The sequence below is a fragment of the Sulfuricurvum sp. genome, assembly GCF_028713855.1.
In the GTDB taxonomy this organism is placed as follows: domain Bacteria; phylum Campylobacterota; class Campylobacteria; order Campylobacterales; family Sulfurimonadaceae; genus Sulfuricurvum.
Map to the genome: position 1 here is coordinate 1 of NZ_JAQTNN010000010.1, position 115,343 is coordinate 115,343.

Here is a 115,343-nt window from a genome sequence, read left to right on the forward strand (position 1 = left end):
CGGATAACGATGTTACCTGCTCTTACGAATTCACCACCGTATTTTTTGACACCGAGTCTACGTCCCGCTGAGTCGCGGTTATTCTGTGTACTACCCTGACCTTTCTTATGAGCCATGCTGTCCTCCTGCTTTTATTATGCGTTGATCGCAGTGATACGAACACGCGTGTGATCTCTACGGAAACCACGTTTCAATTTACTGTCTTTACGACGACGTTTTTTGTAGATCACGACTTTACGGTCACGACCTTCATTGATTACTTCAGCCATAACAACAGCACCCTCTACGAATGGAGTACCTGTGCGAAGTTCACCGTTATTAACGGCAAGAACTTCTTTGATTTCGATGGCAGTTTTAGGATCGAGTCCCATTTTATCGAACAAAAGGATATCACCCTCTTGAACTTTGTACTGTTTACCACCATTTTTAATGATTGCGTACATTAGCATTCCTTACCTATAAGTCTACAAAAAGTGGCGAATTATAGCCAACGTTTATTTAAGCTTAAATTAAAGCGATCGCATCAATCTCAACAAATGCATTTTTCGGTAACGTTTTAACGGCTACCGTAGAGCGTACTGGCTTATGATTTCCGAATGCTTCGCCATAAATAGCATTAACCGCAGCAAAATCATCCATATCCGCTAAAAAAATCGTTGTTTTGATCACTTTATCAAAAGAGCTTCCCGCTGCTTCCAAAACCGCCTTTAGATTTGAGATAACCTGAACGCATTGCGCACTCACATCACCATCTACCATTTCACCTGCAGGGGTAAGGGCAATCTGACCAGAAGTAAATACCATACCGTTTGCAATCATCGCTTGAGAATACGGTCCGATTGCTGCCGGAGCATTTGGGGTTTGTACAATTGTCATTCTTTTTTCCTTTATTTTTTATATTTTAACAGGGCATCATCGAGAATCGATTGATAATCTTCACTCGGCCAATATCCCGGCATCGAATAGATTACTTTACCGTTAGCATCTAAAAAATAGTTCATCGGTACCATTTTTGCACTCAAATTTTTCGGATAAATACTTTTGTCACGCGTCACGTGAACCGTCACAAATTTTGAATTCAATTTTGAAATAACATCTTCATCCTGAAGGGTTGTCGCTTCAAATTTGCGACACCACCGGCACTGCTCACTCGTGATCAGAACCATCAATGGCTTGGACTCTTTTTTTGCTTTGGCTTGCGCTTGCTCGTAAGTATCATTCCACGCAATTTCCGAACCAAAGAGATTTGCCAACAAAAATGCCAATAAAACTATTTTTTTCATTCTTAACCTTTTAGAAAACGAAATATTATCGAAAATTATCAATCAATTTTGTAAAAACAGCGTAAAGATTCTCTACTTCATCAATCGACGTTCGCTCATTCGGTGCATGGATCGTATCATTAATGACACCGAATTCGATTACATCAATTCCATATCCGGCAATAAAACGGGCATCCGATGTTCCCCCCGCTGTCGAGTTTTTCGGAGTAATACCACATATCGCTTCAATCGAATCGCTCAATGCTCTAACGATAGGAGTTGCCGTATCAGTTACAAATGGATAAGCCGATTGATCCAATGTCAACGTATAGTCCAACCCTTCCAGATGTGATGCAATAAATGCCGTGATTTTATCTTTATCCGTTTGGGTTGAATTACGGATATTGAACATCATTTTGAGTTTTCCGGGAGAGACGTTCGTCGTCTCGATTCCGGCGCGGATATCGGTAATTACAAGCTGACTGGGTGCAAAATACGCATCCCCTTCATCCAAAAAAGCACCTGCAATGTTTGATAATACAGGGGCAATTTGATGTACCGGATTGATCGCTTTCTCTGGGTAAGCGGCGTGTCCTTGTTTCCCTGTGATTTCAACAACTCCGTTAATCGAACCTCTACGACCCACTTTGATCGCATCTCCGAATATAGTCTCACATGTCGGTTCGGCAACGACAACAGCATCGGGAAGCAAACCGTGCTCTTTGAGATACGCCAAGACCTCAACTGTACCAAACTTGGCAGGTCCTTCTTCATCTGAGGTCAGGAGAATCGAAAGAGTACCGTCGAAATTTTCAGCTTTTTTCAATGCTTGGACAAATGCCGCAACACCACTTTTCATATCCTGAGCACCGCGGGCATAGATATACCCATCTACTTCAGTTGCTACAAAAGGGTCTGTATTCCATCCATCTCCGGCAGGAACGACATCGACATGTCCAGCGAAACAAAGATGTTGACCCTCGCCGAAACGGCGATAGGCAAAAAGGTTTTTAACCCCTTCCCGATCGATGCGTATCGTGGTAAATCCTTCCAAATAATGCTCTAAAAAATTAAAAATTCCGCCCTCTTCGGGAGTAACGCTTGGAGCCTCCAAAAGCTGTTTAAATAGTTCAATAACGTTCAATACAAATCCTCTTTTAATTGCGTCTCATATTCCAGACGTAAACCTTGTGGCGTCATTATAAAACCTTGCAGTTTGATTTTGCCTTGTGAAATCTCTCGAGAATGGGTTTCACATAAAGGTATAAGATGGTGATGTTCTTTCGAACCTGGGTTTTTTTGGAGGTTTCGTACCAGTGCACCGCAAATGACACATTCACATGCAACCACTTCGCGGTACCGTTTAATGTACTCTTTTTGATTTCCTAATTCCAACACATCGTACTCTTTTGCCAAATTTTCCCGTAACCGCTTCGCATTTTTCAAAAAACTCAGGTTCATATGAAGCGATTCGGCAAACTCCAGACCGTATACGCTGCTCCCACGTCCCGGTTTCAAAATCCTGTCATAGATCAAGCGGTCACTCAAATCATCATAACGTACACTTAAATGCAAATGGACGACTTCCCGTAAGCGGCTCAGTTCACTGATCATAGAGAGTTGATGCAAATGGGTCGTCATTAAAAAAAGTGCCCCTTTTTTGGAAAGTTCCATAATGGTACTCGCAACAATGGCAACAGCCGAAAGGGTCTCTGTCCCATGACTGATCTCATCACCTAAAATAAGGGATCGCTCTGTTGCATGACTAAAGATCGTGTTAAGTTCCAACATCTCTACTCCGAAGGTAGAAAGTGATTTGGCAACATTATCTCGTGATTGGATACGGGTATAAACCCCATCAAAAAGTGAAAACTTCATCGCTTTCGCCGGTACGAAAAACCCTGCTTGTGCTAATGTCACTGCAATCCCGATACTTTTCATCAATGATGACTTCCCGCTGGAGTTAATCCCATACAAAAGTACGCCTCGAATATTTGCTCCATCATGCACTTTCGAATCCAACATTACGGTATCAGGATAAGGCAAATCAACATGATCCCGATTTCCCATGACAATATCATTCGGGACATAGGCAATCCCTTGTGCCTCTACCAACAAATGACGCAATCCACTCATCTGTAAAAAGTTTTCTTTTTCCGATTCAACGATTACAGGACGTGTAAGAGCATATTTCTGAGCATTTACAGCAGATGCTACAGCGACATCCATTCGAGCGATCCAGTCGATTATACGATGGATAAAAGGAATTTGAGACTCTATCCATTGCCGCTCATTAGCATGATTTTTAAGTTCTATCTCCCATCCATCGCAAAGCACGTCCGTAGGCAGTAACCGGATTAGTTTATGTTTTATGCAATAGCGCTGAATCTCAATAACAATCTTTAGAGCACTAAAGAAATGCTCTATTTGCTCATCATGGCGATTTTGAAGCTGCCACCATAAGAGTTCAATATCTCCGACCAAATGTAAATGTTCTTCCAGCCACAGAGCGTGTGGATTTACCGCTTCAATCCAATCCAGCCGGAGGTTAAGTTCAACAGAATCTTTGATCGGTAGTAAAAGACGAAATCGACCCAACCGTTTTCCCATAGGGGTGGACATCGTTAAAAAGAGTTTGGTGATACTAGAAAGTCTCGCGTCAATCGTTGTCATTTCCATCTGTTCCAACGCATTGTTTCCCAATTCCATTAGCTCTTTAGTTTCTAAAACAGTAGGCAGCGCATAGAACATTGTATTGCAATGGCTCAAATCATCCGCGAATAAGGCAAGGGCTTGTGCGCATAAAGGCCTCGTCTCCAAATTCAAATGTTCTATCGGTGTCAGGAGAGAATAAACATTAAAGGCTTTTTTAAAAAGGGTGTTTTGCTCAATTTCATTGAAAATACGATCATCATAGCGATATTCATACATTGCGAAATTACTAGCAACTTCGTCAAATAATTGCCGGGAAGAGGCTCCAACAATAAGACGGCGGCTGTTGGTAACGAAAAGAAGATGAAGAACCCGATCAATAGCACCATATGGGTGAGATGATTCACCTTCAATTTCGCAAAGCCACCCTCTCACGCCCAAAGGTTCAAACATCGCGAGACCAATTGAATACCCATTACTATTATGATTAAAAAATAAGGCCGCTTCATATTTTTGCATTATTAGAATCACCCCAATTGTATAATTTATCAGGATAATTATACTCATTCGTTCAAAAAATAAATACTATTTAACTTTAATTTTAGTAACAATCAAGTTATAATCACATTCTTACATTCTAATCTAAGTTTAGGACATATTTATTATGAAACGCCCAACACCGGTCAACGAAGAAGTTTTATTTGATGGACGAAGTTTGATCTCCGAAACCGATACCAAAGGTATTATTACCTACGTTAACCGCAAATTTACGGAGATGACACTCTACACTGCAGCTGAAGCGGTGGGACAACCCCATAGTATCCTACGTCATCCTGATATGCCAAAAGCAGGATTTGAAGGGATGTGGAAGGTGATCCAGAGCGGCAAAATTTGGGAAGGGTATGTTAAAAATCTTCGTAAAGATGGTAAATTTTACTGGGTTGTTGTCCACATCGTTCCAAAACTCAATGAAGAGGGAGAAATCATCGGATATATTGCTTCACGTAAAATGCCTGACCGAAATCGTCTAAAACTTGTTGAACAACAATATGCAGAGTTGATAGAAGCAGAAAAAGGGGCTTAAACCTTATGGTTTAGCCACTCCTTTTTCCGGTACACTTTCCAGAACCACCATCCTTTAATCAGTGTTTCAAAGCTCATTGCACTGTAAATTCCTATAATCCCCCACCCAAGTTTCAGTGCGATATACGATGGAATCAATCGGAAAATCCATAATGATAAAATCGTTATTTGCATACTGAGCCGTGTCGCTCCTGCTCCTCTAAGTGCACCGCTCAAGACAAAAGTCAGCGCTAATGGGAGTTGAACGATCCCGACAAAACGGAGATACAACGACGCTTGTTCTATCGTTGTAGAATCGGTTGTAAACCATGAAACCAAAAATTCAGGGAATGCGAACAATACGACACCGACGCTTCCCATAAATATCATTGCAATTTTAGCACTCAGGATACCCGAGTCATATGCATATTCATAGTTTTTGGCACCAATATACTGCCCGGCTAAAGCCATTGCGGCAACTGAAAATCCAAATCCCGGCATAAAGGCTAACGCTTCTACTCGTAGTCCTATCTGATAGCCGGCCAACGTATGTGTACCGCATGATGCGATCATCCCTACAAACAGTAAAAATGAACCGCTTCCGGCAAAGCGTTCAAACGCTGCAGGCATCCCAATATGCAGCATCCTTTTAAGTTCACGAAGCGACCCAAGCGGCACAAACTTCATCACTCCGTTTGAACGGAGCAATACCCATCCATAAGCAAGCAGATTAAACGTATAGGAACATAATGTCGCATACGCGGCTCCTTCTACACCCATAGCCGGGAATCCGCCGTGTCCAAAAATAAACAAATAGTTCAAACCGATATGAATCACTGCCGAAACAATTTTAATAACCAATGAACTTCGAGTGTCTCCTGCGGATGAGAGGGCATTGTAAGCCAAAGCATCCAAAAAAATGAGCCCCATCCCTAAACAGAGAATTTTGAAGTAAGCTGACCCTAACTTTATGACGTCATCGCCTGATCCCATCCAACGAAAAAAATCGTCTGCAAAAAGCCATCCTATGCTTCCAACAATAAATGCTCCAGCCAACGCAAACAATATTGCCATATTCAATACAACAGCCGCTCGATTCCTGCGCCCGCTCCCGATGTATCGTGCGATCAATACTCCAGAACCGACAACATAGAGACTCATTAGTGCTTGTATCACCATAATAAACTGCATTGAAAGACCTACCGCTGCTAATGCGCTCACACCAAGCGCACCGACCATGATCATATCGATGAGAATTTGAATAATATCGAGAAGATGTTTTAACGCCGCAGGAATAGCTAGACGTAAAACAGTTTGCTTCATTGTCATTGAATTGGGTTTTGCAACCGATGAGAAATATCTTGCATAATCTGAAATAACTCATCTTTAGTAGAATAACGTAGTTCGATTCGGTTTACCGGAACCTCTCCAATCGGATCAAAATCGCAAATAAGCACATACGCTTCAATCGTTATAACATCCGCTTTTTGCTCTGCCCACTCCAATGAAACCGATGCCCGCTCACCTGCAGCATGAATCAGAACAGCAGGATAAAGGCGGGTCACTTTAGACAAATCAATCTGCTGACCGTCAGTTTCAAATATAATCTCTCGTTTCATCCCATCTCCTTAAGTGTGTATGTTTGTTGTATCCATCGATAATAAAATGCAGCTAAGGCAAAGACACTGCCTAAAATGAGGGTTATTCCTCCCAAAGAGAGTCCTCTTTCCGCCAAATATCCAATCATCAAGGAAACAGAAGCCCCAACACCTAAAAAAATCATATCGTTATACGCTATTACTCTGCCATAAAAATCGCTATGCGTATGATGCTGCAACAACGTATAGGTGTATGACCACAAAGTTGTCGTCACAAACCCAACCCCGATGGAAGCAATCACCGAAAAATAAAAGTGCTCGATTGACAACGCCCATAATGTAATGCTAACTGCTTCTGCGACCAACAACCATCCAAGCCGAGAATTATTAATCCAATGTCCAAGCACCATCGGACCGATTACAAGTCCCACTGCCCGCGCCGCATTAATCAACCCTATTCCCAGTGAAACCGCAATAATTTGAGCATAAAAATGTTTTGCAGCCAACGCTATAAGTGCATCAAATGCGGTAAATCCAACCACAGCATGTAAAATCATCAGATGCAAAACAATAGGATTACGACGAATGTATCCGAATGCTTCTCGCATCATCTTAACAAAATGCTCTTGATTCATCGATAATTCAATATTCATCCGAAGAGTAAATACTAATATCAGCACGAGGACAAACAATCCCGCATCAAGAGCAAAAGCAACTGTTGTTCCCACCCAATAAACTACCAAACCGCTTAATGCCATCCCAAATGTATACGACAAAGACCATATAATCGAGTGAATTTCATTAGCAGTCTGAAGTGATTTCCCCTCCAAAATTCGTGGTAACAGTGACATTTCAACAGTAAAATGGAAACTCGAGGCTCCCATACGAATAAAGACTAAAAGATACAAGAACCCCAACATCCCGATATTATCAATACTAATCAACGACAAAGTACAAACAATTTCAATAAGGGTGAGAATAATCATCAACCGCTTCGGATGAATCCGATCAAGTATTACTCCACTCAAAGGAGCTTGAAAAACACCCGGTAAAAAATGAAGTGCCGCTACCAAGGCAATAATAGAAGCACTTGTATTCATCTGAATCAAAAGTGTGTATATTGCTACATTGCTAAACCACGCGCCGAAATAGGCTATCAGCTGAATTACAGAGAGGCGACGGACTAACGGTTCATTACGTAAAAGGGTCAGATAGCGTTTCATAACCCGAAGGTTATCATAGTTAGTTAAAGTTTTTATTTTCATTGACGATTTAGCAGGTACAAAATGTCTCATATTTATCTACAAGGAGAAGTAAAATGGAAATCTTGCAAACTACAGCCAAGATGCAACACAGCCAAACGACTGCACCAAAAACAAGTGCAGAATTGCAACCGACGCAAAGCGTACAGCAAATTCAAAAAGCTCAAATCAATCAGGATAAAGTAGCACAGATTAGTAGTGATCAAAAAACGTCTAAAATCGATTCACAAGAACAGATGAATAAATTGATCGATCAGCTGAATCAGTCGCTGAACCCATTTAATACTTCTCTACGTTTTGGTTTTGATAACTCATCCGAAGATTTTTACGTTTCCGTTATCGAGACAAAAAGCAACCGCATGCTCAGACGTTTCCCTGTCGAACAAGCCCAACAGCTTTTACCTAAGATGCAAGAGGTAAATGGTTTGTTGTTTGATCAAAAAGGGTAATTTCTTAGATTACTCTATCAACTAACAAAAATAATACTCGGACAAAGATTAAGAAGGATTTTCTATGAACAATAATTTGGCATACAATACATATAATCAAAATAATATCGGTGTCGAATCACCTGAGAAGCTAATCCAAATGATGTATGAGGGAGTCTTACGTTTTAACATGCAAGCTAAACGCTCGATTGCCGACAGTAATATTGAAAGACGTACCTATTGGATCAACCGCTCTAATGCTGTTTTAATGGAATTAATCAATATTTTGGATTACAGACAAGGGGACATCGCCCATTACCTTACAGGACTTTATACGTATCAGCTCCGTCTCCTCGTTGAGGCCAATCTCTACAACGATGCAACTAAATTAGATGAAGTCAGCCAAGTATTCAAAGGGCTTTTAGAAGCATGGAAAGAGAGTACTGATGTGGCTTACCAGGCTTAAAACAGCCCTCGTATTAGAAGAGATTGACCGTATCTCATCACTTATTGATGAGATGCCAAAGTTTGATTCAATTGCAGAAATGGAAGAAGCCGCTTATCTTCTTTCACAAAGCAAAATACTTATAGAACAGCATCAACTTGAAGCAGCACAAGCGTTGCAACAGCTTAAAAACACTATTGATTTTCTGAAATCAACCGAAATAAAACCACCCTCTTCACTAAATCTAAAATTTTAACGCTACTCTCACCCATTTTTTGATAAAATCGCGGCATTCACTCCATTATTACTATGGAGTAAGGGTATCAACGATAAGGATGCAGTTATGAAAAAAGAGGTTAAAAAAGTTGTTCTCGCCTATTCCGGCGGTTTAGATACAAGTGTCATTTTAAAATGGCTTCAGGATGAATACAAATGTGAAGTCGTCACGTTTACCGCCGATATCGGACAAGGCGAAGAGGTGGAACCCGCACGGGCAAAAGCAGTCAGTCTTGGAATCAAACCTGAAAATATTTATATCGAAGACCTTCGTGAAGAATTCGTACGCGACTATGTTTTCCCGATGTTTCGAGCAAATGCAATTTATGAGGGAGAATATCTTCTAGGAACTTCTATTGCCCGACCGCTTATCGCAAAACGCCAAGCAGAAATTGCTCGTATTACAGGGGCTGATGCCGTTAGTCACGGTGCAACCGGTAAAGGAAATGACCAAGTCCGTTTTGAAATGGGTTATTTAGGACAGAACAGCGCACTCACCATCATTGCACCATGGCGTGAATGGGACCTGAATTCCCGTGAAAAACTTCTCGCATATGCTGCTGAACATGGTATTAAAATCGAAATGAGCGGTAAAAAATCTCCGTATTCTATGGATGCTAACCTTCTACACATCTCGTATGAGGGAGGAATCCTTGAAGATCCTGCTGCTGAACCTGAAGAGAGCATGTGGCGCTGGACGGTATCACCTCAAAATGCACCTGATGAGGCTGAATATATCGAAATCGGCTATGAAAAAGGGGATCCGGTAAGCCTGAACGGGAAAATCTTATCACCTGCTGTAATGCTAGAACAGCTTAATATTATCGCAGGACGCCATGGTATCGGGCGTGCCGATATCGTCGAAAACCGCTTTGTCGGGATGAAAAGCCGCGGATGTTATGAAACTCCAGGTGGTACCATTATGATTAAAGCACACCGCGCAATCGAATCCTTGACACTGGACCGTGAAGAAGCTCATCTTAAAGATGAATTGATGCCACGCTATGCGAAACTGATTTATAACGGGTTTTGGTTCGCACCTGAGCGTGAAATGCTTCAAGCGGCTATCGATAAAACCCAACAAAATGTCCGAGGCACCGTTCGATTAAAACTTTATAAAGGAAACGTGATGGTAGTCGGACGCAGTTCTGATCTTTCACTTTTCAATCCTGAGTACTGTACGTTTGAAGAAGACTCTGTATATGATCAAAAAGACGCAGGCGGGTTTATTAAACTCAATGCTCTTCGCTTCATCATTGCCGGTAAAGCACGAAAAAATAAATAATTTCAAGGAAGCATTATGAGCATTATTAAAATAGATATGAATTCAGATGAATTCCAAGCTGAATTAGAAAAAACCATCAAATTTACCGATAAAGTTGTAGCTCAATTCAATTGGGTTTATAATCCTGAACAAGAGATTAATGAAGGTGTTCAGCTCGGGCTTGCCCGCAACAAAATGATGTACAGTAAACGTTTTTGCCCTTGTTATATGGTCGAAGAAGTTGACGGAAAATATCAAAGTACTGATAATAGACTCTGTCCGTGTACCCCTGCTATCGAAAAAGAGATACCCGAAGAGGGAGTATGTCACTGTCAAATTTTTTGCACACCGGAATTTGCAGCAGCAAAACGAATGGAGATGGGGATCGAAGAAGCTACCCATCAGCACTCTCGTGGTCTAAGCAAAGAAGAGTGCCAAATGCTATTGACTAAAAGCGATATCGACAGTGATGAACTGACTGCCCTTTTCGAAGCACGCGAGCTCGGTATGGTTAACTTTAAAGTAGTAGACGTTCGTGAATGGATGGAGTGGAAAATGGGACGTATTGACGGTGCTGACATATTAGTACCAACCAGCAGTTTTTTCCAAACACTCAATGAATCAAAATTAAATAAAGACGAAAATATTATTGTCTATTGTCATGTCGGAAGCCGCAGTGCACATTGCCAACGAATTTTGTCAGATATGGGATACACTAAAGTTTCTAATCTCGCACACGGTATCGTCTCTTACAGCGGTAAGATTGTACGAGGCTAATAAAGGAATTAAATGAAAGTTTTATTGACCAAAGATGTCAAAGGTGTCGGTAAAACCGGCGAGATCAAAGACGTAGCAGACGGTTACGGTAAAAACTTTTTAATCGGTAAAGGCTTAGCCTTGGCCGCAACCCATGAGGTACTTAAAAAGTATGAATCTGACCAACGCAAAAAAGCTGCCAACGATGCTGCAGAAATTGAACGGCTTAATACTATCAAAGCTGGGCTTGCTGATATCAAAGTAGTTATTATAAAAAAACTTGGTAATACGGGCCATCTTTTTGGATCTGTTACTAAAGAAGAAATTGCCGATGCGTTACAAGTTCAACATGGGATTGAAATCGACAAAAAAGAGCTCGATGCCAAACACGGTATCAAAACAACCGGTTTACATGACTTGGATCTTAAACTCGGTCATGGTATTCATGCAACTCTTCATTTAGAGATCAAAGGTGAATAAAGCAGGATTTGTCGCTCTTGTCGGGCGGCCCAATGCCGGTAAAAGTACACTGATGAACTGGATTTTGGGTGAAAAAATTGCCCTTGTCAGCCAAAAGGCTAACGCTACACGCAGACGTTCCAATGCAATCGTGATGCACAACGATGACCAAATCATTTTTGTCGATACACCGGGCTTGCACCATGCCGAAAAACTCCTCAACCAATACATGTTAGAAGAGGCCTTAAAGGCGATCGGAGATTGCGATATCGTTGTCTATCTTGCGCCTGCTTCCGATAAAACCATCCATTACGAAAAATTTTTGGAACTCAATTCCGATAAACGTAAACATATCATTGTACTAAGTAAAATCGATCAAATTTCCCAAGCCGATCTCTTAAAAAAAATCGGGGAATATAACCGTTTTAGCGACCATTTCTTAGCGCTTATCCCAATGTCTGTTACCAAAAATGTCGGTAAAAGTGATTTATTGAATACCCTAACAAAATATTTGGATGAATCACCTTATCTGTATGATCCCGAAGATATGACGACCGAAAAAATGCGTGATATCTATAAAGAATTCATCCGCGAAGCAATTTTTGATAATATCAGCGATGAAATCCCATACGAATCAGATGTTATTATTGATAAAATCGATGAAGATGCCCCTGTGGAGCACATTCGTGCCACCATCATTGTCGAAAAAGATTCCCAAAAAGGGATCATCATTGGCAAAGGCGGATCGGCAATCAAACGCATTGGAAAAAATGCTCGCGAAAAAATCGAGCGCCTAGCTTCCAAACCTGTTTATCTGGAACTTTTCGTATCGGTTAAAAAAGGTTGGACCAGTGATAAAAAATTCTTAAGTGATTTAGGATACGAGTGGTAAAACCAACTGTTTTTTTCATCATTCTTATTGGTAGTTTATTATCTGCCGATATCCTCACTCTTTACAAAAGTGGCGGAAAAAAGTTGATGGAACAGCAGATGAATATTCCCTCATACTGGACAGGAGCACTTGTTAATAAAGATATCCGCTTCGGTTATTTCGAACGTGCGTTTTCACTGTTGACATGCAATAAAGAAAAAGGGGCTTTAGAACTTTATATCCCTGACAGACAACAACGATTTTCACTGAAAAAAAGGTACGGCGCCTTTACCGGAAAAAATCCAGGAGACAAGCTCAGTGAAGGGGATCTTCGAACTCCTGTTGGAATTTATACTCTGACCGAAAAGAAAAAAAATGTTGATCCATTTTATGGACCGATGGCATTTGTTACTTCATATCCCAATTTATATGATCGCATACGCGGCAAAAACGGTGACGGTATTTGGGTACATGGGGTACCGATTAGCGGGACACGAGATCCTTTCACTCATGGATGTATTGCCATCAACAACAATGATCTCGTACAGTTAGATCAAACCATTAATCCCTCCAATACACTTTTGATTATTGACTCTTCATTGAAGCAATGGACTAATCCTGCGGCATACTCAGCCATTTTAGCCGCTTTGTATCAATGGAAATATACCTGGTCTTATAATGATATTGAGGGATATCTCTCTTACTATGATCCTGCATTTAAACGGTTTGACGGAATGAATTACGAACAGTTCAAACGCTATAAAGAACGTGTATTTGCCAAAAATGAGGCAAAAAGCATTACCTTCCATGACCTCAATATCATCCCTTATCCAGGTGAAAAACGAAATCTTTTCTGGGTAACATTTAATCAGAATTATGTGAGTGAAAGCTATCAATATAAAGGTGAAAAATCACTTTTAATTCGATTAAACAACGATCAATCTATTTCTATCTTAACGGAAGAATAGTGCGTATCGCACCAATACTGATTGCCTCTCTTATCAATATCCTCTATGCTGATCCATTTACCCTTATTAAAAAAGAAACAAATACATCATCAACACCGACACTACTTGTTATCGGTGGAATTCACGGCAATGAACCCGGCAGTTACTTTGCAACCGCCATATTAGCCCAATACTATCAGATCACCAAAGGGAACCTTTGGATTATTCCTGATCTTAACCGACTCAGCATACAGAGAGATAATCGAGGAGTAAATGGTGATTTGAATCGTAAATTTGCTGATATCGACCCCAATGACCCCGATATTGATATTGTCCAAAAAATACAACAAGTTATTACAGAACCGCAAGTAGGAGTTGTGTTAAACCTTCACGACGGACATGGTTTTTATCGAAAAAAATATCAAAATACTATATTTAATCCTAACGCATGGGGACAAACATGTGTTATCGATCAAGACGCACTTGATAGGGAACGTCCCTTTGGGAATCTCAATCAAATCGCTTCAAATATAAGTAATGAGCTCAATGCTAATTTGATTGAAACACATCACTTATTTGACGTGCGTAACACAAATACAAAATTAGATGATGAAGTAATGAAACATTCACTAACCTATTTTGCTGTTACGCATAATAAGCCTGCATTTGCTATCGAGACCAGTAAAAACCTTTCGACACTACATGAAAAGGTGTTTTACCAGCTTCAGGCAATTGAAGGTTACATGAAATATATGGGGATTGAATTTGAACGTCCTTTTGAACTAACCCCCAAGACATTAGAAAAAATAGTTACATTGAAAGGCAATGTAACGATAAACAATAATTTATATCTAAGTCTGGATGATTTAAAAAACAGTTTAAGTTTGATTCCGCTACAATCGGAACGTAATGACTTTAAATTTTCCCATCCATTGGGAAGTGTACGACACAATAAGCAAAGTTATGATCTTTATATCGGTAACAAAAAAATAGGTTCTCTTATTCCAAGCTATTATCCTACAGATAATTGTAAGGGGTTGTTAGCCATTGAAATGGACGGGAAAGTGAAAAATTTTACGTTCGCTACAGATTTTTTTGTAACTGCCGATTTTAAGGTTATCAATGATAATTCAAAGATGCGAGTTAATATCATCGGTTTTACCAAAAGAGGGGTAAAAGATGAAAGTAATTTTCCAGTAGCATTAAAAGATTTCGATACAAACTATTCTATCGATACTTTAAATAAAAGTTATCGAATAGAGTTTTATGAACAAAGCCGCTTCTGCGGAATGGTTCTTGCATATTTTAAATAGGATAGAGGATGAGTAAAAGTAAACAGCAAACCTATTCAACCATCGTATCAGCCAACCCATATAAAGGGGATTATTATATTGGTACATTCGATGCGATATCTGAAATCACTTCTCCTTCATTTAGAAAAGAGCAGTATGCGGTATCTTTTTTAAATACTAAAGGATTTATCTCTACTCTCATTGGAATCAGTAAAAACATTCCCGATGATGATGTGTACGATGCATTAGAAAACAAAGTTTATGAAGAACTCGCATTGGATATGGCTGTCGAATACCATATCAAATATGTTGAAGCAATTCAGCGCAGTACCGAAGGTGACCGATTTTTTCACGTGTTCGTTGTTGACCCTTTAACATTAGATCAAGATTATGCTCAAGTTATTAACGCAATTAAGTATCTTGATCAAATTGTTCCTGTTCCTTTACTGATCAAGTCCCTTTATGTTAAAGAACTTATTGACTCTTCCGATGTTCACTGCTTTATTTATTTTCAAGAAAATGACGCATTCTTCTGTATCTATAATGAACAAGAATTTATTTATGCAAAATCATTGAAATTTTCACTTAAGCAGATGCATGAACGCTTCTGTGAGCTTCTTGGTGAACAAATTGATCTTCTGACGTTTGAAACAATGATCGCCAATGAGGGGTTAAACACATCAAACTCTAACTACCAAAAAAATCTTATTAAACTGTTTGGCGAAATTTTTCTCCATATTAGTGATGTTATGACCTATGCGAAAAGAGCATATGACATCAAAAAATTTGATGAAATATTTATTGGAACAGGGGCGGGAAGCGTTACAGGCTTAGATGAATATGCACAGACTTATTTGGGCATAAAAACAACTCCGTTCGATTTTAACTATGGATTTAATACCAATGGTATCAAAGTAGATCAAATACATCAGTTAATGCATCTCTACGGAAGATTAGAAGCCGAAGAACGTTACGATTGCAACTTTACAATATTCCATCGTCCCCCTCCATTTGCAAAACGTGACAGCGGAAAACTTATTTTAGTCACAGCTGCCGCATTAGCTACAGCTCTTCTTTATCCAGGAGTGTATTGGGGACTTTCCTATGTTGAAGAGTTTCATCATGCTGTTTTAACCAAAGAATATGAACAAGTTCATATTGAAAAGATGACTCGTGAAGCTACTGTTAATTTAAAATTAGCCAATAAAAATGCAGCTCAGGCCCTTTTGGATGAACAAAAAACAGCCTATAAACAAAAACAAGATACGTTGATACAGGTTCACGAGAAAAAAGTTAATTATCCGATGAAATCAAAAATAATGGCTGATTTCACCCGTAGCTTTAACCAATACCGTGTACAACTCAAAAGTATCTCTTATGGTGAAGATGTAAATGATACAAAAACATTTACATTTGGGCTAACATCATCAAATACACAAGATATTACAGCTCTGTTGAAACATTTAACAGACATTAAGCGCGATAAATATGATTTTAATCTAGAGCTCATCTCTTACAATGAAGAAGAGAAATCTTATTTAAGTGAATTAAAGGCGGTAATCAAATGAAATTACAAATTGAAGACTACCTTTACTCGTTAGATCAGTCCTTATCACAAAAGAGTGATCGTGATAAAATGATGCTTTATGTCATGATTTTCGCTTCATTATTTGCTTTTTCCTATTTGTTATTTTGGGAAAGCTCCGAAGCAGGTTTCAAAATCTCACATGAAAAAGCTCTAAAAGCTGAAAATGATCTAAACATAGACAAGCAATATTTAGCAGCCAATCCTCCTGAACGAATCACACAAATAGAGCAGGAAACGGTTGAGATTGAGAAACAGCACGTCCTTTATGTGCAATATAATACTTATATTAAAGAACAGTTGGAACAAATCTCCTCTTTGTATTACGATGAAAAGGTATGGGGATCTTATCTTGACTCTGTATCACGTTATGCCCGTGCGACTAATGTTAAATTGGTACAATTCGGCAATAGACTCCAAACTGATAACAGTTCATTTGGACATGTTTTAGATATTACAATATCTTCAGAAGGCCAATACAAAAATACCCTTAAATTTATCAACGCACTTGAACAAAGTCAGTTAGTCGTTGATCTTCATGATTTCAACATAACTGCTGAGGAAAAACTTAAAGGGGATCTTAATATCTCAGTATGGGGGATTGTAAGACAATGAAAACATATCTACTCTTAGGCTTTATCAGTGTCGCATCATTCTCTGTGGCTACGGCTTCTCCAGTAATTCCAGTTGGAACAGTAAGTATAGTTCAACCTCAAGGGGACAAAGAACTAACTTGGGTTGATGAACAAATTCAAGCTATTTTACCTGCACGTGTCGGTATCCCGGAAGGATTTATCAATTCATTACGTGACCCGATGAAAATGAAGAAACCCGTACCTGTAGCAACGATTGGTTCTAAATTACTTGCCCCTCCAAAGCTAGGTAGTTTGGGTATCATAGCCCCACCAAAAATTGTTGAAGAACCATTGCGTCTTTTAGCCATTATAAATAAATCGGTTTTGATCAGTGGGAAATGGTACAAAGTCGGTGATAGCGTCCGGAATTTTTCCCTTCTTGAAGTCAAACCGAATTCCGTTGTTTTAGCGGATAAAAAAGATCAAAAACTTATTTTGTTTTTAACCAAACAAAATAGTAATATTAAAATCATCACAAAATAGGAAAGTATCATGACATCTGTAATTAAACACCATGCACGAGCGTTTATGTTATCCGTTGCCACGGCTGCCCTTCTCACACCTACACTACAGGCAGATTGTACGTATGAGCTTTTCAACATCTCTTCAGTCAAAGGGACAAGTGTAGGAGAGTTTATCGATCAACTGAGCGATGAATGTGGAATGAGCCTAATTGTAACCGATGAACAAGCGGAAGGTGTCCTCAAAAAACCTATGAATAAAACCTTCTTGAAAAATTTAACGATCAATGAAGTGTTAGATTTAATTATAAAAGAAAACAATCTCCAATATACATTGCAAAACAATGTGCTTAAAATCTCTTACTTAACAACAAAAACGTACAATATTGATTATATTGCCAGTGGACGTAAAGGAACCGGAAGTACCAATATTAGATTAAGTTCTAATTCGGGTACAGCAGCAGGAGCCAGCAGTACAACCGGGACAAGTGGAACAACCGGAAACACTGCAAATTCAAATTCAAATGCCGCCTCATCAGAATCAGGAACAAATATTTCTACGGTTGATGAAGTAAAATTTTGGGATAACTTAGAACAAGAGGTAAAAAACATCTTAAGTCGTCCAGAAGATGATTACAGACAAAAGAAACCTGAAATTGCTTCAGATACAAAAGATACAGCTCCATTAAGTAAAGAAGATGAAATACACAATATTTTCATCAATAAAAGTGCCGGTTTAGTTACGGTTACCGGAACCGGGAAACAGATTCAGCGCCTTGATGCGTATATTGATGATTTACAAAAGAAAATGCAAACTCAAGTATTAATCGATGTTAAAATGTACAGTGTCATCTTTAATGACGGTTCAACAACAGGTATCGATTGGTCTCAAATTTATAGTCTGCAAAATTTCAATGTCGGATTTAATAAAATTAATTTTCAAAATGTAGATACATTCACTGATAATAAAATCACAAAGGCAACAACAGGTGACGGTGTACAAGTATTGGCTCAAAATGGGGGAACTACTGATGCTACGACTGGTCTAATGTTACCAACATATGGGATGATTGATGTTGCAGGTGCCAGAGCTGCAGTTACAACGACATCAAAACTATTCAATCTCAGTAATAGTATCAGTATCAATAATTTGATTATGTTTTTAAAATCTCAAGGCGATGTTTATGCTATCTCAAATCCTAAAATTTTAACACTTAACAATCAACCTGCGCTGATCACTGCGGGAACAGAACTGTTTTACAAAACAATTAATACTTCAACATTAGCAGGTGGGACAACAGGGACACAAGCACAAACAGAAATTATCAGTTCTGTTTTCTCTGGTGTTTTACTTGATATTACCCCTGAGATTTCAAAAGATGGGACAATTACTCTTCGGATTAATCCTTCCGTTTCGGAAACAGCCAGTACAATATCAGCAGACAATTCGACACGTACTATGCCACCAGACTTAAGCCGTCGTCAAATTTCTACCGTTGTTACCGTTAAAGACGGTAATCGTATTGTTTTGGGTGGTTTGATTAATCGTAAATCATCTAACACTTCCACTAAACTTCCGTTGCTTGGAGATATCCCTTTCTTAGGATATCTATTTAAACAAGATGGAATGAGTGAAAAAGTAGAAGAGCTTGTAATCATTATTGAGCCTCATATCGTTAAAAAAGAAAATGATACGCTTAGTCTTTCAGACCTTGGCTATTCACGAGTAGATAAAGCAATGGCTAACGGAACTTCAACAGTCTCTCAAGAGGACAAAAAGTAACGGATGGAGAATTCCCTTTTCTCTAAGCCGCGCGATCTCTTCTTAGACGTAGTTAACCCGCGTGACTACGTACAGATCGATAGCGTGTCCCATATGTACCAATCTCTGAAAAATTCGGTACAAAAACCCCTTAAAATGATTTTACTTTACGGCAGACCTGGAACTGGTAAAAGTATGCTGTTGCACAAGCTGCATCATGATCTTTCCAAACACCAAAAAGTATTAATGGTCTCGACTCCTATTGTGGATGAGGACGATTTTTTACGAGTATTGGCACAAAATATTTTTGGTCATGCACCGCGGGAAGTAATGACACTAAACCGCTTTTTAGAAATTGCTTCCGCTCTATCCTTATCGGATATTCCAATTGTCTTACTGGATGAAGCACAGCTTTACACCACCTCACTAATGGAAAAAATACGACTTATCTCAGATGCCAGAGCAATTAAATTTGTTATTACTCTGCACAAAACGGATAAAGAAGATATTATCGCGAAAGAGCATTTTCAAACCCGTATATGGGAAAGTATAGAGCTCCGGAATGCCTCTTGCGAAGAACTAAAAATATATGTACAGAAAAAACTTCTCAAAGCCAATTGTTTCGATGTTGCCAATATGTTTAATGATAAGAATATGAAGTTGGTTACTGGCCTAACGAGAGGTAACTATCGTGAAACCAATAAACTGCTCTATTCTCTATTTAGCCTATATTGTTGGTATGAAGAGAATAATCCATCGGCTATAAAGTATAATTCTATCAAACCAAAATGGATCGAAATGGCCGCCATTCATACCGGGTTAATTCATGCTTAATATTAAAAACTTAGAGCGCCGCTGGCTCAAATACAAGATACTTTCCTATTTACCTTATATTGCTACATTCTTTCTATCTTTATCAATCCTTGTTGGAATTTCAATGTGGATGCATTCGAATAAATCTGTTATTAAACAAGATAACAACACCACATATACCACTACTGTATTATCAAAACCTACAAGACCTACCGCTATTGAAGAAAATACAACTTTTATTGAACCTTCAATGGAGTTTGTTCAATCCTTTCAAAATACTCCGTCAACTCCTGAAGTAACACCACCACATACTACGACTATGAAAAAACTGATTCAACAGCCAATTAATACTGTACTAACCGCCCCAAAAACAATCACTATGCCAGAATACTCACCTCCACCTGCAACTGTTGCAACACCATCCAAAACAAGCAGTAACAATCAATCTCTTTCCATCAATCGTGATGAGTCAAAACTTGATATTGATAGTTTAATACAGCGATTTAAAGAGACGTCCAATGCTAATCTTGGTCTTTTTATTGCACGTTATTATTATGATCATGGAAATTACAATGAAGCTTATAACTATGCTTTAAAAACGAATAATTCTAATAATCGAATCGATGAAAGCTGGATTATTTTTGCAAAAACCCTTGTCAAACTTGGTAAACCCGATCAAGCAAAAAAAACGCTTCAGTTCTACATATCACAATCCAATTCAGAAAATGCAAAAGGGTTATTAGATGCAATCGAAAATGGTAGTTTCAAATGAAATTATTATTATCTTTCTTTCTTTTTTTAACTCACAGTTTATACGCAGATGTAAGTCAAAAGCTTTTTGAACTATATCAGAAAGGGATGTATAACGAAGCATGTCATTATGGATACAGTTTTTTTTCACAAAATGAGAATAATGAACCTTTTGTATCATTAGTTGGATTTTCATGTCTTAAATCAGATCAAATCGATCGCCTCTCTCCTGTCATCTCAACATTATCAGAAACTCCTGATGCAAGAGCAAACAGTGCCTATTTTAGTCTTATTCTTATGCAAAAGAAACTTTTAATGCGTGCTTTATATGATAATCAACCCATACAAAATCTAAAATTTCCAACCAGCAGCTATATTCTTTCTAAAGTATTTGATCTCTATGTTAAAAATCCAAAAAAAAGTGATATCATTAAAGAGTATATAGACCCTATCAATTCAAGACAAGGTTATAAACTTTATACAACTCAAGTTAATGGACAAAAGTCCATAGTTGTAGATGAATATTATGATAAAATATTAACCTTTCATCACATATATTAAAAAAGGGATAAGATATGGATCGCATTACCCATGATTTACTTGAAAAACGCCATATCACTCAACAGCAAATTGATCGTCTAACATCACGTGGTGTTCAAGATGATACCGTATTGGAAACGCTTACTAAAGTCGGTGCAGTATCAATCAATTTTATTAAACGTTTTATTGTTGAACAGATTCGTCTCGGACGTTATGAACTATCAATTATTAAAAACTACCATTTTCTAGATGAAACATCTATATTGACCCATTTAGCAGAAGTCATTGAAGTTCCTTTTATCGATCTTGATTCCATCGATATGGATTATCGTTTGGTGGAAAAGATTCCAACCACGCAACTTAAGCGGTACAATGCACTTCCTATTTCTCAAGATGACATGTATGTAGTAGTCGCCTTCGCTGATCCGCTTAATATTGAAGCTCAAGAATCAATTCAACGTCTTTTTCCACGAAAATCGCTTAAACTTGCAGTTGCCACAGAAAAACAAATTCAAGCCTATTTATTTAAAATGGAGCTCAAAGACAGTGTCAAAGAGCTTGTAACCAATATTCGTAACGAATTACGTAATATAGGAACCATAGAAGAACAACAAGAAGCCTCATCAATTTTGCAACTTATCGATGTTATTCTTAAAGCCTGTATCAAAGGTCGTGCGAGTGATATACATATCGAACCTACTGAAAGGAACTGTGTTGTTCGTGGGCGTATTGACGGTAAATTAGCAGAAATATTTATTTTTGATAGAGATATCTATCCACCGTTAGCTTCGCGTATCAAACTTTTAGCCAATCTAGATATTGCTGAACGTCGAAAACCACAAGATGGCCGTTTTTCCGCTATGGTAATGGATGCAGAATTTGATTTCCGTCTCTCTACTTTGCCAATCATTTACGGTGAATCAATTGTTATGCGTATCTTGGATAAAACTAAAGCATTAGTAAAACTCGAAGACTCAGGAATGGATTCAGAAAGTTATCAAAAACTTATTAAAGGGCTTCAGTCTCCTTTTGGAATCATTTTAGTTACCGGACCTACCGGAAGCGGTAAAACGACTACTCTCTACGGAGCATTGAATGAACTTCGTAACGTCGAAGATAAAGTCATTACCGTCGAAGATCCGGTTGAGTATCGAATGAATCTGATTCAACAAGTACAGGTTAACCCGAAAGTAGGTTTGTCTTTTGCCGATGCACTTCGTTCAATTCTTCGTCAAGACCCCGATAAAATCATGATCGGAGAAATTCGAGACCATGAAACTCTCGAAATCGCAATCAAAGCAGCGCTCACCGGTCACTTGGTTATTTCTACACTCCATACCAATGATGCTATCAGTGCTATCCCCCGTATGTCCGATATGGGAATTGAACCTTACCTCATCAGCGGTGCTCTCGTTGCCGTTCAAGCTCAACGATTAGTACGAAGAATTTGTACTCACTGTAAAAAAGAAACTGATATCCCTCAAAATCTTCTTCAAGAATACAGTTCATTTATTCCTCCTCATACCGTTTTTTATGAGGGAGCAGGATGTAAGGAGTGCAATGGATCGGGATATATGGGACGTGAAATGATCTGTGAAGTTCTACCTATCACGGAAGAAATTGCCAGTATGATCGCCAGAGGAGCATCCAAAGATGATTTAACAAAAGAGGCAAAGAGGGAAGGCTTTGTAGGAATGTTCGAAAATGGTATGGCCAAAGCAGTTCACGGGATCACAACATTAGATGAAATATTAAGGGTGGCAAAAGGATGAAATATTTTATAGTAACAATTCTGACTAAAGGGAAAAAAAGTGAGCAAAGTCTCTATGCCGAAAACAAAAAGGAAGCTCACTACTTAGCAAAAATAAAATATTCAGGAATGATTTTAAAAGTAGCTGAATCATCTCCTCCTCTCGAAGATCAGTTGCGTCGATTTAAAGAGAGTCTATTCTCTAATATCAAAAAACGCAAACTTAAGCAAGATGCTCTTATTGCTGCCATTCGACAACTTGCTGTTATGACGAATGCCGGAATATCAATTCATGATTCATTGAGAGAAATTGCTGATTCTACTTCAGATAAAGTACTCCAAACTGTACTTGGAACAATGTCTGAAGATATTAATGCAGGACACAGTCTCTCCCATTCAGCCAATAAATTTTCTTTTGAGCTAGGAAATCTTTCCTTAGCAATGATTGAATTGGGAGAGAAAACAGGTAATATGGCCGAAGCACTTCATAAGCTTGGCGATATGCTTGAAGAAATTCGACGAAATATTATCAAATTTAAAAAAGCAATGGCCTATCCGCGAAACGTCATGATTGCTATGGCTATTGCATTTACAATTCTCATTTCATACGTTGTGCCAAAATTTAAGACAATGTTTGAAAAGTTCCATGCTGAATTACCTATTCCTACTAAAATACTCCTATTTTTGGAGCATGTTTTTAATACATATGGTCTCTATGTAATTGTAGGAATCTTTATTTTTCTATTTATTTTTACCTATATGCTTAATCATAATCGCAATTTTCGTTACAAATGGCATCAAGTCTTACTTAAAACCTACCTGATTAAAAACATCATCATGTATGCTACACTCAACCGATTCACCTTGGTCTTTTCTGAACTTGTTCGTGCCGGTATCCCGATAGCAGAAGCATTAGAAACTTCAATTGCAATGGTTGACAATCTCCCTTTGCAAGAGCGCCTGCTAACTGTTCGATCAGCCGTTGAAAAAGGGGGAACCCTCCATATTGGTTTACAAGAAACCGGATTATTTGAAAATATGATTATTCAAATGATTTCTGCAGGTGAATCGAGCGGTCAGCTCGATGCTATGATGCAAAAAGTCATGGAGTATTATAAAATGCGGTTTGATGCAATTATCGATGGTCTTTCTGAAGCAGTTGAACCTATCATGTTGTTTGTCATAGCTGTTTTAGTCACATTGTTGGCACTTGGAATATTTTTACCAATGTGGGATTTAGGAAATGCTGTTCAAAATAAACATTAAGGGATAAAAGGAGCACAATATTGTTCCTTTCTTATTCACTCCGAAATGGTCCCTTTTACCACCAATGCCGCATATGTTTCATCTTTTGGGATAAGGCCTGCCTCAAATAAAAATTGCGACGGGATAAAATTGCTCTTCTTAATTTTATCATACTTCGCATAACTCAAAAAGAGTCTATCCTTTGCTCGAGTAACCGAAACATAAAAAAGCCGTCGTTCTTCTTCGATACTTCCGCTTCGACTCATCAGTTTTCGGTTTGGAAATCGTCCATCCATTAAATCAATGACATAAACTTCCTGATACTCCAATCCCTTAGAAGCATGAATGCTAAGTAGATGAACCCCTTCGCCTTGTGTAAGATCCTGAGAACCTAAAACCATCGCATTCAAAAACCGCTCATGCTCTTTATAGGGGCGAGAGAGCTCGAATAAAATAGTACATTTTCTACGAATTCGCTCTTGTGATTCCGTTTTTACACGTTCATCAATAGATCCATTCTCTGTCATAGCCCGTCTTGTTGAAAGCATCTCTATAACATGCCCATATAAGGCTGAAAGAGCTATTTTTTGTACCGCTGCTTTTGGTTCTTTTAGATCACGTAACTGACGAAAAAGGGTAAAAAGGTCGTGTAAAAAGGTAGCCGAATCTTTCGTAAGTTTGGCATGTTTTAAAATCGGATTTCCCATAAAATTCGGATCAAATCCGAGTTTTGCGAATCGACCCGCACTCCCGAGTTCAGCATAATCATCAAAAAGTCCCAATTGATGATTAAGCCGTCGTTTATCAAACGGATTCGATATTTCTGAATCAGGGGAATACAAGCCGCGCAAAAACGAACCTCGACCTAATTTTTGCAGGGCTACAAAAAGATCTTTGGCAATCGCGCTCCCTACCCCTTTTGCATAATCAAACAAATGAATAAATGCCATCATATCAGATTCATTGACGAGTAACGTGTACATATCCAAAAGAGCTTTGATCTCTTTGGAATCAAAAAAACTGGTGCCTCCACGTCGACGGCAAGCAATTCCCATCTCCCGAAGCGTCGCTTCTATCCCATCTGCCGAAGCGTTATTGCGAAAAATAACCGCGATCTCTTCTCGATTAGTAGACGAATCACCGATTTTTTGGGCAATCCCGTGATATTGATCAAACAGTTCATCATAGATAAGGAGTGCGGGACTTTGTGCTTCGTGATTACGAGTCACTTCAAGTGCTTTGGGATAAATCCGTTCATTATAGGCAATTACCGTATTTGCCAGGGAAAGGATGGGGATAGTTGAGCGATAATTTTTGTTGAGGGTATAAACCTCAGCGTCGGGAAAATTAGTCGTAAAGGAACCGATAATTGAGATATCAGCACCGTTAAAAGCATAAATACTTTGATCATAATCTCCAACACAGAAGAGTGACGGCGGACGCATAGCGTTAATTAATGTCCCTTGAAGAGCATTGGTATCTTGGTACTCGTCGATCAATACCTCTTTATACCCCAGATCACTTTCCCGCGCGAGATCGCGCATGTGAAGAAGAAGATCGTTAAAGTTGACAAAACCATACTCTTTTTTCAATGCTTCGAACTCATCAATAATATCAGCATAGATAGCAGCATAAACGGCATGCTCATCTTGCCGCGTTAGTATCCACTCTTCAAAATTAACACTAAGTTCCGTATTTTGGTAGAACGAATAGACATCATAAAGATAATTGGCACCGTATGCCGATGTTGCACAATCGATGTGGCTAAATGTTCGTTTTTCATAAACGCTTCGGAAAAGTGTTTTAAGCTCACGCGGCTGTTTGAGAACCACTTTTCCCTCTTTACGTTTGAGCCATCGATAGCTAACGGCGTGAAACGTCCCCGCATCGATTTTGGAGGCGATTTCCCGTCCGAAAAACGCTGCTACCCGCTCCACCATCTCCTGAGCTGCTTTGTTGGTAAAAGTTAGAAGCAATATTTCTTCGGGTTTTACGTTCTGAGAGATAAGATAAGCAATTCTTCCTACAATCGTAGAGGTTTTCCCTGTACCGGCAGATGCAATAATAAGATTATGGCCATAGGGAGCAGTTGCGGCAGTATATTGCTGCTCGTTGAGACGGGAGAGTGGCAAGAGGCTCCTTAAAGCCCCTTCACAATAGGAGCTAAATTATGATTTAAATTTTTTGATCGGTTCGGCTAAACCGAAACCGGGATGATTTTTCACATCCAATACCGCTTGAGCCATAGTCGCATTGTCTTGATTAAAAATAAGCGGAGCTAGGAAGTTGATGCACGATTCATCGAGCGGGTCTTGAATAATGGCGATATTATATACCACTACCTTTGAATCTTCATTAATATCCAACAATACACGAATCGCAGTAGGGAGGTCAAACGAATATTCACGTAAAAGATAGGGATTAACGACCGTGAAACTGATAGCACTCCCATCACAACTTTTTAAAGTGGCAAACATCTCATCAATTTGGCTCAATTCTACCTTGCTTACCTGATCAAATCCTAAGATCGTTGACTTTACATCATATTGCATGCTTTACCTTTGATAATTAATAATTACAATAAAGCAATTAGCGTTCCTCTGAAATTTGGTATAATTCGCGATATTATTTGTACCCAAGGCCTTATTATGTCAGCTACACATTACGATCCGAAAGATATTGAAGAGAGTTACTATCCCATCTGGGAAAATCGGGGTTATTTCGAAGTCGACGGAAACCAAACCATCGTAAAACCAAATAAACATTTCGCCATCATGATGCCTCCTCCGAACGTCACGGGTAGGCTTCATATCGGACACGCCCTCACCTTTACCCTCCAAGACATCATCGTCCGCTACAAACGGATGGACGGCTATATGACCCTCTGGCAACCGGGAACCGACCATGCTGGGATCGCAACCCAAAACGTCGTGGAAAAACAGCTCCTAGCCGAAGGGAAAACCAAAGAGGAACTCGGACGCGATGCGTTTTTAGAGCGCGTTTGGGAGTGGAAAGAGGAGAGCGGCGGAATCATGGTGGGACAACTCCGTAAACTCGGTGTCTCTCCCGCATGGAGCCGTGAGCGCTTTACGATGGATGAGGGGTTAAAATCCTCTGTCAAAGAGGCATTTGTCCACCTCTACAACCAAAACCTCATCGTGCGCGGTAACTATATGGTTAACTGGTGTACCCATGACGGCGCATTGAGCGATATCGAAGTAGAACACGAAGAGCACCAAGGGAACTTCTACCATATGCGCTATCCGTTCAGCGACGGCAGCGGTCATATCGTCGTTGCGACTACTCGCCCTGAGACCTATTTCGGAGATACCGCGATCATGGTACACCCTGATGATGAGCGTTACCTCCACCTCATCGGACAAAGTGTCACCCTCCCCCTCATCAACCGCGATATCAAAATCATCGCCGATAGCCATGTTGATCGCGAATTCGGAACGGGTGTCGTTAAAGTCACCCCAGCCCATGATACGAACGACTACGAAGTGGGTAAACGTCACGATCTCGAATTCATCACCGTATTCGATGAAAAAGGGATGTTGAACCACCACGCCGGAGAGTTTGAAGGGTTAGAGCGTCTCGAAGCACGTGCGGTGATCGTCAAACGTCTCGAAGAGGCGGGATTTATCGAGAAAATCGAAGAGCACACCCACCAAGTAGGTCATTGTTACCGCTGTAAAAATATCGTTGAGCCGTACATCTCGAAACAGTGGTTTGTCCGCAAAGAGGTAGCACGCGGTTCAATCGATAAAACCAACGAAGGGTTGACTCAATTCTTCCCGCCTCACTGGATCAACAGCTACAACGCGTGGATGGGTGAACTGCGCGACTGGTGTATCTCTCGCCAGCTTTGGTGGGGACACCGTATTCCGGTATTTTACTGCGATGATTGTAATCATGAATGGGCAAGTTTAGAAGAAGCCCCGTCTTCGTGTCCTCATTGTTCTAGTAAAGCCTTCACTCAAGACCCTGACGTTCTCGATACGTGGTTCAGTTCTGCCCTCTGGCCGTTCTCGACTCTGGGCTGGGGCAACGGTGATACCGCACAAGATCAACTCTTCCAAAGTGAAGATATGGCTCGTTTCTATCCGAACACCCTCCTTATCACAGGGTTTGACATCCTTTTCTTTTGGGTAGCCCGTATGATGATGATGGGGGAGAGTTTCACGGGAGAATTGCCATTTAACCACATCTACCTCCACGCCTTGGTGCGCGATGAAAACGGCCAAAAAATGTCCAAATCCAAAGGAAACGTTATCGATCCACTCGATATGGTTGAAAAGTATAGTGCCGATGCACTCCGCTTCACCTTGGCTGTCCTTGCGGCTCAAGGACGCGATATCCGCCTCAGTAACGACCGTCTTGAGCAAAGCCGCAACTTCACCAACAAACTCTTCAACGCTTCCAAATTCCTCCAAATGAATGTTCCGACATTTAAAGATTTGGCCGATCAAGAAATCACCACTCCATTAGGTCGCTATATGCTCAGCCGTTTTCACCGCGCGACAGCCGAGACAAGAGCATTCTTGGACGAATACCGCTTTAATGATGCGGCAACGGTACTTTATCGCTTCTTGTGGAATGAGTTCTGTGACTGGGGTATCGAGCTCGGTAAAGCGTCCAAAGAGAGCGTAGATGAGCTGGGAAGTATCTTCAAAGAGTCGATGAAACTTCTCCATCCGTTTATGCCGTTTATCACCGAGTATCTCTACCATGAGCTTTCAGGAACTACCCTCGAAGAGGGTAACTCCATCATGATTATGGAGTACCCTGAAAATATCGAGATAGATGAGACCATCGAAGCGGAATTCGCGATCATTATGGATGCTATCGTCACGATCCGCCGTGCCAAAACTCTCGTCGATCTCGGCAATCAAAAAATCGATCTCGCTTACCTCAAATGCGGCGGAAATCATTCTATGATGGAACCGTTTATCATCCGTTTGGGGCGAGTTGAAACACTCCACTTTACCGAGTCTAAAATCGATAATGCAATCAGCGACATCGGAGATAGTGTCGAAGTCTATCTCCCGACCGATGCGATTGATCTAAGCCCGATCATCGACCGACTCACCAAACAGCGCGAAAAACTCCAAAAAGAGGTAGATAAACTACGCGGAATGCTCTCTAACGAGCGTTTTGTCGCTAACGCTCCTGAAGCCGTTATCGCTGAAAACCGTAACGGTCTTGCCGATGCCGAAGATAAAATTTCTAAAATCACGGCTCAACTCAGCGCACTAGGTAACTAAGTGCAATTTCGTGAACTCTCTGCATCTGAACTGGTTGAGGGGTTTGCCCTCCTCACGACACTACGCACGGAACTCACCTCCGAAGCGTTCGATGCGTTCATCACCTCTCAATACCCCAAAGATTACCGCCCCATCGGTGCCTATCAGCGAGGGGAGTTACAGGTCTATGCAGGGGTTAGTATACGAGAGAACTTGGAGTTAGGACGACATTTGATCGTGGATGATTTTGTCACCTATAGCGGATGTGAGAATCTCAGCGGTGAAATGGTCGATTATCTGTGCGATTATGCCAAAATGCACAAATGTCAAAGTATTTTAGTGTGGGGGAAACAAAGAGGAGTCTCTCTTGATGATTTAAGCGGATTCCGCCCCAAACGGGACGGGTTTATCAAAACGTTCTAATTACTCCGCGATTCCTTCGACTTCTACAATAAGTTTCACTTCATCTCCGACAACCACACCGCCCGCTTCGATCGCTTTGTTCCAATTCAAGCCAAAGTCTTTACGGTTTACTGAACCGGTCAATACAAATCCTGAGCGCTCGTTGCCCCATGGATCGGTAACAACTCCACCCATATCGATATTCAAAATAACTTTTTTCGTAATACCTCTAATGCTCAAATTACCCGTCATTTTCGTTTTGGTTGTACCGGTCATCGTAAAGGTAATATCTCCGAAATTTGCTGCATCAAAGAAATCGGAACTGCGCAAATGATCATCACGTTTAGTAATCCCAGTATCAATAGAAGCTGTTTTGATATGGCCGGAGAGTGATTTAAATACCCCTTTTTCCAAATCATACGATCCGCTAAAATCACTAAACTTACCAGTTACGGTACTGATCATCATATGTTTAACTTTGAAGCCGACCGTCGAATGGGCAGGGTCAACTTTATACACTGCTGCTGATGCTAAACTTGACCCGATCAATAATCCTGCCAAAATAGTTGCTATAAAACTTTTTTCCATTCCTCAATCCTTTGTAGATTTATCTGGGAACATTGTAAGCTGTTTTTCTCAATGAATAATTAACATAATGATAATGGCGATTATTTTTAAGCTATACTTTTGTTATCATTTTCCAAAGGTTCATTATGCAATTATGCGTCGCGCTCGATCTTCCTAGCATGGAAGAAAACTTAGCTCTTATAGAAAAAATAAAAAATTACCCCATCTGGCTCAAAGTAGGACTTCGATCCTATATCCGTGACGGGAAACCATTTATCGACGCGATCAAAACCATTAATCCCGAATTCAAAATCTTTCTTGATCTCAAACTCTATGATATTCCTAACACCATGGCAGATGCCGCAGAATCAATCCTGGGTTTAGGTGTTGATATGTTCAATATACATGCCTCAGCAGGCCGCAAAGCAATGTCTGAAGTAATGAAGCGCCTTGAGCCTTATGAGAACCGTCCGCTTGTCCTTGCAGTCACCGCCCTCACCTCTTTCGAAGAAAATGAATTTAGCCACGTTTATGGAGAAACCATCGCTTCTAAAGCTGACCGTTTTGCCCAAGATGCCCACGAATCAGGATTGGATGGTGTCGTTTGCAGTGCCTATGAGAGTGCTTCAATCAAATCGCTCACTTCTACTCAGTTCATTACTCTCACTCCTGGAATCCGTCCCTTCGGTGAAGATGCAGGAGATCAAGAGCGTGTTGCTACCATCGAAATCGCACATCAAGAAAAAGTGGACTTTATCGTTGTTGGGCGCCCCATCTATAAAGCAGAGAATCCTGCGGAAGTAGTCGAAAAAATTATAGCTTCATTATAAATTTGGAATACTCCTTGCTTAAAAAATGAAAATCATTTCGAGGAGTATGCATGAAATTTTTGGATAAAATCGAACTTGTCGTCAAACTAAAAGAAAAAATTGCCGAAGCAAAAGCTACTAATGAAGTACTTGCAATGCAATTACAGGCCCTTTTGGACCAAATTATTGCTACACCAAAAAACTCTCCAGCAATTTAATCTATCAAAGCACCTATTTAAGGTGCTTGTTATCTACTGCTACGTATAATTACGCCTCTTCAATCATTATGGACGAGTAGGAAAGCGGCTGAATCCACCTCCCTGCTAAGGAGACGTACTGGCAACGGTACCGAGAGTTCGAATCTCTCCTCGTCCGCCACTCATAAAATCCCCTATTTTACGACGTTTAAAGCACTTTTTCAAAAACGCTTTTACTACTACAATTTGTTTTTTAGCACTGTTTTACTACCTCAGTATCTCGCATAATTTGTTTACCATTTAAATTCTTTAAGCATAACACCATAGTTTAAGCATTACATGAATCAATTGTTAACATACTTTGAATTAAACTGAAAATTTTATCGCCATCCATTTTAAGGGATTACAAAATTGATATAGTATATATTGATACTTTGATAAAGATGTTTTGGGTTTAACAGTACCAACATTTAATAAAAAGGATGTGTATGAACAAGATTTTTTTTTGGGTACTGTATGCTTTTCAAGTTATTACCGCTTATAGCAGTTTCAATTCTCCTGCACAAGGATTAATTGAATTTTCTCTTATATATATCATAGCTTGGTATTTATTCAAAATTCCTCTCATAACTGTAAAGGTTGTTAACAAAGCCACTATTGGTGGGACACTAATTTTTTATTTGCTTATGGTATTCACATTATTATTCACTAAAGATGCTGGAAGTGGATGGGGTGAAATTATTGGATTGATAATCATCTTGTTTTTGATACCTTTGATAGTGTTCTTTTTGGGGTATGTAAGACTAAAGGAATATAACATAAATATTTTAGAAGATAAAAAAAGTAGTTAGAATAATAGTTTTTTTCATGTGCCGAAACTACTGATATAATTAATCATATTTTTTTAAGGACTATGTTTATGTTTATTCAAAAGTTATTTTTTTTAGTATCTTTTCTTTTTATTTTTTCTTCTAGTTTATATGCTGATGAATGTACGTCACTAGATAATCAAGCTAGAGATGCTCATAATTCAAAAAATGTAACTCTAGAATTAAAGCTTCTCAACGACATGTGTGAAAAAAGTTGTTATTCAGGGTTTGGATGCTCTGGATTGATTAAGGCTTATAGAGAAGGAACGATAGTTAAGAAGAATATAAAAAAAGCAGATGAAATAACTTTTAAATCTTGTGATGAGTATCACAATTCTTTTGATTGTTTTCAAATTTCTTTGAATTATCAAAAACTCAATAATATTCCAAAATATATTGAATATGCAGATAAATCATGCCAAGCTGGTATATTACCTTCTTGTTTTGATTTAGGTATTCACTTTTTTAAAGGTGATATAATAAAAACTGATTATGTAAAGTCCAAATATTATTTTTTGAAAATTACTTCAGCCCCGAAAGTTGGTGTTGAAATGTTAAGTAATGCCCAAGCATCTATTGCTAACATGTATGAAAATGGGCTTGGGATACGTCAAGATTATTTTGAGTCTATGCAATATAATAAATTAGCTTGTGATAATGACAATTCTACTGCTTGCATGAAACTTGCTTCACAATATTATCAAGGTAAAGGTGCACATCAAGACATACCACTAGCGAAAGAATCATTTGGAAAGGCATGTGATTTAGGTATTCAGAGGGGATGTGATTTTTATAAAGAACTGGATAAATAATTACTGTAGTTTAAAAGATTTGTAGAACTATAGCGATTCTTTTTCTATGTTTAGAATACTCTACTTAACTAGACCATCCTTTATAAATACGTGAAAAATAGTTATAATTGTGAACAGAAAAAGCTCGTTTTTTACTAGAAATATAATTTATATACAAACTCTGGATGTTATTAATATGAAAATCGCCCCCCTTCCCCAAAACGAACAAGAACGTTTAGCTGAGCTCAGAAAATATAATATTTTAGATACGGAGCCTGAGGCGGTATTTGAAAGTATGGTTCAACTGGCAAGTTATATTTGTAAAACACCTATTGCCGCTATTAGTCTAGTGGATGAGAACCGCCAATGGTTCAAAGCCATTGTAGGGATCGATGCAAAAGAGACACCGCGTGATGTCGCATTTTGCGCCCATGCAATTTTGCAAGATGAGCCCATGGTTGTACCAAATGCATTATTGGATGAACGGTTTCATGATAATCCATTGGTGACAGACGGTCCAGGGATTCGTTTCTATGCAGGTGTACCGCTTGTCACACCAAGCGGATTGCACTTAGGAACACTATGCGTTATAGATACCGAAGCCAGGGAAATTGCTCAAGAACAATTAGCTGCTGTAAAAACACTAGCAGATGGGGTAATGGCACATCTTGATCTTCGGCTCTCACACAAAGAAATACGTAAATATGTAAATGAACTTCAATTGTCTGCAACAATTTTCGAAACAGCAAGTGAAAATATTGTACTTACCGATCATAACAATTGCTTTATCACTGTCAATCCAGCCTTTACTGCAACAACGGGCTATTCACTTGAAGAAATCAAGGGGATGACACCAAAAGTATTGAGTTCAGGTATGCAAAACCAAGAGTTCTATGCAAAAATGTGGGATGATCTCAATACCATTGGTCGGTGGGATGGAGAACTTTGGAACAAACGAAAAAATGGTGAATTGTATGCTGAATGGCTCTCAATCAAGGTTATATACAATCAAGATGGTTCAGTCCGTATGTACCTTGCTATTTTTTCTGATATCACCGAAAAAAAAGAGGCAGATGAACTTATTTGGAAACAAGCCAATTATGATTTGCTGACTAATTTACCAAATAGACGTTTGTTTAGTGATCGGCTTGAACATGAAATTAAAATTGCTCACCGCACCAATAGGTCATTAGCTCTTCTCTTCATCGATTTAGATCATTTTAAACAGGTTAACGACACACTTGGACATGAGATGGGAGATATGCTTCTCATCAATGTAAGTGAACGGATAAATGAATCGGTTCGTGAATCGGATACCGTTGCTCGAATGGGAGGAGATGAATTTACCGCTATCCTTCCACAAATTGATTCACTTGAAGATGCAGAGAGAGTTGTTAAAATAATAATTGAAAAACTTGCTCAACCGTTCGACCTCAACGGAACAGCCATAACCGTTTCAGCTAGTGTTGGAGTAGCTATTTATCCAAAAGATGCACTAAACAGCAAAGCGTTGTTACAAAATGCTGATAAAGCCATGTATGACGCGAAAAGACAGGGCCGAAGCAGATTTTTTTCATTCCAACAAACCTCTCCTCAGTCACTTTAATCCCTTCTTGTTTTGGGATTTTAGAATACTCTCATTTAATCATTAATTCCAGTATAATTTATCTAAATTTTTGAGGAATAACTATGGCAAATCTTATAACTTTCCTTGTTATCATCGCAGCAGTGTATTGGATTATAATGATCATCTCGCGTAAGAAACAAGAATTGGCGGATAAAGAGTTGCGACAAAAAGAACAATTTTTAAAAGAGTCGCAATCGATCCTCAAAAACGAAGCTCCCTCATTCAGTACATCGATGCAATCCCAAACGATCCAACCTGCTCAAGAGAATAATTATCTTACAGAAATTACAAATTATTTTACTGCTCAAGGCTATACCATCACCAATGGGATAAAAACGGACGGGATCGATCTGATCGGAGTAAAAGAAAAAGAGTTGTTACTGATACGATGCGAAAACACACTTAAAGAGATTAAAAAAGTAGATTTACAAATATTTATTGCCGAATGTACCGTATACATCGACAATAATCCAATGCTCGCAGGAAGGACAACGGCAAGAGTTTATGCAACAAACCGTCCTATTACTGATGAAGCACAAGAATATGCACGCAACAACGCATCGTCATTGCGTTTTTTGGATGCGATTGAATAGTCTTTAACGTTCATACCCCTTACCGTTGTTGCCATGTCCTTGATCACCATGGCCTCTATCGTCATTTCCATTCTTTGATCCTCTGTCTTTTCCGCCGTGTGCTCCTCGATCATCTTGGCGTTGATCTCTTCTATTTTCACGAACTTCGGAACGATCTCTATTTCCTCGATAATGTTCATCAATATTCATATACCGTTCTCCGCCTCGACGTCTATTAATGACTTCATCAGGGCTAATATGATGATAATCGGATAAGAATCGAACATTTACCAGTTCAATAATTTCAGCATCACGTAAATGGTGTTTTTTATGTTTTGAATATCCATACGCTTGACCATATGGTGGACCGAAATGATGACGGCTGTCAACTATGTAGATTGTACGCGGATCAAGACCGAGACGGAAAGTAATATCCCACCAGCTTAGTCCTCGTACACGTAAATTACTAATGTATCGAGCATCTCTGTGAGATTTACTGGCTAAATAATAAACGACACTCATCTCCTCGCGCGGGACAGAACGCTCTATAATCACAACTTCTTGTTGGGGTACGCGATAATAATCACCGATGGAGAGGGAAAAACCATTAATACCACTATCCGATCCCGACACACCAATATCAAAATTGGCTGCATTAAGCGATGCATAAATACACCCCGTAAGTAATGCAAAAATCATTTTATTTTTCATAACAACCTCCTGCTTATATGTATCATAATATCTCATATAGTGTAATCAAACGGTAAACAAAATATCTATAAAATAATGTGATAAAATAACGTTTACAATGAAGGAGTATCAATGATTAAAAAATGCCTTTTCCCAGCTGCCGGTTATGGTACCCGCTTTTTGCCGGCGACCAAAGCGATGCCTAAAGAGATGCTTCCCGTTTTAACCAAACCACTAATCCAATATGGTGTTGAAGAGGCTGTTGAAGCAGGAATGAATACAATGGCAATCGTAACAGGACGCGGAAAACGGGCATTGGAAGATCATTTTGACGTAAGTTATGAACTCGAACACCAAATCAAAGGGACTTCAAAAGAACATTATCTCGATGAGATTCGTACACTGATCAACCAATGCACGTTCTCCTACACCCGTCAAAATGAGATGAAGGGATTAGGTCACGCTATCCTCACCGGAGAGACATTGATTGGAAACGAACCTTTTGCTGTTATCTTAGCCGATGATTTATGTGATAATGACGGAGAAGGGGTACTTAGACAAATGGTTGCACTCTACAACAAGTATAAATGCTCAATTGTCGCGATTGAAGAAGTTGATCCTTCTCAGACCAACCGTTACGGTATCATTGAAGGGAAAGAGATCGAGGAGGGAGTCTATATGATTTCCAATATGGTTGAAAAACCGGATCCTGAAGTCGCTCCAAGCAATCTAGCTATCATTGGTCGTTACATCCTCACACCTGATATCTTCCGCTTTATTGAACGAACGAAGCCTGGTAAAGGTGGAGAAATCCAAATCACCGATGCATTAATGGCACAAGCTATGAGCGGTATGGTATTAGCATACAAGTTTAAAGGGAAACGATTTGACTGTGGAAGTGTTGAAGGGTTCGTCGAAGCGACAAATTACTTCTACGCAAAAAGTTATAAAGAGTAAAAGAGTTATCATCTTAACCGGGCAATATCCGGATTAAGATTCAGAACAGTTAGCTATTATTGGCAAAATAATGCCCTACACCGTCCATTAACCCATCGACCATCCAGCGCTGGTATTTCTCATCAGCTATGCGCGTCGCCTCTTCAGGATGACTGATATATCCGACCTCGACCAATACCGCAGGCATCTGAGCGCCAACCAGTACCCAAAACGGAGCTTCTCTCACACCGTTATCATGGACATTGGGGAATTGTTTACGTAAATTTACCAATACCCCTTTTTGCAAGTCTATCCCCAACTTATTGGAAGCAATAATCTTCTCTTTATTCAAAAAACTCAAAAAGCTGAGTTTTCCGTAAGCTCCCATTTCTCCCATATCTTCGGAGTTTTCCGATGCGGCTACACGCATAGCACGCTCACTCCGTGTAGGAGAAAGAAAATACGTCTCAAGCCCCTGTGCCCCTGCCGGATCAGACGTTTTAGGAATCGAGTTGGCATGAATGGAAATAAATAAATCCGCCTGTTTATCATTGGCAAATTTGGTACGATCTTTCAACTCAATAAATGTGTCATTATTGCGTGTCATATAAACGGTATATCCCATATTACGAAGCTTTTCGGAAAGTTGAGTCCCGATTTGCAGCACAATATCTTTTTCCATATATCCATTGCCGGTAGCTCCGCTGTCTTTCCCGCCATGCCCTGGATCAATCACAATAATTTTTTTACTTCGATCACGCGGTGTAACATTCACAAGAGGGGGAAGTGCAGCAATAAGAGGCGTTTCCTGAACTTCCGGTTTCGTTACGGGAAGGGTAGCAAGCGCAGCGGTGATTTTAGGAGGTTCCAGAGAAAGGTCAACATAGAAAGATGTGCCCTTTGGTATCAATTTAATCGAAATGGCTTGATTATGCTCAATGACAAGCCGAAGCGTTTTAGAATCGAATTGAGCCATTTTGATACGATTGATACTATGATGTTCCAATGTCTGGCTTCGAGAGAGAGTAGCAGAACTAATATCAATAATATAACGAAATCGCTGTTTATCCGCCTCAATAATTTTGGACATCTTAACTTCTGATGGCTGAATAGGTGTATCAAAGAGCAATTCGAGCCCTTTATCTTTCCATTTAGTATCAACCAAACGATGCCGCATCGTCATAGAAATCTCATCGTTCCTATTAATCGGCTCAATTTTGATCATTTTTTCAGGTTCAGGGGTGGTAAATCTATTGGCTACAAGTGCCGGCTTGAAGGTTTTATCATAAATAACCGAGGGGATCGTATCAGAAGGTTTTCCGGCAACTATAATCGGCTTAGGGTTTAAGTCCATTTTTTTGCCATTAATTTTGGCTAGATCGGCTTGATATTTACTGACATCAATCCCCAGTTTCTCGCCTCCTCGAACAATTCCTTCAAGTGCATCGTTGGCTAATGAACTATTTTTGTCCAGCATAGCCCGCAAGTAAAGGGTCTTGTATTCATTGTAACCTCTAAACTGCTCGATTTCATCACTGCTATCTAATGCTTGCTTCGCTGATTCCAGACGCAAAGTGTCATTCGCACCCATAACAGAGGTAAAAAATAAAAAAGCCAAAAGGACGATACGAATCAACACGTGATAAATCACTCCCCTTGAGTTAGTTTTTCCATCAATTCTTTGACGGAGATGATTTTATCGATACGATAGCCATTACTTCCCGAAAAGAACAATCCAAGCTCTTTATCTCCCAAATATGCATCGCTTAGACGGTCTGCGATACAAAACCCTACCTCTTTAGCCTCAACACCGCGATTACACGGAGCAACACAGTTAGAGATACATTTGATAGAAGGACCGGTTCGAGTATCGATTAGATCGCGTAAATGGGTACGAACACCGCGCGCCGGATACCCTACAGGGGATTTCATCAAAGTGATATCCTCTTTTTTAGCTGCGAGAAGAACCTCTTTGAAATTCTCATGGGCATCGCACTCAAAGGTTCCGATAAAGCGAGTCCCCATTTGAACACCCGCTGCACCCAGGGCCATCATTGCATCAATATCGGTCTTGTCCCAGATGCCACCGGCAGCAATAACCGGCATACCGCCCCACAAAGCCGCTTCTTCTACAACAGGAGCGACAAGGTTTTCGAGTTGATACTCTTCCATTGCGCATTGTTCATACGTAAAACCTTGATGTCCGCCGCTCAGAGGTCCTTCAAGAATAACCGCATCAGGAAGACGGTTATAACGTTTTTGCCAACGTTTACAGATAATCGAAAGTGCTTTTGGAGATGAGACGATCGGGACCAATGCAACATCGGGATAATCGGCCGTAAATTCAGGCATATTGGTCGGAAGACCGGCACCGGTAATAATGATATCGACTCCTGCTTCACACGCATCGGTTACAACACGACCGTAATCGTTAATCGCATACAAAATATTACACGCTAATGGGGCATTTCCACAGATTTTACGAGCATTTTGAACAATTGCATTTAGCCCTTTTTTGGAATAAAAATTTTCTGCATCCAACGGACGATTAGCAATTAATTTATCCACATGTACTTTATTTTCATAATATCCTGTTCCAACCGAACTGATTACTCCGAGCCCCCCTTCTGATGAGACTGCTCCGGCAAGTTTATCCCAGCTGATACCGACACCCATTCCACCTTGAACGATAGGAATTTTAATGGTGTGTTTGCCGATTTGAATTGGTTTGAAGCTCATTGGGTTACCTTTAATCGCGCAAATTTTCGTTTTCCCACTTGAAGGATGTACTCACCCAGTTCAAGTTGGTATTGCTCATCGCTTAGTTTATTTTGATCGATTTTAACAGAGCCTTGCTTAATCTCCCGACGGGCTTGAGAAGTAGATGGACTTAGAGCACAATCGACCAAAGCTTTTGCAATCCAAGTCGGTCCTTGAAGACTAAATTCATCCATTTCACTCGGAATTTCGCTCTGTGCATGAACCCGTTCAAACTCAGCTTGAGCACCCAACGCGGCTTCCCTAGAGTGGAAACGCTCCGTAATTTCCAAAGCCAACGCCTCTTTTACTTTTTTCGGATGAAGCGAGCCGTTTTCTACTCCACTTTTAAGAGCTTCGATCTCATCAAGACTCTGCGTACTCAAAAGTTCATAATAGCGCCACATCAAGGTATCACTTACACTGAGTATTTTTCCAAACATCTCATTCGGTTCATCCGCTACCGCAATGTAGTTCCCCAGCGATTTAGACATCTTTTGAACACCGTCAAGACCTTCTAAAATCGGCATCATTAATACCGCTTGTTCTTTACCAATCTCATACACCCGTTGTAAATGACGGCCCATGAGCAAGTTGAATTTCTGATCAGTTCCACCTATCTCGATGTCGCTTTTAAGATGAACACTGTCATACCCTTGGAGCAACGGATATAAAAATTCGCTAATGGAGATTGAGATTCCCGCCTTATGACGTTTATCGAAATCATCCCGTTCCAACATACGTGCCACATTATAGGTTGTAGTCAATTCCAGCATCCCAGCCGCACCGAGAGGATTGATCCAATCGGCATTGAAAACAACGGTCGTTTTTTCAGGATCGAGAATTTTAAACACTTGAGTTTTATAGCTTTGGGCATTCTCTTGGATTTGAGCCGGAAGCAGTTTTTTGCGTGTTTCGCTTTTTCCGGTCGGGTCACCGATCTGTGCGGTGAAATCACCGATCAAAAACTGAATATGCCCTCCGAACTTTTGAAACGCCGCGAGTTTTTGGAGAAGAACCGTATGTCCCAAATGCAAATCGGGTGCAGTCGGATCAAATCCTGCTTTAACCGTATAGGTTTCCCCTTTTTCAAAATAGTTTTTGAGGAGTGTTTCGAGTCGTGCTTCATCGATAATTTCGGCAGTGCCGCGTCTAATTTCTCGTAATGCTGTTTGAATCATGATTTATCCTTGGCTTCGGTACGCATCATCCGTCCGAAAAAATTGTATGATTTTCCCTTTTTTCTCCAATTTGGAGCGTAGGCGATTAATATCGGCCTCAAGGGTTTGGAATTCCATTTCACAGTACTGCGTATGTTCAGATTTTTCCTTACCCAGTTCGATACTGTTGATATCCGCCCCCATTTTTGCCATATAGGTGAGCAAATCGGCAAGTACCCCTTTAGCACTTTGCATGCTTATAATCAGGTGGTAACGGAAATAGTGCTGTGCCTTCCAGCGCACAAATACCATCGGTTCTCTGCGATCGATCATCCCCGCAGCATTTTTACACATTTTGTGATGAATATGAGCCTTCCCTTCTTGCAAAAAGGCAACAATTTCATCCCCAGTTTTTGGATGACAGCAATAATCAAATACTGCATCACCTACATTATTGTTAGAATAGATTTCCAATGACGCAAAAACATACGGTTTAACTCTAAAGCGATTACGCGATAAAAAAGCACTAAAGCGATTATTTTCACCTAATTCCTGGGTAAAACGGTTCACTGTTTCTTTGAGTAAATCAAGCTCACTCGGAATACGATGACGCTGCTCTTCAAGATGCGTTTCGCGGAACAACTCCTCAATACGAACAGGATCCATATTAAAAATAGTGCTTACTATATTGATGCCCGATTCAGTATCAATAGCACGGATGCGCTGATTACAATTGGCACGCATACTCGCTTTGGCACGGGAAGTTTTTACGGCGTCGATCCAACTGCAGCGATTGATTTTTTTCGATGCAGTCGTAATTTTAACAATATCGCCATTGTGAAGTTCACTGAGGAGTGACGCTTTTTCTTTGTTAATCAAACATCCCTCGGCACTATCGCCGATCTCCGTATGAACCGCGTATGCAAAGTCAAGGGCGACAGCACCGCGAGGAAGAGTAAACGGTTTTCCTTTCGGTGAAAAGACACTGATATCTTCACTGAAAAGATCGTTTTTTATGAGCTCATAAAAGGCTTCTACCGATTCATTTTGATATTGTAGATTATGGAGCCAATCAAGGCTGATAGGGTTGTTTCCGCCGCTTTTGTATTTCCAGTGTGCCGCAACACCGAGTTCCGCCGTTTTATGCATCTCATAGGTACGAATCTGAACTTCAAAAATCGCCGTAGAATCAAAAACTGACGTATGTAATGTCTGATATCCATTTTCTTTGGGAATCGCGATGTAATCTTTAAAACGTGAGCTAAGCGGCTGAAAGTTAAGATGAACCATTCCAAAAACACGATAACAATCCAACGGTTTTTTCACTAATATTCGCACCGCTAAAAGATCAAGTATCTCATCGATACTGATCCCTTTTCGTTGCATTTTAAGGTAAATGGAATAGTGATGTTTGACACGGCTAAGAATTTCAAAATCGTCCTGACAAAAACCGTTTTCTAACATCATTTTGGTCAATTTTTCGCAAAAATCGCTCAACCTTGCATTGATAGAGCGAAAATTCTCTTCCAAATACATATCGATAGCTCGTTTTTCTTCAACAAAGAGATACTGAAAACTTAGATCTTCTAAAAGGTTTTTGAGAAATGAAATACCTAAACGGCTTGCAACAGGAGCATAAACGACGAGAGTCTCCTCAGCAATACGGTGTTGTTTTGCCGGAGGAAGTGCTCCGAGCGTAAGCATATTATGGAGTCGGTCACAGAGTTTAACCACCAAGACCCGGACATCTTCAATCGATGCAATGAGCATTTTACGGAAGGACAACGCTGAAACAACAAGCTTTTCATCCGAATTCGACGGAATAAGTTCTGCATCGCGAATCGTATCGATTTTCGTCAGACCCTCAACCAAATGAGCGACATCGACACCGTAATCTCGGCTAATCTCTTCGATTGTGATATGAGTATCTTCGACTACATCGTGCAATAATGCGGCAATAACCATTGCCTCATCACCTGTAATATTAGCAACGATGGAGGCAACTAAAACAGGATGGACGATGTAGGGCTCACCACTTTTGCGGAATTGATTATGATGGGCTTGCTGGGAAAATGCAAGAGCATTTTGAATCGCAGAAGAAGGAAGAATATGTTTGTAGAGGTGTGCTATAGCACCCTCAACATCATTGATTCCAGTTAGTTTTTCAATATCTATCGTATTCAATGATGTGACTTTAGCGAAAAATTAGTCTCGGTCTACAAAGCCTTTGATAGTGATGTGCCCTTCAGCAATCTCCATCAAAGCAATGTCTGCCGTTTTAGCTTTTTTCATATCGACATTTAGTTTCGTAGTAGCACCGTTAAGAAGCTCTTCTGAGCGTTTTGCGACGGCGATAGCCAATTGGTAACGGTCGATATTAGCAGTTTCAAGTGCTTTTGCAGTGAGTTGTTCGAGTCTCATGATTTTTCCTTAGGTTGGGATTTATTGTACGATAGAGCAACTTGCTAAGTTACCCTGAATGATTTCGAGAAGATTACCCGGAGTGAACATGTCACATACGATGATCGGCAATTTGTTCTCTTTCGCCAATGCAATGGAGGTATCATCCATTACTTTAATATGGTCTTGCAACGCTTGCTCGTAACCGAGTTTCGGAATCTTAATCGCATCATCGAATTTTTTAGGGTCTTTGTCGTAAACGCCGTCTACTTTGGTCGCTTTGATGATCACCTCAGCTCCGATTTCAATCGCACGGAGTGTTGCGGCAGTGTCGGTCGTAAAGAACGGATTTCCTGTCCCTGCGGCAAAAATCACTACTCGACCACGTTCCAAATGACGTGTTGCACGACGAACGATAAACGCTTCAGCAATCTGTTCCATTTTGATAGCACTTTGAACACGGACCAGCATCCCTTCATGTTCACACGCTTCTTGCATCGCAATCGCATTGATCACGGTTGCCAACATCCCCATGTAGTCACCTGACGTTCGACGGATAATTCCGTCTTGTGCTGCGGTAACACCTCGAATGATATTACCGCCGCCGATGACGATGCCCACTTCAATCCCCGCATCAACGAGGGTTTTGATCTCTGTAGCAATAAATTTAAGGATTTTCGTATCGATGCCGTAACCGTTTTCACCAGCCAATGCCTCGCCGGAGAACTTTACTAAAACACGTTTATAGCCCATACAACCCCCTTTGTAAATGTCGGGTATTATACTTTATCGTCGCTTTAAGGTTGCTTTGATTACACTAAGCCAATAACAAGAGAAGGAAAATCAAGGGTGAAGCTGTTCGATACCATCAAGGCTTGGTTCATTCCGTTGCCGATGCATTCTGCTCCACGCTACGGAAGAGGGATTCATGCCCTCCCTAATCCGCAGGAAAAAGAGTTGTTTGAGAGTGCTTCAGAGGCATTAATCCATGGTGACATCCTCAGTGGCTATGAATATTTTTTATCTTCACTGATCCATCAAGATAGTTCATTTCCCCGTCCGCATCTGAGTATCGAACGTGAGGAAGGGGTACTCCGATTCAGCCTTTTCCAAGGATACGCGTTAATCAAAGGAATAATTACCCCGACATCACTCGAAGCGTACGCTGATATTGCCCTCAGTGAAAAACTCCACGTGGCAGTAAAACGCCGTTTTTTAGAACGTAATTTTCAACTTACCTACTGTCGTTTTAGCGATTCAGAAGGGGTCATTCGGCTCTCTATTCGACTGGATAACGCAACAATCACCCCTCAAAAAATCTTTTTTCCTCTACGTGAAATCGCCCTCAACGCTGATTTCGAAAAAGAGTTTATCGCTAGCGAATTTGACGAGACAGCCCTTCTAGATTATGACCATTTACGTCCTATTGATCCTATTAAGATTCAACGAAACTATGAGATGATGCAAAAATGGCTTATAGAGACCAAACAGAGTCTGATCGGTCTTTTATCCAATGACAATACCGGCATGGCTTCGTTTAGTTATCTCACTCTCTTACTCCAAATCGATTATCTCCTTCTTCCTCATAAAAAAATGGCAAAAAATATCAGTGAAAAAATAAACGGCTATTTCATGGACGATGAGAAGCTCACCGAAGATAAAAACGCTGACTTGGAAAAGTACCTAAATGAGCTCGAAGCGATGGATATCGATATTTTTGCAACCCAATTTTATGATTCTGCCTATACCTTTTCTCCGTTCGAACAGGCTATGCACGATGAAATAGCCTCTTTTATCGATGAATCGTTAAATAAAGTACGGTGGTACAAAAACAACCGTTCTAATTATGTCATCCCCGTGATTTACCGCTACATTTCCCTCTATATTCTCTACAATTACGGTCTGCACCCCTCACTTCGGGCCTTATTCCATCTACACATTGAAGTGTACGCGCATAATTTTTTCGAGGGAGAAGGAGAGATACCGCTATACAATCCCGCCACTCGAACCTTCAAGCAAAATCTCATAGCTCAGCGGTTGAGTGAAGCAATAGAACCGTATATGAACCGATACAAGGGGCTGCGCAATTTTGCCGATCTTATCGACTATACCGATTTGGATCATTTCAGCCAAAGTTTTTATCTGCAAGTCAAAAATCTCGATTATACGGAACTCTAGGGTGAATACAGCAACTCAAAAAATGGTCGAACAAACGATCGAAAGCATTGTCCAAATCACGAATCCATACGGGAGCGGAAGTGGGTTCCTGATTGATGGTCTCATCATTACGAATTCCCATGTCGTCAGCGGTCTCAAAGAGGTGCTTATCAGTACCAAAACTCTCCCGAAAACGATAGGAACCGTCGTTTATGATGACCCCGCCTTCGATCTGGCATTTATCCGATCTCCTATTCCCATCGAGCACAATCATCCGTTGATCCTCTCTTCTGTCTCGGTGCAGGACGGGGATGGAGTTATCGCAATCGGTCACCCTTACGGTCTGAACTATTCCACAACAGAGGGGATTGTCTCCAAAGCATCCCGCTTACAGGGAGAAGTTGAATACATCCAGTTTGATGCCGCCATCAATCCCGGAAACAGCGGAGGCCCTCTGCTCAACGAGTCTGCTGAAGTAATCGGTGTCAATACTTTTATCATCCAAAATTCAAACAATTTGGGGTTCGCACTCCCTTCCTACACGCTCAAAGAAGCACTGGATCAGTTTCATGCGCTGCACCAAGATGATATCATCCGCTGTGTATCGTGCAAAAATTTGATTCATGAACTCACCATCCACAATGACTATTGCCCCAAATGCGGTACGAAACTCGAAGTTGCTAAACGTCGGCGCGAGGGATATAAGCCCTCCGGTGTTGTAGCATTGGTTGAGAAGATTTTGGAAACATTGGAAATTAATGTTACCCTCTCCCGACGAAGCCAGCGAAGTTGGCGTTTCGAGAGAGAAAATTCGCGCATCGACATTAACTATTACGACAACGGAATTGTAATCGCCGATTCGGCACTCTGTCGTATCCCGCAAGAGAATATTGACTTATTGTATGATTATCTTCTCCGTGAGAATGCAAGGTTGGATCGGTTACAATTTTCGATCAACGAAAATACCGTTTTCTTCTCTTATATCGTTGTTGATTCCTCTATCAGCGAAGAGTATGGAACAATGTCTCTCAAAAAACTTTTTGACAATGCTCCGCTATACCAAAAACTTCTAATCGAACAGTTTAAAGCGTTGGAACCGAAGTTTGATGAGTTTGAATAAGCGCTGAGACTGCCTCTTTTTGCGAGAAATCCGCTCCCATACTGATGATAAACGATGAGGCTTCTTGGAGACTTAAAGATGTTTTTTTAATCAATGATTCATCCACCAAAACCGTATAACCGCTCGTAGGATTTGGGGAAGTTGGGATAAACACTACACAGATATTTTCATGACGGTTTAAAAGATACGCCGGAACCCACAACCCCTCTTTGGGGTATTCAACCAAAACAACTTCTTTTTTTGTCCCGTCCTCACCACCTGAGAGCATCGCAGCAAGTTTTTTCGAAACCGAATAGACCGAACGGATAGCGGGAATTTTCTCAAACGTTGTGTCAATCATTGAGATAAAAATAGAACGTCCGTATTTTTCAATCGAAAACCCTAAAAGGGCAAAAATACCGACAACTCCGGCCATCAATGCCAACGTCACTTCAAAAGAATCGGTGTAATCATGCAGCGACGAGTAAGCGCTGACACCTAAATTTTTTAAATAATTGACCACAACGATCACCAAAATCAAAGGGAAAAGAGACAATGCCCCAACAAAGATATAACGAAGTAGTAGTTTGATTTTTGCACTCATTTGAGTAAACCTTTTTAATATGACAAATTGTCGAATTATAGAATACTTTTTGATACACTTTACTACAATATCGCAACTATAGGAGAACCAATGCAACCTTTTGCCGATTTTAAACTCGATTTAGAGACTTTTATACCCGATTTGAATGCCCTGATCGAAATGAACCACAAAACCATTACCGAGTTATTGGCTATACCCAACAAAACCTACGCCAATTTTGTCCGCCCCTTTGATTTTATGGAAGAGGACATGGAACTTCTTTTCACTCCGTTATCGCACGTCAATGCCGTTAAAAATTCGGAAGAATCTCAAAAAGTATACGCAAACGCACTACCAATTTTGACCGATTATTCTACCTTTATCGGACAAAATCTTGCTATTTACGAAGCATTTAAACAAATAAAAACACATGAATATAATAGTCTCAATACGGAACAACGCCGCATCTTAGATCTCAATATTCTCCATTTTGAACTCGCCGGTGCTCATCTGGATGAAGATTCCAAACAACGCCTTTCTGAAATTAATCTTCGTAAAAGCACCCTCACCAACGATTTTTCTCAAAACGTCCTCGATGCCACTAATGCCTATGAAAAAATCATCACCGACGAAGCCGATGTAGCAGGAATACCGGAGAGCGATTTGGAAAATGCCCGTTTTGAAGAAGACAATGTCACAAAATACCGCTTTACACTCCAAATGCCCTCTTATATCGCCTATATGACATATGGTATGAACCGCGATATCCGCGAGGAACTTTACCGTGCCTATACCACCCGTGCACCGCAAAATGAAGCCATTATCGATGAGTTAATGGCCCTTCGCCAAGAGAGTGCAAAACTTTTGGGCTTTGAGAACTACGCCGAGTATTCTCTTGCTTCCAAAATGGCACCCAGTGCAACAAGTGTTTTAAAATTTCTGGAAGGACTGATCGAAGCGTCCCGGAAACAGGGGATGCGTGAACTCGAAGAACTTCGCGCTATCGCACCGGATATCGATCTGCAAAGCTATGACACCGCATTCTATGGCGAAATACTCAAAAAGGCCCAATACGATATTGATGAAGAGCAATACCGCCCCTACTTCGAACAGCATAGTGTTCTGGAAGGAATGTTCACTTTTTTAAATGAACTTTTCAGTATCCGTTTCGTCCGGCAAAACATCGAACTGTGGGATGAAAAAGCACGTGTCTATGACATATATGAAGGTGATGTACTCAGAGCACGGGTCTATTTTGATCTTGAAGCCCGCAAAAACAAACGCGGCGGTGCATGGATGCACAATTTCCAAACCCATTGTGAAGATACAACCGGATGCACACATCTCTCCAGCGCTTTTGTTGTTTGTAACTTCCCCCCCTCATCAGAGAGCTCTCCATCACTTCTAAGACACGATGATGTCGTGACCCTCTTTCATGAGATGGGGCATACCCTCCATCACCTGCTGAGTAAGGTCAAAGAACACGGCGTTAGCGGAGTCAACGGCGTTGAATGGGATGCAGTGGAATTTCCATCCCAATTTTTAGAAAATTTTGCCTATGAGCCAAAAGTTCTGAAACTTTTTGCAAAACATTATGAAAGCGGTGAAACTCTCAGCGATGAAATGATTGCGAAACTCATCCGTGCCAAGAACTTCCAAAGCGGGATGTTCATGCTTCGACAGATCGAGTTCTCCCTCTTTGATTTCGAACTGCATTCCAAACTCTATCAGGGAAAAGAGATTCAAACCCTTTTGGACAGTGTTCGTGCCAAAACATCGCTTATTAAACCTCCTGCGTACAATAAATTCCAAAACGGCTTTGGGCATATCTTCAGCGGCGGATACAGTGCAGGGTATTACAGCTATAAATGGGCAGAAGTGCTCAGTGCCGATGCCTATTACGCTATCGTCGATGAAGGAGTTTTCGGTTCTGACCTTGCCCAAAAATATAAAGATGTTGTATTAGCTAAAGGAGGTAGCCAAAGCATGCAGGAATTATTTGTTGAAATGATGGGTCGTGAATGTGACAGCAAAAATCTTCTCCGTCTTAACGGGATTGAATAAATGCGGCTGGTTTGGATTTTAGCATTGATGATATCATTTTTAGGAGGAGTCGAAGTGAAAATAGCAAGCTATAACGTCGAAAATCTATTCGACATGAACAATGACGGAACTGAATACGAAGAGTATATTCCAAACGGTGACTGGGGCTGGAATGAAGAGATGTACCGAACCAAACTCCGCAACACAGCAAACGTTATTAAAGGCATCGGAGCCGATATTATCGGATTGCAAGAGATTGAATCGGAAGCAGCGCTCAAAGATCTCAAAGCAGAGCTAAATCGCCAAGGATTATATTATCAATATTATGCTTTTGCCAAAACTAGAAATTCGGCAGTCAATACCGCACTCCTCAGCCGATATCCGATTCAAAGTGCCCTCAAACATCCTGTCAACTATAGCGGAAAATACCGAGATATCCTTGAAGCTAAAATATCTGTTGAGGGGAAAATACTACGAGTTTTTGTCAACCATTGGAAATCCAAAAGCGGACCTGAAAGTGAACGGATAACGTGTGCGAAACGGCTTCTTCTACGACTCAAAGAGCTTCCCGAAAATGAGCCATTTGTCCTCGTCGGTGATTTTAACTCCCATTACGAAGAATACAAAACTTTTCTCAAAAGTCGTAAACACAATGATACAGATGGTATAACCGGGATAAATCATATTCTACACACTATCGATGATGACGAAAATCCAATTACCTATAGCTCTTTAACAAAGGACAATGAGCATCTTTACAACCTTTGGTATGAACTGGATGAAGAGAAACGCTGGAGCCATCAATATAAAGGAAAAGGGGAAGGGCTGGACAATATCATCATCTCTCCTGCACTAGCGGATGGAAAAGGAATAGAGTATGTACGGAGAAGCTTCGGACGTTTCGACGCTCCCTATCTTTTCAATAAAGGCAAAATCTACCGTTGGCAACAAAGCCGTAAGTACCCTAAACATCATTTGGGAGAAGGATATTCAGATCATCTGCCGATTTTTGCTTTGTTTCGAATGTAATATATTGTGGCTATAATAGCCTTATGGAACCAAATAAACTAAGCCAATATTTACTCTATCAGCTCTATCATTCACGAGTTCTCCTACATTCTATCCAAGAAAGTGGGAAAGTGGAGCAAATTCATGAGTATCGGGTTGCTCTTCGTCGCATCCGTTCTCTCGTTAAACTTTTCCTAAAAGAGTCGATGCCCTTTCCAAAAATATTAAAAGCTGCTATGCAAGAGACCAATTCGATTCGTGAACTCGATGTGCTTATCAGTTCACTTTCACGATCCAAATACCCTAAACTTTTTAAACATCTTTCCAAACTCCGTAAACAAAACTTTAAAACCGTTTTTACATCCACCTATCTGAATAGAACACTCTCATTGATCGATGAATATTCAAATCTCCTTGCTCAAGACAATCCCGATTTTATCTCCGAAATATTGATTCAAAAGGTGCTTACCCATTATCAGCATTGTTTAGATACATTTCTAGCTTTGGACAGTAACGCCGACTCTAAGACGCTCCATCGCCTCCGAATAGAGTTTAAAGATGCACGCTACGGTTTCGAGTTTTTAGAGATTTCAGATTTGCATCAATGCAGGGAAGTGATTGCACATTGCAAACAACTCCAAAACATATTAGGAGCAATCCAAGATACCGTCAATCAAATCGATCTACTCAAAAAAATCTATCAGGAATTTCCCTCATCCGAGGTCAAAGAACTTTTACAAAAGCAGAAAAAAGAGCTTCAAAAGCTCAAAGACACCACTCGATCGGAACTATCTGCATCGATTTGAGATATTCGTTCGTTTGGCTAAACGGTTTTGAACCGAAAAATCCCCGATACGACGAAAGAGGAGATGGATGAGGGGCTGTAAGAATTCGATGTTTACTCGGATCAATAAGTGAAGCTTTTTTCCCTGCCGGAACGCCCCAGAGGATAAATACGATGTGCTCACGTTGTTCACTAATCGCTCTAATTACTTGATCGGTAAAACGTTCCCATCCTCGGTCTTTGTGTGAAAAAGGCTCACCCGAGCGAACCGTGAGAAGTGTATTGAGGAGTAATACCCCCTCGTGTGCCCAATGACTCAAATCACCGCTTTTTGGGAACGAACATCCGATATCAGCAACAAGCTCTTTAAAAATATTTTGTAGCGATGGAGGAAGCGGTACACCGTACTGTACTGAAAATGACAACCCATGCGCCTGCCCTGCACCATGATAAGGGTCTTGTCCTAAAATAACGACTTTTACATCCTCGAAGTGGGTAGAATTAAAAGCATTGAAGATATTGCTTCCATGAGGAAAAATCGTATAGTTTTTTTTCTCTTCGATCAAAAACTCTTTCAACTCCTCCATATAGGGATGAGCGAACTCAGTCTTTAGTGCCTCTTTCCAGCTCTCATGGATAATCGGAGAAATACTCATCCAATTACTTTAAAATATCATCATCAAAAATGACCATTTCATAAATACTTCGTTTCGTGACCAAAGATTTTTCAGGAGGTACACCGCTGGATGAACGTATTCGAGCGATTTCTGCACGCAGTTCCATCATCTCTTGCTCCATCGCTTCCATTTTATCTTTGAGACGGATCACAACATCGACACCTGCGAGATTTACACCCACCTCGCGAGTTAGACGTAAAATCATTTTAATCTTTTCAATGTCACGTTGAGAATAAAGACGAATACGTCCGTCCGAGCGCGAAGGGGCGATCAAATTTTCCCGTTCATACTGACGAAGGGTTTGAGGATGGATATCCAAAATCTTGGCAACAATACTGATCATATAAACCGGTTCGTCAAAATGGTGCATCTTCTACTCCTGCGGCAATGATTTTTTCATTTGTTCAACCAATGCCGAATCAATTTTATCAACAGGTGGTAAAACGATATTGGCTTTAAGATACAAATCTCCACGAACATTGCTCTGGCGGTTCATAACTCCCATCTCTTTAAGACGGAAACGCTGACCGTTTTTGGTATTTTCAGGAACCTTTAGTGTGACCTCTTTTTCAAGCGTCTGAATGCTTACTTTACCACCGAAAAGGGCGGCATATAGGGGAACGTTAAACGTTTTTACGAGATTATCCCCTTCACGTTCATACTCAGGATTTTGTCCGACATCAATACGAAGATACAAATCGCCCGCCTGATTTCCCGCACGTTTTCCTTTACCGCGAACACGGAGTTTCTCACCGCTTTTGATCCCTGCGGGAATTTTAATATCGAAACTATCACCCGATAAACTAATAGAGTGTTTTCCCCCCAATACAGCTACTGCAAACGGGATCGTGACATTCGCATCGATGTCGAGGTTCATCCCTCCACCGCCGAAACCGCCGCCAAATCCGGTATTTCCGCCAAATCCGCCAAATCCGCCGCCGCCACCGAAGCCGCCGCCACCGCCGAACATACTGCGTAAGATTTCATCCAAATCGACATTCCCACCCTGCCCGCGAGCAAAATCATGGAAATTTTGACCGCCGAACATCGAATCCCCGTACTGATCGTATTTGGCACGCTTCTCTTTATCACTGAGAACTTCGTACGCTGCGTTGATCTCTTTAAATTTCTCTTCAGCAGCAGGGTCTTTGTTCACATCGGGGTGATACTGACGAGCCAGTTTGCGGTACGCTTTTTTAATCTCCGCTTCACTTGCGCCGGGAGCTATTTCGAGTGTAGTGTATAAACTTTTTGACATTTTTATAATCCTGTTTTTAACATAGTAATTTATTTGTTAGATATTATAGCACCAAGTTTGAGTCAATGTCAATCAAGGTTTAAAAGAAGAGTTCGTAGATTAGGGAGATGGAGAGATTTTAGAGTTGCGCCTTATAGACGCAACTATTTTTAGTATCAATAGACTTCTTTTCGGTGTGCAACTCTGATAATATGGATTACAAGCTGATCATTAATTTTTTCATAGATAACTCGATAATCTCGTAATCGTAGACGATAAAAACCGTCCCATTGACCATGAAGTTTTTTGATCTTAGAAAGTTTCATCATTTCGATCTCGTACTGAGCATCATAGTTTTCGATGAACAGCGAGAGTGATTGGACGATAAAGATTTTAACCTGATGATCGAGCTTATCTAGCTCTTTTTTGGCGGCGGGGTGAAATTCTAAGCTATAGGTGGACATTACAGCCCAAGCTCTGCTTTGATCGAATCGAAACTGATTGTCTGAACCGTACCATCACGTACCTCTTTGGAACGCTTTAGGGCAAGTTTGAGATCTAGCGTATCGAAATACTGACTCAGTGCCTCGGCTACTAAATGGCTTTTTTTCTCACCAAACTCTTCGGAAAATTCACTCAGTTCGTTTAAAATGTAATCGGGAAGTGTAAACGTTGCTTTGATCGCGTGCATCACTCTCTCCTATATAGTATTCCAAATTATACATAGTATTTGGAATATAATCAAGACAATTTTTGAATATTATGTTTTATTGCCGTCTAAAATATCGTGATTTTATATTTGCCAGTTTACTACTTCTATCAAATTCAAAAGACACTTCCACTGTTTTATCATGATCTTTACAAAACAAAGGATCATTACCTTTTATACCAGATATAACGATTTTGTTATCACTTTTTTTATTTGCGTTAATTTTCATTTGAGTTAATTTTGATAGAACTTCTTCTTTGCTTTCACCAATTTTAAAATATTTCAGAACAATTGTATTTACATCAATTTTATTTTCTTGTATTTTCAAAACATAGTCAGGTGTAATATTAGAATCGTATATTTCATTCAACATCGCTTTTTCATCTTGTGCACTTATATTACTAGAGTGGATTAATGAATTACAACACGCATTTAATCCAATAATCAAAGTGAACATCAAAAGTATTTTAAAAAAATTCATTATTTACCTATTTTTGTTAATTAGAGTTAATGATAATAGTGTTTTAAAACTTTATAGAAAATAAAAAGTGGATGGATTCCCGATCGAGTCGGGAATGACGGGAAAGGAGATTCTAGTGGAGGAAGTGTCGAACACCTGTGAAATAGAGTGCCATACCGTGCTCATCCGCCGCCGCGATGACTTCCTCGTCACGAACAGAGCCGCCCGGTTGGATAACGGTTTTAACACCCGCACCTGCCGCCGCATCGATAGAATCACGGAACGGAAAGAACGCTTCAGACGCTAACGCCGAACCGCTCACATCCAGACCCATCTCTTCGGCTTTGCGCAATGCACAGCGCGCCGCATCGACACGTGAGGTCATCCCCATTCCGACCGCTACCATCGCCGCGTCTTTGACGTAAACGACACAGTTTGATTTGGTCAATGACGCTACTTTGTAAGCGATCTCAGCGTCTTTCATCGCCGCATCACTCGCAACGTGTTTGGTAACGAGTTTTGCGTTAGCAACTTCTTCATGCGTTACACGGTCGGCATCTTGGAATACAAACCCGCCGTCGATGTGTTTGAAATCGATTGCATCGTTGCTGAGGGCGATACGATCATTGCCGTATTCGAAAAGTTTGAGACGTTTTTTCGGCTCAAACACCGCACGTGCTTCATCGTCGATACGTCCTGCGATAATCACTTCGAGGAACATCTCGTTCATTTTCTCCGCCAACGCTTTGGTCACGACACCGTTCACCGCGACTACACCGCCGAATGCAGAAATCGGATCGCATTTAAGAGCCTCATTATACGCATCGAGGAGGTTTTCACGGATCGCAAAGCCGCACGGGTTACCGTGTTTGACGATACAGATCGCGTTTTCATCCCCGAACGCCGCCGCGATTTTCACCGCACCGCTGATGTCGGTGAGGTTGTTGAAGCTCGCTTCCCCTTTGAGGGTTTTGAAGTTTTTGGAGAAGAACGTATCAAACTCGTACAAACCGCCCTTTTGGTGAGGGTTTTCGCCGTAACGGGTATCCATCACTTTGTTTCCGACGATGAACTGTTTAGAGCCCATGCCGTTGTTAAAGCGTTTGTTCATGTAGTTGGCGATCATCGAATCATACGCCGCTGTGTGCTCATACGCTTTGATCATGAGATCACGGCGGAACTCTACGGTATTTTCACCGTTTGAAATCGCATTAAGAACGAGTGAGTAGTCTGACGGGTCGGTAAGGATGATAACACTGTCGAAATTTTTCGCCGCAGAACGTACCATCGCAGGACCGCCGATGTCGATATTTTCGATGATCTCTTCAAAATCGTCGGTTTTTTCAATCGTTGCTTTGAACGGATAGAGGTTGACACATACCAAATCGATCGCCTCGACACCGAGTTCGACCGCTTGATCGAGGTGTGATTGTTTGTCACGTCGGTGTAAAATACCGCCGTGGATGTATGGATTGAGAGTTTTAACACGCCCTTCAAAACACTCAGGGAATTTGGTCACCTCATCGATTTCGATGGCACTTACACCCGCATCTTTGAGCATTTTGTACGTTCCGCCCGTAGAGATGATTTGATAGTCCAAACCGATAAGAGATTTGGCAAATTCAACGATGTTGCTTTTATCGCTGACACTGAGCAATGCACGCTTCATGCAGTTCCTTTGATTGGGTCGTATGCCCATAAATTAATGGTGGAATTGTAGCAAATGGTGGTTTAGGGGAAGGTAAATTGAGATAAAATTCTTCTATGAAACCCTATATTCACCCTTTTCCACCCATCCTTGATGGGCATACCCGTGTTCTTTTCCTTGGAAGTTTCCCCAGCATCGCTTCATTTGAGCAAGCCTTTTACTATGCCCATCCCCGCAACGCCTTTTGGCCGATACTCGAAACGATTTTTGATGTACATTTGGAAACCAATGAGGCGAAAAAAGCATTTTGCCTCGAAAAGGGGATCGGGTTGTGGGACGTGATCGGTTCATGTGAGCGGAGCAATTCGAGCGATACGAATCTGAAAAACTGCATCCCGAATGATTTTGAAAAACTGTTACGTGAGTATCCCAATATCCAAGTCCTCGCCTTTACCGGGAAAAAAAGCCATGATCTGTTTATGAAGATTTATAAAGATGTGAAGATTGAAAAAGTACTTCTCCCCTCCACGTCACCCGCTCATGCGGCAATGAAGTTCGAGGAGAAAAAAGATATCTATGAAATTTTTATCAAAAAGTATTTAACTGTTTAAAACCTGCTCAAAAATATTTTTAGCCGCCTTCCAGCGATCCCCTTTGGCGTGCATCATTACGATAATGCAGTCTTTACCATCTTTTTTCGCCCGAGCAATCAGACACGCTCCCGCTTTTGCGGTGTAGCCTGTTTTAATTCCAACCGCGTATTCGTATCGGTTCAACAGACGGTTATGAGTATAGGCATAAAATTTCTTATGGGCGTTTTGTGAGTAATAGGTGTATTCGTTGAGTTTACTGATTGCGTTAAATTTACTGTTTTTAATCGCATATTCGGACATTCTCAACAAATCTTTCGGCGTGGAATAGTGCTCTTTATCATCGTATCCACAGGGGTTGGTAAAGTGGGTGTGAACCATCCCGATCCGTTTTGCTTTGGCGTTCATCATCTCGACAAAATGTTCTTTGTCTCCGCCGACAGCAATTGCAATAGCCATCGCGGCGTCGTTATTCGACTGGATCATTGCCGCTTTAACCAAATCTTCCAAAATGATTTGATCGCCTCGTTTGTATCCGGCAATCGTCGGTTCAACTTTTGTCATTTCCCGTGTAATCGTTACGGTCTGATTCAGATGTCCGTGCTCAATAGCCAATAAAGCAGTCATCACTTTCGTAAGACTGGCCGGTTTGAGCTCTTTTAGCGGTTCTTTCGAATATAACGTCTTTTTTGCACTTAAATCTTTTACGATAATAGCTTCTACTTCAAGTTTGCCCATTTCTGCTTTATTGATCTCGGCAAATAAACTCACTGAACATGTCAAACATAATGCGACTAATTTTTTTATCATATTTTCTACCTCTTTGATAATTCTAACATACTGAAGCAAACCCTATGCCACATACTCTACTTTTATTAATCGACAAAGTAGATTTTTTTTTTAAAATCGCTATCGGGAGGTTATGGTAAAATTCACATCGCCAAAAGGGGAATGATGCGACGATTGAGACGTTTATTTGTCATGTTATTTGTTGTATCAACCCTATTAGGGGCAATGCATGAGATCATTCACCATCATCATCACGATATGGATGGACATGCCGAAGAAAGTTGTCCTATTTATCTTCTCACACAAACAATTGCTGTACCGACAGAAGCGTATCAACTTCCCTCACTTGCATTCGTGTATGAGCCTTTTATCGGACGATCTTTACCTAAACCTATTGATTCGATCATCTCCTCGCGAAGCCGTTCACCTCCTATTGCTTAATCTCCTTTCTTACTAACCAAACCATTTTTATCATTTAACAATTAGGATATTTCTATGAAAAAAACTCTCTCTATCGTTGCGTGTGCAGCATTATGCACTTTTGCATCGGCAAACGATCTCCAACTGGACAAAATTACCGTTGATGGCACTACCCCTGTCCTTCAGCACAAAGGTTCTCTCAAAGATTTGGTTGAAAAAACAGAAATGATCGACAAAAATGAGATCACGCAAACCCAATCGGCCACACTTGCCGATGTCATAAGTAAACAAGCCGGTATCAGTGTTACAACAGGCTGTTCCATCTGCGGGCTCAAACGAGTTCAAATGAATGGGCTCAAAGGGGAACATACGACCGTGTTGGTGGATGGGATCCCGTTTAACTCAACCGTTTCGAGTTTTTACGGTATGGACGCCATCGGCACTGCGGATATTGAAAGTATCGAGATAGCACGCGGTTCAGGGATGTCCCTAACCGCCCCCGAAGCGATCGGGGGGACTATCAACATTATCCCTCGCAAACCGCGTGCCAACGGTGTCGAAGTTGATCTCTCCATGGGAACATTGGGGACTAAAAATTATTCAATCCTCGGCGAAGCGATGAGCGCAGATAAAAAAACGGGGGTACTCGTTTCCGCATCGTACCACGATCAAAATCAGGTAGACAATGATCACAACGGTGTCAGCGAATCTCCGAGTCTGGAAAATCAATCCCTCTCAGTAATGTTGACACATGAGTTCTCACCTATCGATTCGCTAGAGCTAAAAGCAAGTCATTTCACCTCACATTCATTGGGAGGCCCCATGGTTTCAGAGAGCTCTGCGGTTGCCGGTTATGATGCTTCCATCCCTGCAGATCCCTCGTTTGAAGGCGGAAATGTCAATCATCCGCTTACAAGCAATGCTATGTCTGTCTTGGAACGTATCGATACAACGCGCGATGAGATGTATCTCAAACAACGTCATGCACTCAACAATGACATGAACCTTCAAACGACACTGGCTTACGCCGAACAAATACAAGATTCGCTTTATGAAGGATCCGATTATCTCAATACCGATAAAACCTATTTCGGTGATCTAAAAATCGATCATGCACTCAACAACAACCACTTCCTAACCTACGGAGCCGATGCCAAAATCGAAACTGCCCGCTCACAATCGGTGGCATTTTTCGATGTTGCCGGTAGGGATAAAGATGACTTTGATTACACGGCATTGGGACTTTATGCCCAAGACGCATGGATGATCAATGATCAAAACGAGCTCACACTCGCACTACGCGGCGCTAAAATCACCACCGATTGGCGTGCCAAAACGGCACAAGGAAATGAGATTGACGAAACATTGCTCGTTCCCCGACTCCACTGGCGTCATAACCATACGAATACTCTGACTTCGCGCTTTAGTGCCGGAATGGGATATCGCTCACCTCTCACTTTTTTTGAATCGGAACACGGTCTGCTCGATAGCGGATTTGATATGGCGATTACGGAGTTGGAAAAGTCACACGGTGCGAGCTATACCCTATCGTATGATGCCGATGGTCTGAGTGTGACCGCTTCTGCTGCCTATACGCAAGTCAAAAATCTCGCGTACATCGATGATTCCGCCGCAACTCCTGTTTTGCGTAATAGCGCCGAAGCAGTCAGTGTCAAAAACATGGATATCACCATCGGCTATGAACTAAGCGACGGACTCAATCTCTCCGGAGCCTATGAGATCTACCGATACGATGATGCATACAAGTCCCACCTCTCACTCGCCGCTATTGAACAGCGCGCACGTGTAAGTATTGATTATGATGTTAACGATTGGGAATTTTACACCGAAGCGACATGGGTGGGTGCACGCAATTTAGCACCATACGGATACGGTGATCGTTATAACGATGATCTGGCTACCTCTCCTAAAAATACAACATCACCGGCATTTGCTACCGTCGATCTCAAAATTTCCAAAGCACTTAACAAAAATTTTACCCTCTACGCAGGTGCAAAAAACTTATTTGATTATATACAAACCGACACCGAGTCACCCCTCTTCTACGATGCGGACGGCGGCTTTGATTCAGCCCATATTTGGGGACCGCTACGAGGTCGAATGGTGTATGCAGGATTAAAAGCAACATTTTGAAATATTTTTTCGTTACAATAGAGAATGCAAAGTTCATCTACTGCCCATCTTGAAATCATTAATGAACACTCTCATACCTTGCTTCAATGCAGCGGTATGTGGACATTACCGTATTTAAGTACAGTTGCCTATCAATTGGAAACATTGAATCCCGAATCTTCAGTCATTTGGGATGTTTCACACATAAGTGAAATCGATTCAGCCGGTATAGCCCTATGGCAGCTCTACCACCGCGCATTTGAGCACAAGGGACTTGAATCCAAACTCATCGGTGCCAATCCAGACCATGACAAACTCTACCGTCTCCTCTATAGCCATACATATGAACCGGAACAGCCGCCAAAAACACATTCATGGCTGTATGTTTTGGGACATGAAACCCATCAAAACATCTTAGGGATTGGGACTTTTTTAGCATTCTTAGGTGAGGCATTTGTCCTTTTAGTCTATACCCTTCTCCACCCGACGCAGATTCGTTATCGTTCCATTGTTGCCCATATTTTTGCGACAGGGGCGACTGCACTGCCTATCATCGCCCTAAGTGCGTTTTTAATCGGGGTGGTGGTTGCCTATCAAAGTATCGTTCAACTCCAAAAATTCGGAGCCGATATTTTTATCGTCGATATGATCGGCATATCACTCACCCGTGAACTTGCCCCCCTTATCACCGCTATTGTCGTTGCAGGTCGGAGCGGTTCGGCATTTACAGCTCAAATCGGCGCGATGAAAATGACTCAGGAAATCGATGCCATGAAAACAATGGGATTCGATCCCTTCACCTTTTTGGTATGGCCTCGGGTCATAGCGCTGATGATTGTCATGCCGCTTCTTATCTTTTTTGCCGACATCATCGGAATATTTGGAGGGATGGTGATTGCTCAGGCTCAATCGCATTTGAGCTTTAGCGAATTTGTTCACCGTCTACAGGGGGCACTGCCCATCAAACATTACATTATCGGCGTTGTCAAAGGACCTTTTTTCGCCTTTTTGATCGCCATAGTCAGTACTTACCGAGGATTCCAAGTTTCTATGAATACCGAAAGCATCGGTTATTACACTACCAAAAGCGTCGTAAACTCCATCTTTTTGGTCATAGCGTGTGATGCCATCTTCTCAGTTCTGCTTACAGAGCTAAAACTATGAACAGTATCATTATCGAAGCGCGCGATATCGTCACCGCCTTCGGAGATATGCTCATCCACGATCATATCAACTGCTCCATCCGTAAAAATGAGATTTATGCCCTTTTAGGGGGAAGCGGATCGGGGAAATCAACACTCCTTCGTGAGATGATTCTTCTCCAACACCCTAAAAGCGGAACCCTTAAGGTGTTAGGAATTGATTTAAATACAATTACTCCGTTGGAAGCACAGAATCTTCGACGCCAATGGGGGGTGTTGTTTCAATCCGGAGCATTGTACTCTTCACTTACCGTCGGTGAAAATATCGCAATGCTCTATCATGAGTACACCGATCTTCCCCCCAAGCTTATTAACGAGCTAGTCGGAATTAAGATAGATCTTGTGGGCCTCCCTCCTCATGCCCGATTCCTTTATCCCAGCGAGCTCAGCGGAGGGATGGTAAAGCGTGCTGCCCTTGCCCGTGCCCTCGCACTCGACCCGAAATTGCTTTTTTTAGATGAACCGACCTCCGGTCTCGATCCTCTCAGTTCACGCCAATTTGATACCCTGATAGCTCAACTTCGGGACCTGTTAGGGCTCACAGTAGTCATGGTGACTCACGATTTGGATACCATACACCACATTATCGATCGATTTGCCCTTCTGGGTGAAAAAAAAGTGATTGCCGAGGGGACACTAAACGAAGTCCTCCAATACAATCACCCGATCATCGATTATTTCTTCCAAAGGGGGTCTTATGGAATCAAAGATTAACTATACCGCTGTAGGCATTTTTGTCCTGATTTTGGGCTCTGCTCTCATCGCATTTGCATTTTGGCTCGGTAAATACAATCAAGACGAAAACAATTACCACCGTTATCGTGTCTACATCACCGAATCAGTATCAGGACTCGCCCCCGAAGCGGCAGTAAAATTTAGCGGTGTCGATGTCGGCATGGTCGAATCCATCCGCATCAACCCGCACAACAGTGAAGAGGTAGAACTGACCCTGAAAATCAAAAAAGAGACGCCGATTAAAACCGATTCTACCGCCGTATTAAAATTTTACGGGATTACGGGGCTCGCGTTTATCGAGATCATCGGAGGAAGTAAAAATGCCCCCCTTCTCAAAACCGATGCTAATACTATTGCCACTATCCCCGCCTCCTCTTCACTGATCAAACGGCTGGATGAATCACTCAGTAATGTCGCATCCAAACTCACCGTGACACTCGATCGTGCTGATCGCCTTTTCAGCGATAAAAATGTTGATAATGTCGCACAATCATTAGAACATTTACGTTCTCTTACCGCCCAAATCGATGCCTATCAAGTACAAGTAAAACAGCTATTAGCACAAAGTATCACACTCGAATCTAATGCTACCGATGCCTTGGGATCGATGAAAGAGGCTGCAGTAAGTGTCAAAACCACTTCAGGAAATTTCAACACTCTCATTCAAACCAAAATGGCAAATACCCTCGAATCGCTTCAAGCCACCTCGCAGGAGAGCCATACACTGATTCGCAAACTCGAATCCTCGCTCGATCGTGGAGATTATGATGTCCGCTCCATGGCGGCTCCGGCATCTTCCGAATTGAGTGATCTAATCGATCAAACCAAGACCCTAACGAATGAAATGGAAGCCACACTGCTCAACCTTCGCCAAAGCCCTTCCGATTTGTTATTCAAAAAATCCACCCAAAAACCCGGACCAGGAGAATAATGATAATGAAATACTTCATCCCTTTCGTCTTTACGGCTTTACTAATAATCGGGTGTTCTACACCCCTTACCCCCCCTATCAATGAGTACACCATTCTCCCCTCGGAACATCTTCAAAAGGAGAAAGCGCCATTATCGCCGCATACTCTGAGTATCGCTTCGAGTAAAACACTCCCTTCTCTTTCTTCCAAAAGTCTTTATTACCTTCGAGAAGGGGGGGAGAGCGGAGCCTATCTCTACAGTCGATGGAGTGATACCCCAGCCGTATTGATCCAACGCTCACTTACCGCTTCACTCCAAGAGAAAGGAGTGTTTACATCACTTCTCCCTCAAACATCTGCCGTACATGCCAACTGGGTGCTTGAATCAGAATTAAGTGCTTTTTATCACCGTTTCCCCAAAAACAGCAAAAGTGAAGGAGTTATCGATATTACCTATCGGCTCGTCGATACCTCAACCAAACGCTCTATGGGGTCCAAACGATTCGTCATTACCGTCGCTGCACCCACCGACAATGCCACAGGCGGCGTTAATGCACTTACTCTGGCAACCGAAGAACTATGTACTCAAGTGACGACATGGATCACTACACTCGCACAGGAGCACCCATGAAACCAAAAATCGCTATTCTCTGTTCCGGCGGAGATGTATCGGGAATGAACCCTGCCCTAAAACGGTTTGTCGAATACGCTTATGCCCGAGGGATGGAACCTTATTTTGTTCATCACGGTTTTGAAGGGCTGATCGATAATCTAATCACCCCTGCCGCTTACAGCGACGTTGCCGGAATTATTACCCGAGGCGGTACCAAAATCGGTTCTTCCCGATCAAAACGATTTATGGAGCCCGCATTCCGCTCCATTGCTGCTGAAAATCTCAAAACACATGGCATCACGATGCTGATCGTTCTGGGAGGGGACGGAAGTTTTCGGGGGATGGAACGATTTTATACCGAGCACGGAATCTCGTTTTGCGGTATCCCCTCCACCATAGACAACGATATCAACGGCACCGACTATTGTCTCGGTGTCGATACAGCTCTAGGGGTCATCAAAGAGGCTATCGATCAAATTCGTGATACCGCATCCTCATTTCGGCGGGCCTTTATCATTGAAACCATGGGGCGGAACTGCGGCTATCTCGCCCTCATTTCAGCCATCACATCCGGTGCCGAACTTTGTCTTATCCCTGAAATTCCAATTGATATTCATGAATACACAGGATGTTTTAAATCCCAAATAGCAAAAGGACGTGACTATTTTATTGCGGTAGTTTCAGAAGCGCTTAACAGCACTGAAGTAGCTCACTGGTTTGAAGAAGAACTTGGGTTTGAATCACGGGTATCAGTGCTTGGACACATTCAGAGGGGAGGAAACCCAAGTGTATACGATCGATTAATGGCCTACAAATTTGTAACCTATGCGATTGATGCTTTATCTGAGGGTAAAACCCATTCGGTCATCTGCTACACCAAAAGCCATTTCACTTTTAAAACGATTGACGAAGTTGCTCTGCACCCCTACCGTATCGATGAAGAACTCCTCAGCCTTGGACGTGAGCAATTTCTTCCATCGCACTGTCAAATGTAGGATAGAGAAATTCAAATCCGTGTTCTTGGAGTACCCGAGGATAAACCTCTTTGGAATCGAGCATAACGATCGATCCCTCTCCAAATACAAGTTTTACAATCCATTCGGGAAGATCGACAAAAGTGGGGCGGTGTAAAATCCGTCCCATCGCTTTCGTTTGCTCTAAATTGTTGATCGGTTCAGGGGAGCTTAAATTGACCACGCCGCTAATCTCCGCATGCTCGATCAAAAACGCGCACGCGCGTACCAAATCTTTCAAATGGATCCATGATATCATTTGAAACCCGTTCCCCATTTTTCCGCCCAGACCCATCTTAAACGGGGGAAGCATCTTCGCCATAGCGCCACCGCCTGCAGCATAAACGACTCCAAATCGCATAGTACATACACGTGTTTGGACTGAAGAGGCACGCATTGCCGCATACTCCCAATCTCGAACTAAAGAAGCTAAAAAATCGTCTCCCATATTGCGTGAGGACTCATCATGCTGATGATAAGCATCATATATTCCTACCGCAGAAGCATTCAGCAATGTATGGGGAGGTTCCGTACAAAGGGCTATTGCCTCTACCAGTTTATTCGTCGTATCCAAACGACTTTGACGTAAAAGTTCTTTATAGTTTTTAGTCCAGCGCCCCAATATATTGGCTCCGGCAAGATTAATAATAACATCACACCCGTCTATACTTTTTGCAATTGTCTCTGTCAAAACCGAAGTCCGGATACTGAGTGAGTGTACATCATCTCCATGTTCTTCGAAATAACGTTTTAACGCACTCCCGACAAATCCGCTAATTCCACATATCACTATTTTCATCGGCCATCCCTTATGTTAGAGTGATTGTAGCCTAACCGATGCACATGAGGTTTAAAGATAAAATTGATTCAATGGTTTAAAGGAGTTCTAATAGATGAAGGAGTTGTTACAGAAGTTTAAGGATAAAGAAAATGCCCGCGAGGGGCAATTAGGGCATTAGCCGCAAGAAGGAACATTTCCAGAATCAGATCCGTACATGAACAAGAAATCACGCAAATCTTGAGCTTGGCTTTTAAATGTGTCACCGTTAAAATACGCAGCTGATTTATCTTTTGCATGTGCTTTAATAATGTTAGCGCCGCCGTTAGCGAAAAGTTCATCCCACTCATCTTGTGTATGCATCGCTGCACCTTTGGTACCGTTACCATGGCAGTTTTTACATGTTTTCAAATAAGCTTTTTGACCTTTTTTGTCATCAGCAGATACAGTTGTACTAATCATTCCCACAGCAACTACTGCCGCAAGAAAAAGTGATGTTGACTTTTTCATATCGTTCTCCTTGAATAATTTTAAGACACCTTTAGCGTTTTCGAAAAAAGGGGGAAAGTATCTTCATTCGGGAATAATAATATCGGATAAAGGATAAATGGAGCATTAACCAAATAATAATATGATGGTTTTTTAGCTATTTTTATCAAAAATGTATCAAAAAAACACATTTTATTCTTCATCATCCGTTGAAGGAGCTTCTTCTTTTGCTTTACTCGCACGAACTTCAAGACGTATTTTATCTTGACGAATTTTACGGTAGGCTTTGTATTGCGCTTTAGTAAGAGCTTCACCCTCTAATCCTACTTCAGCCCCAATCTCTTCTGCACTGAGACCTGCTTCGTTCATCATAATCATACGAAATTCTTTTTTTGTCAAATGACGTTTGAGTGACGCATACAATTCACGTTCATCAGCACTGATCTCTACCGCTCCACACTCATACAAGCGTGCCAAGACTTCGCGGATTGTTTTAGTCGGGTTGTAGCGGAGCCACAATGAATTTTCTAACATGGAAATACCTTTGTAATAATCTGGGTCAAATCTTTAGTATCGACGATAACATTTGCCTCTTTTTTGAGAATCTCTTTGGCGCAAAATGCTACTCGTGTCCCTGCATGAGCAAACATCGACCTATCATTCGCACCGTCTCCGACGACCATCGTCTCTTCTTCACTAACTCCGAACAGTCCTTGCAGACGTTGAAGCATATCTCCCTTAGAGAAATCGAACATCATATCTCCGCCGACAAGTCCGGTAAGTTTTCCGTCTTTGGCATGCAGCACGTTTGAAAAATCGGCATCGTATCCCAAAATATTTTTCGCATACGAGGTAGCAGTACGGAATCCGCCGCTGAAACAGACCACCTTAATGTCACGTTCTTTCAAAGCTGCGATCGTCTCTATCGCACCGTTCATGTACGGCAGATTTTGACAAATCTCCTCGACCAAACCAAATTCCAGCCCTTTTAAGAGTCCTACCCGTTCTTGAAGACTTTGAAAGAAATCAAGTTCACCATTCATTGCTCGCTCGGTGATAACACTCACTTGTTCGCCGATTCCCAGTGCTTCCGCAAAAAAATCGATTGTCTCACCGTCCATCAGCGTCGAATCAAAATCAAATACCGCTAACTTAATCAAATCACGTTTCCTATTTGTTATAATGACGCAATTATATCCAAGGGTAGCTTTTGTTCGAATCATTTATCCATAAACTCCGTCACGGAACCTATATCACCTTAGAGACTACCCCGTCTCGCTCAGCGCAATTTGCCCCAATAATCGAAAAAATCGCCGCTTTGGGATTGGATCAAATGGTGGATGGATTCAGTACGACCGATAATCCGCTCGCCAAACTCAAATACAACGCTCTCTTCGCCGCGATGAAACTCCAAGATCGTTTTGGTAAACCAACACTTGCAACGATGAGTATGCGCGACCGCAACCGTATCGCATTGCAATCCGATCTTCTCGGAGCCAACGAAGCCAATGTCCGCGCGATCCTCGCTCTTACGGGTGACAGCGCCCACTATTCCGATCAACCGCACGCAAAAGGGGTTTTCGAAGGGAATAGCAAACTCCTCCTCGACATTATCGCTACCCTCAACAACGGCACCGATTTGGCAGAACAAAAACTCCTCGCCCCCGTACAGGAGATTTACCCATTCGCCGTTATCGATGCCTATGCTAAAAGTGCTGCGACATTACAGAAAAAGATGTCGAAAAAAGTAGCCCATGGAGCCATCGCCATCATCTCCCAACCCGTCTACGATCTCGAAAATGCTCGCAAACTGCTCGATATGATGGCGGAAGCCAACCGCGAGAACAATGCTGCGTGCGTCCTCGTTTTAGGCTATTTTCCGATCACGAAACTCCGCACCGCACGATTTTTGGATGAGAATGTACCGGGGATATTTGTACCGAGTGAGTGGGTAGAAGCACTCGAAGCGGCTTCACACATCAGCCCGGAGGAAGAGTACCGTGTCGGATTTGAACTGAGTAAAACTCTTTTCGAAGAGCTCAAAGCCCTCCATCCGAAAATCCATATCATGACCGCCAATCAGTTTGAGTTAGCCAAGGCGATTTTGAGCTAATTTCAGATTCTTTCACTCGCTCGTCATCCCCGTCATCCCGTACTTGATACGGGATCTATCTTGAACTTAAGATCAAACCGACCTATTGATATTGCATTTTACATACAATTGATATACAATTATGAAATAATACCTTTAGCAAGTGGAGGATCAAATGGTTTTTGATTGGAACGATGAGAAAAACACCCTCCTCAAAGAGAGCCGAAATATTTGTTTCGAGGATGTCGTCACCAGTATCCAAGAAAACAAACTTCTCGACATCGTCAAAAACCCAAGTGCTAACCATCAGAGTCAATACTGTTTGATTGTCGAAATTATGAATTACGCCTATATCGTTCCGTTTGTCAAAGAGGGAGATACGTTTTTTCTCAAAACGATCTATCCCAGCCGAAAAGAAACCAAAAAATACTTCAAGGAGTAACCGATGCGTACCAAAACACTCTATACCGATGAAGAGTTAGCCATTGTCAATGCAGTGGAAAACGGTGAGTATGTTTCACTGCCTATCGATGAATTTGAGACCCTCAAAAGATCGCTAAAAATCGCGGCTTCTGAAACGATCAAACAACGTTCCAAACGCAAAGCGATCAGTATTCGTCTCCTCGAAGATGACATCATGAAACTCAAAGCAATGGCGCTCAATGAGGGAATCCCTTATCAAACCTATATCACTCACGTCATCCATAAAATCACGACAGGACAAGTACGGGTCTCTTAAGCGATTTTGAGCTAATTTCAGCCTCTTTTGGCTATAATCGATCACTATTCTTTTTGGACGATAGCAGATGCATCGTCTCTTTCATCGAAGCAAACTCTTCATACGAGAGTAAAACCGCACTTTGGTTATCTTTGGTCGTGATAATGTACTCTACACAGTCGTTACATACGCTGTCTATCATACTTCGTAGGTTGTTACGTGCCGCAGAATAAAATATGGCTTGCACCACACACTCCTTAATCATGTCAATTTTTATCCCGCATATACCATAACAACCTTATTGATTTCAGGAATAACAATGAGAATAGTACTTCCTCGACAGTTTGTAAAATAGCTACCTGATTTTGAAACAGCCAAGTTAACTTTCTTTTCAATATTACTATCCACAGCAATCCCAAACCCATATTGATCAAGAAAATTACCAAGAATCCAACTACTATTTGAATCATTTTTCATTGGAGTTTCACTCCATTCTCCGCACTGCCGTATATATTCATTTCGGGGTGTATCTTCGAGCGATAAAATAGAAAAATAATCTATGCCAGTATTTTTTATAGTTTTTGCAGAACTCTCTGGTAGTTCGAAAACAATTATTCCCGTTTCATTGGCTCCAGGTCCAAATACTCCCCAAGACTCTGTTTTTTGATAAAGTATATTTGTTACTGCCATCTCACGAGGAATATGATTCAAATAAAAAGTTTGCTCATAATTTTTATACCAACTATACGGAGCTACAATCATAGCAATTAGTACAATTACAAAAAATAAGCGATTTCTTGAATAAAGTACCTTTAAAAAGTCATAAATAAAATATATAACTACAGGTGTAAGTGCAAATATAGCCAATAAGATAAATAATCCTAACAAAATATATTTCCTAACTATTATAAATTTTTTATACTGTATTTTATGATACTAAAACTATATATCTGCTTGATTCAGTTTTTCTATTTTGAGCTAATTTCAGCCTCTTTTGGCTATAATCGATCACTATATAATTGCAGGAATGACCCTTTATGATCGATGTAAAACTTCTCCAGAAAAATTTTGACGAAACCGCAACAGCATTGATGCGCAAAAAAGTCTCAAGCGAGATAATCGCCGAGCTAAAAACTGCCAACGAAACCCTCAAAACCGCTAAACTCGCCTACGAGACATTGCAAGCGAAACAAAACGAACTCAGCCGTCTTTTCGGTCAATACAAAAAAGAGGGAAAAAGCACCGATGAGTTGAAAATCGAAGTCGATGCGAACAAAGTAACCCTGGGTGATCTCCTCGATACCCAACGCTCCGCCGAAGAAGCTCTCGATGCGATCATCATGCGCGTTCCGAATATCCCCGATGCGGATGTACCGGATGGCGAAGATGAAAACGATAATATCGAAATCCGCAAAGTCTTAACCCCTCCGACATTCACATTCACCCCTAAAGAGCACTGGGAATTGGCGGAGCAAAACAACTGGATCGATTTCGAGCGCGGTGTTAAACTCGCAAAAAGCCGTTTCAGCGTTGTGGGCGGTATGGGTGCACGGTTAGAGCGTGCCCTCATCAATTTCATGCTCGATTTCAACCGTGAGCGCGGTTTCGAAGAGTTCAGCGTTCCGATGCTCGTAAACCGTCGTGCGTTAGAGGGGACGGGACAGCTTCCGAAATTTGAAGATGACTTGTTCAAAGTCGAAGAGGAAGAGCTTTATCTCATCCCGACGGCGGAAGTACCGCTTACGAATCTCTACCAAGATGAAATTATTAACGGTGCCGAGTTGCCGATCAAAATGACGGGATACACCTCGTGTTTTCGTAAAGAAGCGGGAAGCGGCGGCCGCGACGTACGCGGTATGATCCGTCAGCATCAGTTTCACAAAGTCGAACTCGTCTCCATCACCCGCGCCGATCAAAGTGACACGGTATTTGAAGAGATGGTTGCATGTGCTTCTGATCTACTCGCAGCACTTGGACTTCCTCACCGCCTCGTCACCCTCTGTACGGGAGATTTGGGGTTCGGTGCGGCGCGTACCGTCGATCTCGAAGTGTGGCTACCGGGGCAAAACACCTATCGTGAAATCAGCTCCGTCTCCAACACGCGAGACTTCCAAGCTCGCCGTGCGAAGATCCGCTACAAAGAAGAGGGGAAAAATATTCTCGCTCATACCCTAAACGGTTCAAGTTTAGCGGTCGGACGGACGATGATAGCTATTATGGAAAATTTCCAGCAAGAAGACGGCAGTATCATCATCCCTGCTGTGCTGCAAAAATATCTCTAATCGGAACAAAGAGAGGCTATGGCTGAAGATCAAGAAGAGATAATAATCATCGAAGAAGCCGATGCCGCCGGTGTCGAAAAAACGACAATCGCCGATTCTGAACCTTCGAATGAAAAAACTAATCCGTTTAAAAACAAACGATTTATTCTTTTGCTCTTAGCGATTTTCCTTGCACTCCTCCTCGTAGGGGGGGGCTTGGCATTCTTCTTATCCAGTCATTCCAGTGAATCTGAAAAACCTCTCGATACACCAATTGTCCACGAAGTCCACAAACCTAAAGAAGCTATCATTGAGCCCAGCGAACTCGAAAATATGATTCAAAAGGCTAACTATCTCTATTCCAATGGCAATCCGACCGAAGCGCTGAAACTGTATGAAAAAATTGCCCTCTACTCAGAGGCAATATCCCAATATAACCTCGGTGTCGCTCAACTCAAAGAAGGAGAATACAAAGGAGCGCTTGAGAATTTCAAACGTTCTATTTCAAATAGCGAAAACCAGTGTGTCAGTGCAATCAATGCCGCCGTATGCTGCTTGTATCTTGGACGTGAAAGCGATTTTAATGCCTATATGGATATGGCACAGAGCTACCTTCCCCAAGAGAGTAATTCGCCGATGTATTCATACTATTACGCTTTGGTAAATTACTACAAAGGGCGTTATCTTGAAGCACTGAGTGCACTTAAGCATCCTACAACCGCTGAGTATCAAGGGACACAAAACAAACTCCTCGCCAAAATCACAGCAATGTTCGGAAGTTACAAAGATGCCATTACAATCCTTGAAAATCCCCCTCAAGAAGAGGACTATTTCTCTCTTGGTCTCATGTATGCTAACCTCGGAAATCTGGAATTTGCCAAAAAATATCTCACTGAAGCGATCATTCAAAATAAGCAGCCGATCCAAGAACGACTTGCATTAGCCTTTGTAAACCTTAAATCAGGTTTTCAAGAAGAAGCGGCAAATCTTATCAAAGAAACAACGGACAGTTATCCTGATCAAGTTTATACCCCCTATCCCGTTCGAGTTTTTCTGAAATCTTCACTCTTTAATCCGGATGATGTTCAACATATCTACCGAGACAGTCAAAGTGACAATCATCTTAAAATGTATCCAACAATCTTTTATTTTGCCCCGTATAAAATCTACAATGCCGATCAGACAATCAACTATATACGCAAAGGAAATGCCAATATTTATATCGATGATATTCAAAGTGCTAAAGAGTATCTCCAAAAAAGCAGCAAAGCTTCCAGCGTCGATTACGGTATCGCTCTTGCTATCCAAAAAGCGCTCAAATTCCGTCTACGCGATGCCAATCATCAGCTATTAGAGCTACTAAAGAACAATCCGCAACATTCCATTCTCCATTATGATTTGGCCCTTACCTATGCGCAATTAGGTGATTTTTCCAATGCGTATGACCATTTTTTACGTTCCTATCATCTCGATGCCCATAATTATATGTCCGGTATTTTTGCAATAATGAGTTCAGAGCTGATTGGAAAAAACAATCCGAAACTCAACTCAATTCTCCGAGACAATCTCGCACAGGAAGCTGTTACAGAAGAGTTTCAACTTTACCGTACCCTTCACGATGTTACCCAAAACAATATTCCAAGTGCTGCAAAATGGCTTGATAATAAATATAAAGAACGTCCTCTTTATCTCGCGATGAACATTATCATTGCATCAGAATTCGGAAAAGGTGATGTCGTTCGTAAAAGTTCTGAGCGGCTTGTTCAACTGCAACCTAACGATATTCTGCCGCATTTGATCTTCTTGGATACCCATTTCCAGGATCAAAAAACCAAAGCATTTGCAACAACTGCGATCAACTATCTCAAAAAACAAACATTTCACTATGATGATCTTGATTTCGGCCCAAAAATCACTCGGGATCGTGCTATTTTAATGGCAATGATGACAGGTCAGCTTACCCCCTTTATCCAACGGCTTGAAAACAGACTCCAAACGACCACAGACCACACAACGGATATTTTGAATGCATTGGCACAAGCTTATTTTTACAATCAAGATTTTGAAAAATCTTATACACTCTATAATCAACTGATTGATACCCATAAAATCAAAGATGAAAATACCTTGTTCATGGGAGCATGTGCATCGATCGGTGCCGAGCACTATGAAAATGCCATTGCCCTTCTTCAGCTCTCAAAACTCAAAAATCCAAACTTTGCCGAGAGCCGTTATGCATTGGGTCTGCTCTATTTACAAATTCGTAATAATCCGGGAGCTGTCGTTCAATTTAGCAAAATGGGTAATGCAGGCTTCATTTCACGCTATTTCGACTTTGGAATCGATACCGATAAGTTCGTCAGCGAACCTAAAAAATATCATCCTCTTTGAGCGATGCGGCGTACCAAATAAAAAGCGGCGCGTAACGGTCCATACAGCAAGTATCCCGCCGCTAATATCGCCATCCCTTCAATCGGGTAAACAAACACTCCCATAGCGACAACGATCAAACTAATAAGAAACCGCATAAAATGGAAGGTTTTAAAATTGATTTTTTTGAAGCTCGGATAACGAATATTACTGACCATCAAAACCGAAAGGACGGCCGAGAAAGGGAGTATTAAAAGGTTATAGTGATGATAATGTGGGTAACGTTCCAACAATAATACAGCGATTGAAATCATAATTGCCGCAGTAGGGATCGGAAGCCCGATAAAAACGCTCGGCTCAATTCGTGAGGTCATCACATTAAAACGGGCAAGCCGCACCGCTCCGAAGATAATAAAAAGGGCACTGACAACGATTCCTATACGCCCGTATGCTTCTCCGACATATAAATACAATATGAATGCGGGAGCAACCCCAAATGCCACGATATCGGCCAAAGAATCAAACTCAACACCAAAATGGCTTGCAGTGTTTGTCATCCTCGCGACACGACCGTCCAATCCGTCAAAAATAAGAGCCAAAAAAATAAACCATGCCGCCGTGGTAAATTCGTGTGTAAGTGCTAATGCAATCGCATAAAAGCCTGTAAAAATTGAAGCAGCGGTAAATAGGTTGGGGAGAATATAAGCGATAGGAGGGGGAGATTGACGCATATCAGTTTCCTTTCAGACGAATAATGCACATTTAAGTGCATATTATCAAGCCGCGTTCAAATATCCGATAACACTTTCACCTGCACGAACAGTTGCACCGGCATTGACTGAAATACGTGTGGATTCAGGTAGATAAAGAATACTGCGGCCTTTGGCTAAAAAGCCATAGCGGCTCCCCTCTTTGAGCTTTTGGCTTTTTTCTAATTCAATACCTATGGAAAAACAACTTTGTTCACTAAGATGTTCAATATAGATTTCATCTCCTTTATGGGAACGAAACGATAGTACCGCTTTTTCATTTAGTGTATCAGCCATAGGGTTATAAAGCGGCAATGACGCACCATGACGAATTTTAAATCCCTCTACAATACCGTCAAACGGAGCGCGAAGCATCGAAACATCCCAGAGTGAATTCATTATAGTCACTTTGGTCATTTTTTGCTGATTAACTTCAGTCTCTTCGATGGAAAGAACAACGCCGTCAACACTGCTGATAATTCTCTCATACTCAGTTTCAGCCGTATTACGTTCAGGATTACGAAAGATTGCCAGTACTGCCAGCAGCAAGGCACCGGTAATAAATTCAAACAGGTGCAGTCCCGTCATCATGAAAAATAAAAAGAGCGCTCCGATTACACCGGATATTAGCCATCCTCGCTTTGAGAGGATAAAGGTATCGTTTTGAACGCTCATTTAGTACTCCTTTTATTCGTCAATGACTATTTTTTTGCTCGAAGGTGTCTCTTTACGCGGTTCGAGTTTTGTTTCGATATTGTTTTCTATCTCAAAGGCTTCAATAATTTCACGCACTTGATCACCCGAAATATTTTCTTTTGAATAAAGAAGCTCTACAATTCTCTCGATAGCATCACGATACTCTTCCAAACGTCCTTTTACTTCCATATAATGTTCTTGAAGCGATCGCTTGATAAATGTATCCATGTCTTCAGCCATTTTATCACTGTATTCCCGTCCTTGAGACATACCGCCGCCCAAGAAGGTGTTACGCTGTTTTTCGAGCACCATCAAGCCGGCCACATCACTCATACCGTACATCTGCACCATCGCTTTGATGATATCGGTAGAACGTTCCAAATCGTTTGCAGCACCGGTAGAAATTTCACCGATAAAGACCTCTTCAGCTGCGCGTCCACCCAACAATACATCGACTTCTGCCCATAATTCATGGCGTTGCATAAGGTATTTATTCTCTTCGGGTGTATTGAGTGTATACCCCAATGCTGCCAAGCCACGAGGGACGATAGAAACTTTAGAAACTTTCTTGGCCCCTTTGGTCGTCTCGGCCAACAGTGCATGTCCGCTTTCATGGTATGCAACAATACGTTTTTCTTTTTCGTCAATACGGCGACTCTTTTTCGATAATCCTGCAATTGCCCGTTCTACTGCTTCGCGTAGGTCGGCTTGACGAACTGTTTTTTGGCTTTTTCGTCCGGCAAGCAATGCCGCTTCATTAATGATATTGGCTAAATCTGCACCCGCAAGACCGGCGGTCAGACGTGCAATCTCTTCAACATCCGTATCACTGTCTCGTTTGATCCCTTTGATATGAACATTGAGGATATCGATACGCCCTTGGAAATCGGGTTTATCCACCAAAACTTGCCGGTCAAATCGACCCGGGCGTAAAAGAGCCGGATCAAGAATCTCAGGTCTGTTGGTTGCCGCTAAAATAATGATCGGCGTATCGGTACCGAAACCATCCATCTCGGCAAGAAGCTGATTAAGGGTTTGTTCACGCTCATCATTTCCACCCATCACACCGCCGGCAGCACGGCTTTTACCGATGGCATCAATTTCGTCGATAAAGATGATCGAAGGGGCATCTTTTTTTGCCTGTTCAAACAAATCACGCACACGTGCCGCACCGACACCGACGAACATTTCGATAAAACTTGATCCGGAGACGGAGAAAAACGGTACTTCCGCTTCTCCCGCTACCGCTTTGGCAAGCAAGGTTTTCCCCGTTCCAGGACTACCGACCAAAAGAACCCCTTTTGGGATTTTGGCTCCCAACTCGACATAACGATCGGGGAATTTCAAGAAATCGACAATCTCTAAAACTTCTTCTTTAGCTTCCTGTACGCCGGCAACGTCATCAAATTTCGTTTTCGGTTTTTCGGAATTGACCAGTTTTTTAGAACTTCCCATCCCTAAAATACCGCCACCCATACTTTTTTGCATTCGTCCTGCAAAAAACATCCAAATAGCGATGATAATCAAGAACGGGAAAAGCCATCCGAACATCTCAGTAAACCAGTTGCTCTCACTAAATCCCGTATAGTTGATTTTTTTCTCATCCAAGAGGGGAATAAGTGTCGAGTCAGGACCAACGATACGAGTTGTATAGGCCACTTTACCGTTTGTCGTATTCCCGATAGCACGGATATAGGTTTGCCCAATGGAGACTTTCTCAACTTCTTTGTTCTGGATCAATTTTTTGAGATCAGCATAGCTTATTTCTTGGGTACGGGTCACATTTTGCCCGTTTATTTTACCGGCTAATTCGTTTTCATCACCGATTACCGCTTTAAAAAGGACAATGACGACAATCGAAAAAATGACAAATGTAATCAATGGATTTTTATTAAAAAAATTGCCGTTCTTATCCGGCGTCGGATTTTGATTCGATTCATTTTGAGCCATATTAACTATTTCCTTTGTGAGTCACCACGAGAGTTACCCATTCGTTTTCGACAATGCGTTCAGTCAGTTCAAAACTCTTGTACGCACGCAGCACTTTATCTTCGTATTTATCCATTATCCCTGAGAGGATTAAAATTCCCCCATCGCGTAACCGTTTTTTAAGATCACTCGCAATAAAAACTAATACATCAGCAACGATATTGGCAATAATAACATCGTATTTTTCATCACTCTCTTGAACCGGACCTTCCCAAAGACGGCGATAAGCAATATTGTTTTGTGCAGCATTGACAACAGCATTTTCAACGGAAAGCGGATCGGTATCGCAGGCATCGACAACTGCCCCTTTTTTGATTGCGGCAATTGATAAAATACCGCTGCCGCATCCGACATCCATAACTTCGTCACCGGATTTAACATACTTTGCGATACCGCGAAGGCACGATGCGGTAGTCGGGTGATGACCCGTTCCAAATGCTAATGCCGGATCTATAGCAATATTAAGCATCCCTTCACGCGGGTCTTCCCATGTCGGATGAATATAAAACGGATCAATCTCTATCGGAGTAATCCCTTGCTGATACTGCGCAATCCAATCATCGTTTTTTTCTTTAGTGAGTTCCATGTCAACATCAATAACTTCACCCAACGCCCGTTGCAATGCTTCGGCAAACTGCTCGATTCCCCACGTAATCGTTTCAAGGTCTTCTTCGCTTCGGATAATAAATCCGTCATCAATCTCTTCAAATCCGACAGGGAGAATATCAACTAAAAAATCGCTAAAAAGCTCCAAATGCGATGATGGTTTGACCACCAGCATGTAATAATAATCTTGCATTAACCCTCAGTACCAAGGACAGCGGCAAGTTTTTCTTTTAAGACCTGAGGAGTAAACGGTTTAACGATATAGTTGTTTACTCCCGCTTTAAGAGCCGTAATAACTTCAGCTTTTCCCCCCTCTGTCGTAACCATGATGATCGGGAGATCGCTAAAACGTGTGTCGCCACGTACTTTTTTCACCAATTCCAAACCGTTCATTTCCGGCATGTTCCAATCGGTAATGAGCATTCCGATTTCCGGGTTCTCATTTAAGACTGTCCATCCTTGGAGCCCGTCTTCACCTTCTAAAACATCTTCGTAGCCAAGCCGCGAGAGTGTATTTTTGATAATACGGCGCATCGTCGAACTATCATCTACAACCAATAATTTCAAAGTACGTCCTTTTGTCGATTCTTAATTTCTGTATAGAATAAATGCCCAATGATAACCTAACCAACTTTGTGGAAAGATTAAAAAAACTTTTTGAGGTCAATTGTCCCCTCATAAAAGGCTTTTCCAACGATAACACCTGATACTTCACCGCTTTGAAGCAGCGCCTCAATATCGCTTTCATCCTTAACACCGCCGCTTGCGATTGTCGGTATCCCTGATGCTCTGGCAATCTCAAGAGTAAAATCGACATTAACACCGGAAAGTGTACCGTCTCGACCGACATCCGTACAGATAATAGCCTCTACCCCCGCATCCGCAAACGCACGAGCCAAATCGGTAGCCTTCATGGAACTCACTTCACCCCATCCTTCGACAGCGACATAACCATCAATCGCATCAATACCGACGACGATCGGATACTTTGCCGCCATCGATTTAACGAATTCAGGATTACGAAGTGCAATTGAACCCAAAATGAGCCGGTCAATTCCCAAATCCAAATAGCGTTTAATCGTCTCTTCATCACGAATTCCTCCGCCAAGCTGAAGTTTGACGTTGCAGTTTTCACGAATTGCACGGATCTGCTCAAGATTTTTAGGCTCTCCGGCAAATGCACCGTTTAAATCGACGAGATGAACCCATGATGCACCCATTGCTTCAAATGTTTTTACCAATTCCCAAGGGGTATCAGAATAAATTTTAGCGCTCTCCATAGCTCCCTTCGTGAGACGAACCGCTTTGCCGTCTTTAAGGTCAATTGCCGGGAAAATTGTCATAGAAAAATCCTTTATAAATTAATAAAATTTTTGAGAATATTAAGGCCGTTTTGGTGGCTTTTTTCAGGATGAGGCTGAATTCCCATCACGTTTTCATGCGCAACGGCACTGGTAAAACGATACCCGTAAACGCTCTCTCCTATGCTATCATTCTCGTGAGCACAAAGGGCATGATAGGAGTGGACGAAATACAGATAATGAGCCTCATCCAATCCTTCAAATAAAGGATGACTTTTTGTAAACATCCGATTCCACCCCATATGGGGAACTTTTAACGGAATTGAAAAACGGCTGGTATCAAATGCCACTACACGTCCTTGAATCAATCCAAGTCCCTCAGAGATACCGAACTCTTCACTCGATTCAAACAGTAACTGCATCCCCAGACAAATCCCCAGCAGATAGTTGCCGCTTTGAGCATACTCACGTACGGCCTGATCCATTCCTCGGGCTTTGAGGTGTTCCATCGCATCACCGAATGCTCCGACACCCGGTAAAATCAATTTATCATACGTTGACAATTTATCGGGATCGGATTCAACAACCACCTTTTCGCCCAACACGTCAAAAGCATTTTTGACGCTGGCGAGATTGCCCATGTTGTAATCAACGATTGCAATCATTCTCTCTCCTTTGTGTGGGTAAAATGGATATAAACTGCCAATCCGACAAGTAAAAGGGCAACGCCTCCGATAATGTAGATGGCATTAATCAGCATACTCGGTGCGGTCAGCGCAAATTTAAAGACCAGCATCAACGCCTCGATCGAGAGGGCAATAATGACCGATCCCAAAAATCGAACCATCGTTTTATGCATATCCGATGAGGGATCGTGCTTGGGGCGTCCCAGAACTTCTTCTTCAAATAGAGTTTTAACCAAATCAAATATCGCCAATGAGAGGGTGAGAAGAATCGTCGCTTCGAAAATATCTTTGATCTCAATCTGCGCATAGTGCCCAAATCCGTAACTTAAGAAACCTTCCGTCGCTTTGACAAACAACAATCCTGCCACAAAGGCCAAGGCAAGAGCGAAAAAAGCATAAACGACACGAAAGAATTTTCCTGCTGCTGCTTCAGAGGCCAGCGGATGAGCGATTCGAAGGACTTCATCAAGAGGTATATCCAAACAGGCAACATAAACGATCGCACCGTGTTCATTAAAAATCGGCTCCGATGCCGTAACCGTGAGTTCATCATTAAGCAACGATGGGTACGGATCGGTGATGGTACATCGACGCTCATGCATTGCACGGTAATAATAGGCTCTAGTCGATCGGCTAGCCCCGATATCTTCCTCTTTTTTTCCATTTTTGAGGTAAGTAGGAGAGACTTGAATCCCTTTAGCATCAAGCAAATAAGCCGCTTCAAGACCCTGCAAATCGCCGCGAATTTTTAAAAGACGTGCCGTAAGGGTTTCGAGAGATACGGCAGGAAGATGATTCGGAAGGTTTTTATGAAAAAGGTAGCAAAAATAGGCACGTGCTTTTGGGCGTATTTCTGCGTATTGCCGTATATCTTGAACTACCATTGTTCAGCTCCTTACTCCTCTTAATTTTGAGGGGGATTGTAGCTTAGTTGCGCTATAGTTACGCTTATGAATACGTCTACTCTTCGAATCGCTATTGTACGCCTAAGCGCTCTGGGCGACCTTGTTAACACGGCTGTCGTCTTGCAAATCATCCGTAAACATTACCCCGATGCGACGATTGACTGGTTTGTCGAAGAGGCGTTTGCCCCTATTTTAAAAGATCATCCTCTCATCAATGAAGTGATCGCCGTCCCCATCAAACGGATTAAAAAAACAAAAAGTTTCACGCTCCTAAAAGAGTCAATTCACACTCTCAAAAACCGTCCTCCCTACGATCAGATTATTGACGCGCAGGGATTATTGAAATCGGCGATGGTTACCTATTTTCTAAAAGGAAATGTACACGGTTTTGATCGCTACAGTGCACGCGAAGGGATTGCCGCACGGTTTTACAATACCACTTCTGCTATTGCGTATGAAATGGGAGTCGTTACGCGCAATGTTCTAGTCATTACTGAGGCATTGAATATCCCCTATGACGAAAACGATATTCTCTCCAAAAGTGATGTATTCGAGAAAGGGCCACGACCTGTATCGCTCCCCCGTGAGGGTAAAGCGATTGCCTGTGTCATCGGAGCTTCTTGGCCAAGCAAATGCTATCCCAAAGAACACTTCGCCGCTGTCTGTTCAAACCTCCCCTACCCGTGCTATTTGATCTGGGGAAGCGTTATGGAATACAATGATGCCCAATGGATTGCCGAGCACACCGACAATGCCATCACCGCACCGAAAATGTCACTCAAAGAATTAGTCACCTTTATCGCCCATTGTGATCTGACCATCGGCAATGATACCGGACCGACCCACATGGCGTGGGCGATGAATCGTCCCTCCATCACCCTATTCGGTCCGACCAATGAACGGATGATTTTTCCGACCTCTGTCAATATCGGGATCAAATCTCCCTCCCGTGTCGATATTATGAAGATTAATCGGAATGATTTTTCCATCCGCGATATACATCCCGATACCGTTATCCAAAAAGCCAAGGAACTTTTGTCATGATCTTGTTTCGTCTATTTTTGCTGTTGGATGCAGTGTTGATGCGTTTGCCTCATGGATGGCGCCGTGGACTATTCACTTCACTTGCCCGTCTTGCACGCTTTTTAGCCCCTTCACGTAACCGTGTCATTCGACAAAATCTTCAGTTAGCTTTTGCCGACACTCTCAATGAACAAGAAGTGGAAAAGATAGAACACTATTGTTATCGTAATTTGGGACTTAATCTTTTGCAAGTCATGGAAAATCGGCACTATACTACGAACGATTTTTCCAAACGGGTGAGATTTGAAAACAGAGAACAGGTGGATGCTATTTTGGCACAGGGGAGAAGTATTGTTTTTGTCTCTGCCCATTTTGGAAACTGGGAAATCGGAGCAACCGCACTTTCAGCACTGATTACCCCTACCACATCGATCTACAAAGCGTTTAAACGAGAAGAGTTCGACCCCTATCTACTCGAATCACGTACACCGCACGGCATGGATCTCGCCGAAAAGAGCGGAGCACTCAAACACCTTGCCCGCGCACTAAAAAATGGCGGTTCTGTCTCACTTATGATCGATCAGTCAAGCAATCCCCGCCACGGAGTCGCCGTTGATTTCTTCGGTCATCCGACCTATCACTCCTCGACACCGGCCATCTTATCGAATAAATATAACGCTCCGATCGTAGCTCTGTATATCCGTACCGATGACGAAGAAAACTTCACCATCCGATTTGAAGATCCGATTGAAGTTGAAAGTGACAACGCTCAAGCTATCCTTGACGCGACACAGAAACAAGTAAATACACTAGAACGGGTTATACGTGCCAATCCGAAATTCTGGTTCTGGTGTCACAAACGATGGAAAGGTGAGTATCCGGAAATTTATGCCGGATAAGCTGTTTTTAACGCTGAGTACAAATCTGCGGGAGTCATTTCAGGATTATTTTCCCATGCTAGTTTCATCACCGCATTATCTTCCTGTCCGTTCCAAATCTTGATGTAGCTTCCCTCTTTGTAGCCATGATCTTGGCGGAATTGGTTCAAAATATTTTTTCCGACATACAGACGGTACAGTTGTGTCATATTCAATGCTCCCATATGCGCCAGTTCAAAGAACTCTTCGATCAATGCACCAACCATTTCAGCAGATATCGGAATCAGTGAAAGACGCATAACGTTTTCGATTTTCGTCATCAAAAGGGCATCCGTCCCAAAACTAAGGGTATCATCTTGGTTTAACTTTTGAAACTCCGGTGTTTGAGATATTCGTGTTGCCAATTCTTGAATACTTTCAGCCCCATGGATATGGGTAAACTCCAACACCAAACTCATCACGAAATGCCACACATCGACAATCTCAATTTGCAGATTGGCATAATCGGTCGGTTGAGCAATACTTTTCCAGTGTTTCCATCCGAATGAGTCAATCATCTCCGCAGATTCCATATAGATACAGCGACGCCAATTGATCGATTTACCCTCTTTGGTCGTCCCTTTTTCCCACCCTTTGCCGTTGGTGGCATCGTTCAATGTTTGTTGCAATTCGAGCATACAGAGCAATTTATTCATATCTATCCTTTTGATTACCCATTTTAATTTGCAAATTATACGCTAATATTCCACCCATGGAAAAAATAAATTGTCATAAATGTATTTACTATTTTGTTACATGGGAAGCCCATCAGCCGCACGGGTGCAAAGCCTACGGCTTTAAAGCAAAGATGATCCCCTCAATGGTCGTTCAGAGTTCGAGTGGAAAACCGTGCAATTTGTTTTCTCCTAAAGCTCCCGTTTCCAAGTAACTTTTTTCCCGAACCCCAAAGTGTTATCGGTCATTTTAACCTCATCGAGCCGTATCATCCATAATGTCGGATTCATCACACGTGCGTAGGGAAATGCATCGAAATAAAGACTTTTTAACCCATCGGAGCATCTCTCCATTTCCCCTGCAAACTGTATCCCCTGAATTTTCCCCACCGTTTTGGTCTCCAACGCAACCGTTCCGGCGACATGAGGATTTTGCACCACATTGTTCATATGCTCCGTCGTCTCATCCGAAGCGACAATAAACGATATACTCTTCGGATCATACGCATAAAACATCGAACAGCACCACAACCGCTCCCCCATTGTTGCCAATGAGAGGAGATGATGTTCAAGGATAAAGCGCTCAATTTTTTCAATCATTCAAAGCCTTCCCTAAGCGATCCAACGCATCACCAAGCACCGATGTCGGTACTGCAAAATTGAGCCGCATAAATCCTGATCCCTCTTTACCGAAGCTAAGCCCCGGGCTAAGCCCAAGCCCTGCTTTATGGACAAAAAACTCCCGCAGTTCCCGATCCCCAAATCCTAAAGCTCTGCAATCGAGCCATGCCAGATAGGTTGCTTCAGGAGAGCGAAATTTAATCACAGGGTGTTCTAACCCCCACGCTTCTATGAGACTGGCATTTGCCATTAGATGTTCTAATAGTTTTTGATGCCACGCTCTACCTTCGGCGTAAGCAGTTTCAAACGCTACATGAGACAATACCGCACCATCTCCCAAATGGACGCGATGTGCCTCTTCTTCATAGCGTTTTCGCATCGTTTCATCGGTGATACACACCGTTGAGATCGAAAATCCCGCCATGTTAAACGTTTTCCCCGGTCCTATCAGCGTGAGTGTATTGTTTAAAAGCTCATCAGAGAGTGATGCCATCGGGATATGTTTGTGCGGTGTGAAGACGATATCCGAATGTATCTCATCACTGATGATACGAATACCGTGTTCCAGACACAATATTCCCAATGCTAGAAGCTCATCACGGCTCCATACCCGCCCTATCGGATTATGAGGGGAACAGAGTAATAGCAGTTTGGTTTTAGGAGTAATTTGCGCACGTAGACGCTCGATATCAAAACGGTAAATCCCTGCGCTATCTTGTTTCAATGGATGGAGAAGTAAGGATCGGTTATTATCTTTTACCATGCTATAAAACGGAGGATAGACGGGATCCATCACAATCACCTCATCCCCCTCTTCACTGAATGCGCGGATCGCACACCCGATTGAGGCCACTACCGAGGGAGAATAGCTCAGCCATTCACGCTTTATCTCGAAACCATGATGCTCACGCATCCATCCAATCTGTGCTTCATAAGCACTGTTGGGCATAATTTCGTACCCGAGTATCGGATGGTGTAGTCTCTTTTGAACCGCATGGATGACACATTCAGGCGTTGCGATATCCATATCGGCGACCCACATCGGCTGAACCTCTTGGGTATGAAAAAGCTTTTGTCTCAGCGTATATTTTTCGGCATTGGAGTCACTGCGGTCAATAAAACGAAACTCATCCATACCGTTTTGCCCATCGCGCATACATCTGATCGATATTGTCGTATTTATCACTATCATTTGCACCCTCACCGATCACGTATCGAAATCCGGCATGCTGGATAAAATGGCGGCGAAAGGCGTAACGGGATTCTCGTAGAATTTCATTGCCCGTTGAGATCCACGATCCCCCTTTGATAAGGTTGTGCCGTCCATCAAACGTCGGCTCCGAAAAATCATCGTACCACGGATGAGTTATAAATCCCTCAAACCCGTCCATCTGCGTTTGGGTCCATTGCCACACATTTCCCACGACATCATAGAGCTCACCATGCGCGAACGTGTCTACGGGGACAGAAGAGGCAAAATGAGCAAGATTGATATTGGCACGCTCATCGTCAAATACCTCTTCATTCATCATGGCGGCATCTACCATCACTCTCCACTCTGACTCCGTAGGGAGACGATAGATTTCACCGTCCTGCGCACTTTTCCAACGGCAAAACGCTTCAGCTTCCAACGCATTTACCTCAACCGGCCAGTTATAGGGCATATCAATTTCAGTGGTTAACGAGCGATATTTATAACTCCCATCCTCTTGAGGAATCCAAAAAGCAGGACACGTCGCTTTGCGGATTTGGAGGTATTTCAGCCCCTCTTCATCCCACCACCGGCTCACACCGTATCCGTTTGCCGCTACAAAATCCATAAATTCGCCGTTACTGACCAGATATTTGGAGGATTGAAACTCTTCTATGTTAATGACCGCATTGCCGTATTCGTTATCCCACCCATAAAGCCCCTGATCATCCAAGCCTTTACCGAGTTTAACGTCCGTTGCAGAAAAATACACCAGAGAGTTTTCAGGAGCATCCCCATGAATCGGACACAGAGGAAAGTTTTCATGGGAACGGATAAATTCAAGCGGCATTTGACGATGAAGAACACTCGACGTCTCGATATGGATTCGTTCATGCTCGATCCCCATCCATATTGCCCATAAGGGGTCCTCTTTCGTGATGGGGAGCTTCATGGGAAGTGTAGCGATCATCTCATCCACAAGGTGACGAACTTTTTGTCGATACATACGGACTTCATCAATACTCGGCCATCTCAGAGAATCACTGCTGGCATCCCACGTCATTTCATCAACACCGACGGCAAACAGCTCTTCAAAATGGGGATTGATCCGCTCTTTTAAACCTCCGGATGCCACCAGTTTATTGATATAAAAAATTGCCGTATGTCCGAAATAGAAAATCATCGGATGGCGTGTCGGTTCGGATTGACGGTAAAAAACGTCATCAGATATCAAAAGTTCAAACAGTGATTCAAATAGATCAAAACTCTGATGAAAATAAGCTCTTAACTCCGTGCGTTTAGAATCATTCTCCTCTCCGTCCAATCGTACCGTTTTCATCTGTTTTTGTAACACAGCATCATCCTTATCACATTTTGGGTATTGTAGCAAATTTCTTGGAAAACGACCTCCTTGAATCCATCTATATTACCGAGCATTGTTTTAGTAAACATTAGTGTAAAAATGGATATTTTTTGTGAAAGTATTATGAAATCAGCACAATCTCTTACTCAGTTATTGATACAAAACAATTCCGACCATTTTTTTTCGCTTGATACAAAGCCATATCTGCAAGCTTTATCAAATCGTTATATTCACTCGTTTCGTTAGGCGTAATGCTACTTATACCGAAGCTCATGGTAATAGAATTTAATTTAACCTCTTTATATTCGAATTTATTGATATCTTTAAGATTGTTTTGAATAGTACCGCATATCTCTTCTGCCGTATGAATCTCCGTTTCATACAAAACGATCATGAATTCTTCACCTCCGTATCGTGCAATAAAATCGCTTTTTCTCTTCAGTGAATTTTTCAATATATTCGCAATATCTTTTAAAACAAAATCTCCAATGATATGCCCGTATTTATCATTAACCTGTTTAAAATGATCAATATCACACATAATTATCGATATAACAATATGATTACGTTTAGCAAGTTCCCATATATCGTGTAAATGAATCGCGAGACTTCTTCGGTTTGATAAATGCGTCAATGAGTCTGTCAGTGAAAGCTCTTGAAGTTGCAAATTTGCATTTTGCAACTCTTGCGTTCTTTCCTCGACTTTTACTGCCAATGAATGATTCAAATCATCCAAAAGTGTTGCATAACCATTAATCTTGGTTACCATGGAGATAATAGCATTATGAATGACTCCCACTTCATCCGTTCGGTCAGATTTTTGGAGGGTAAAATTATTAATATGCGGGTCATACTGCAAGACTTCTTCACTGAGTCTTTTCAAAAATTTAAATTCTCTTTTGATGAATAAGACAAAAATCATCAGCACTACAAAACTGATGCCAAAAATTTTGATCGTTATTTCTTTATTTTTTTCCATCATTGCCTGATACTCATGATCGTCAAAATACAAATAAACAGTACCGACGTTTTCCCCGGTAACAGGGTCTTTGATGGATTGACTTGCATAACGAACCCCATCAACCGTTTTTTGGATTTCTATCAATGGAGCTTTTTCATAATGAAATATTCTGCTTCCGCTTGAATCGATGAGATCAAAATTTAGTAAATCATTGTTTTGTTTCATAATTTGATTCAAATACTCTGCATTCGCATTATTTAAACCCAAAGAGATATTCAAACCGATTATCGGAGAAATCGTGTCGATTAATAGTTTATTTTTTGACTTTTTAGATTCAATAAATTGCTGAACAATATTGTCTGAAAACTGAAAACGCTCAAATCCCACCAAAAATACAGCAAAAAAGATTAATCCTATAATCATTTTCAATTCAATACTGACACCGCGCATTATTTGCTGTCTCCTTGCAAATAAATTTTTGATATTTGTACCAATGTATTATCAATCTCTATTCCGCTTTGACGCAAAGCCCTCATATTGATATACGGGACAACTTTTCTCCCTAAAAACAACGTAGCATCTACACCGTTCACAAGATATTTTGCATCATAGGACATGGTAAAAACGGTATTTTTATTTAGCATACGAATGGAATTGTCCATATTTTTTTCATCTGTATCAAATAAAAATGCTAATTGACTTTTACGACATAAATCAATATCTGTGTAATCACTGTTGATAACGTTTAGCTTATAGTTTTTAATTCCGTTTGGATAATTATTCTGGATTCTATCAACCAAGGACGATGCCGTTCGCTCATCCAGTTTATCATGTAAAATACATATCTCTATTTTATTTTGAATAGTCGTTTTTTGAGAGCTCATTAAAATAAACCGAGGAATGATTTTTGAGAAAATCTCTAGCGTATAGTCATCATAAGAGGATGCGGACAAAGCAGCGGGTTGAAACAAAACAATAAAAATGGATAAAAAGAAAACATTGTTTATCAATTTTACCTCTTTAATTAGTCTGTTTAACGGAACTGTTATAAAAATTTGTATAAAATATTCAGAACTATCAGTATAGCAAAATGTGCAAAAAAAAGGTGATTTTTGTGCCCAAAAAACTTCTATCACACATCATTTTGCTATCATCGCTTACCTCATCATACGCTGCTGACCCCTCTGTAGAAATTAATGATTTCGAGTCACTTTTAGAAAATGTAAGTACGTTGGCAACGAAAAAATCCCTCAATGTAGATTATATGCCGTCCGTTGTCAGTGTTGTTGATGCGCAAACCTATATTGATGCCGGCATACAAAATGTCGGTGAAGCGTTGGGAATGCTCCCCGGGATCCAAATGCAGCTCAGCCCTATGGGTTATACGATGTCCACAGTCCGAGGCTTCAAAAACCCAAATGCCTATCTCTCAGATAAAATCAAGATTTTAGTAGATGGTGTCGCAATCAACAACGAAGTTTCAGGCTCAAGCGATTTTTATATGGATTTCCCTCTCCAGCTTGTAGATAGAATAGAGGTGCTTCGCGGACCGAATTCCACAACTCAAGGCTCCGGTGCTTTTTACGGCACGGTCAATATAATCACAAAACTGGGAAATTCAAAAGTTGAGAATAAAATCTTTCTCGGTGCCGGCAGCTATAACACGCTTACAGCAGGTGCCAATGTCTACACTCTTTCAAATAATTGGAAAATATTTTCCGATGGATACATCACACGACACGATAAATCACTCCCTGTTGAGGGACGAACAGAAGGTACCGATGAAACAATGAAAGATATTTCCATCGGTTTGAAAGCTATAAATGACGGTTTTGAATTCCTTACTCGATACAAACGAAGTGTTTATGGCAATTTTTATGGTTTTGAAGAGGACATGGACCCCATCCCTACCAGCCCGAAAGAACATGTCAACTCCTACTTTTTCTCACAGGCTTCTTATAAAACAAACTTCAATGCTGTTGGAATAGAGACTAAGGTAAATTTCTCGCATGGGGAGTTGAATGAGGGTGCCAATATAGCACCAATTAGCTCTACAGCTGCTAGATTTTCCGTAGTGGGTGTGACGATGCAAGACGGCTTTTACTTTACTGAGAAACTCAAAGAACAAAATTTTGAAGCCGAAACCATTTTCACCCTTCCTAAAATCAAATCCAGTGAGATCGTAGCGGGTGTTGGAGCGCGATATGTGAAAATAGCCCAAGATGACTATTATAACAGTGTCGAAAATGCCATTGCACAAAATATAGCCACAATCGGCAATCAAGCTTTCAGGTATGACGCAATACATGAACCCGCTTATTGGGCAAACCCGACTACCAGTTTTATCAGAGGCAATCAAAGCAGAACTATTGGATATGGATATCTCCAGGATTTAATCTCTCTTAATCCTGATATGGATCTCATCCTTGGTGCACGCGTCGATGACTACTCCGATATTGGGACAAAATGGAGCCAAAGAGCAGCTGTGGTGTATCGGGCTGATGATAAAACTATTTTCAAGCTTCTTTACGGTTCTGCATTTCGAGCTCCTACGTTTACGGAAGCCTATGCCAATGGACACATCAACTACCGTGCAGGAGTTGAAAACATCAAACCGGAAGAGACGGACACCTATGAGGCTGTCGCAATATACTCACCGGACTTTAATAATAAATTCTCCATAGATTTCTTCTATTCCCAGCTTAAAAATGTCATCGATTTGGAAGAGTTCTCTTCTACGATTCCCGGATACCAAAATTATAATGACAGAATAAGCAAAGGCTTTGAGTTTGAATACAACTTTCAGTCAAAACCCAAACATGATTTTTATTTCAATGCTTCGTACATTGAAGCAGGCTATGCCACTCCTCCGGAAGAAGATTATCCGGTCTCCCGTAGTCAATCTATGCCCGATATATCCAAAGTCATGCTCAAAGCAATCTATATCTACCGACCGATCGATAATCTCTCTTTTGGAACAACATGGCAATATTTTTCAAAAACGACTCAATCGCAGATAGGTTGGATTATAGATGATGATGCAGATACAACAGTGCATCAGCAGCATATCGTTGATGAGACACTCACCTATAAATTTTCAGCCTCAAGCGAAATCCGAGCGACGGTCAAAAACATATTTAACGAAGATATCAGAGATCCAAGCTATTACTACAATACTGCCGGCGGGATACAAAGAGAGGGAAGAAACTATCTTTTTAGCTACGTGCACAAGTTTTAATGATCAGGATAGAATAGGTTCTCTTCATCCGTGAGAGGGGAAAGAATAAGTTCCATCCAATACTACCGCTTCAAAAGAGGCAGATTCTTTCATGAGTTGATATTGACGTGAATGCAACGGCTCTATTTTTTCCAAAACATTGAGATACCGCTGCATCACATAGCACCGTTCATTGCAATTTTCTAGCAAATGTTCGCTTTGGCCAATAAACGTTACAACTACGTCAGAGGATTGTAAAATCGATGAAGAAACATGTGGTGTCACTTCAATACAATCATAATTGACTTCCCTCTCTTTCAGATGGTTGAGCTCTTCGAAAGTCACCGAAAAAATCATCCCGTCCACAGAACGCTCCGTACTTTTACGTACATTTAAAAACAGTGCTTTGATAGGACGTTGCAGCGTATCGGAAAAAATATCGATCACAATATCCCAACCGCGAACATACCCGTTTAACGTTGCATCAAACAGCGGGTATTGATTCGCCTGACGTTGCAGGGTTTTATGAATACTCTCTTCAAGCATCAAGGAACCGTATCCGAAAACATAAATTTTACCCGTCACACTATTGGTTTTTTTAGCCGCTTTCACTTCCATGGCCATCAGTTCAAAGCGTTTATAAATTGTAAAATCTCCGGTTAATGCCCGTACAGTATAGATAAAATCAGCGAACCGCTCCCAATTTGAAACAATCAAATAATCAAAATTTCGATAAAAAATATGTTTATCCACCATCCCTTTCTCAAAGGCGACAGCAAGCTCTTGAAAAAGATTTAAATAGGTACGTATCTTCACGGACATCGAAATATCCTCCGTCTTTTTTGACTTTAACAATGTCGAAAGACTGGAGGGATTGGAATTTTCACTGATCCACTGTTCAATAGTAATCCGAAGCTCCATAAAATCTTTGTGATTAAACCGTTCAATGTAAGCGAATGCCCGGTTCCGGATAAAATGCTCATACGTCTGACGAGCAACAAATGCAGCTCCTATGAGCGATACTATCACCCCTAATGTATCCGCATCCATACCAACCCTTTACACTGAAAATAAATACTATATATTGAAGTAGTATAATCGGTATATACTAAAAAGGAAGGAAAATATTAAAAAGACTTTATAGCCTTTTTTATGTACGAAATGTTTCCAGTTTAGCGTGTAAATCATCCGTCATTGTGTTAAGATGATCGGCAGCTGCTGCAATCTCTTCCACATTTCTGGCATTATGGGAAGAGATTTTATTGATTTCTGAAATCGATGCCACAATAGATTCAACCTCATGTCCTGTTTTTTCAAAGTCGGTAACCGTTTTATCACTCGCTATTACAGCCGCATTCACAATATTTACACTGGCATTGATTTTTTCTTCTACATTCATTGAAATATTTGCAAGATCCTGAACTTCTAACGAATTTATATTCATTTGTCCACTTACATCACCGATAGATTGAACGATAATATTGATAGTAGCATTGATTTCCGTTAATGATTTTTGAGTTCTCTCAGCAAGCTTACGAACCTCATCGGCTACAACAGCAAATCCTCGGCCATGTTCTCCGGCGCGTGCAGCTTCGATCGCAGCATTCAGTGCTAGAAGATTGGTTTGATCGGCAATATCAGAAATAACTTCTAGAACAACTTTTACTGCATTTGCTTCATTCGAGAGCGTATCCATTCTAAGGGCAAGTTCAATCTCAAGTTCGGCCCCCTGTTGTACTCGTGACGTTAGAGTGATAACATCATTGCGTGCTGCATCAAGATGTTCACTTGCTATTGCAATATCTTTTTTACTCTTTTGAGCATCTTGGATGGCAAAAATTAGCTCATTTTTAATCTCACTTGCTTTGGCAGTGGATTGTTCAATTACCATTACCGATTTTTCAACATTATTACCAACACCTATCGCTGTTGCTGAGAGCTCATGAGAAATGGAAGCATTTTCGGCTGAGCCTTGTTTGGCCGTTTCGATCAGGTCTCTTAATGCATGAATAAGCGAATTGAAACTACTTGCCATTTGAGACAATTCAAATGGGGCATTTTCATCCGCTTTGATAGTCAAATCTTTACTTGTGCTAATCTCATGGAGACTTTTTTTAAAGTTATCCAATGGCTTTGAAATAGATACTTTTATAAAATAAAGGATGAAAATAGTAAAAACAGCAGTGCCGACAATAAAAGAGACGAGAATAGCTATCATATCAAGTTTTGTCTCTTTTATCTTTTTATCTATCTGTTCTGTGACATGTTTATAAAGCTCTATCTCAACTTTTCTGAGAATCTCCATTGAAGCCGTTACGTTAGTAAACCAAACAGAAGAATCAACTCCAAAGCCGCCATTTTGTCCTTTTGCTTTTGCTATTTCTATCATAGCCATGGTTTGATTTACTGATTCGCCTTTATAATTGTTTTCATAAAAGCTTTTAAGCGTAGGAGTTGCCAAGCTTGTAAAGTTGTATAAATTTACTGTATAAGCACTGACATTACTCGCAAATTTAAAAAAGGTATCTCCTATAAATACATCTTTTGCAAAAGCCCCATTTAAATTAGCTCTCATTTGTCCCAGTTGCTCTTTTGCCATAGAAAGATGAGTATAGGCTTGAATAATATTTCGCGCATCCCTGTCTTCAATTTGTGTCGGGATAGTTGCCGAAGCATTCACCAAAGCAACAATAGTTTTTGAAAAATAAGCACCTGTCTCTGGAATACTAATAGAGAGGGAATCAATTTCGTTTCTTGTTTCACGGAGATTACTTACATTGTTTAAAACCGAATTATCACCAAGGGTTAAAGCATAAACTTTTTTTGCCTCGTCTATCGCAATATCCACTTTATTTCTTATCTCCGGGAGATTATCTTTATTTTTTACGCCATTGGATGCAACAAAACCAACACTCATACCCCTTTCTATTTGCATTAAATGAATAACAGACGAAAGAGTCTCAGCTTCTAATATACGGTTTTTTGTTGCTATAAGATTATCTTTGATACCGATATCAAAAACAATTTTCCCAGCCCCCAGCCCTAAAATAGCCAAGAGTGGCAATATTGCCAAAATAATCAATCTTACTTTAATACTTGTCTTCATATCTTCCCATTTTTTTTAAGAAGTGACTTTTGTTCACAAATCACTAAAGTTAGTATAACCGAGCGGTTGCAAAATAGAATTGATTTAAATCAAAAAATATACCGCATTAAAGCCTCTCTTGCTATACTCACTAAATGAAAATCATCAATTCAATATTCTTATCCTTTTTCCCCGATATTTCCGCCTGTTTTACTACCCGTCACGGCGGAGTGTCTAAAACACCTTACACCGATGCAAATCTCGCGTTTCATGTGGGGGATGATCCTATCGATGTCTTAGAAAATCATGATTTGCTTGCACGCACCATGGACTACCATCGTCACTCACTGATCCATATGCGTCAAATTCACTCGGACAAAATCACCCTTGTCGATGAAACGTTTACCTTCGATACTGTGCCTGAATGTGATGCCCTCATTACCAATCGTCCCAATATCCCACTGATGGTCATGAGTGCTGATTGTACGCCTGTTCTCTTATATGATTCTGTCCATAAAGCGATTGGGGTTGTCCATGCCGGACGTGCTGGTGCACTCAATGAAATTCTACCAAAGACCATTATAGCTATGGGATTAGAGTTCGGTTCAACCCCTTCTGAGATCAATGTTGTTTTGGGTCCTTCCATCAGCGGATGCTGTTATGAAATCAATAGCAGCATTGCAGAGGAAACACGGGCTAAAGGATATCCAGAAGCGCTCCGTTTTGAAAATGAAAAAATCTTTTTGGATGTTAATACCATTTTGTGTATGCAGTTAAAACACTTAGGGGTTGAAAAGGTCGAATTGGTAAATGAGTGTACGGCATGCCATCATGATCAGTATTTCTCATATCGAGCCGATCAGCAGCACACAGGGCGCATTGCCGGAGTTATTATCCTTCGCTAACGCGTAGGGCTAACTGCGTCGGCAGAAGTCCCAAGGACTCTTCTACGAGCTTTGTACTTCCATGCTTGATAAATTCATCTTCGTATTCAAATGTCACTACCGCTACATCGGTTATTTTTTCTTCACAAAGCCATTCGAGTAATGCGCTTCCTACTCCCCCGATACGTGCCGAGTCACTAAATACATACCATTTCTTATGTTTCATAGCCATATTGCGCAACATCTCAGTATCCAAAGGTTTCACAAAACGCAAATCGAGCAACGAGGGTTTCTCTTCCATGCATTCCATCGTTTGTGCCGCACGTCCAACCCCGTTACCGTATCCGATAAACAAGAGATCTGTTGTATTCGAAATCAGTAACTGAGATTTTCCTGTCTCATAGGGAACCGATTCGGGTAATTCAGCCTCTAAAAAGGACCCTCGCGGATAGCGGATCGCACAAGGGCGCTCATAACCTGCAGCATATTCAACGAGATGGTGGAATGATTTTTCATCACGTGGAGCGCATAAAGTCATATTGGGAATAAGACGTAAAAAACTGATATCAAATACCCCCTGATGGGTTTCACCGTCTTCACCGACGATTCCGGCTCTGTCCATTGCGAATACAACCGGCAAATCCATCAAACACACATCATGAACCACTTGATCATACCCTCGTTGCATAAAGGTAGAATAAATGGTACAAAAGGGCTTAAACCCCTCTTTAGCTAATGCTCCCATAGACGTAACCGCATGCTGCTCGGCAATCGCCACATCCCAAAAACGATCCGGATATTTTTCCATCAACTGCGTGAGTCCGGTTCCGCTAGGCATCGCAGCGGTAACCCCTACGATTTTATCGTTCTTAAGTGCTTGTTCCATAAGAGCATCGGCATAGATTTGCGTGGCACTTTTAGCTGAGCTTTTAGTATTGGCTGTTCCGCTTTTAAGATCAAAAGGGGAGACACCGTGCCATTTTTCATGCTTCCCTTCAGCGATTTCATAGCCTTTGCCCTTAATCGTCTGTACATGGACTAAAACCGGTTTCCCCATTGCTTTGGCCATGCTCAAAATTTCAATAAGCGATTTGAGATCATGCCCGTCTACCGGACCTATGTATTCAATCCCCATCTCTTCAAACAATATACCGGGTGTGATGAGTTTAAACGATTCTTCAAACCGCTTCGCAAGATAGTGTGCCCCTTCGCCGAAATTATCGACAAACTGCTCTGTTTTCTTTTTAAAACGCTGATAAAAAGGGCTTGCCATCGCTGAGCTTAGCATACGGCTGATCGCACCGATCGGTTTGGCAATACTCATCTCATTATCGTTAAGGATAATAACCATCGGATATTTACGATCACCCAGTTCATTAAGTGCTTCATACGCCATTCCAGCTGACATCGCACCATCACCGATTACAACGACGGGGATACGGCTCTCTTGCTCGTTTTTGAGGGCAATCGCTTTTGCGGCTCCGACACCGAGAGAAATCGAGGTTGAGCTGTGCCCGGCTACAAAATAATCACTCTCAGATTCGGAGGGTTTCGTATAACCGCTTAGCCCGTTGAATTGACGAAGTGTTGCGAATTCCTCCCATCGATCAGTGAGAAGTTTATGGGCATAGGACTGATGAGAAACATCAAAAATAAAAGGATCTTTGGTTGAATCAAATACTTTATGCATCGCTACGATAATCTCTGTAGCCCCCAATGTGGAGCTTAGATGTCCACCGTTTGTACTGACTACCTCTAAAATACGATCCCGTATTTTCTGAGAGAGTTCTTCCAACTGCGACAAGGTAAAATTTTTGATATTCATTATGATGCACTGTCCTAAAAAATAGTTATATTACGGTTAGTATAGTATAAAAGCGAATGTTTACGAAAATGCTTTACGATTCCAGTAAAAGCGAACGCTTAAGTCGCTCATAACGCTTTTTAATCTCAGAATCGATATTCCCTACATCGCTGATTGCAACAACACCACCGGGGCTGATGGCACGATCGGATAATACTTCCACATGTGAGAGTGAACCCACTTTTTCGGATATAAATCCGTGATCCGCCGGATTGACCCGCAGAGTAATTTTTGAAGCATCTTTAAGCTCTTCAATCAAATCGCCGGAGAGTTTTGCAGCTATTTTAGCACTATTGTCATGTGTCTCAATCCCAATTACTTCTTTAGCGATCTCTAGTGCCGTATGGGTCAACTCTTTTTGTATCGAAACCAAAGCATTTACAAACTCTGCCGCAGCATTTTCAAGCGTTTTAACGGATTGCGCAAGCTGATCATGCGATTGCGCACTCTGCCCTGCACGCTGTGATTGCTCTTGAGCGATTCCGGCTGTAACACCCTCTTCATATCCCGCTTTTTTTGCTTCTTCGAGAGCAATTACATGTTCTTCTTGCATCGTTTCAAGGCGCATTTGCATTTTAATGACGTTTGAACTCATCTCATCAGCTTTTTTCATCAGCGATTCAACCAATTCGTCTTTAGCAGATGGGGCACTGTCTCTGCGCCGTTCTATCGCTCCTTCTTGAGCTCCAAGTTCCTGGCGTGCTTCACCGATACTTGCCCCCGACAACGAAGAGAGAATTTTAAACTGGTACTTGCTGATACTATGCGCACCGGAACGATCCTGCTGAATAACCACATCCATCTAGCTTACTCCACCAGCTCTTCAGATTCGCCCAACTGTAATACACCCTGCTCCGCCAATGCTTGGACGGCATCCACGATTTTACGCTGAGCACCTTCCACCTCTTTGACCTTAACCGCACCCAGAAACTGCATCTCTTCGATAAATGAGTCTTTCGCCCGTTGCGACATATTGGCATAAAACTTCTCTTTGAGTTCATCTGCAGAACTTTTGAGGGCCAACATAAGATCGTTTTTATCCACCGATTTGAGGATTTCTCGAACACTGTTACCATCTAGATCGACAATATCTTCGAAGGTGAACATCATCTCTTTGATTGACGCCGCAAGTTCTTGGTCGAGCTGCTCGATTTGTGACAACGTTGCTTTGGAAGCTTTTGAACCCAAACGGTTGAACACATCGGCAACCGCACGAGGACCGCCCACTTCCACTTTATAGCTCGCCAACGATTCGAGTTTGGATTCGAGTACGGCACTGACACGCTTAATAATGGACGGTGAAATATCACCCAGTTTTGCCATCCTCATAGCTACTTCCGCACGAAGGTCATCCGAAAAAATATACAACGTTTCCGCAGCGGCAGATGGGTCCATATGAGCTAAGATAAGTGCGATTGTCTGCGGATGTTCCGTCATAATAAAGTCAGCCAATTGCTGCGGCTTAATCTTAGACAAATAAGCAAAGTTTTGGGTATTTTGCATCGTTTTACTTAAACGTTCCAATACTTTTTTCGCCTCGTCGGGTCCAAGAGCTTTGTACAAAATTTCACGAGCATATTCCAAACCGCCCGTATTCAGATACTGATTGGATTGCACAATCGCATAAAACTCTTCCAACACAGCCGCACCCAAACTTTTTTCAATCGATCGGTTATTGGCAATGTATTTGGATATTTCGGTAATCGCTTCGACATTCATTCGCGCAAAAATGGTAGCGGTGACATCTTCACCCAATTGGACCAATAAAATTGCAATTTTTTGCGTCATGCTCATTTCATCGAAATTGGCTTGCTGGGACGGTGTTAAATTCATTCTTCCCTCCTATCGCTTGTTCATGATGTCGCCGCCGGGAACAGTTTCTTCATCAATCAATGTTTGAATTAACGAGGCGATCTCTTCAGGGTGCTCTTCAGCTATTTCGCGTACTTTTTCAAGCAATACATCGTATTTAAGCTCATCTTCGTTGAAACTATCGCCAAGGCCAAGCTGGCTTTCCACTTTTTTGCGCATCTGCTGAACTTTTTCAACCAAATCTTCATCTTCATCATCTGCAATTTCAAGATTCGGTTTTTCGAATTCTTCTTCTTCGCGGCTAAATTCAAGCATACGTTCTGCAAACGGAATGATGATTTTTTTGTAAGCAACAAACAAAAGTATAGCAACAAACAAATATTTGAAGAAGGTGGAAAACGGTGCCAAATAGGTATCAATAAAGGCTGTCGTCTTAGTTGCAGGGTTTTTAACATCACCCTCTTTGGTCGTCTGGAATTCAAAATTCCGTACCGTTACCAAATCCCCCCGTTTTTCATCCAGACCGATCGATTGTTTGACCAATGCATCAATCGCCTGAAGCTGCGTTTCATCTAACGGGATATATTCCTTCTCTTCAGTGGGTTGTCCGTCCGGCCCTTTTTTGGCTTCGTATTTTCCATCAACCGCAACGGCTGCTGTCATCCGCTTAATACGGGCGAATTCCATTTTTGTCGTCGAAACGGTTTTAGAAATTTCATAATTGGTGGTACCGGTTGTTTTCTCATACTTTTCCCCGGTTGCATTTGTAGCTAATCCCTGTACCGGTCCTACATTGCTCACCGCTCCCGGAACACCGCCGACTTGAGCTGATGCAGGAGTACCACCATCACGTTTCTCTTCAGATGTCTGTTCACTGCGAACAACATTTTCAGGATCAAATTTTTCGGATGTGGAGCTTTGCTCTGAGAAATCGTACTCGATAGTGACTTTGGCAACGATACGATCTTTCCCGCCGATAAACGGAGCAAGAACATTGAGAATTTTTTCTTCTTGTTTTTTCTCTTCTTTGGTTTTATACTGCTGTTGCATAGAGGAGAGTTCACCCATCGCCGATGCCGCATCATTATCCCCGAGCGTTTCACCCTCAGAATCGATCAAAGTGACATTTTCAGGAGTAAGTTTTGGTACAGCCGATGCAACCAGTTTTTTTATCCCTCGAATCTGCTTTGGTGAGAGTTTTTGATCTGCACTAAGCTGAACCATAACCGAGGCCGAAGGGGGAACGGCTTCAGAAACAAAAAGGGTCTCTTTCGGAAGAGCAAGAGAGACACTTGATTTTTCAACCGGCCCGAGAGAATCGATCGATCGTGCCAACTCCCCTTCTAACGCCCGTCGGAATTTTACCTCTTGGTCAAAATTGGTTGCACCGAATTCCTGTTTGTCAAAAAGCTCAAATCCGACATGTCCCTCTTTGGGTATCCCCATAGAAGCAATCGTAATTCGTTCTTTATAGACAACCTCTTTGGGGACTTCAATCACATTTTCACGGGGAATTTTGTAGGGAATTTTGTCTTTTTCAAGTTGTTGCACCACTTGCGCCGCATCTTGAGGAGATAGTGAGTCAAAAAGGACTTGATACCCTCCATTCTCACCGCCGGCTCCATCAGACGTGTAAACGACTAAAAAAAGCAAAAATGCCACAATCCCAGCAACCGCTGCACCGATAATAATCTTTTGTGCTTGGTTGAGCTTTCCGAAAAAAACAACGAGTTGCGAGAAAAGGGCCTTAAAATCCATTTTTACCTATTTTATAATAAAGGATCAGTGAGTTCGAAGAAACGATCGTTTTGAACCGATGTACCGATGGTCACGCGAATTGCGTTTAATCCGTAACTGCTTAAATCACGTACAATCATACCCTTTTTTAAGAGTTCTTGCGCAATTTTCGATGATTTTTTTTCTTCAGGAAGCAATAAAGTGACGAAATTCGTATAACTTTCAATCACATCGATACCCTTTCCACGTGCGAAGGCTTCATAACGGCTCATTTGATTAAAATTATCGGCAATGCATTCCTGAACAAATGCTTCATCTTCCAGCGCCACAGAAGCCGCTTCAAGAGAAAGGGTCGTAATGTTAAACGGAGGACGGACTTTGTACAGCGCTTCAATGATAGGAGCCTGAGCGATACCGTAACCGACACGCATTCCCCCCAAGCCATACGCTTTTGAGAATGTCCCAAGGAAAAGGACATTGTCAAACCGCTCAACCAAATCGTGAGGTTCAACCGCAAAAGAAGGATCTTTAAATCGGGCATATTCCATATACGCACCATCGACAATCACCAAGGTGTCGCTATCCACTTTTTCAATAAAGGAGAGCATCTCTTTTGCGTTAAGTCCGTCACCGGTCGGGTTATTCGGGGTACAAAGGAAAATAATGGATGGTTTGTGTTCAAGATAAAGGGCATAAAACTCATCCATCTTATGTTCGCGTGATGCGGTACGGAGTATCTGTGCACCTACCTGCTTGGCATAAATCTCGTACATCGCGAACGTTACGCTGTTCATCAGTACTTTACTACCGGCGTGCGCTTTGGCGTGAATTGCAAACTCGATCACCTGATCACTTCCCGCACCGATGATCAATTCGTTGGGTTTAATACCGTATTTATCCGATAAAGCCATCTTCAGCTTCACCATCGAATCATCGGGATAAAGAGACATATTATCGATGATGGAATGTACCGCCTCTTTCACTTTCGGTGAACATCCGAACGGATTTTCATTACTGGCCAGCTTCACAATAGAATCTTTATCGATTCCGTACTCTCGGACAACCAACTCGATCGGCTTACCCGCCTCGTAGGTTTTAATACTCTCTAATGCGTCATTAAATTTCATAATTCTCCCTTAACATAGCTGCCCAGCCATGTCACTTCATCGTTGTGTTTTTGGATTAACATTTGAACTCTTTCTTCATCAATATGACCGAAGAAATCGATAAAAAACCAGTAGCCAAAACCGTCATTATCCCGTGATGGGCGGCTTTCTATTTTACTCAGGTTAATTTCCGCATTGTTGAAATCTTCAAGAAAATGAACTAATGCACCCGCTTTTTGGGCATCTTTCAAACGAACCAAAATCGATGTTTTATCTTCACCGCTGATACCGTTTTTAAAATCACTGAGGATAAAAAATCGGGTTGCATTGTTATGGGCGTCTTCAATGTTTTCAAACAATGTCGGAACACCGTAGAGTTTTGCCGCAATATGGGAACATATCGCTGCTGCTTCAGGGTCTTTCGAAGCCAAAATAGCCGCTTTTGCCGTCGATTCCACCGGAATATGTTCTATAGTACTCAACCCATGTTCCTGCAAGAACTCCCGGCATTGACCAAACCCTTTATCTTTGGAATATATTCGTTTGATATCCTGAATTTTTTCCGATTTTGTTGCAAATGCCATATGAATCGGCATGTAAAGTTCAGCCACGATTTTTACACTGCTTTTCCCCAGCAAATCGAGCGTTTCACCTACAACACCATCACGGCTGTTTTCAATAGGAACCACCCCAAATTTTGCCCGTCCTGCTTCAAGGGTTTTAAATACCGCTTCGATAGAGCCCAGTGAGAGGTAATCGCTCATAGCCCCAAAACGAGATTCCGCCGCCTGATGGGTGAAACTTCCCTCCGGCCCCAGATATGCAATACGCTCAGGGAGTTCAAGATTACGCGCTACGGCAAAAATTTCTAAAAAAACGGCTTCAATCGCCGCAGAATTAAGCAATCCTCCCGATACTTCGCTCAAATGTGTCAAACGATCAATAATCGATTTTTCTCGCTCAGGACGATAGACGGCACTTTTATTTTCATGCTTGATCTCACCGACACGGCGTACCACCTCCATACGGCGGTTCAACAAAGCGACAACCTCGTTGTCTATCTCATCAATTCGTGCTCGGCACTCTTCTAATGTATTCATAAACGCTCCAATATTGCTTGCATATCGGCATAAATTTCTGCCGGACGCTCGTGAAGTTTCAAAGACGGGATAATTTCTTCAGCCGATCGATATTTACCGCTGAGGACAAATATCCCTTTCATCCCCAGCGATTGTGCTCCGATAAGATCCCCTTTCACATCGTCACTGATAATAGTGACGTCATGGAACGCTGCTCCCTCATGTTGCATAGAGAGCATAGAGAGTGCTTCCTCGAAAAACGGGAGACTCGGTTTTCCGACAACGGTATAAGGGACAGATGTCGCGAACTCCAGCATTTTTAAAATCGCCCCCACTCCGGGATAACGTTTATGATTCTTGACGTACAAGGTTGTTTCATGCATTCCTACCAACGCCGCTCCGCCAAGGAGGAACTCGATCATTTGCGCGTATTCGTCAGGATTAAAATTCTCTTTGATTGCCACCAAAACAACATCCGGCAACGCATAATCGAGGGAATATCCCAGAGAACGTACAACGTTCAAAAAAGGTTCCGATCCATATGCCGCAATTCTTTGGGCTTTATCAATATGGCGTTCCAACATCATCAACGGATCAAGGTAATGCTCGCGGGGTATATTCAATCCTATGGAGTTCAAATACCCTAAAAACTCATCACTCGGGTTTTTGGTGCTGTTAGTAATGACCATATAGGGAATTTGATGAGCATTGAGATAGTCGATAAACGCTACCGCTCCACGAGTCGGAAGCTTGGTATTATCTTCGATCAACGTCCCTTGCACATCAATAAAATACATCATGATTCCTACAGGTACTCACGCTCTAATGCGATCACGTCTTCGAAGTTTTCGCGACGTCGAATGAGCCGTTCTTTCCCCTCTTCAACCGCAATCTCAGCAGAACGTCCACGGGTGTTGTAGTTACTTCCCATTCCGAAACCGTAGGCTCCGGCACTGTGGACTATGAGTAAATCATTGTGTTCCATCATTGGAAGCGGATAGTTTTTAGCCAAAAAGTCACCGCTCTCACACACCGGACCGACCACATCTGCAGCACTCTCTTCACCTGACTTGTCAATTGCTTCGATACGGTGATACGCTTTATACAAACTCGGACGGATAAGATCGTTCATTGCTCCATCCACCATGACAAAACGTTTCGCTCCATTATTTTTCTCGTACAGTACTTTAGTCAAAAAATACCCGGCATTCGCTGTCAAAAAGCGTCCCGGCTCACAAATGATCGTAACATCGATCCCTTTGATGGCAGAGAGAATTGCTTGCGCATAATCATAAGGTTCAATGGTTGTTTCGTTATCATAACGGACACCAAGTCCACCGCCGATATCAAAGAATTTCAACTCTATATCAATCGCTTGCAATGAGCGAAGTAAATCGGCAACAATGACCGCCGCTTCATAAATCGGTTCCAGTTCAGTCAGTTGGCTTCCAATATGAAAATGGATCCCTACCGGATCAAGGTGATCGGAATTTTTCGCTTGGATGTACATCCGTTTTGCCGCTACGATCTCAACTCCGAATTTGTTATCATGCAAACCGGTGGAGATATAAGGATGCGTTTTAGGATCAATATTCGGATTAACACGGATACTGATTCGGGCTTTAGCACCCATTTCCCGTGCGATCATCTCAACACGCCCTAGTTCCGCTTCACTCTCAACATTGATATAAAGGATATCGGATTCTATCGCTTCACGAATTTCATCGTCACGCTTACCGACACCGCTAAAAATAACACGGTATTTCGGTACTCCGGCCATGAGTGCACGGCGAACTTCACCGATTGAAACACAATCGGCACCCGATCCTAGCTGTGCGAAATGTTTAACAACACTAAGGTTTGAGTTGGCTTTGACGGCATAGGCCAAGATCGATTTACGCCCGCGAAATGCCTCTTTTAATGATTCAAATTGCGTTTTCATCGCATCAAAATCGTACACGTACAAAGGTGTTCCGTAGGTTTGTGCCAGAGCTTTAAAATCGATCACTCGTAATCCTCATTGATTAGTTTTGTCGCGATTTTACCCTAACTCTCCTTAGGGGATTTCCAAGCCGCCACAACATCACCCCGCTTAGCGCAATTATCGGGGTAATAATCCCTATTTCAGGAGTGAGAGTTTTATTGTTTGCAAGCTCTCCCATCATAAAGAGCAATCCCCAAACCATCAAGGTAACTAAAATAGCTCCAAAACTAAAAAAGGAGAGATTCAAAAATCGAGCACTTACCGGTGCATACGAAAAACAAATAACGATCAAAATCAGGGCAAACCACGGAGTGATAAACATCCGATACATTCCGCTTGTAATCTTCGCCACGTCGACATTCTGATTTTTTAAAAGACTCAGAGCATCCAATCCGTCACCAATCGTAAAATTCACTTTCCCCTCATAAACCTGATCCAATATCTTTGGTTTAAAATCACGAAGTACTTTTAAATTTTCACGATCTTCACTTACAATTCCCAACGCTTTAAGATCAAGTGTCTGCGGAGGATGAATCAAATGGGCTTTTTGAATATTCCAATATCCATTATCATATACTGCTTCCGTTGCACTCAATGCCTCTTTTAAGTGCCCCTGCTCGAACGTAAAAATACGGATGTCTTCTGCCCGTTTGCTGAGAGGGTAGAGATTTCCGAAATAGATATAATTTCCCTCATGGGTGAAAAAAAGGTTACTTGTAGGACGGATAAATTCGGATGTTTCGCGAAGATTGTCAGAAAATTCATTAGCCCGTGCAAAATTGGTCGTGTGCAGTGCAATATAAATCCCTATCAAACCACCGGCTACCGTTAAAAAAGGGGCTAAGATTCGGGCTTTTGAATATCCGATTGCATAATATGCGGCTAATGCATTGGAACGAACTAATTCAACCAATGAAGCTATCATCGCAAACACTAATGAAATCGGCAGCATCATATCAATCGCATAAAAATATTTATACATAATATAAATCAAAACAAGATTTGCTGATGCCGGAAGCCCCGAAGCATTATCCATCAAATCAAAGCCGACCATAAAACTACTCAGTGCTATCAAAACGATCAGAAAATAGCGTAGGTAGAGAAAAGATAACGTCGTGAAAGCAAGCATGCTAAAAACCTTTACTTGAGCATTTTGCCGCTACATCACTGCAACTATTGTTAAGCAGCATCTCGACCGCATCAGCCGCATTCGCAATCCATACAGAAAGTTTGGTTTGTTCATCGGAAGTAAAGGGATGCAGTACATAGTCGGCTACTTGTGATTTATGCTCCGGTTTGCCAATACCCATTCGGACCCGTACATATTCAGAAGAGATAGCGGCATCGGTTGATTTTAGCCCGTTATGTCCGCCATGACCTCCCCCGCTTTTAAAACGCAATGCTCCGAACGGCAAGTCCAAATCATCGTGGATCACAATGACATCATCGATTTTATAAAAATTTTTAACAGCAAGGATGGAACGACCGGAAAGATTCATAAAGGTAGTAGGTTTGAGAAGAAAGTGTTGACCCATTTTAAACAACTCCCCTTCGAAGGAGCTCTTTGAAATATTTTGAACACTGTGACGACGAGTTAACTCATCAATCACCATAAACCCGATATTGTGTCGGGTCGAAGCATACGCCGAGCCGGGATTGCCCAGTCCGACGATAAGCATCATTATTTCGCTTTGATGATACTAAGAACCGATACACGGTCTGAATCAGTAAATGTAACGTTTTCAACACGTGGAAGATCACGAACCAATACTGAATCGCCCAAATCGAGTGGAGCGACATCAACAGTAATGTTTGCCGGCAAGTTTTCGATTGTTGATTTAACGCGAAGACGTTTTTTTGCAATAAACAACATCCCTTTGTTTTTCAAACCGATAGGAGTACCTACAGTTTTAACTGGAACATGGTAGTGAGTAACAACATTCGGTTGTGCAACCATCAAATCAACGTGCAACAAGTTGCCTGAAACCGGATGAGACTCATACGCTTGAACTACAAGGTTCATCTCAGCTCCGCCAACGTTTACAGCAAATGCTACGGTCTCTTTGTTGCGCACCGTACGGATAAAGTCGTTCATTTTGAACGCGGCGTGAATATTTTCAAGCCCTTTTCCGTAGATGTTAGCAATAAGATAACCATCACGGCGGTATGCTTTAGTAGCAACTTTGCCAATACTCTCTCTTACAATGCCTTCTAACATAATCATGTCCTTCTGAAATAAAATGGGACGGATTATACTTAAAAATAGTTTAAACTATCCTAAATCTTTTTACTCTTTTAACGCAATGTAATCTTCTGTTTTAAACTCTTTTAGAGCGTCTTCAACCCCTAATTTAGCTTTATCAACCGTTGTACTAAGCCCTTCCATACGGAGTCTTAAATCGGATGCGGACGTAGCATATGCTAGAGCATCATCGCGAGTGATCCGTCCTGCAAGATATAAATCCAAAATCCCCTGATCAAAAGTTTGTGATTTATACAGCTCTTTCCCCTCCGCAATCGTATCGGGAATTTCTATATCGCGATTTTCAGCAATCAACTGCTCAATACGCGGTGTTCGAATCAAAATTTCCAATGCCGCCGTTCGCTTTCCGGTTACAGTTGGAATCAAACGCTGAGAGATAACCCCTTTGAGGACTGAAGCAAGGGTCATACGGACACGATTTTGTTCACCCGTCGGGAAAACAGAAATAATACGGTTAACCGTCTCTTTGGCATCGAGAGTATGGAGCGTTGAAAAAACCAAATGTCCCGTATCTGCCGCATGCAAAGCGATCTCAATCGTCTCCATATCCCGCATCTCTCCGACAAGAATGATATCAGGATCTTCCCGCAGCGCAGCACGAAGCGCTGATCCGAAACTGTGGGTATCCTGACCGATACTGCGCTGATTGACGATGCATTTACGATCTTTATGAACAAATTCGATCGGATCTTCAATCGTGATAATATGTTTACGACGTTTCCAGTTGATTTCATTAATCAATGCCGCCAATGTGGTCGATTTTCCACTTCCGGTAACTCCCGTAACCAGAACAAGGCCCCGCTCCATCTCAGCAAAACTGTGGATAATTTCAGGTAACTCCAACTCATCTACCGTCAAAATTTTGATCGGAATTAGTCGGAAAACGGCTGATATTCCCTCCATTTGAAAAAAGATATTGATACGGAAACGAGTATTCTCATCAAACGGATAAACCAAGTCCAACTCTTTTTTCTCAACCAGTTCAGGAAAACGGGTACGAAGAAGTTCTTTGGCAAATATCAATGCATCATCTTTGGAAAAAATCTCTCCCGATAGGGGAATAATCTCACCGTTTATACGGGCACGAACAACGGCATTGGCTTTAATATGAAGATCACTTCCTCCCGCATCAACCATACGACGCAAATAGCCTCGGATTTTTTTCAATACTTCAAAATTCAATTCACCTAAATCGGGTTGGTGGACACTATGCTGAATATCTGGATTCATCTTTACTCCAATTCACTCAAAATTTCGCTAAAAGCGACTTTAAACGCTTCTAACCCTTCTCGGATCTGTTGATCAATAATCATACCCATATCAATCCCGGCATTTGCAACATTAGTTTGATGATCTTCGATGATGGCACTCCCTACCGGTAGTTTCAATACCGTATCTCCACCTTTTACAAAAGCATCAATCGTAGCAATCGGAGCGGTGTTGACACTGTTGGGAGCTAACAGTTCATCAATATAATACGACGCTCTAAACTCGTCGCCTTTCACCCCTGTACTGGCAAACAATACACGGCATTTCGGAACGTTAAGCGCTTCAACCCGATTGTAAATATCAGCTGCATTAAGGATTCCCATTTTACCCGTTTCAACACCCTTGGTACGAAGGACTTCATCGATTGCACGGTCGATCCGGCTTACAAATACACTGATCACCGTATCCACACTTGCTTTATGAGATGCACGTTCAAATGCGCTAGCACATTTCACCGCTTGCTCAACGGAAAAAATCAAGGTTGCATTCACCGCAATCCCAGCAGAGGCGAGGGCTTCCATAGCACTGTAACCCGCATCCGTAGCCGGGACTTTGATCATGACGTTAGGACGATTAATCGTTGCATGAAGGCGTAACCCTTCTGCAATCGTACCATCCGCATCATCACACAAAAATGGATCGACTTCGATGCTTACATACCCATCATCTCCAGAATCATATAACGGCCGTAAAATATCGGCTGCTTTTTGTATATCGTAAACAGCCAAGGCTTCATATTTTTCTTTTGGAGAGAGTGCCTGCAGTGTAGAAAGTTGTTCTTTGTATGCGCTCGACGTTAATATAGCATTTTTAAATATAGCTGGATTTGAGGTAGCCCCGTTAATAATCCCTTTGGAAATTAACTCTTTAAACTCCTCATCTAAAAATGTTCGTTCAATAAAATCAGCCCAAAGGGCAAAACGCGCTTCCGCTAAGTACATACTATCTCCGTGACAAAAAGTGAACCTATTATGCCGAAAAATAATTAAAAATAGAGGTTAACACCGACTTTATATCGATCTTCATGGCGGTATTGATTCGTTGCTTCATAGTTGAGGGATAATGCTCCCCATGCGTTGTATTCCCACAGATGAGAAATCATGATTTTGCTTCGATCGGCTCCGTCGAGATAGACAATATGCCCCGCTTCGATACAGCTTTTCATCCGATTTCCCCAATTCAATCCTGCACCGGCACTGAACCCTATTCCGATATCGGCATTAAAGCCGAGTCTCACCTCCGGCTCGCTCAAAAGATACCCAAACACTCGATCATCTCCGATCGCCGCTCCGGCACCCACACGGGTTACAAAACTGAGTTGATCATCCCCATAATCCCGATCCCATCCGCTTTTCATCCGCCATGAAAACGGTTTAAAAAAATGACTGACCGGAGAGACGGAAGCCAAAGAGAGCACTGTCAATTTTTCCAAGCTCACCTTATCCCGATCCATCCCAATGAGGGTATCGAGGAATTCGATCTGCGCTCCGGAAAGATGACCCGTATCATCTTCGCCTAAATCATGAAAGGCTGGTCGCCATCCAATGAGCACAGGAGAACGATTTTCAAACCACCCCTGAGCAATCTCGACACGCGCTGCATGATGCGCCGTATCGGGATTAGATTTGTTAGGAAGAGGAAGTTCTTGTCCCGCACCTAACGCGGCACGCTGCATTAAAAGGCCATGATAGCGTTCTGCATACACCTCTTTGGACATTTTACCTTCGATGTAATTATATTCGACGAGTTCAGCAGAAGCTTCAAGTGCAAAACGATGTTCTTGATTACTCAGTGTACTTCTATTGAAATCATTTGTTGCTGTTTTACCATTCGTAAGAGATCGAACCGCATCAATCCCCCGAGGGCTCAATTGCCGCTCATATGCTAATAATTTTGTCCGTTTAGAGGGACGAAAATGTTTATCTGCCACCAAGCCCTCTTCCTCGAAAGCTCGAACAGTTTCAGGCGGGATAACGTAATACAAAAAATGATCTCGTAAACGGACACTGGGACGAGCGATTTCAGTAAGCCAAAGCATATGATACGAACAGTTTTCATCAAAAAAATAGTACCACGAGTTGATATGCTGCAGTTCCCAAATATGACGTACCATCGCCATCACCTCATCATGGGTGAGATTCAGATCGTATTCCCATACATCTCGGGATTCCGAATCACGGTATTCTTTGAGTTTTTCATAATAGGGAAGCATGGAATAAAATCCGTAGTACCCTCCGAACAGCCCTTTATAGGCGAATAACAACCCATTTGTATCTTCCGTATACGCCGCATAATTGATCGCATACGACATCAGTTTCGACTCCATCGAAGAGTCAATCCGCAAAAACGTATGTCCGAACATCGATGCGGGGGAGTTGATATGGGCACTTGGAAAAACCAAAGTTACCTTTTGAGGATCGAGTTTGGTTAAAAGAGCTTTGTACTCCGTACATTCACCCTCACCGAATGAGGTATTGAGTTCTTTCTCCAACCACACCCGACGGGCAGGAAAACGGCAAAATACACTTCCGTCACTTTGATTCAAATCCTGTGAAAAATGTTGAATCGTCGCATCCAATTCAGATGAGAGGTCATTCTTTCCGTTCGTAGCTACAAAAAAAGCAGGATCATCAATCTCACTTTCTCGGTGAGGAGAATGCATCAGAAGATGCCAATACCGTGTATCGGAAAGATGTTTCGTGTGAGCTTGTGCAATCAGTTCATCGGTCGTAGTAGCGAAGATCGATAAGCTCAATACACATAATAATAAAAGAAAGGGCAAATAAAACCTTGATTTTGTAAATTGAAAGCTCATTCCCGTTCATGGTGAGCTTGTCGAACCATAAATCACCCTTCGACAAGCTCAGGGCGAACGGGAATAAATTTATAATTACCCTGCGATTGTAGAAACGTTATCCAATACGGTTGCCATATCGGCTTTTTCACTCGTATAGATTGCATTGTAGTTTGCTTGAAGCGCTGATGCAAATGCCGCTTTATCTTGAACGTTCAAAAGCTCCGCAAGAGTCGAAACACTTTCACCGTGACCGATAGCAATCTCACGTGAAAGCTGATCCATATTTGATGCTACAAACTCTGCCGCACGCTCATTCAACACCAAGTTTGCTTTTTTACATCCAGAAGTTCCTGAAGTAACACCAAATGTTTGGTTCCCCAATGTTCCATTGGTTGTTGCTTGAAGTGCCAACATTACTGCAGAACTGTCATCTTTAATAATTTGTGACCCAAGTCCGCATCCTGTTTGGCTGTTAACAGTTGCAAAACCTGCTGTGCTAAGTGCAGCAATTGCTGCGATACTGATCAAAACTTTTTTCATATATACCCCTTTTTTAATAAGAATTAACAGAGAGTATAGAAGAATAAAGCTTAAATGTTCCCTATTCTCCACGGATTTTCTCCAAAATTATCTGAAGAAGCTAATTGCAGTCTCTCTAAAAAACTCTTTCTCGAAATTTCCTTGGCTCCCAAACTTTTGAGATGTTCCGTCGGAACCTGACAATCAATAAAATCATATCCCCATGCTCTCAGATGCTCCACCAAAACGGCAAAGGCAACCTTGGAAGCATCAGAAACTTTAGCAAACATCGATTCACCGCAAAACACTCCTCCAACCGATACGCCGTACAACCCACCGACTAAAATATCATTTTGATAGGCTTCAATACTGTGAGCATATCCAAGCGCATGCAGCGTTTCATACGCTTCGATCATTTCGGGGACGATCCAGCTCCCTCTCTGTCCACGGCGAGGGGCAGATGAACATTCACGTATAACCTGTGAAAATGCGGTGTCAAAACAGATTTCAAATTGAGGGATTTTTTTACGTAAAGAGCGGCTAAGCTTAAAATCGTCTAACTCCAATATAAGCCTCGGATCGGGTGACCACCAAAGAATGGGGTCATTTACACTGTACCAGGGAAAGATTCCTGAACGGTACGCCATCATAAGCCGTGATGGAGAAAGATCACCTCCATAAGCAAGAATCCCCTCCTCAGCTGCCGATTCGGGATTAGGAAATGCAAGATGATGAGTAAGTTTCGGGATCATACCGCATATTCAAAGTGTAGTTGATCTGTGTAATCTACCAAAACTTTTCCCCCGCTGACCAAACGTCCAAACAACATTTCATCCACCAGCGGATCTTTGATTTTATCCGAAATAACACGCCCCAGAGGTCGTGCTCCCATCGCTTTATCGTATCCGATTTGTGCGATATACCCTTTCGCCTTATCCGTCAGGGTTACCATCACTTTTTTCGATTTCAACTGCGTGTTAAGTTCACGGATAAATTTATCGACGATCCCTTCCACTACCTTCATCGGCAATGCCCCAAACTCGACAATCCCATCAAGACGGTTTCGGAATTCAGGGGTAAAAAACGATTTCATCGCTTCATGCCTAGAAATTGAACTGTCTGCATTGAATCCCATTACCGTGCGTTCACTCGCTCCAATATTGGAAGTCATAACAAGTATAACATTAGAGAAATTTGCTTTGAATCCCGTATTATCCGTCAGTGTTGCACTGTCCATAACCTGCAGAAGAACATTGATCAAATCAGGATGTGCTTTTTCGATCTCATCGAGGAGCAACACCATGTACGGATGCTTACGTACCGTCTCGACCAACAATCCTCCCTGCTCAAAGCCCACATATCCCGGAGGGGCACCTATAAGGCGGCTCAGAGCATGTTTTTCCATGTATTCAGACATATCAAAACGCTCAAAATAAATTCCCATCGTTTCAGCCAATGATTTAGCCAACTCGGTTTTACCAACCCCTGTCGGACCAGAGAATAAAAAGGAGGCAATCGGTTTTTGAGGAGCACTCAGCCCCGCATACGAGCGTTTGATAGATTTCACCACCTGAGCGACCGCATTATCCTGCCCAATCACGAAGGCTTTAAGATCAGCTTCGAGGGAAGCAAGTTTTTCGCGGTCATCCGCTCCCATTTTTGACGTTGGTACTCCCGTCATTTTTGAAATAATCGCTTCGATATCGTTCGGCGTAACAGTAGTACGTTTGTGCGTTTTAAGATGGAAGGCCGCTCCCGCTTCATCGATCAGATCAATCGCCACATCGGGTAAAAAACGGTCGGTTATGTATTTTTTAGAGAGTTCCACGGCTGAACGCAAGGCTTTATCGGTGTATTTAACTTTATGATGTTTTTCATAACGTTCACGAAGTCCTTTAAGAATCAAAAAGCTCTCTTCTTCGCTTGGTTCTCCCACCTCTATACGGGCAAAACGTCGGCTGAGTGCTCGGTCTTTTTCGAATACACTGCGGTATTCCGCATGAGTTGTTGCCCCCATACATTTCAGGACACCAGATGCGAGTGCCGGTTTGAGCTGGTTAGACGCATCCATGCTCCCGCCACCCACTGCACCCGCACCTACAATGGTATGAATCTCATCGATAAACAAAATCGCGTTGGGGTGTTCCGAGGCTTCATCCATTACCGCTTTGAGGCGCTTCTCAAAATCCCCACGATATTTGGTTCCGGCCAGCATCGCGCCCAAATCAAGGGCAAATATCTCGGCATTTTCGAGCAACGTGGGGACATCTCCGGAGAGAATCCGCAATGCTAACCCCTCCGCAATCGCCGTTTTTCCAACACCCGGCTCGCCGATAAGCAGTGGATTGTTTTTCTTCCGACGACAAAGAGTTTGAATTGCACGCTCAATCTCATTGACTCGTCCTACAACAGGATCTATTTTCCCTTTTCTGGCTTGATCGATGAGATTAATTGCATATTTTTGGAGTGCCCCCTCACTGCGTGAGTCTTCCTGTGCACTCTCTACATCACGATGTGAAATCGCTTCAAGGACATCGACACGGCTGATTCCGTATTCTTCGAGCAGCATACACGCATAGGTATGATGTTCTTCATACACCGCAGCGATCAGATCACCTACATCGGCAACCTCTTTTTGGGCACTTCGAACATGATGCATCATCCCATCGATCATTCGTGCTAACGCTACCGTCTCAAACGGTTCTTGCTCTGCATCATCCGGTAACGGCTCCATCGTTTGCATCAAGTATGCACCCAATGCCTCCCGAATAAGCTCTACATCTGCACCGCATGATTTGATGATGGCTTCACCGTCAGGTGAATTGAGCAATGCCAACATAACGTGCTCAATTGTGAGATACTCATGACGCTGATGTCTCGCAAACGCAACCGCTTTTTGAAAAATCGCATTCAGTTCTGTACTCACCATGGTTATGCTTCCTCCATTATCGCTTTAAGAGGAAACCCGTTTTCACGTGCCAGGGTCCCCACTTGATGTACTTTTGTTTCAGCAACTTCATACGGATAGGCTCCGCATAAACCGCGCCCTTTTTGATGTACTTCAATCATAATACGGTGGGCATCCTGAAAGTTACGACGAAATATCTTCATCAAAATATCAACGACAAAATCCATTGATGTATAATCGTCGTTGAGTAAAAAAACATTATACTGCTTCGGATGTTCTAAGATCAAATCTAAACTTGTTGAGTGCTCGTGTTTTGTCGCCATGATTGAACTATACCGAATCTTTTTAAATTTTTGCCGCGTTTACAAAATCGTCTATAATTGCTTCAGCGCTTTCCAAGCCAATCGAAATACGGATAAGTCCTGCCGTAATCCCTAAAAATTCCCGCGTAGCATCATCAAAATCACGATAAATGGTTGAAGCCATATGCAATCCCAACGTGCGGCTATCCCCAATATTGGCGGTAATAGTGATGAGTTTTGAGTGATTTAGAAATTCAAAAGCTCTCTCTTTAGACCCCATATCAATCGTAAGGATGGTTCCACAGCCATTTGCAAATTGGCTCATATATCGTTCATGATGAGGGTGTGTTGTTAAGCAAGGGTGATTCACATTAAACCCTCTCTCCTGCAAGCCACAGGCCACTGTCTCAACCGTAGTAACGATTCGATCCATGCGTAACGGCAATGTTTCCAATCCCAACAGGGTTAGGTAACTTCCAAATCCGTTTGCCGACATCCCGAAATCACGCAATGCCCGCTTTTTGGCATTCGCTACCAGTGCCATTACTCCCATCTTCTTAATAAATGGGTGGATATCACGGTAACGGTCCCCTTTTAATTTGTCCTCACCTTCAGCAATTGCACGGAAGATAACTGCACCACCGAGTGAAGATGCATTACCTGTAATAATTTTGGTGGTCGAATAAACGACGATATCGGCTCCCAACGCTATCGGTACGACGCTGAGAGGGGTAATGGTATTATCTACCATCAATACAACACCGTTGCGATTTGCAATATCCGCTATTTTTGCGATATCGGGAAGGCGCATATTGGGATTTCCGACACTCTCTAAAAAGAGTATCTTCGTTGCGGTATTGATCGATTCTTCGATAGCATCAAGCTCATCGACATCGAAAAAATGGGTAGTAATCCCAAATCGGGTCAACGTCTCTGAAAAATAGGAATAGGTTCCTCCGAACAATCCGCCGATACTGATTATTTCATCACCTGAGCGCAAAAGGCTCAAAGTTGCCATAGCGATAGCCCCCATGCCGCTAGAGGCTGCAACCGCACCGACACCACCGTCCATTGAGGCTAAAATTTGCTCCAACTGTGCCGATGTCGGATTCCCGACACGGGCATACAGCGGTTTTTTCACCGAACCCTCAAATATTCCTTCACCCGTCTCACTGTTGCCATATCCAAATGACGCCGAGTTAACCATTACCGGGCTGATAGCCCCCTCTTTTTTTCCCACTTGCTGAACAATGCGGGTTGTAAACTCTTCAAAGCGATTCATCATCAAACCTGTATTAAAATTGGACAATTATAACCTAAAAGGCTCTCTCATTGTCTAAACGAATTTTCGTAACCGCGACCAACACCAATATCGGTAAGACTTATACTTCGCAGTTACTGATAGCTGCACTCAGTCGTATGGGATTACGTGTCGGTGTTTACAAACCGATCGAAACCGGCGTTACCACTATTGCACCCGATGGGAATGCCCTTTTTCAAACGGCTTTACTCTACAATCCTGCACTTGAATCGTTAACGTTAGAGGATATTGTAACGCTCCAATTATCCCTTCCTGCCGCCCCCTTTGTTGCCAATAACGGGAAAGTAGTCGATTTGAGTATCTTTGACAAAGCGTTAACCAAAATCGAAGCCCTTTGCGATATTGTCATCATCGAAGGGGCAGGCGGGCTAATGGTTCCGATCGATGAAAAAACCATGATGATTGATTTACCTCGATATTTCAATGCAGTAACCCTTTTGGTCTCCCATTGTCATCTCGGATGCATTAACGATACGCTACTGAGCATTAAAGCGCTTGAAGATGCCGATTTATCTTTTGTATGGGGCCTAAACTGCCGTACTGACGATACTGATTTTGAAATGACATCACTCCCTTATTTCACTCATCGATATAAAACTATCTATCAGATAAACAGAGATATTGATACCATAGCCAAAGTACTTTTAGATACAATTACATCATAAATATGAGGGAAAATACATGAAACATCTTATCCGTACAGACGACTTTACAACCGAACAAATTCTTCAGGTACTACAGGATGCGGAACACTATTTAGCGGGGCAATTCGATCCAATCCTCAAAGAAAAAATCATTATTACCCTCTTTTTCGAAAACTCCACCCGAACCAAAAGCTCTTTTGAAATCGCCGCCA

Annotated in this window: 121 protein-coding genes and 1 tRNA gene (1 of these 122 running past the window's edge); 53 read left to right on the forward strand and 69 right to left on the reverse strand. The window is 41.8% G+C overall.

Annotated features, from left to right (window positions below; translation table 11 throughout):
* The 6 genes from PHI47_RS09765 to PHI47_RS09790 form a co-directional block, all read right to left on the reverse strand.
* The coding region (locus tag PHI47_RS09765) for a 50S ribosomal protein L27 (RefSeq protein WP_299936835.1) at window positions 1-116 on the reverse strand (116 nt) is incomplete at its 3' end.
* A gap of 18 nt (window positions 117-134) precedes the next feature.
* Window positions 135-443 (reverse strand): 50S ribosomal protein L21, encoded by a 309-nt coding sequence (gene rplU / locus PHI47_RS09770; RefSeq protein ID WP_299926390.1) that lies wholly within the window; start codon window positions 441-443, stop codon window positions 135-137.
* A gap of 61 nt (window positions 444-504) precedes the next feature.
* A complete protein-coding gene (locus tag PHI47_RS09775) occupies window positions 505-876 on the reverse strand; it encodes a RidA family protein (protein WP_299936520.1) in 372 nt (123 codons plus the stop codon).
* A gap of 11 nt (window positions 877-887) precedes the next feature.
* Entirely contained in the window at window positions 888-1,283 is a 396-nt protein-coding gene (locus PHI47_RS09780; RefSeq protein ID WP_299936523.1) for a thioredoxin family protein, read from the reverse strand.
* A gap of 25 nt (window positions 1,284-1,308) precedes the next feature.
* On the reverse strand, window positions 1,309-2,406 hold the full coding sequence (gene dapE, locus PHI47_RS09785; protein ID WP_299936525.1) for a succinyl-diaminopimelate desuccinylase: 1,098 nt from the start codon (window positions 2,404-2,406) through the stop codon (window positions 1,309-1,311).
* Window positions 2,403-4,433 (reverse strand): hypothetical protein, encoded by a 2,031-nt coding sequence (locus PHI47_RS09790; protein ID WP_299936528.1) that lies wholly within the window; start codon window positions 4,431-4,433, stop codon window positions 2,403-2,405. The genes dapE and PHI47_RS09790 overlap by 4 nt, the downstream gene beginning before the upstream one ends.
* Window positions 4,434-4,578: 145 nt before the next feature.
* Between PHI47_RS09790 and PHI47_RS09795 the strand changes: the two genes are divergently transcribed.
* On the forward strand, window positions 4,579-4,998 hold the full coding sequence (locus PHI47_RS09795; RefSeq protein WP_299936530.1) for a PAS domain-containing protein: 420 nt from the start codon (window positions 4,579-4,581) through the stop codon (window positions 4,996-4,998).
* Here PHI47_RS09795 and PHI47_RS09800 read toward each other — a convergent pair.
* From PHI47_RS09800 to PHI47_RS09810, 3 genes are read right to left on the reverse strand one after another with little or no spacing between them, the layout of a single operon-like run.
* Window positions 4,995-6,305: an MATE family efflux transporter gene (locus PHI47_RS09800; RefSeq protein ID WP_299936532.1), complete on the reverse strand. Its 1,311-nt coding sequence runs from the start codon at window positions 6,303-6,305 to the stop codon at window positions 4,995-4,997. The two genes, PHI47_RS09795 and PHI47_RS09800, sit on opposite strands and share 4 nt — an antisense overlap.
* Window positions 6,302-6,595, reverse strand: a complete 294-nt coding sequence (locus PHI47_RS09805) for a hypothetical protein (protein WP_299936533.1) — start codon at window positions 6,593-6,595, stop codon at window positions 6,302-6,304. The genes PHI47_RS09800 and PHI47_RS09805 overlap by 4 nt, the downstream gene beginning before the upstream one ends.
* Entirely contained in the window at window positions 6,592-7,839 is a 1,248-nt protein-coding gene (locus PHI47_RS09810) for an MFS transporter (protein WP_299936534.1), read from the reverse strand. The genes PHI47_RS09805 and PHI47_RS09810 overlap by 4 nt, the downstream gene beginning before the upstream one ends.
* Window positions 7,840-7,892: 53 nt before the next feature.
* On the opposite strand from PHI47_RS09810, the gene PHI47_RS09815 reads away from it, so the two are divergent.
* The 18 genes from PHI47_RS09815 (at window position 7,893) to PHI47_RS09900 (ending at window position 24,136) form a co-directional block, all read left to right on the forward strand.
* Entirely contained in the window at window positions 7,893-8,285 is a 393-nt protein-coding gene (locus tag PHI47_RS09815) for a flagellar protein FlaG (protein WP_299936536.1), read from the forward strand.
* 64 nt (window positions 8,286-8,349) lie between these two features.
* On the forward strand, window positions 8,350-8,730 hold the full coding sequence (gene fliS / locus PHI47_RS09820; protein ID WP_299936539.1) for a flagellar export chaperone FliS: 381 nt from the start codon (window positions 8,350-8,352) through the stop codon (window positions 8,728-8,730).
* Entirely contained in the window at window positions 8,711-8,965 is a 255-nt protein-coding gene (locus PHI47_RS09825; RefSeq protein WP_299936542.1) for a hypothetical protein, read from the forward strand. The genes fliS and PHI47_RS09825 overlap by 20 nt, the downstream gene beginning before the upstream one ends.
* 87 nt (window positions 8,966-9,052) lie before the next feature.
* Window positions 9,053-10,270 (forward strand): argininosuccinate synthase, encoded by a 1,218-nt coding sequence (locus PHI47_RS09830; protein ID WP_299936545.1) that lies wholly within the window; start codon window positions 9,053-9,055, stop codon window positions 10,268-10,270.
* A gap of 15 nt (window positions 10,271-10,285) precedes the next feature.
* Window positions 10,286-11,026, forward strand: coding sequence for a ferredoxin-thioredoxin reductase catalytic domain-containing protein (locus tag PHI47_RS09835; RefSeq protein ID WP_299936548.1), 741 nt, complete (start codon window positions 10,286-10,288; stop codon window positions 11,024-11,026).
* A 12-nt stretch (window positions 11,027-11,038) separates the two neighbouring features.
* The gene (rplI, locus tag PHI47_RS09840; protein WP_299936551.1) at window positions 11,039-11,485 is read left to right on the forward strand and encodes a 50S ribosomal protein L9; all 447 of its coding nucleotides are present in this window, start codon (window positions 11,039-11,041) and stop codon (window positions 11,483-11,485) included.
* The gene (gene era / locus PHI47_RS09845; protein WP_299936554.1) at window positions 11,478-12,356 is read left to right on the forward strand and encodes a GTPase Era; all 879 of its coding nucleotides are present in this window, start codon (window positions 11,478-11,480) and stop codon (window positions 12,354-12,356) included. Before rplI ends, era begins: the two co-directional genes overlap by 8 nt.
* Entirely contained in the window at window positions 12,350-13,303 is a 954-nt protein-coding gene (locus PHI47_RS09850) for a L,D-transpeptidase family protein (protein WP_299936557.1), read from the forward strand. Before era ends, PHI47_RS09850 begins: the two co-directional genes overlap by 7 nt.
* Window positions 13,303-14,595 (forward strand): M99 family carboxypeptidase catalytic domain-containing protein, encoded by a 1,293-nt coding sequence (locus PHI47_RS09855; RefSeq protein ID WP_299936560.1) that lies wholly within the window; start codon window positions 13,303-13,305, stop codon window positions 14,593-14,595. Before PHI47_RS09850 ends, PHI47_RS09855 begins: the two co-directional genes overlap by 1 nt.
* Before the next feature lie 8 nt (window positions 14,596-14,603).
* The gene (locus tag PHI47_RS09860) at window positions 14,604-16,142 is read left to right on the forward strand and encodes a hypothetical protein (RefSeq protein ID WP_299936563.1); all 1,539 of its coding nucleotides are present in this window, start codon (window positions 14,604-14,606) and stop codon (window positions 16,140-16,142) included.
* Window positions 16,139-16,774 carry a hypothetical protein gene (locus PHI47_RS09865; RefSeq protein ID WP_299936564.1) on the forward strand — a complete coding sequence of 212 codons (636 nt, stop codon included), beginning with the start codon at window positions 16,139-16,141 and terminating at the stop codon, window positions 16,772-16,774. The genes PHI47_RS09860 and PHI47_RS09865 overlap by 4 nt, the downstream gene beginning before the upstream one ends.
* Window positions 16,771-17,277, forward strand: coding sequence for a hypothetical protein (locus PHI47_RS09870; RefSeq protein ID WP_299936567.1), 507 nt, complete (start codon window positions 16,771-16,773; stop codon window positions 17,275-17,277). Before PHI47_RS09865 ends, PHI47_RS09870 begins: the two co-directional genes overlap by 4 nt.
* Before the next feature lie 9 nt (window positions 17,278-17,286).
* Window positions 17,287-19,038, forward strand: coding sequence for a secretin N-terminal domain-containing protein (locus PHI47_RS09875; RefSeq protein WP_299936569.1), 1,752 nt, complete (start codon window positions 17,287-17,289; stop codon window positions 19,036-19,038).
* 3 nt (window positions 19,039-19,041) lie between these two features.
* Window positions 19,042-19,851, forward strand: a complete 810-nt coding sequence (locus PHI47_RS09880; RefSeq protein WP_299936572.1) for an ATP-binding protein — start codon at window positions 19,042-19,044, stop codon at window positions 19,849-19,851.
* Window positions 19,844-20,602 (forward strand): tol-pal system YbgF family protein, encoded by a 759-nt coding sequence (locus tag PHI47_RS09885; RefSeq protein WP_299936574.1) that lies wholly within the window; start codon window positions 19,844-19,846, stop codon window positions 20,600-20,602. The genes PHI47_RS09880 and PHI47_RS09885 overlap by 8 nt, the downstream gene beginning before the upstream one ends.
* On the forward strand, window positions 20,599-21,141 hold the full coding sequence (locus PHI47_RS09890; RefSeq protein ID WP_299936576.1) for a hypothetical protein: 543 nt from the start codon (window positions 20,599-20,601) through the stop codon (window positions 21,139-21,141). The genes PHI47_RS09885 and PHI47_RS09890 overlap by 4 nt, the downstream gene beginning before the upstream one ends.
* Before the next feature lie 14 nt (window positions 21,142-21,155).
* Window positions 21,156-22,892 (forward strand): GspE/PulE family protein, encoded by a 1,737-nt coding sequence (locus PHI47_RS09895; protein WP_299936579.1) that lies wholly within the window; start codon window positions 21,156-21,158, stop codon window positions 22,890-22,892.
* The gene (locus tag PHI47_RS09900; protein WP_299936581.1) at window positions 22,889-24,136 is read left to right on the forward strand and encodes a type II secretion system F family protein; all 1,248 of its coding nucleotides are present in this window, start codon (window positions 22,889-22,891) and stop codon (window positions 24,134-24,136) included. Before PHI47_RS09895 ends, PHI47_RS09900 begins: the two co-directional genes overlap by 4 nt.
* 35 nt (window positions 24,137-24,171) lie before the next feature.
* On the opposite strand, the gene PHI47_RS09905 is transcribed toward PHI47_RS09900, so the two are convergent.
* A complete protein-coding gene (locus tag PHI47_RS09905; RefSeq protein WP_299936584.1) occupies window positions 24,172-26,247 on the reverse strand; it encodes an ATP-dependent helicase in 2,076 nt (691 codons plus the stop codon).
* Window positions 26,248-26,283: 36 nt separating this feature from the next.
* Window positions 26,284-26,667, reverse strand: coding sequence for a flagellar assembly protein FliW (gene fliW, locus PHI47_RS09910; protein ID WP_299936587.1), 384 nt, complete (start codon window positions 26,665-26,667; stop codon window positions 26,284-26,286).
* A 96-nt stretch (window positions 26,668-26,763) separates the two neighbouring features.
* Here fliW and PHI47_RS09915 point away from each other — a divergent pair, with 96 nt between their 5' ends.
* Together PHI47_RS09915 and PHI47_RS09920 are read left to right on the forward strand one after the other, a co-directional pair.
* Window positions 26,764-29,382: a valine--tRNA ligase gene (locus PHI47_RS09915; protein WP_299936590.1), complete on the forward strand. Its 2,619-nt coding sequence runs from the start codon at window positions 26,764-26,766 to the stop codon at window positions 29,380-29,382.
* Window positions 29,383-29,784 carry a hypothetical protein gene (locus tag PHI47_RS09920; RefSeq protein WP_299936593.1) on the forward strand — a complete coding sequence of 134 codons (402 nt, stop codon included), beginning with the start codon at window positions 29,383-29,385 and terminating at the stop codon, window positions 29,782-29,784.
* Here PHI47_RS09920 and PHI47_RS09925 read toward each other — a convergent pair whose 3' ends face one another.
* The gene (locus tag PHI47_RS09925; protein WP_299936596.1) at window positions 29,785-30,351 is read right to left on the reverse strand and encodes a YceI family protein; all 567 of its coding nucleotides are present in this window, start codon (window positions 30,349-30,351) and stop codon (window positions 29,785-29,787) included. It abuts the gene before it with no gap.
* 125 nt (window positions 30,352-30,476) lie between these two features.
* Between PHI47_RS09925 and pyrF the strand changes: the two genes are divergently transcribed.
* From pyrF to PHI47_RS09960, 7 genes are all read left to right on the forward strand, one after another.
* Window positions 30,477-31,160: an orotidine-5'-phosphate decarboxylase gene (gene pyrF / locus PHI47_RS09930; protein ID WP_299936599.1), complete on the forward strand. Its 684-nt coding sequence runs from the start codon at window positions 30,477-30,479 to the stop codon at window positions 31,158-31,160.
* Window positions 31,161-31,210: 50 nt separating this feature from the next.
* A complete protein-coding gene (locus PHI47_RS09935) occupies window positions 31,211-31,357 on the forward strand; it encodes a hypothetical protein (RefSeq protein ID WP_299936601.1) in 147 nt (48 codons plus the stop codon).
* A gap of 70 nt (window positions 31,358-31,427) precedes the next feature.
* A tRNA-Ser gene (locus PHI47_RS09940) sits at window positions 31,428-31,517 on the forward strand.
* A 307-nt stretch (window positions 31,518-31,824) separates the two neighbouring features.
* Window positions 31,825-32,187, forward strand: a complete 363-nt coding sequence (locus PHI47_RS09945) for a hypothetical protein (RefSeq protein WP_299936604.1) — start codon at window positions 31,825-31,827, stop codon at window positions 32,185-32,187.
* 68 nt (window positions 32,188-32,255) lie between these two features.
* Window positions 32,256-33,017, forward strand: coding sequence for a tetratricopeptide repeat protein (locus tag PHI47_RS09950; RefSeq protein ID WP_299936608.1), 762 nt, complete (start codon window positions 32,256-32,258; stop codon window positions 33,015-33,017).
* 175 nt (window positions 33,018-33,192) lie between these two features.
* Complete coding sequence (locus PHI47_RS09955; protein WP_299936610.1) at window positions 33,193-34,602, forward strand: diguanylate cyclase; 1,410 nt, start codon at window positions 33,193-33,195, stop codon at window positions 34,600-34,602.
* 83 nt (window positions 34,603-34,685) lie between these two features.
* Entirely contained in the window at window positions 34,686-35,216 is a 531-nt protein-coding gene (locus PHI47_RS09960; RefSeq protein WP_299936613.1) for a hypothetical protein, read from the forward strand.
* 3 nt (window positions 35,217-35,219) lie between these two features.
* On the opposite strand, the gene PHI47_RS09965 is transcribed toward PHI47_RS09960, so the two are convergent.
* Window positions 35,220-35,906: a hypothetical protein gene (locus PHI47_RS09965; RefSeq protein ID WP_299936615.1), complete on the reverse strand. Its 687-nt coding sequence runs from the start codon at window positions 35,904-35,906 to the stop codon at window positions 35,220-35,222.
* A gap of 111 nt (window positions 35,907-36,017) precedes the next feature.
* Between PHI47_RS09965 and galU the strand changes: the two genes are divergently transcribed.
* On the forward strand, window positions 36,018-36,842 hold the full coding sequence (galU, locus tag PHI47_RS09970; protein ID WP_299936617.1) for a UTP--glucose-1-phosphate uridylyltransferase GalU: 825 nt from the start codon (window positions 36,018-36,020) through the stop codon (window positions 36,840-36,842).
* 49 nt (window positions 36,843-36,891) lie between these two features.
* Here galU and PHI47_RS09975 read toward each other — a convergent pair whose 3' ends face one another.
* Genes PHI47_RS09975 through pyrH form a run of 6 tightly spaced genes read right to left on the reverse strand, consistent with a single transcriptional unit; the run spans window position 36,892 to window position 43,891 of the window.
* On the reverse strand, window positions 36,892-38,472 hold the full coding sequence (locus PHI47_RS09975; protein WP_299936619.1) for an N-acetylmuramoyl-L-alanine amidase: 1,581 nt from the start codon (window positions 38,470-38,472) through the stop codon (window positions 36,892-36,894).
* Window positions 38,469-39,560 (reverse strand): nitronate monooxygenase, encoded by a 1,092-nt coding sequence (locus PHI47_RS09980; protein ID WP_299936621.1) that lies wholly within the window; start codon window positions 39,558-39,560, stop codon window positions 38,469-38,471. The genes PHI47_RS09975 and PHI47_RS09980 overlap by 4 nt, the downstream gene beginning before the upstream one ends.
* A complete protein-coding gene (gene tyrS, locus PHI47_RS09985) occupies window positions 39,557-40,759 on the reverse strand; it encodes a tyrosine--tRNA ligase (RefSeq protein ID WP_299936623.1) in 1,203 nt (400 codons plus the stop codon). The genes PHI47_RS09980 and tyrS overlap by 4 nt, the downstream gene beginning before the upstream one ends.
* 3 nt (window positions 40,760-40,762) lie before the next feature.
* The gene (locus tag PHI47_RS09990; RefSeq protein WP_299936626.1) at window positions 40,763-42,922 is read right to left on the reverse strand and encodes a RelA/SpoT family protein; all 2,160 of its coding nucleotides are present in this window, start codon (window positions 42,920-42,922) and stop codon (window positions 40,763-40,765) included.
* Between the two features lie 21 nt (window positions 42,923-42,943).
* Window positions 42,944-43,159 carry a DNA-directed RNA polymerase subunit omega gene (locus PHI47_RS09995; protein WP_299936628.1) on the reverse strand — a complete coding sequence of 72 codons (216 nt, stop codon included), beginning with the start codon at window positions 43,157-43,159 and terminating at the stop codon, window positions 42,944-42,946.
* Window positions 43,160-43,180: 21 nt separating this feature from the next.
* Window positions 43,181-43,891 carry a UMP kinase gene (pyrH, locus tag PHI47_RS10000; RefSeq protein WP_299936631.1) on the reverse strand — a complete coding sequence of 237 codons (711 nt, stop codon included), beginning with the start codon at window positions 43,889-43,891 and terminating at the stop codon, window positions 43,181-43,183.
* A 96-nt stretch (window positions 43,892-43,987) separates the two neighbouring features.
* Between pyrH and PHI47_RS10005 the strand changes: the two genes are divergently transcribed.
* Window positions 43,988-45,316: a hypothetical protein gene (locus tag PHI47_RS10005; protein WP_299936634.1), complete on the forward strand. Its 1,329-nt coding sequence runs from the start codon at window positions 43,988-43,990 to the stop codon at window positions 45,314-45,316.
* A 1-nt stretch (window position 45,317) separates the two neighbouring features.
* Window positions 45,318-46,415, forward strand: coding sequence for a trypsin-like peptidase domain-containing protein (locus tag PHI47_RS10010; RefSeq protein WP_299936637.1), 1,098 nt, complete (start codon window positions 45,318-45,320; stop codon window positions 46,413-46,415).
* Here PHI47_RS10010 and PHI47_RS10015 read toward each other — a convergent pair.
* The gene (locus PHI47_RS10015) at window positions 46,378-46,998 is read right to left on the reverse strand and encodes a DUF502 domain-containing protein (protein WP_299936640.1); all 621 of its coding nucleotides are present in this window, start codon (window positions 46,996-46,998) and stop codon (window positions 46,378-46,380) included. The genes PHI47_RS10010 and PHI47_RS10015 overlap by 38 nt on opposite strands.
* Window positions 46,999-47,088: 90 nt before the next feature.
* Here PHI47_RS10015 and PHI47_RS10020 point away from each other — a divergent pair, with 90 nt between their 5' ends.
* The 3 genes from PHI47_RS10020 to PHI47_RS10030 are packed head-to-tail and all read left to right on the forward strand — an operon-like array spanning window position 47,089 to window position 50,834.
* Window positions 47,089-49,041 carry a M3 family metallopeptidase gene (locus PHI47_RS10020; protein ID WP_299936643.1) on the forward strand — a complete coding sequence of 651 codons (1,953 nt, stop codon included), beginning with the start codon at window positions 47,089-47,091 and terminating at the stop codon, window positions 49,039-49,041.
* Between the two features lie 54 nt (window positions 49,042-49,095).
* On the forward strand, window positions 49,096-50,049 hold the full coding sequence (locus tag PHI47_RS10025; protein ID WP_299936646.1) for an endonuclease/exonuclease/phosphatase family protein: 954 nt from the start codon (window positions 49,096-49,098) through the stop codon (window positions 50,047-50,049).
* Window positions 50,050-50,072: 23 nt separating this feature from the next.
* Window positions 50,073-50,834 carry a CHAD domain-containing protein gene (locus tag PHI47_RS10030; protein ID WP_299936649.1) on the forward strand — a complete coding sequence of 254 codons (762 nt, stop codon included), beginning with the start codon at window positions 50,073-50,075 and terminating at the stop codon, window positions 50,832-50,834.
* Here the strand turns inward: PHI47_RS10030 and ung are convergent.
* From ung to purH, 7 genes are all read right to left on the reverse strand, one after another.
* On the reverse strand, window positions 50,794-51,468 hold the full coding sequence (gene ung, locus PHI47_RS10035; RefSeq protein WP_299936652.1) for a uracil-DNA glycosylase: 675 nt from the start codon (window positions 51,466-51,468) through the stop codon (window positions 50,794-50,796). The two genes, PHI47_RS10030 and ung, sit on opposite strands and share 41 nt — an antisense overlap.
* 4 nt (window positions 51,469-51,472) lie before the next feature.
* Complete coding sequence (locus PHI47_RS10040) at window positions 51,473-51,859, reverse strand: helix-turn-helix transcriptional regulator (protein WP_299936654.1); 387 nt, start codon at window positions 51,857-51,859, stop codon at window positions 51,473-51,475.
* 3 nt (window positions 51,860-51,862) lie between these two features.
* Complete coding sequence (locus PHI47_RS10045; protein ID WP_299936657.1) at window positions 51,863-52,747, reverse strand: J domain-containing protein; 885 nt, start codon at window positions 52,745-52,747, stop codon at window positions 51,863-51,865.
* 155 nt (window positions 52,748-52,902) lie between these two features.
* Window positions 52,903-53,190: a type II toxin-antitoxin system RelE/ParE family toxin gene (locus tag PHI47_RS10050; RefSeq protein WP_299936659.1), complete on the reverse strand. Its 288-nt coding sequence runs from the start codon at window positions 53,188-53,190 to the stop codon at window positions 52,903-52,905.
* Window positions 53,190-53,417, reverse strand: a complete 228-nt coding sequence (locus tag PHI47_RS10055) for a hypothetical protein (RefSeq protein WP_299936661.1) — start codon at window positions 53,415-53,417, stop codon at window positions 53,190-53,192. Before PHI47_RS10055 ends, PHI47_RS10050 begins: the two co-directional genes overlap by 1 nt.
* Window positions 53,418-53,493: 76 nt before the next feature.
* Entirely contained in the window at window positions 53,494-53,916 is a 423-nt protein-coding gene (locus tag PHI47_RS10060; protein WP_299936663.1) for a DUF6393 family protein, read from the reverse strand.
* A gap of 112 nt (window positions 53,917-54,028) precedes the next feature.
* Complete coding sequence (gene purH / locus PHI47_RS10065; protein ID WP_299936666.1) at window positions 54,029-55,564, reverse strand: bifunctional phosphoribosylaminoimidazolecarboxamide formyltransferase/IMP cyclohydrolase; 1,536 nt, start codon at window positions 55,562-55,564, stop codon at window positions 54,029-54,031.
* Window positions 55,565-55,659: 95 nt separating this feature from the next.
* Between purH and PHI47_RS10070 the strand changes: the two genes are divergently transcribed.
* Entirely contained in the window at window positions 55,660-56,154 is a 495-nt protein-coding gene (locus PHI47_RS10070) for a DNA-deoxyinosine glycosylase (protein ID WP_299936668.1), read from the forward strand.
* Here the strand turns inward: PHI47_RS10070 and PHI47_RS10075 are convergent.
* Entirely contained in the window at window positions 56,143-56,943 is an 801-nt protein-coding gene (locus PHI47_RS10075) for a serine hydrolase (protein ID WP_299936672.1), read from the reverse strand. The two genes, PHI47_RS10070 and PHI47_RS10075, sit on opposite strands and share 12 nt — an antisense overlap.
* Before the next feature lie 153 nt (window positions 56,944-57,096).
* Between PHI47_RS10075 and PHI47_RS10080 the strand changes: the two genes are divergently transcribed.
* From PHI47_RS10080 to PHI47_RS10110, 7 genes are read left to right on the forward strand one after another with little or no spacing between them, the layout of a single operon-like run.
* Window positions 57,097-57,363: a hypothetical protein gene (locus tag PHI47_RS10080; protein WP_299936674.1), complete on the forward strand. Its 267-nt coding sequence runs from the start codon at window positions 57,097-57,099 to the stop codon at window positions 57,361-57,363.
* Between the two features lie 54 nt (window positions 57,364-57,417).
* Window positions 57,418-59,496, forward strand: a complete 2,079-nt coding sequence (locus PHI47_RS10085) for a TonB-dependent receptor (RefSeq protein ID WP_299936676.1) — start codon at window positions 57,418-57,420, stop codon at window positions 59,494-59,496.
* A gap of 24 nt (window positions 59,497-59,520) precedes the next feature.
* Window positions 59,521-60,639 carry an ABC transporter permease gene (locus PHI47_RS10090; protein WP_299936678.1) on the forward strand — a complete coding sequence of 373 codons (1,119 nt, stop codon included), beginning with the start codon at window positions 59,521-59,523 and terminating at the stop codon, window positions 60,637-60,639.
* Window positions 60,636-61,391: an ATP-binding cassette domain-containing protein gene (locus PHI47_RS10095; protein ID WP_299936681.1), complete on the forward strand. Its 756-nt coding sequence runs from the start codon at window positions 60,636-60,638 to the stop codon at window positions 61,389-61,391. The genes PHI47_RS10090 and PHI47_RS10095 overlap by 4 nt, the downstream gene beginning before the upstream one ends.
* Window positions 61,375-62,343: an MlaD family protein gene (locus PHI47_RS10100; RefSeq protein WP_299936683.1), complete on the forward strand. Its 969-nt coding sequence runs from the start codon at window positions 61,375-61,377 to the stop codon at window positions 62,341-62,343. The genes PHI47_RS10095 and PHI47_RS10100 overlap by 17 nt, the downstream gene beginning before the upstream one ends.
* Entirely contained in the window at window positions 62,343-62,954 is a 612-nt protein-coding gene (locus PHI47_RS10105; RefSeq protein WP_299936686.1) for an ABC-type transport auxiliary lipoprotein family protein, read from the forward strand. The genes PHI47_RS10100 and PHI47_RS10105 overlap by 1 nt, the downstream gene beginning before the upstream one ends.
* Window positions 62,951-63,931: a 6-phosphofructokinase gene (locus PHI47_RS10110; RefSeq protein WP_299936688.1), complete on the forward strand. Its 981-nt coding sequence runs from the start codon at window positions 62,951-62,953 to the stop codon at window positions 63,929-63,931. The genes PHI47_RS10105 and PHI47_RS10110 overlap by 4 nt, the downstream gene beginning before the upstream one ends.
* On the opposite strand, the gene PHI47_RS10115 is transcribed toward PHI47_RS10110, so the two are convergent.
* The 4 genes from PHI47_RS10115 to serB form a co-directional block, all read right to left on the reverse strand.
* On the reverse strand, window positions 63,885-64,748 hold the full coding sequence (locus tag PHI47_RS10115) for a TIGR01777 family oxidoreductase (protein WP_299936691.1): 864 nt from the start codon (window positions 64,746-64,748) through the stop codon (window positions 63,885-63,887). The two genes, PHI47_RS10110 and PHI47_RS10115, sit on opposite strands and share 47 nt — an antisense overlap.
* 156 nt (window positions 64,749-64,904) lie before the next feature.
* A complete protein-coding gene (locus PHI47_RS10120; protein ID WP_299936694.1) occupies window positions 64,905-65,237 on the reverse strand; it encodes a c-type cytochrome in 333 nt (110 codons plus the stop codon).
* A gap of 171 nt (window positions 65,238-65,408) precedes the next feature.
* Window positions 65,409-65,750, reverse strand: coding sequence for a hypothetical protein (locus PHI47_RS10125; RefSeq protein ID WP_299936697.1), 342 nt, complete (start codon window positions 65,748-65,750; stop codon window positions 65,409-65,411).
* Complete coding sequence (gene serB, locus PHI47_RS10130) at window positions 65,744-66,376, reverse strand: phosphoserine phosphatase SerB (protein WP_299936700.1); 633 nt, start codon at window positions 66,374-66,376, stop codon at window positions 65,744-65,746. Before serB ends, PHI47_RS10125 begins: the two co-directional genes overlap by 7 nt.
* 50 nt (window positions 66,377-66,426) lie before the next feature.
* Between serB and PHI47_RS10135 the strand changes: the two genes are divergently transcribed.
* The 3 genes from PHI47_RS10135 (at window position 66,427) to PHI47_RS10145 (ending at window position 68,047) form a co-directional block, all read left to right on the forward strand.
* Complete coding sequence (locus PHI47_RS10135; RefSeq protein ID WP_299936703.1) at window positions 66,427-67,329, forward strand: methylenetetrahydrofolate reductase; 903 nt, start codon at window positions 66,427-66,429, stop codon at window positions 67,327-67,329.
* 154 nt (window positions 67,330-67,483) lie between these two features.
* Window positions 67,484-67,750, forward strand: coding sequence for a toxin (locus PHI47_RS10140; RefSeq protein WP_299936705.1), 267 nt, complete (start codon window positions 67,484-67,486; stop codon window positions 67,748-67,750).
* A 3-nt stretch (window positions 67,751-67,753) separates the two neighbouring features.
* Window positions 67,754-68,047: a hypothetical protein gene (locus PHI47_RS10145; protein WP_299936708.1), complete on the forward strand. Its 294-nt coding sequence runs from the start codon at window positions 67,754-67,756 to the stop codon at window positions 68,045-68,047.
* 31 nt (window positions 68,048-68,078) lie between these two features.
* Here the strand turns inward: PHI47_RS10145 and PHI47_RS10150 are convergent, their stop codons facing one another.
* Both PHI47_RS10150 and PHI47_RS10155 read right to left on the reverse strand, forming a co-directional pair.
* Complete coding sequence (locus tag PHI47_RS10150; RefSeq protein ID WP_299936710.1) at window positions 68,079-68,273, reverse strand: type II toxin-antitoxin system Phd/YefM family antitoxin; 195 nt, start codon at window positions 68,271-68,273, stop codon at window positions 68,079-68,081.
* 26 nt (window positions 68,274-68,299) lie between these two features.
* Window positions 68,300-68,914 carry a hypothetical protein gene (locus PHI47_RS10155; protein WP_299936713.1) on the reverse strand — a complete coding sequence of 205 codons (615 nt, stop codon included), beginning with the start codon at window positions 68,912-68,914 and terminating at the stop codon, window positions 68,300-68,302.
* A gap of 149 nt (window positions 68,915-69,063) precedes the next feature.
* On the opposite strand from PHI47_RS10155, the gene serS reads away from it, so the two are divergent.
* Window positions 69,064-70,308 (forward strand): serine--tRNA ligase, encoded by a 1,245-nt coding sequence (gene serS, locus PHI47_RS10160; protein ID WP_299936716.1) that lies wholly within the window; start codon window positions 69,064-69,066, stop codon window positions 70,306-70,308.
* 18 nt (window positions 70,309-70,326) lie between these two features.
* Entirely contained in the window at window positions 70,327-72,678 is a 2,352-nt protein-coding gene (locus PHI47_RS10165; RefSeq protein ID WP_299936719.1) for a tetratricopeptide repeat protein, read from the forward strand.
* On the opposite strand, the gene pssA is transcribed toward PHI47_RS10165, so the two are convergent.
* The 8 genes from pssA to PHI47_RS10205 form a co-directional block, all read right to left on the reverse strand.
* Entirely contained in the window at window positions 72,666-73,388 is a 723-nt protein-coding gene (gene pssA, locus PHI47_RS10170) for a CDP-diacylglycerol--serine O-phosphatidyltransferase (RefSeq protein ID WP_299936722.1), read from the reverse strand. The genes PHI47_RS10165 and pssA overlap by 13 nt on opposite strands.
* A gap of 45 nt (window positions 73,389-73,433) precedes the next feature.
* Window positions 73,434-74,081, reverse strand: coding sequence for a phosphatidylserine decarboxylase (locus tag PHI47_RS10175; protein ID WP_299936725.1), 648 nt, complete (start codon window positions 74,079-74,081; stop codon window positions 73,434-73,436).
* A 12-nt stretch (window positions 74,082-74,093) separates the two neighbouring features.
* Window positions 74,094-76,052 (reverse strand): ATP-dependent zinc metalloprotease FtsH, encoded by a 1,959-nt coding sequence (gene ftsH, locus PHI47_RS10180; RefSeq protein WP_299936728.1) that lies wholly within the window; start codon window positions 76,050-76,052, stop codon window positions 74,094-74,096.
* Between the two features lies 1 nt (window position 76,053).
* Complete coding sequence (locus PHI47_RS10185) at window positions 76,054-76,890, reverse strand: 50S ribosomal protein L11 methyltransferase (RefSeq protein ID WP_299936732.1); 837 nt, start codon at window positions 76,888-76,890, stop codon at window positions 76,054-76,056.
* Entirely contained in the window at window positions 76,890-77,264 is a 375-nt protein-coding gene (locus PHI47_RS10190) for a chemotaxis response regulator CheY (RefSeq protein WP_299936735.1), read from the reverse strand. Before PHI47_RS10190 ends, PHI47_RS10185 begins: the two co-directional genes overlap by 1 nt.
* 77 nt (window positions 77,265-77,341) lie before the next feature.
* Window positions 77,342-78,040: a 1-(5-phosphoribosyl)-5-[(5-phosphoribosylamino)methylideneamino]imidazole-4-carboxamide isomerase gene (gene hisA, locus PHI47_RS10195; protein ID WP_299936738.1), complete on the reverse strand. Its 699-nt coding sequence runs from the start codon at window positions 78,038-78,040 to the stop codon at window positions 77,342-77,344.
* An 11-nt stretch (window positions 78,041-78,051) separates the two neighbouring features.
* The gene (gene hisH / locus PHI47_RS10200; RefSeq protein ID WP_299936741.1) at window positions 78,052-78,663 is read right to left on the reverse strand and encodes an imidazole glycerol phosphate synthase subunit HisH; all 612 of its coding nucleotides are present in this window, start codon (window positions 78,661-78,663) and stop codon (window positions 78,052-78,054) included.
* Window positions 78,660-79,568 carry a PDC sensor domain-containing protein gene (locus PHI47_RS10205; RefSeq protein WP_299936744.1) on the reverse strand — a complete coding sequence of 303 codons (909 nt, stop codon included), beginning with the start codon at window positions 79,566-79,568 and terminating at the stop codon, window positions 78,660-78,662. Before PHI47_RS10205 ends, hisH begins: the two co-directional genes overlap by 4 nt.
* A gap of 66 nt (window positions 79,569-79,634) precedes the next feature.
* On the opposite strand from PHI47_RS10205, the gene waaC reads away from it, so the two are divergent.
* The gene (gene waaC, locus PHI47_RS10210; RefSeq protein WP_299936747.1) at window positions 79,635-80,633 is read left to right on the forward strand and encodes a lipopolysaccharide heptosyltransferase I; all 999 of its coding nucleotides are present in this window, start codon (window positions 79,635-79,637) and stop codon (window positions 80,631-80,633) included.
* Entirely contained in the window at window positions 80,630-81,511 is an 882-nt protein-coding gene (locus tag PHI47_RS10215) for a lipid A biosynthesis lauroyl acyltransferase (RefSeq protein WP_299936749.1), read from the forward strand. The genes waaC and PHI47_RS10215 overlap by 4 nt, the downstream gene beginning before the upstream one ends.
* On the opposite strand, the gene PHI47_RS10220 is transcribed toward PHI47_RS10215, so the two are convergent.
* The 6 genes from PHI47_RS10220 to PHI47_RS10245 all read right to left on the reverse strand — a co-directional run bounded on the left by PHI47_RS10220 (window position 81,499) and on the right by PHI47_RS10245 (window position 87,476).
* Window positions 81,499-82,185, reverse strand: coding sequence for a dUTP diphosphatase (locus PHI47_RS10220; protein ID WP_299936752.1), 687 nt, complete (start codon window positions 82,183-82,185; stop codon window positions 81,499-81,501). The genes PHI47_RS10215 and PHI47_RS10220 overlap by 13 nt on opposite strands.
* A gap of 210 nt (window positions 82,186-82,395) precedes the next feature.
* A complete protein-coding gene (locus PHI47_RS10225; RefSeq protein WP_299936754.1) occupies window positions 82,396-82,803 on the reverse strand; it encodes a pyridoxamine 5'-phosphate oxidase family protein in 408 nt (135 codons plus the stop codon).
* Window positions 82,796-83,980 (reverse strand): pyridoxal phosphate-dependent aminotransferase, encoded by a 1,185-nt coding sequence (locus PHI47_RS10230; RefSeq protein ID WP_299936756.1) that lies wholly within the window; start codon window positions 83,978-83,980, stop codon window positions 82,796-82,798. The genes PHI47_RS10225 and PHI47_RS10230 overlap by 8 nt, the downstream gene beginning before the upstream one ends.
* Window positions 83,952-85,370, reverse strand: coding sequence for a 5-histidylcysteine sulfoxide synthase (ovoA, locus tag PHI47_RS10235; RefSeq protein WP_299936758.1), 1,419 nt, complete (start codon window positions 85,368-85,370; stop codon window positions 83,952-83,954). Before ovoA ends, PHI47_RS10230 begins: the two co-directional genes overlap by 29 nt.
* A gap of 151 nt (window positions 85,371-85,521) precedes the next feature.
* Entirely contained in the window at window positions 85,522-86,763 is a 1,242-nt protein-coding gene (locus PHI47_RS10240; RefSeq protein ID WP_299936838.1) for a GGDEF domain-containing protein, read from the reverse strand.
* A 26-nt stretch (window positions 86,764-86,789) separates the two neighbouring features.
* Complete coding sequence (locus tag PHI47_RS10245; protein WP_299936761.1) at window positions 86,790-87,476, reverse strand: YfiR/HmsC family protein; 687 nt, start codon at window positions 87,474-87,476, stop codon at window positions 86,790-86,792.
* On the opposite strand from PHI47_RS10245, the gene PHI47_RS10250 reads away from it, so the two are divergent.
* On the forward strand, window positions 87,455-89,578 hold the full coding sequence (locus tag PHI47_RS10250; RefSeq protein ID WP_299936763.1) for a TonB-dependent receptor: 2,124 nt from the start codon (window positions 87,455-87,457) through the stop codon (window positions 89,576-89,578). The genes PHI47_RS10245 and PHI47_RS10250 overlap by 22 nt on opposite strands.
* Before the next feature lie 24 nt (window positions 89,579-89,602).
* Here the strand turns inward: PHI47_RS10250 and PHI47_RS10255 are convergent, their stop codons facing one another.
* Together PHI47_RS10255 and PHI47_RS10260 are read right to left on the reverse strand one after the other, a co-directional pair.
* A complete protein-coding gene (locus PHI47_RS10255; protein WP_299936765.1) occupies window positions 89,603-90,607 on the reverse strand; it encodes a DUF4760 domain-containing protein in 1,005 nt (334 codons plus the stop codon).
* Window positions 90,608-90,707: 100 nt separating this feature from the next.
* Window positions 90,708-92,663, reverse strand: coding sequence for a methyl-accepting chemotaxis protein (locus tag PHI47_RS10260; protein WP_299936767.1), 1,956 nt, complete (start codon window positions 92,661-92,663; stop codon window positions 90,708-90,710).
* A 134-nt stretch (window positions 92,664-92,797) separates the two neighbouring features.
* On the opposite strand from PHI47_RS10260, the gene pgeF reads away from it, so the two are divergent.
* Entirely contained in the window at window positions 92,798-93,547 is a 750-nt protein-coding gene (pgeF, locus tag PHI47_RS10265; RefSeq protein ID WP_299936770.1) for a peptidoglycan editing factor PgeF, read from the forward strand.
* Here the strand turns inward: pgeF and dxs are convergent.
* From dxs to PHI47_RS10360, 19 genes are all read right to left on the reverse strand, one after another.
* On the reverse strand, window positions 93,534-95,351 hold the full coding sequence (gene dxs / locus PHI47_RS10270) for a 1-deoxy-D-xylulose-5-phosphate synthase (protein ID WP_299936773.1): 1,818 nt from the start codon (window positions 95,349-95,351) through the stop codon (window positions 93,534-93,536). The two genes, pgeF and dxs, sit on opposite strands and share 14 nt — an antisense overlap.
* A 73-nt stretch (window positions 95,352-95,424) precedes the next feature.
* A complete protein-coding gene (gene fliH, locus PHI47_RS10275; RefSeq protein WP_299936776.1) occupies window positions 95,425-96,192 on the reverse strand; it encodes a flagellar assembly protein FliH in 768 nt (255 codons plus the stop codon).
* 5 nt (window positions 96,193-96,197) lie between these two features.
* Window positions 96,198-97,223, reverse strand: coding sequence for a flagellar motor switch protein FliG (fliG, locus tag PHI47_RS10280; RefSeq protein WP_299936779.1), 1,026 nt, complete (start codon window positions 97,221-97,223; stop codon window positions 96,198-96,200).
* Window positions 97,224-97,232: 9 nt separating this feature from the next.
* Window positions 97,233-98,960: a flagellar basal-body MS-ring/collar protein FliF gene (fliF, locus tag PHI47_RS10285; RefSeq protein WP_299936782.1), complete on the reverse strand. Its 1,728-nt coding sequence runs from the start codon at window positions 98,958-98,960 to the stop codon at window positions 97,233-97,235.
* A gap of 11 nt (window positions 98,961-98,971) precedes the next feature.
* Window positions 98,972-100,066 carry a histidinol-phosphate transaminase gene (gene hisC / locus PHI47_RS10290; RefSeq protein ID WP_299936784.1) on the reverse strand — a complete coding sequence of 365 codons (1,095 nt, stop codon included), beginning with the start codon at window positions 100,064-100,066 and terminating at the stop codon, window positions 98,972-98,974.
* Window positions 100,063-101,145, reverse strand: a complete 1,083-nt coding sequence (gene pheA, locus PHI47_RS10295) for a prephenate dehydratase (protein WP_299936787.1) — start codon at window positions 101,143-101,145, stop codon at window positions 100,063-100,065. Before pheA ends, hisC begins: the two co-directional genes overlap by 4 nt.
* Window positions 101,142-101,924, reverse strand: a complete 783-nt coding sequence (locus tag PHI47_RS10300) for an HAD-IIA family hydrolase (RefSeq protein WP_299936790.1) — start codon at window positions 101,922-101,924, stop codon at window positions 101,142-101,144. The genes pheA and PHI47_RS10300 overlap by 4 nt, the downstream gene beginning before the upstream one ends.
* Window positions 101,925-101,929: 5 nt before the next feature.
* Complete coding sequence (gene lysA, locus PHI47_RS10305; RefSeq protein WP_299936792.1) at window positions 101,930-103,132, reverse strand: diaminopimelate decarboxylase; 1,203 nt, start codon at window positions 103,130-103,132, stop codon at window positions 101,930-101,932.
* A gap of 16 nt (window positions 103,133-103,148) precedes the next feature.
* A complete protein-coding gene (locus tag PHI47_RS10310) occupies window positions 103,149-104,237 on the reverse strand; it encodes an LptF/LptG family permease (RefSeq protein WP_299936795.1) in 1,089 nt (362 codons plus the stop codon).
* A 1-nt stretch (window position 104,238) separates the two neighbouring features.
* Window positions 104,239-104,787 (reverse strand): aminoacyl-tRNA hydrolase, encoded by a 549-nt coding sequence (gene pth, locus PHI47_RS10315; RefSeq protein WP_299936840.1) that lies wholly within the window; start codon window positions 104,785-104,787, stop codon window positions 104,239-104,241.
* A 2-nt stretch (window positions 104,788-104,789) separates the two neighbouring features.
* Complete coding sequence (locus tag PHI47_RS10320; protein WP_299936797.1) at window positions 104,790-105,326, reverse strand: 50S ribosomal protein L25/general stress protein Ctc; 537 nt, start codon at window positions 105,324-105,326, stop codon at window positions 104,790-104,792.
* A 69-nt stretch (window positions 105,327-105,395) separates the two neighbouring features.
* Window positions 105,396-106,601, reverse strand: coding sequence for a PilT/PilU family type 4a pilus ATPase (locus tag PHI47_RS10325; RefSeq protein WP_299936800.1), 1,206 nt, complete (start codon window positions 106,599-106,601; stop codon window positions 105,396-105,398).
* A gap of 2 nt (window positions 106,602-106,603) precedes the next feature.
* A complete protein-coding gene (locus PHI47_RS10330) occupies window positions 106,604-107,581 on the reverse strand; it encodes a transaldolase (protein ID WP_299936805.1) in 978 nt (325 codons plus the stop codon).
* Window positions 107,582-107,625: 44 nt separating this feature from the next.
* A complete protein-coding gene (locus tag PHI47_RS10335) occupies window positions 107,626-109,395 on the reverse strand; it encodes a DUF4105 domain-containing protein (RefSeq protein ID WP_299936808.1) in 1,770 nt (589 codons plus the stop codon).
* Window positions 109,396-109,530: 135 nt separating this feature from the next.
* On the reverse strand, window positions 109,531-109,977 hold the full coding sequence (locus PHI47_RS10340) for a DUF3015 family protein (RefSeq protein ID WP_299936811.1): 447 nt from the start codon (window positions 109,975-109,977) through the stop codon (window positions 109,531-109,533).
* A 50-nt stretch (window positions 109,978-110,027) separates the two neighbouring features.
* The gene (gene aat, locus PHI47_RS10345; RefSeq protein WP_299936814.1) at window positions 110,028-110,708 is read right to left on the reverse strand and encodes a leucyl/phenylalanyl-tRNA--protein transferase; all 681 of its coding nucleotides are present in this window, start codon (window positions 110,706-110,708) and stop codon (window positions 110,028-110,030) included.
* Window positions 110,705-112,885 (reverse strand): ATP-dependent Clp protease ATP-binding subunit ClpA, encoded by a 2,181-nt coding sequence (clpA, locus tag PHI47_RS10350; protein WP_299936817.1) that lies wholly within the window; start codon window positions 112,883-112,885, stop codon window positions 110,705-110,707. The genes aat and clpA overlap by 4 nt, the downstream gene beginning before the upstream one ends.
* Window positions 112,886-112,887: 2 nt before the next feature.
* Window positions 112,888-113,187: an ATP-dependent Clp protease adaptor ClpS gene (locus PHI47_RS10355; protein WP_299936819.1), complete on the reverse strand. Its 300-nt coding sequence runs from the start codon at window positions 113,185-113,187 to the stop codon at window positions 112,888-112,890.
* A gap of 22 nt (window positions 113,188-113,209) precedes the next feature.
* A complete protein-coding gene (locus tag PHI47_RS10360; RefSeq protein WP_299936821.1) occupies window positions 113,210-114,475 on the reverse strand; it encodes an aminotransferase class I/II-fold pyridoxal phosphate-dependent enzyme in 1,266 nt (421 codons plus the stop codon).
* A gap of 23 nt (window positions 114,476-114,498) precedes the next feature.
* Between PHI47_RS10360 and bioD the strand changes: the two genes are divergently transcribed.
* Complete coding sequence (gene bioD, locus PHI47_RS10365) at window positions 114,499-115,152, forward strand: dethiobiotin synthase (RefSeq protein WP_299936825.1); 654 nt, start codon at window positions 114,499-114,501, stop codon at window positions 115,150-115,152.
* Window positions 115,153-115,168: 16 nt separating this feature from the next.
* A protein-coding gene (locus tag PHI47_RS10370; protein ID WP_299936828.1) for an aspartate carbamoyltransferase catalytic subunit crosses the window boundary here: on the forward strand, window positions 115,169-115,343 show its start. Its footprint extends 695 nt past the window's final position; 175 of the gene's 870 nt are visible here — the first part of the coding sequence; the start codon lies at window positions 115,169-115,171; its stop codon lies off the right edge, out of view.

Bases quoted from the DNA above. Each gene is read 5' to 3' on its own strand.
- rplU (WP_299926390.1), bottom strand. From the start codon at position 443: ATGTACGCAATCATTAAAAATGGTGGTAAACAGTACAAAGTTCAAGAG.
- PHI47_RS09775 (WP_299936520.1), bottom strand. From the start codon at position 876: ATGACAATTGTACAAACCCCAAATGCTCCGGCAGCAATCGGACCGTAT.
- PHI47_RS09780 (WP_299936523.1), bottom strand. From the start codon at position 1,283: ATGAAAAAAATAGTTTTATTGGCATTTTTGTTGGCAAATCTCTTTGGT.
- PHI47_RS09790 (WP_299936528.1), bottom strand. From the start codon at position 4,433: ATGCAAAAATATGAAGCGGCCTTATTTTTTAATCATAATAGTAATGGG.
- PHI47_RS09795 (WP_299936530.1), top strand. From the start codon at position 4,579: ATGAAACGCCCAACACCGGTCAACGAAGAAGTTTTATTTGATGGACGA.
- PHI47_RS09800 (WP_299936532.1), bottom strand. From the start codon at position 6,305: ATGACAATGAAGCAAACTGTTTTACGTCTAGCTATTCCTGCGGCGTTA.
- PHI47_RS09805 (WP_299936533.1), bottom strand. From the start codon at position 6,595: ATGAAACGAGAGATTATATTTGAAACTGACGGTCAGCAGATTGATTTG.
- PHI47_RS09810 (WP_299936534.1), bottom strand. From the start codon at position 7,839: ATGAAAATAAAAACTTTAACTAACTATGATAACCTTCGGGTTATGAAA.
- PHI47_RS09815 (WP_299936536.1), top strand. From the start codon at position 7,893: ATGGAAATCTTGCAAACTACAGCCAAGATGCAACACAGCCAAACGACT.
- fliS (WP_299936539.1), top strand. From the start codon at position 8,350: ATGAACAATAATTTGGCATACAATACATATAATCAAAATAATATCGGT.
- PHI47_RS09825 (WP_299936542.1), top strand. From the start codon at position 8,711: ATGTGGCTTACCAGGCTTAAAACAGCCCTCGTATTAGAAGAGATTGAC.
- PHI47_RS09830 (WP_299936545.1), top strand. From the start codon at position 9,053: ATGAAAAAAGAGGTTAAAAAAGTTGTTCTCGCCTATTCCGGCGGTTTA.
- PHI47_RS09835 (WP_299936548.1), top strand. From the start codon at position 10,286: ATGAGCATTATTAAAATAGATATGAATTCAGATGAATTCCAAGCTGAA.
- rplI (WP_299936551.1), top strand. From the start codon at position 11,039: ATGAAAGTTTTATTGACCAAAGATGTCAAAGGTGTCGGTAAAACCGGC.
- PHI47_RS09860 (WP_299936563.1), top strand. From the start codon at position 14,604: ATGAGTAAAAGTAAACAGCAAACCTATTCAACCATCGTATCAGCCAAC.
- PHI47_RS09865 (WP_299936564.1), top strand. From the start codon at position 16,139: ATGAAATTACAAATTGAAGACTACCTTTACTCGTTAGATCAGTCCTTA.
- PHI47_RS09870 (WP_299936567.1), top strand. From the start codon at position 16,771: ATGAAAACATATCTACTCTTAGGCTTTATCAGTGTCGCATCATTCTCT.
- PHI47_RS09875 (WP_299936569.1), top strand. From the start codon at position 17,287: ATGACATCTGTAATTAAACACCATGCACGAGCGTTTATGTTATCCGTT.
- PHI47_RS09880 (WP_299936572.1), top strand. From the start codon at position 19,042: ATGGAGAATTCCCTTTTCTCTAAGCCGCGCGATCTCTTCTTAGACGTA.
- PHI47_RS09885 (WP_299936574.1), top strand. From the start codon at position 19,844: ATGCTTAATATTAAAAACTTAGAGCGCCGCTGGCTCAAATACAAGATA.
- PHI47_RS09890 (WP_299936576.1), top strand. From the start codon at position 20,599: ATGAAATTATTATTATCTTTCTTTCTTTTTTTAACTCACAGTTTATAC.
- PHI47_RS09895 (WP_299936579.1), top strand. From the start codon at position 21,156: ATGGATCGCATTACCCATGATTTACTTGAAAAACGCCATATCACTCAA.
- PHI47_RS09900 (WP_299936581.1), top strand. From the start codon at position 22,889: ATGAAATATTTTATAGTAACAATTCTGACTAAAGGGAAAAAAAGTGAG.
- fliW (WP_299936587.1), bottom strand. From the start codon at position 26,667: ATGCAATATGATGTAAAGTCAACGATCTTAGGATTTGATCAGGTAAGC.
- PHI47_RS09915 (WP_299936590.1), top strand. From the start codon at position 26,764: ATGTCAGCTACACATTACGATCCGAAAGATATTGAAGAGAGTTACTAT.
- PHI47_RS09925 (WP_299936596.1), bottom strand. From the start codon at position 30,351: ATGGAAAAAAGTTTTATAGCAACTATTTTGGCAGGATTATTGATCGGG.
- pyrF (WP_299936599.1), top strand. From the start codon at position 30,477: ATGCAATTATGCGTCGCGCTCGATCTTCCTAGCATGGAAGAAAACTTA.
- PHI47_RS09935 (WP_299936601.1), top strand. From the start codon at position 31,211: ATGAAATTTTTGGATAAAATCGAACTTGTCGTCAAACTAAAAGAAAAA.
- PHI47_RS09945 (WP_299936604.1), top strand. From the start codon at position 31,825: ATGAACAAGATTTTTTTTTGGGTACTGTATGCTTTTCAAGTTATTACC.
- PHI47_RS09950 (WP_299936608.1), top strand. From the start codon at position 32,256: ATGTTTATTCAAAAGTTATTTTTTTTAGTATCTTTTCTTTTTATTTTT.
- PHI47_RS09955 (WP_299936610.1), top strand. From the start codon at position 33,193: ATGAAAATCGCCCCCCTTCCCCAAAACGAACAAGAACGTTTAGCTGAG.
- PHI47_RS09960 (WP_299936613.1), top strand. From the start codon at position 34,686: ATGGCAAATCTTATAACTTTCCTTGTTATCATCGCAGCAGTGTATTGG.
- PHI47_RS09965 (WP_299936615.1), bottom strand. From the start codon at position 35,906: ATGAAAAATAAAATGATTTTTGCATTACTTACGGGGTGTATTTATGCA.
- galU (WP_299936617.1), top strand. From the start codon at position 36,018: ATGATTAAAAAATGCCTTTTCCCAGCTGCCGGTTATGGTACCCGCTTT.
- PHI47_RS09980 (WP_299936621.1), bottom strand. From the start codon at position 39,560: ATGAGCTTCAAACCAATTCAAATCGGCAAACACACCATTAAAATTCCT.
- tyrS (WP_299936623.1), bottom strand. From the start codon at position 40,759: ATGATTCAAACAGCATTACGAGAAATTAGACGCGGCACTGCCGAAATT.
- PHI47_RS09995 (WP_299936628.1), bottom strand. From the start codon at position 43,159: ATGAGACTCGAACAACTCACTGCAAAAGCACTTGAAACTGCTAATATC.
- pyrH (WP_299936631.1), bottom strand. From the start codon at position 43,891: ATGGGCTATAAACGTGTTTTAGTAAAGTTCTCCGGCGAGGCATTGGCT.
- PHI47_RS10015 (WP_299936640.1), bottom strand. From the start codon at position 46,998: ATGAGTGCAAAAATCAAACTACTACTTCGTTATATCTTTGTTGGGGCA.
- PHI47_RS10020 (WP_299936643.1), top strand. From the start codon at position 47,089: ATGCAACCTTTTGCCGATTTTAAACTCGATTTAGAGACTTTTATACCC.
- PHI47_RS10030 (WP_299936649.1), top strand. From the start codon at position 50,073: ATGGAACCAAATAAACTAAGCCAATATTTACTCTATCAGCTCTATCAT.
- ung (WP_299936652.1), bottom strand. From the start codon at position 51,468: ATGAGTATTTCTCCGATTATCCATGAGAGCTGGAAAGAGGCACTAAAG.
- PHI47_RS10040 (WP_299936654.1), bottom strand. From the start codon at position 51,859: ATGCACCATTTTGACGAACCGGTTTATATGATCAGTATTGTTGCCAAG.
- PHI47_RS10045 (WP_299936657.1), bottom strand. From the start codon at position 52,747: ATGTCAAAAAGTTTATACACTACACTCGAAATAGCTCCCGGCGCAAGT.
- PHI47_RS10050 (WP_299936659.1), bottom strand. From the start codon at position 53,190: ATGTCCACCTATAGCTTAGAATTTCACCCCGCCGCCAAAAAAGAGCTA.
- PHI47_RS10055 (WP_299936661.1), bottom strand. From the start codon at position 53,417: ATGCACGCGATCAAAGCAACGTTTACACTTCCCGATTACATTTTAAAC.
- PHI47_RS10060 (WP_299936663.1), bottom strand. From the start codon at position 53,916: ATGAATTTTTTTAAAATACTTTTGATGTTCACTTTGATTATTGGATTA.
- purH (WP_299936666.1), bottom strand. From the start codon at position 55,564: ATGAAGCGTGCATTGCTCAGTGTCAGCGATAAAAGCAACATCGTTGAA.
- PHI47_RS10070 (WP_299936668.1), top strand. From the start codon at position 55,660: ATGAAACCCTATATTCACCCTTTTCCACCCATCCTTGATGGGCATACC.
- PHI47_RS10075 (WP_299936672.1), bottom strand. From the start codon at position 56,943: ATGATAAAAAAATTAGTCGCATTATGTTTGACATGTTCAGTGAGTTTA.
- PHI47_RS10085 (WP_299936676.1), top strand. From the start codon at position 57,418: ATGAAAAAAACTCTCTCTATCGTTGCGTGTGCAGCATTATGCACTTTT.
- PHI47_RS10090 (WP_299936678.1), top strand. From the start codon at position 59,521: ATGCAAAGTTCATCTACTGCCCATCTTGAAATCATTAATGAACACTCT.
- PHI47_RS10095 (WP_299936681.1), top strand. From the start codon at position 60,636: ATGAACAGTATCATTATCGAAGCGCGCGATATCGTCACCGCCTTCGGA.
- PHI47_RS10100 (WP_299936683.1), top strand. From the start codon at position 61,375: ATGGAATCAAAGATTAACTATACCGCTGTAGGCATTTTTGTCCTGATT.
- PHI47_RS10105 (WP_299936686.1), top strand. From the start codon at position 62,343: ATGATAATGAAATACTTCATCCCTTTCGTCTTTACGGCTTTACTAATA.
- PHI47_RS10110 (WP_299936688.1), top strand. From the start codon at position 62,951: ATGAAACCAAAAATCGCTATTCTCTGTTCCGGCGGAGATGTATCGGGA.
- PHI47_RS10115 (WP_299936691.1), bottom strand. From the start codon at position 64,748: ATGAAAATAGTGATATGTGGAATTAGCGGATTTGTCGGGAGTGCGTTA.
- PHI47_RS10120 (WP_299936694.1), bottom strand. From the start codon at position 65,237: ATGAAAAAGTCAACATCACTTTTTCTTGCGGCAGTAGTTGCTGTGGGA.
- PHI47_RS10125 (WP_299936697.1), bottom strand. From the start codon at position 65,750: ATGTTAGAAAATTCATTGTGGCTCCGCTACAACCCGACTAAAACAATC.
- PHI47_RS10140 (WP_299936705.1), top strand. From the start codon at position 67,484: ATGGTTTTTGATTGGAACGATGAGAAAAACACCCTCCTCAAAGAGAGC.
- PHI47_RS10145 (WP_299936708.1), top strand. From the start codon at position 67,754: ATGCGTACCAAAACACTCTATACCGATGAAGAGTTAGCCATTGTCAAT.
- serS (WP_299936716.1), top strand. From the start codon at position 69,064: ATGATCGATGTAAAACTTCTCCAGAAAAATTTTGACGAAACCGCAACA.
- PHI47_RS10165 (WP_299936719.1), top strand. From the start codon at position 70,327: ATGGCTGAAGATCAAGAAGAGATAATAATCATCGAAGAAGCCGATGCC.
- pssA (WP_299936722.1), bottom strand. From the start codon at position 73,388: ATGCGTCAATCTCCCCCTCCTATCGCTTATATTCTCCCCAACCTATTT.
- PHI47_RS10175 (WP_299936725.1), bottom strand. From the start codon at position 74,081: ATGAGCGTTCAAAACGATACCTTTATCCTCTCAAAGCGAGGATGGCTA.
- ftsH (WP_299936728.1), bottom strand. From the start codon at position 76,052: ATGGCTCAAAATGAATCGAATCAAAATCCGACGCCGGATAAGAACGGC.
- PHI47_RS10185 (WP_299936732.1), bottom strand. From the start codon at position 76,890: ATGCAAGATTATTATTACATGCTGGTGGTCAAACCATCATCGCATTTG.
- hisA (WP_299936738.1), bottom strand. From the start codon at position 78,040: ATGACAATTTTCCCGGCAATTGACCTTAAAGACGGCAAAGCGGTTCGT.
- hisH (WP_299936741.1), bottom strand. From the start codon at position 78,663: ATGATTGCAATCGTTGATTACAACATGGGCAATCTCGCCAGCGTCAAA.
- PHI47_RS10205 (WP_299936744.1), bottom strand. From the start codon at position 79,568: ATGGTAGTTCAAGATATACGGCAATACGCAGAAATACGCCCAAAAGCA.
- waaC (WP_299936747.1), top strand. From the start codon at position 79,635: ATGAATACGTCTACTCTTCGAATCGCTATTGTACGCCTAAGCGCTCTG.
- PHI47_RS10215 (WP_299936749.1), top strand. From the start codon at position 80,630: ATGATCTTGTTTCGTCTATTTTTGCTGTTGGATGCAGTGTTGATGCGT.
- PHI47_RS10220 (WP_299936752.1), bottom strand. From the start codon at position 82,185: ATGAATAAATTGCTCTGTATGCTCGAATTGCAACAAACATTGAACGAT.
- PHI47_RS10225 (WP_299936754.1), bottom strand. From the start codon at position 82,803: ATGATTGAAAAAATTGAGCGCTTTATCCTTGAACATCATCTCCTCTCA.
- PHI47_RS10230 (WP_299936756.1), bottom strand. From the start codon at position 83,980: ATGCGCGATGGGCAAAACGGTATGGATGAGTTTCGTTTTATTGACCGC.
- PHI47_RS10240 (WP_299936838.1), bottom strand. From the start codon at position 86,763: ATGATTATAGGATTAATCTTTTTTGCTGTATTTTTGGTGGGATTTGAG.
- PHI47_RS10255 (WP_299936765.1), bottom strand. From the start codon at position 90,607: ATGGATGCGGATACATTAGGGGTGATAGTATCGCTCATAGGAGCTGCA.
- PHI47_RS10260 (WP_299936767.1), bottom strand. From the start codon at position 92,663: ATGAAGACAAGTATTAAAGTAAGATTGATTATTTTGGCAATATTGCCA.
- pgeF (WP_299936770.1), top strand. From the start codon at position 92,798: ATGAAAATCATCAATTCAATATTCTTATCCTTTTTCCCCGATATTTCC.
- dxs (WP_299936773.1), bottom strand. From the start codon at position 95,351: ATGAATATCAAAAATTTTACCTTGTCGCAGTTGGAAGAACTCTCTCAG.
- fliH (WP_299936776.1), bottom strand. From the start codon at position 96,192: ATGGATGTGGTTATTCAGCAGGATCGTTCCGGTGCGCATAGTATCAGC.
- fliG (WP_299936779.1), bottom strand. From the start codon at position 97,223: ATGAATTTAACACCGTCCCAGCAAGCCAATTTCGATGAAATGAGCATG.
- fliF (WP_299936782.1), bottom strand. From the start codon at position 98,960: ATGGATTTTAAGGCCCTTTTCTCGCAACTCGTTGTTTTTTTCGGAAAG.
- hisC (WP_299936784.1), bottom strand. From the start codon at position 100,066: ATGAAATTTAATGACGCATTAGAGAGTATTAAAACCTACGAGGCGGGT.
- pheA (WP_299936787.1), bottom strand. From the start codon at position 101,145: ATGAATACATTAGAAGAGTGCCGAGCACGAATTGATGAGATAGACAAC.
- PHI47_RS10300 (WP_299936790.1), bottom strand. From the start codon at position 101,924: ATGATGTATTTTATTGATGTGCAAGGGACGTTGATCGAAGATAATACC.
- PHI47_RS10310 (WP_299936795.1), bottom strand. From the start codon at position 104,237: ATGCTTGCTTTCACGACGTTATCTTTTCTCTACCTACGCTATTTTCTG.
- pth (WP_299936840.1), bottom strand. From the start codon at position 104,787: ATGCTTATCGTCGGACTGGGCAATCCCGGCTCGGCGTATGCTTCGACC.
- PHI47_RS10320 (WP_299936797.1), bottom strand. From the start codon at position 105,326: ATGTTAGAAGGCATTGTAAGAGAGAGTATTGGCAAAGTTGCTACTAAA.
- PHI47_RS10325 (WP_299936800.1), bottom strand. From the start codon at position 106,601: ATGAATCCAGATATTCAGCATAGTGTCCACCAACCCGATTTAGGTGAA.
- PHI47_RS10330 (WP_299936805.1), bottom strand. From the start codon at position 107,581: ATGTACTTAGCGGAAGCGCGTTTTGCCCTTTGGGCTGATTTTATTGAA.
- PHI47_RS10340 (WP_299936811.1), bottom strand. From the start codon at position 109,977: ATGAAAAAAGTTTTGATCAGTATCGCAGCAATTGCTGCACTTAGCACA.
- aat (WP_299936814.1), bottom strand. From the start codon at position 110,708: ATGATCCCGAAACTTACTCATCATCTTGCATTTCCTAATCCCGAATCG.
- clpA (WP_299936817.1), bottom strand. From the start codon at position 112,885: ATGGTGAGTACAGAACTGAATGCGATTTTTCAAAAAGCGGTTGCGTTT.
- PHI47_RS10355 (WP_299936819.1), bottom strand. From the start codon at position 113,187: ATGGCGACAAAACACGAGCACTCAACAAGTTTAGATTTGATCTTAGAA.